The organism is Streptomyces sp. NPDC044921 (assembly GCF_056432865.1).
Window position 1 is genome coordinate 229287 of record NZ_JBWKIF010000008.1, and the last position, 105276, is coordinate 334562.

Sequence of the window (105276 nt, forward strand, 5' to 3'; positions counted from 1 at the left end):
GACACCAGCACCGGCCACCCCGTGGCGACCATCTCGTCCAGCCGCCGCGTCGCCTCCAGGCTGTGCCGGGTGTTCTTGCCGAAGTCGTGCCCGGGGTCGATCATGATCGACTCACGGGGCACGCCCAGCGCCAGGGCCCGCTCGGCCAGTCCGACCGTCACCCCGAGGATGTCGGCCATGACGTCGTCGTACTCGACCCGGTGCGGCCGGGTGCGCGGCTCGGCGCCCCCGGCGTGCGTGCACACCAGCCCCGCCCCGTAGCGCGCCGCGACCTCCGCGAGCCCCGGGTCGACCCCGCCCCACGCGTCGTTGAGCAGGTCGGCCCCCGCCTCGCACACGGCCTCGCCGACCTCCGCCCGCCACGTGTCCACGCTGATGATCACGTCCGGGAACCGGCGCCGCACCTCCGCCACGAACCCGACCGTGCGGCGGGCCTCCTCCTCGGCCGTGACCTCCTCGCCCGGCCCCGCCTTGACCCCGCCGATGTCGATGATCGCCGCCCCTTCGGCCACGGCCCGCTCCACGCGCGCGAGGGCCGGCTCGTCGCGGAAGGTGGCGCCCTGGTCGTAGAAGGAGTCCGGGGTCCGGTTCACGATCGCCATGATCACCGGCTCGTGCGGCCCGAATTCCCGCCTGCCCAGCCTGAGCATCCCCTGTGACCTCTCCTGGTACGTCCCGTCTTCCGCCGCCTGCGACCCTAACGGTCGCCGTCGCATGGCACGATCGGAGCCTGACAACATCCGACTCGGAGCAGTACGCGACTCCGATCCGTCCGACGTGGGGGCCCCGCGATGGTTATGTTCCTGTTCCTGGTCGTCGCGCTCGCCGTGGTGGTCGGCGCGGTGACCCTCGCGGTGGTCGGCGGCGGCGAGAACGGCCCGCTGCCCGAGGCCCCGCCCGAGCGGCTGCGGGACCCGCTGCCCCCGGACCGCCCGGTCAGCCGGGCCGACGTGGAGGACCTCCGCTTCCCGCTCGCCGCCCGCGGCTACCGCATGGCCGACGTCGACGACGCCCTCAGCCGCCTGGGCGCCGAGCTCGCCGAACGCGACGCCCGCATCGCCGACCTGGAGTCGGCCCTGGCGGGCGCGCGAGCGGTCTCTTCCCACGGGCCGCTGCACCCCTCCGGCGAGCCCCGCGTGTCCATGGACAAGCCCGCCCCGCGGCAGGAGGACCGGCCGTGAGCGACGGTGCCGCCCTGGCGGGCCCCGACGGCGGGCTGCGCTGCCCCTGGGCCCTGTCCGCCCCGGAGTACGTGGCGTACCACGACGAGGAGTGGGGCCGCGTGGTCCACGGCGACGACGCGCTGTTCGAACGGCTCAGCCTGGAGGCCTTCCAGTCCGGCCTGTCCTGGATCACGATCCTGCGCCGCCGCCCGGGCTTCCGCGCCGCCTTCGCCGACTTCGAGATCGCCGCGGTGGCCGGCTTCACCGACGAGGACCGCGCGCGGCTCCTGGCCGACACCGGCATCATCCGCAACCGGGCCAAGATCGACGCGACCCTCGCCAACGCACGCGTGCTCGCCGACTGGGCCCCGGGCGAGCTGGACGCCCTGATCTGGTCCCACGCCCCGGACCCGGCGGGCCGCCCGGCCCCGAAGACCCTCGCGGACGTCCCGCCGGTCACCCCGGAGTCGACGGCCCTGTCCAAGGCGCTCAAGAAGCGCGGCCTGCGCTTCGTGGGCCCGACGACGGCGTACGCGCTGATGCAGGCGTGCGGCCTGGTCAACGATCACTTGGCACCCTGCGTGGCGAGAAGCGCCTCTTCGGCGGGGCGGGGAACCGCGCGGGCGACCGGCTAGCGCCCGCAGCCCCCGGCGGTGCGGCCGCCCCCGGGCTCACCGGCCCGAATACGTCGGCTTCTCCTTGTCGACGAAGGCCCGCACCGCGGTCGCGTGGTCCTCGGAGGACCCGGCCCGCGTCTGCAGCTCGTCCTCCTTCTCCAGCGTCTCCTCCAGCGAGTGCGTCAGCCCGAACGCCACCGACTCCTTCAGCGCCGCGTACGCAAGTGTCGGCCCCTCGGCCAGAGCCCGCGCCACCTTCTCGGCCTCGGCCCGCAGCTCCCCGGCGGGCACCAGCCGGTTCGCGATCCCGAGCTCGTACGCCTCCCGCGCGCTGATGTTCCGGGGGAAGAGCAGCAGGTCGGCGGCGCGCCCCGGACCGACCACCCGGGGCAGGGTCCAGGAGATCCCCGAGTCCGCGGTCAGCGCGACCCCCGCGAACGACGTGTTGAACGCCGCCGTGTCCGCCACGATCCGGTAGTCCGCCGCGAGCGCGAACCCGAAGCCCGCCCCCGCCGCCACCCCGTTCACCGCGGCGACGACCGGCTTCGCCGCCCCCGCCAGCGCCCGCACGATCGGGTTGTAGTGCTCCCGCACCGTGCTCATCGTCTGCCCCGCACCGGTCTCCCGGTCCGCGGTCAGCAGCCCGATGTGCTCCTTGAGGTCCTGTCCGACGCAGAAGGCCCGGTCACCCGCGGCCGTCAGCAGCACCGCCCGCACCGAGGCGTCGCCCGCCGCGGACCGGACCGCCTCCCGCAGGGCGACCTTGGCCGCCACGTTCAGCGCGTTCATCGCCTCCGGGCGGTTCAGCGTGATCGTCGCGAGTCCGTCGCTCACCTCGTAGAGCACGGTGTCGGCCATGGCGTATCCCCTCCGTGTCGCGGCTCGGGGACGTACCCACTGGTACGTCCCGGTCTGCAGGACAGCATGACGGAGATCACCGGCGGGGAACCGGAGCGGACGTGTGACCTGCGTCAAAGAATTCCCGTCCGGATCCGCTCGGCGGACGTGTGTGCGGGGGCGGAGTATCGCAGTCTCATCGCCGAATTGAGTGGTTTTGCTCGCGTGCGTTGCCCAAGCGATGCCGACCGATGTTGGTCATCGGGTCCTGAGATGCGGGATAATGGCTGGGAAGCAATGTGTTCGATGCCGGTGTCGCGTGTCCTGCCACAAGGAACCGCACGTGTGCCCTTCTCAGGGCCGTCGGCTTTGACTGAGCTGGGTTTCAGGAAGGGGTACGAGCATGGCGGCCATGAAGCCGCGGACGGGTGATGGCCCGCTCGAGGTGACCAAGGAGGGGCGGGGCATCGTCATGCGCGTTCCGCTCGAAGGCGGCGGTCGGCTCGTCGTCGAGCTGACCCCGGACGAGGCCGACGCCCTGGGCGACGCCCTCAAGAAGGTCGTCGGCTGACGCGCACGCGACCATACCCTTTCAGCTGCCCCGGCATCTCATGAGGTGCCGGGGCGGTTGTTTTCTCACCGTCGGATCTCGCCTGCCCCGGCTCGCGCTCCGCTAACCTGCCCGTGGGCTACCGCTTCACCGCGCACAGCAGACCGTCGCCCACCGGCAGCAGGGACGTCACCAGCTCCTGGCTCTCGCGCACCGCGCGCAGCAGCTCCCGCAGCCGCAGCACCTCCGTGGGCTGCGGACCGGAGTCCACCGTCCGGCCGTTGGCGAAGGCGCCCTCGAAGACGACGAGCCCACCGGGGCGCAGCAGACGCAACGATTCAGCGAGGTAGTCCATGACCTCCAGCCGGTCGCCGTCGCAGAAGACCAGGTCGTAGCCGGCGTCCGCGAGGCGGGGCAGCACGTCCAGGGCGCGGCCCGGGATGAAGCGCGCCCGGTTGCTGGCGAAGCCGGAGGCGCGGAAGGCCTGGCGGGCGAACTGCTGGTGCTCGGGCTCGGGGTCCACGGTCGTCAGGACGCCGTCGGGCCGCATGCCGTGCAGCAGGTGGATCCCGGATACACCGCAGCCGGTGCCGATCTCGGCGACGGCCTTCGCGTCGACGGACGCGGCCAGCAACCGCAGCGCGGCGCCCGTGCCGGGCGACACCGAGCGCAGCCCTGCCTCGCGGGCCCGGTCCCGGGCCCAGTGCAGCGCTTCGTCCTCGGCGACATAGGCGTCGGCGAACGCCCAGCTCGTCTGCCGGTTGGCGGTAATGACCCTCTCCTGTCCCCGTGGTTGCCTGGGCGTGACTGTATCCGTTGGGCTCGGGAACCCGCAGATGGGACCGGTCGTTTAGAAGCGTGAGGAAGCGGCGGGGGCCGGGACGGGGGGCGAGCGGTGGATCAGGACGCGGAGCAAGGGGCGACGCAGCAGTACGAGGCGTATCAGCCCAGATCAAATTCTCGTAAAACCGCTTATCCGGTCCTAACGGGCGAGGTGGCTATGGTAGGGGCTCCACTGGACACCACCAGAGCTGACAGGGGAGGTGCGGCTGCGCCTGTGGATCGCGGAGGAGTGTTCCGGCGCTTCCTCGGATCGGCGGGCAGGCCGACATCCGTGAACGACACCGCTGACCACAGCCACGCCGCTGGCTCCGCCCAGACCGCGACCTTCACCACCGACGCGGACGGGCAGGCGTGGACTCCGCCCACGTGGGAGGAGATCGTCAGCACACACAGCGGCCGGGTCTACCGGCTCGCGTACCGCCTCACCGGCAACCAGCACGACGCGGAGGACCTCACCCAGGAGGTCTTCGTCCGCGTCTTCCGCTCCCTGTCGACGTACACGCCGGGCACCTTCGAGGGCTGGCTGCACCGCATCACCACGAACCTGTTCCTGGACATGGTCCGCCGCAAGCAGCGCATCCGCTTCGACGCGCTCGGCGAGGACGCGGCCGAGCGGCTGCCCAGCAAGGAGCCCTCCCCCCAGCAGGTCTTCAACGACGCGCACTTCGACGCGGACGTCCAGCAGGCCCTCGACACCCTCGCCCCCGAGTTCCGCGCCGCGGTCGTCCTGTGCGACATCGAAGGACTGTCGTACGAGGAGATCGCCGCGACCCTCGGCGTCAAGCTCGGCACGGTCCGATCGCGGATCCACCGCGGCCGCTCCCAGCTGCGCAAGGCCCTCGCGCACCGCTCGCCGGAGGCGCGCGCCGAGCGCCGCTCCTTCGTGCCCCGTGTCCCCGCCCTGGGAGGAGGGGGCGCGAGCGCGTGAGCGGATCACGGCCGAAGGGCTCCGAGGGACACCTCGCAGAGCAGCACCTGGGAGACCGACTTTCCGCCCTGGTCGACGGAGAGCTCGGTCATGACGCGCGCGAGCGCGTGCTGGCGCACGTGGCCACCTGCCCGAAGTGCAAGGCGGAGGTGGACGCCCAGCGCCGGCTGAAGAACGTCTTCGCGGAGGCGGCCCCGCCGCCCCCGTCCGAGAGCTTCCTGGCCCGCCTGCAGGGACTGCCCGCGGGCGGCGGCCCGGACGGTGACCCGTCGCCGGGCGGGCCGGGGCTGCCCGGCCGGTTCGGCTCGTCCGGGGCCTACCCGGCCAAGCGGGGCGAGCGGTTCGAGTTCGGGTACGCCCCGTCCCGGCCGCATCTCCAGGCCCTGCCGCCCTCCGCGGGCAGAGGGTTCGCGGCGGGTGAGCGCGGCCTTCCCGCCGACCACCGCGGTCTGCCCCCGGGCAGCCGGGGCTTCCGCATCCACGACGTCGGACGGCACGACCCGGACCGTTCCTCCTCGCGGATGCGGTTCGCCTTCGTGGCCGCCGGAGCGGTGTCCCTGGCCGCGATCGCGCTGGGCGGTGTCACCGTGGGCACGCCGGCCGACACGGAGGCCCGCGGCGGCTCGGGCACGGGAAGCAACGTCACGCCGATGCGCACCCAGGGCACGGGAGCCGCGACCGCTCCCGAGTCCCAGCGCCGCCGCGGCGCGGGACCGCTGCTGGGGCAGGTGCACGGCCAGAACGTGCTCGGCCACACCCCGGTCGCCCCGACCGAGGTGTCCGCGCCGCTGCTCCCCGGTGTACCGCCGCCCGCCTCCGCCCGGCACGGCACCGTGCACGCGCTGACCGCGCCGGTGGTGGCCGGCGCGGCCGCGATGTCCCCGCTCATACGTCCGCTTCAGGCGGCCCCGCCGGCCGCCCTGACGTCCTGGTCGGCGCTGCCCGAGCTCACGGGGCCGCTGCTGGCCGTGCCGCTGCCGGACGCCACCTCGTCCCCCTCGGCCCCCACGTCCTCGCGCACGGCCCGCTGACCGTCCCTGCGCGCCGACCGGCGAACCTGATTGAATCCGGGGTGGCGCCCGCGGCCCGCGCGGGTCCGGGTGCCGATTCGACGAACTGCGGCCACCGCCGACGAGCCGTGCCGCGGCTGTGCTGTGGGGAGAGCATGAACGAGGGGAAGCCCACGAAGGCGAAGTGGTGGGGTCGTCCACGGCCCCAGGACCCCGCGGGGGCGGAGCCGGGAACGGACGGGGGGCCGGGCCGGATGACGGACCCGCCGGACTCCACGGACACCGGGGGAGACTTCGAACTGGCCCGGCCCGAAGCCCGGCGGGACGAGGACGCGGGCGACTACGAGCTGCGGCGCCCCGACGACGTGGTGACGTCCGGGGACGGGCCCGGTGTGCTACGCGCAGCGGGTGCCGGGGAGTCCCCCGGCGCACCCTCCACCGGTACGCAGGCCGAGGGCGGCGCCCCCGCCGCCCCCGCCGTTCCCGCCGACTCCGAGGTCCCGGCGGCCGGGCCGGCGCTGCCCGTCCAGGACGCCCCGAAGCCCCTGCACGACCCCGACCCCTACAGCACCCCGCCTTATGGCGAGCCGGGCCCCTGGGCGCCCGCGCCGCCCGTCCAGCACCCGGCGGCGACACCGGCTCACGGCGTGACGACACCGCCGCCGGCCGTGCGGAGCGCGCCGGGCGCGGGCGCACCGGGGGTCCCGGCACCGCACGACTCGCCGATGACCCCGACGACAGGCGTTCCCGCGCCGGGCGTTCCGGCGTCGGGCGTTCCGGCGTCGGGCGTTCCGGCGTCGGGCGTTGCGGCGCCGGGTCCGGCGGCACCCGCCCCGTACGCGCCGTCGCCCGGCGTCCCGGCACAGGCACCGCCATCCGCGCAGGCGCCGCCACCGGCACATGGGCCGGAGCAGACACCGGCACCGGCACAGGCACCGCTTCCCACGCAGGCACCGCCATCCGCGCAGGCATCGCCACCGGCCCAGGCGCCGTCACCGGCCCAGGCGCCGTCACCGGCACACGGGCCGAAGCAGACACCGGCACCGGCACCGGCGCCGCTTCCCGCGCAGGCGCCGCCACCCGCGCAGGCGCCGTCACCGGCCCACGCTCCACTCCCCGCCCAGGTGCCGTCCGAGGGCACCCCCGTGGCCACGGCCCCGGTTCCGGCCGGTCACATAGAGGCAGCGGCTCAGACGCTCGCCTCCGACCCCTGGCGGCGCTACGACCCCTGGGCGCCCCCCGGGCCCCTCCAGCAGACGGGGGCGCCGGTCCCGAGCACCGAGCAGCGGCGCGAGCGGGGCAGGAAGGCGCTCGTGGCCGGGGCGCTGGTGCTGGCGCTCGTGTCCGGGGGCATCGGCGGGCTCGTGGGGACGTATCTGGAGCGCAACGGCGGTGTCGGGACGGTCGAACTACCCCAGGCCGGGAAGGAGGCCGCCGGGCGGGACGCGGACAGTGTCGCGGGGATCGCCGGACGGGCGCTGCCCAGCGTGGTCACGCTGCACGTGAGCGGCGCCGGCGAGCAGGGCACCGGCACGGGCTTCGTGCTCGACACGCGCGGTCACATCCTCACCAACAACCACGTCGTCCGGCCCGCCGGCACCACCGGCGAGATCACCGTCACGTTCAACGGCGGGGAGACCGCCAAGGCCGAGCTCGTGGGCCGGGACAGCGGCTACGACCTCGCCGTCGTGAAGGTGAGGGGCGTCAGCGGCCTCACCCCGCTGCCCCTCGGCAACTCGGACAACGTGCAGGTCGGCGACCCGGTCGTGGCGATCGGCGCGCCCTTCGACCTGGCCGGCACCGTCACCTCCGGCATCATCAGCGCCAAGCAGCGGCCCATCACGGCCGGTGGCGAGAAGGGCGACGGCAGCGACGTGTCGTACGTCGACGCGCTGCAGACCGACGCGCCCATCAACCCCGGCAACTCCGGCGGTCCCCTGCTCGACTCCCGGGCCCGGGTCATCGGCATCAACTCGGCCATCCGCTCGGCGGGCGACGGCTCCGACCCGGACAGCGGCCAGTCGGGCTCGATAGGCCTCGGGTTCGCCATACCGATCAACCAGGGCAAGCGCGTCGCCGAGGAGCTGATCAACAACGGCAAGGCGACCCACCCGGTCATCGGCATCACCCTGGACATGGACTACACGGGCGACGGCGCCCGCGTCGACACGCGGGGCAGCGACGGAGGACCGCCGGTCACCGCGGGCGGCCCGGGAGCCAGGGCCGGCATCAGGGCGGGCGACGTCATCACCGAGGTCGACGGCCGGCGGATCCACAACGGCGAGGAGCTCATCGTCAAGACCCGGGCGCACCGCCCCGGAGACCGGCTGGAGCTGACCGTTCAGCGCGACGGCGAGGAGCGGACGGTCTCCCTGGTCCTCGGGTCGTCCGGCGGCTGAGTGAGGCACGTGAGGTGCGGCACGCGCGAGGACGTCCCGTCGAGCCCTCCGGGGGACCCATCGGGCAAACAATCGGGAAAGCGCTCCCACTCCACCGACTCGGAGGTCTCGGGACGGTACCGGTCGGACGGGATCGCCGGGTACCGTGGAGCCGGCCCGGACCACGGCAAGACCCGCACCGACACCGAGGGCCGAGGACCGAGGACATCGCAAGGAGCTTCAGGTGTTCAATGACATAGGACCGCTCGAGCTGGTGACGCTCATCGTCCTCGCCGTGCTCGTCTTCGGTCCGGACAAGCTCCCCAAGGTCATCCAGGACGTGACGCGCACGATCCGGAAGATCCGTGAGTTCTCGGAGAGCGCGAAGAACGACATCCGCGAGGAACTCGGCCCGGAGTTCAAGGACTTCGAGTTCGAGGACCTGAACCCGAAGACGTTCATCCGCAAGCAGCTCGACAACGAGGACCTGGGTCTCAAGGAGATCCGCAACGGCTTCGACCTGAAGAAGGAGATGGCCGAGGTCACCGACGCCGTCCACGGCCGTGACCCCGACGCGTCCCCCGCGTCGTCCGCCGGTTCCTCCGGCGGACGCATCGACATGACGAAGAAGCCCGAGACCCCGGGCCGGGACGACCGTCCGCCCTTCGACGCGGACGCCACCTGAGCGACCGGCGCCGGGGTGACGCGCCCCGGCGCGCGTGACGCGTTTCATACTCCGGTCGGGCTGTGTACGGCCTGAACGAGGCGCCCGTGCGGCCCACGCGCCGGGCGGTTTCCCTGCTGCTCGCGGCGGTGTGGCTATGCTGCCGAGTTGTTGTGCGGACCGGTCGAGTACGCCCGAAGGGGGGCGGGCCGCTCGGTTCGACGAGAGCGAGGAGGGCTCGGGCACATGGAGACGACGAGTGGGGCAGTCGCGCAGGCGCCGGCCGCGGAGGGCGGACAACAGGTCCCCTCCGCCCGGCGCAACGTCGACGGCTACCTGCGCGCGCCCTTCCCGTGGTACGGCCTCGACGAGGCGTTCACGGGGCCGCGCTGGCTGATGCAGGTCGGCACGACGGCCGACGGGGCCGTCGAACACGGGTCGATCGGGCACGGGGACGAGCCCACGGTGCGCAACGAGCATGCCGCCGGGGGCGACCAGGAGTCCAAGGAGAAGTTCGCGGTCGTGGTGACCGTGGCGGCGAACCCGTCCCGGCGCAGCGCCGACGGTACGGGGCTGCTGGAGGCCACGTCGGTGTCGTCCGCGGCGTGGCTCGCCGGTGTGGGGCTGCTGTCCTTCACGTGGCCCGGGCAGATGGACCACTCGCTGCGGGACGACTGGCTGGAGCAGCAGACCGAGACGGCGTGGGTGCTGGCCGACGACCTCGACGGGCCGCACTGGTCGACGCTGTCGCTCCCCGTGGACGGCGTGCCGACGGCGTTCCACTACCGGGAGTCGGAGTTCGGCTGGGTGCTCGCCGGGTCCACCGCGGCCGGGGTGCACGTCGGGGCGTACGGCAGGGGCATGAGTGCGTACGGGCTCGGCTTCTCCGTGGTGAAGGACATCGCCGCGTACGCGTGAGTTCCGCGGGGCGCCGGGTTCCGGCGCCCCTTCGCGGCGGCCGGTCGCCGCCGCTGCTCGGTCTAGAACTTGTTCCTCGGGGTGATACCGAGCGACAGGCCCGACAGGCCCCGCTGGCGGCCGCCCAGTTTGCCCGCGATCGCGCGCAGGGCCGAGCCCGCCGGGGAGTCCGGGTCCGTCAGGACCACCGGCTTGCCCTCGTCGCCGCCCTCGCGCAGGCGGACGTCGATCGGGATGCTGCCGAGGACCGGGACGTTCGCGCCGGTCGTGCGGGTCAGGCCGTCGGCGACGACCTGGCCGCCGCCCGTGCCGAAGACGTCGACCATCTCGCCGCAGTGCGGGCAGGGCAGGCCGGACATGTTCTCGACCACGCCGACGATCTTCTGGTGGGTCTGGACGGCGATGGAGCCCGCCCGCTCGGCGACCTCGGCGGCCGCCTGCTGCGGGGTCGTGACGACCAGGATCTCGGCGTTCGGGACGAGCTGGGCCACGGAGATCGCGATGTCGCCGGTGCCGGGCGGCAGGTCCAGGAGCAGGACGTCCAGGTCGCCCCAGTACACGTCCGCCAGGAACTGCTGCAGGGCGCGGTGGAGCATCGGGCCGCGCCAGACGACCGGGGCGTTGCCCGGGGTGAACATGCCGATGGAGATGACCTTCACGCCGTTCGCCGACGGCGGCATGATCATGTTCTCCACCTGGGTGGGACGGCCGTCGGCGCCCAGCATGCGCGGCACGGAGTGGCCGTAGATGTCGGCGTCCACGACACCGACCTTGAGGCCGTCGGCCGCCATCGCGGCGGCCAGGTTGACCGTCACGGACGACTTGCCGACGCCGCCCTTGCCGGAGGCGACCGCGTAGACGCGGGTCAGGCTGCCCGGCTTGGCGAAGGGCACCTCGCGCTCGGTCTGGCCGCCGCGCAGGGCGGACGCCAGCTCGCGGCGCTGCTCGTCGCTCATCACGTCCAGCGTGACGTCGACGCGGGTGACGCCCTCGACGCGGGAGACCGCCTCGGTCACGCGCTGCGTGATCGTGTCCCGCATCGGGCAGCCCGAGACCGTCAGGTACACGGTGACCGCGACCGCCCCGTCCGCGCCGATCTCCACGGATTTGACCATCCCCAGTTCGGTGATGGGCTTGTGGATCTCGGGGTCGTTCACCGTCGCCAGTGCCTCGCGCACCGCGTCTTCCATAGCCATAAGGACGATGGTACGGCGCCGTACCATGGCGTAGGAAAGGCCGTCAGCGGTCGTCTGCGTCACGTCCCCCCGGGCGTTCCGTGGGGAATACGACCGTGTCGTGACGGTGGCCGTTCTGCCGTTCCTCCAGCTCCTTGATCATGTCCTGGAGCTCGGAGCGGATCCAGTCGCGGGTGGCGACCTCGCCCAGGCCGATGCGCAGGGCGGCGACCTCGCGGGTCAGGTACTCGGTGTCGGCGATCGACCGCTCGTTCTGCTTGCGGTCCTGCTCCAGGTTGACCCGGTCCCGGTCGTCCTGCCGGTTCTGGGCGAGCAGGATCAGGGGGGCGGCGTAGGAGGCCTGGAGCGACAGCATCAGGGTCAGGAAGATGAACGGGTACTCGTCGAAGCGCAGGCCGCGCGGGGCGAGGGTGTTCCACGCCACCCACAGGATGATGGCGGCCGTCATCCAGACCAGGAAGCGTCCGGTGCCGAGGAAGCGCGCGATGCGCTCCGACAGCCGCCCGAAGGCCTCCGGGTCGTACTCGGGCAGGATCCGGCGCCGGGGCACGCCCGGCTGGTCGAGGCGGGGGGCACGCGGCCGGGAGGCGGCCGTGGCGCCGGCCGGCGAGCGTTCGCGGGTGCTCTCGCGGTCAGGAACCATTGCCGGCCACCTCCTCCTCGTCCAGGTGGAACTCCGTCTCCCGCCAGTCGTCCGGGAGCATGTGGTCGAGGACGTCGTCCACGGTCACCGCGCCCAGCAGCGACCCGGCCTCGTCCACGACCGGCGCCGCGACCATGTCGTACGTGGCGAAGAAGCCCGCGATGGCCGGCAGGTCGGCCTCCGGGTCGAGCGGCTGCAGGTCGCTGTCCACGATCGAGCTGACCAGCGAGGGTGGTGGCTCGCGCAGCAGGCGCTGGAAGTGGACCGTGCCGAGGTACTTGCCGGTCGGGGTCTCGTCGGGTGGCCGGCAGACGTAGATCTGCGCGGCCAGGGCGGGGGAGAGGTCGGGGTTGCGCACGCGTGCGAGGGCGTCGGCGACGGTGGCGTCGGGGCGCAGCACGATCGGCTCGGTGGTCATCAGACCGCCCGCGGTGCGCTCCTCGTACGACATCAGGCGCCGCATGTCGGCCGCGTCGCCCGGCTGCATCAGGCTCAGCAGCCGCTCCTGCTCGTCCGTCGGCAGCTCGCCCAGCAGGTCGGCCGCGTCGTCCGGGTCCATGGCCTCCAGGACGTCGGCGGCCCGCTCCTGCTTCAGCTTGCCGAGGATCTCGATCTGGTCGTCCTCGGGCAGCTCCTCCAGGACGTCGGCCAGCCGGTCGTCGTCCAGGGCGGCGGCGACCTCGGCGCGGCGCTTGGGGGAGAGGTGGTGCAGGACGTTGGCGAGGTCGGCCGCGCGCAGCTGCTCGAACGTGGCGAGCAGGTTCTCGGCGCCCTGCCCCTGCTCCTCCAGGGAGAAACCGCTGACGGCGGTCCACTCCACGGTCAGTGCCTCGCCCTTGGCGCGCCGGAACGCCCCGCCCTTCCTGCCCTTGCGGACGAAGACCCGGTCGATCTCCCACTCCCGCCGGGCCGGCAGCTGATGCACCGACAGGTCCAGGACGGTGACCTCCTCGCCGGTCTCGGTGAGCGTCACGCGCCGGTCCAGCAGCTCCCCGAACACCAGCCGCTCGGTGGGCCGCTGCTCGAAGCGGCGGACGTTGAGCACGCCGGTGGTGATGACCTGGCCGGACTGGATGGCCGTGACCCGGGTCATGGGCAGGAAGATGCGGCGGCGGGTGGCGAGTTCGACGACGAGGCCGAGCAGCCTCGGCGGTCGCTGCCCCACCCGCAGCATGACGACGAGATCGCGGACACGGCCCACCTGGTCGCCGGCGGGGTCGAAGACGGCGATGCCGGAGAGGTGCGAGACGAAGATCCGGGGGGCGCCCGCTGCCATGGCCGCGGCTCCTTTGCGTACGGGGTGGTTCCTGATGCCTGTGGGACTGCCTGACGTCGTGCCTGTCTTTGTAGCTGTCTCTTCCGAATTGCCCGCTCGGATGGGCTTCAGGCTAGCCCGTCCCGATCGGGACCGCGTCGGCGGGCGGTCCGGACGGACTGGCTCCGACCTGCCCGCACGTCCCCGGTACCCTGCGGTACGCCGTTCAGGTCTCCCGTCAGAGAGGCAGCCCCACCTGTGACTCCGATTCGCCAGAGCCGTAGCCGCGGTGCCGCACTCGCGACCGCGACGTGCGCACTGCTCGTGACGGGAACGGTGCTGACGGGCTGCGCGGAGGATCCCAACGAGGGCACCAACGGGGTGGGCAGACTGCCCGCCGCCAAGATCCAGAGCAAGACCCGCGCGGCCGCCGAGAACGCCGGTGCGGTCCGGGTGCACGGCAGCGTCGTCAGCGGCGGGCGGAACTACGCGCTCGACATGCGGCTGAAGGACGACGGCGGCGACGGCTCGGTCACCACCAGGGGCACGACCTTCAAGCTGCTGCGCGTCGGCGAGGAGCTCTTCGTCAAGGCGGACGCGGACTTCTGGAGTCACGGCGGCGGCGAGGGCGGGGCGGACGCGGCGGCGGCCTCCAAGCTCGGCGGCAAGTTCGTGAAGGTGCCGCAGGGCGACCCGGCGTACAAGAAGTTCAGCGGGTTCACGGACAAGTCACTCCTCCTCGACGGTCTGCTGACCCTGCACGGCACGCTCGCCACGGACGGGCACGACGAGCAGGCGGGGGTGCGCACCATCCGCATCACCGGCGACAAGGGCTCCGGCGGCACCCTGGAGGTCTCCCTGGAGGGCAAGCCGTATCCCCTGCGCCTGGAGCGGGCGGGCGGCGCGGGCACGCTCACGTTCTCCGCCTGGGGCGAGGACTTCCCCCTTCGGGAGCCGGAGCGGAACGAGACGGTGGACTACGGCCGACAGCTGCCGGCGTCCTAGGCGGTCCGGGCCGTCAGGCCCGTTTGCGCTTCTTCCCCAGCAGCAGGCGGGGCAGGCCGGCCGGCACCGGGCGGCGGGTGGTCGCCGGGGTCGGCAGCGGCGGCTCGGACAGGGAACCGTCGGGCAGGGGCGCCGTCGCCCCGGTCGGTTCCAGGCGCAGCACCCGGCACTCGCGGGCCCACCGGCCGGGCACGGCCTCGCCGTCGGGCGCGTTCAACCGCTTGCCCTTCAGCTCGCCGACGGCCGCCTCCCAGGCCTCGGAACCCGGGGCGAGCTGCACGACCCGCGCCGACCAGGAGACCAGCCGGCCCCCCTTGTCCTTGCTGCGGACCGTCACCCGGGCCTCGGCCCCGTCGGCCAGACCCGGCAGCGGCTGCTCGCCGGGCCCGTCGCCGACCAGGCAGGCGGCGCCCTCGTGCCACACGTGCCAGAGCGCGCGCGCCGGGCCCTCGGGGCCCTGGACCCAGATGAGGCCGGACTTCTTCGTGGCCTCCTCGACGAGGGCCTGGTCGAGCAGCTCGCTTGTCATGGGCGCCAGCCTATCCACGCCGCTCACAGCCAGCCGTTCCGCTTCAGCGTGCGGTGGATGCCCAGGCAGATGACCACCGTGATGCCCATGATCGCCGGGTAGCCGTACCGCCACTGCAGCTCCGGCATGTGGTCGAAGTTCATGCCGTAGACCCCGCACACCATCGTCGGCACGGCGATGATCGCGGCCCACGAGGTGATCTTCCGCATGTCCTCGTTCTGGGCCACGGACGCCTGCGCGAGGTTGGCCTGGAGGATGGAGTTGAGCAGTTCGTCGAAGCCGAGGACCTGCTCCTGGACCCGGGCGAGGTGGTCGGCGACGTCCCGGAAGTACTTCTGGATGTCCGGGTCGATCAGCCGCATCGGCCGTTCGCTCAGCAACTGCATGGGACGCATCAGCGGCGACACGGCCCGCTTGAACTCCAGTACCTCGCGCTTGAGTTGGTAGATCCGGCCGGCGTCCGAACCGCGCGGTGAGCCCTTGCGGCCGGGGGAGAAGACGTCGGTCTCCACCTCGTCGATGTCGTCCTGCACGGCGTCGGCGACGGCGATGTAGCCGTCGACGACGTGGTCGGCGATGGCGTGCAGCACGGCCGAGGGGCCCTTGGCCAGCAGCTCGGGGTCGTCCTGCAGCCGGTGGCGCAGGGCCCGCAGCGAGCCCTTGCCGCCGTGCCGGACGGTGATGAAGAAGTCCCGACCGGTGAAGCACATGACCTCGCCGGACTCCACGACCTCGCTGTTGGCGTCGAGCCGGTCGTGCTCCACGTAGTGGATGGTCTTGAAGACCGTGAACAGCGAGTCGTCGTAGCGCTCCAGCTTGGGCCGCTGGTGGGCCTGGACGGCGTCCTCCACGGCCAGCGGGTGCAGGCCGAACTCGCTGGCGATGCCGGCGAATTCGTCCTCCGTCGGCTCGTGCAGGCCGATCCACACGAAACCCCCGTCGCGGCGCGCCACGCGCACCGCCTCCTGCGGGGTCATCGGGGCGTCGGTCTCGACGCGGCGGCCGTCGCGGTAGACGGCGCAGTCGACGACGGCGGAGGTCGTCGCGGGGCTGCGGGTGGTGTCGTACGGACCGCTGTCCTTGCGCAGCGACACGCGGGACGGGCGGACGACGGCACGCAGGTCGCGGATCATCGACATGGCGGGCTCCTTCGCGACAGGCAACGAGAAGGCGCCGGACCCGACAGGTGGAACTACCCGGAATGAGGACGTCGGTGCTGAGGATGTTTGGCACGTCCACAAAGCGGGGAGCACCGCACCGTCGCGGTGGCGAGTCTCGTTACTGATTCAGCTACTGAGGCAGATCAGGCACAGCGAAACGAAGCGCTCTTCCGCGTGGAGCGAGTGCGAGAGGTGGCGACCAGCCAGAGCCAGAACAGCTACGTCAGCGGCGGGAAGAGCGTGGTGCTACTGCACGGTCGACTTCGGTCCATTGCAGTCCCACCTCCTCCGGCCGGTCCCTCGTAAGGGAGTTCCTTCGGCGTCGGGGCTTGATCGCGACTCCCCCAGAGCTTTAGGAGCCTGGGGGGACCCCCATCTGCGCGCTGCCCCGAACCACCGGGCAAGAGTATCAGCCGCCCGGCGTGTCAAGGCGCTTGTCTGCCCGCTGCCGACGAGTTCTATGCTCGCCGCATGGCAGATGTTCTCCCTCTGGTCGAGGCCCGGTTGCGTACGGCACTGGGTGAGCCGGACGCGCGCGCGGCCGTCACCTTCCTGGGCACGGACCGCATCGAGGTGCTCCGCTTCCAGGAGGGCGACATCGTCCGCTACGCCACGCTGGGCATGTCCGCGCACCCCATGACGGACCCGACGGCGGTGGTCGCCGACCCCGTGAAGGGTCCGCGCGCGGAGCTGGTCCTCTCGGTCCGCGCCGGCCGCGCCGACACCGGCAAGGTGCTCCGCCCGCTCGCCGTGCTGGCCGCTTCGCCGCAGGTGGAAGGGCTGGTCGTGGCGCCCGGCGCCTCCCTCGACGTCGGTGAGCCGCTGTGGCCCGGCGCCGCCTTCACCTCGGTCCTGGTCGCGGAGCCGGGCGGCCTCGTCGAGGACCTGGAGCTCGACGAGCCCCTCGACCCGGTGCGGTTCCTGCCGCTGCTGCCGATGACGCCGAACGAGGCCGCCTGGAAGCGGGTGCACGGCGCGCAGGCGCTGCGCGAGCGGTGGCTGAACCACGGGACGGACCTGCGGGACCCGTCGCGCAGTTCCGTCCCGCTGGAGTGAGCAAGCTCACCAACGCCGGGGCCATGAGCTTCAGTTGGCGAGGACAGTGTTGCCGTTCTCGGCCGCGTGCCGGGACTCCGGGTCCTCGGCCTGGTGCGTGAGCGCCTTCCGCCGCACGAGCACCACGAGCGCGCCCACGACCGCGGTGACGGCCGCCACCGCGAACGGGACGTGCGCGTCGGTCCACTCCTCGATCTTCGGCGCGAAGTACGGGGCGGCCGCCGCCGCGAACCAGCGGACGAAGTTGTACCCGGCGCTCGCCACCGGGCGGGGCGCGTCCGAGACGCCGAGGGCCAGCTCGGTGTAGACGGTGTTGTTCACGCCGATGAAGGCGCCGGACAGGACCGTGCAGACGACGGCCGCGGCGTGGGAGCCGTAGCCGAGCACGAGCACGTCGGCCGCGAGCAGCACCAGCGAACCGCCGAGCACCGTCAGCGAGCCGAACCGCCGCTGCAGGCGGGGTGCCACGATCACCGAGAACACGGCGAGCAGCACGCCCCAGGCGAAGAACACCGCGCCCGACCGGTACGGGCTCATGTCCAGCACGAACGGCGTGAAGGCCAGCACGGTGAAGAACGTGTAGTTGTAGAAGAACGCCGAGACCGCCGCGGAGGCGAGGCCGCCGTGGCCGAGGGCCCTGAGCGGGTCCAGCAGCGAGATCCTGCGGGCGGGCCTCGGCTGCTCCTTCAGGAACACCGCGATGCACAGGAAGGCGACGGCCATCAGGAAGGCCGTGCCGAAGAACGGGTAGCGCCAGCTGGCGTCGCCGAGCAGGGCGCCGAGCAGCGGGCCGCAGGCCATGCCCAGGCCGAGGGCCGACTCGTAGAGCAGGATCGCCGCGGCGCTGCCGCCGGCCGCCGCGCCGACGATCACGGCCAGGGCGGTGGAGACGAACAGCGCGTTGCCGAGGCCCCAGCCCGCCCGGAACCCGACCAGCTCGCCGACCGACCCGGAGGTGCCGGACAGTCCGGCGAAGACGACCACGAACGCCAGGCCGAGCAGCAGTGTCGTGCGGCCGCCGAGGCGGCTGGAGACGAACCCGGTCACCAGCATCGCCACGGCCGTGATCAGGAAGTACGAGGTGAAGAGCAAGGAGACCTGGCCGGCTGTGGCGTCCAGGCCCCGGGCGATGGACGGCAGGATCGGGTCGACCAGCCCGATGCCCATGAAGGCGACGACCGACGCACCGGCGGTCGCCCACACGGACCTGGGCTGCTTCAGCGGTCCGCCCGAGCCGGCGTCGAAGGGGTCCATGCGTGCTCCCTTTCCGGGACGGAGATAGTTGGTATATACACACAATAAGTTAGCTAGCCTAATTAATGCAAGGGGCATCTGATGTGGCCGGTGAAGGGTTCCGTCCGGATGGGTGATCGTCCTTGACGCGGCGGGGCGGGGGTAGGACCGTGGGGCCCTATGAGGGGCGAACCCAGTTGCCCGAAGTGCGGTGGCCGGGTCAGGGCTCCCGGCCTCTTCTCCGACTCGTGGCAGTGCGATGTGCACGGCACCGTCCATCCGGTGCAGCCCGTGATACCGCCCGGTGTCGACGCCCTCAACGTCGTGGTGCACCGGGCCAGGGTGCCCGTGTGGATGCCGTGGCCGCTGCCGGTCGGGTGGCTGTTCACGGGCGTGGCCTGCGCGGGGGACGACCGTACGGGCGGTCGTGCGACGGCCGTCGCCTGTACGGGCCCCGGGCCGCTCGGCGGGATGGGCGAGCTGATCCTCGTCGCCGAGGAACTGGGCGTCGGACTCGGCGCGCGGTACGCGGGGATGGACGGACCGGACCCCGGGCCGTACATGGACGTCGGGAAGCCGGCTCAGGCGAAGGTGCTGGCCGCGGGGCGGCCGACGCCCCTCTGGCACGTCTCCGGGGCGCCCGACGACCGGGCCGTGTTCGCCGGCGAGGCGCTCGGGATGTGGCTGTGGGCCGTGGTGTGGCCGGAGCAGTCGGGGCTGCTGATGTACGACGAGCTCGTGCTGGCGGACCTGCGGGAGGCCGGAGCCGAGGTCGAGCTGGTGCCCTGCGGCGCCCTGTCGCCGCGGCTGCTGGCCCCGTAGTGACGCGACTGTAGGGGGCGCGGGGCGGTTTCGGGTGTGACAGTGGGCGTCGGAAATGCGGTTATCCTTGAGCAGCCCTGTCCGTGTCGTCCGTGTCTGGAGTCCGCGTCGTGCGTATCGACCTGCACACCCACTCCACCGCCTCCGACGGTACGGACACGCCGGCCGAGCTGGTGCGCAAGGCCGCGGCGGCCGGACTGGACGTCGTCGCGCTCACCGACCACGACACCACGCGCGGGCACGCCGAGGCGATCGCCGCGCTGCCGCCGGGGCTGACGCTGGTCACCGGGGCCGAGCTCTCCTGCCGGCTCGACGGCATCAGCATGCACATGCTGGCCTACCTCTTCGACCCGGAGGAGCCGGCGCTGCTCGCCGAGCGGGAGCTGGTGCGGGACGACCGGGTGCCCCGGGCGCAGGGCATGATCGCCAAACTCCAGGAGCTGGGCGTGCCCGTGACCTGGGAGCAGGTCGCGCGGATCGCCGGTGACGGGTCCGTCGGGCGGCCGCACGTGGCGAGCGCGCTCGTGGAGCTGGGTGTCGTGCCGACCGTGAACGACGCCTTCACACAGGACTGGCTGGCCGACGGCGGCCGGGTCTTCGTCGAGAAGCACGAGACCGACCCGTTCGAGGCGATCCGGCTGATCAAGGGCGCGGGCGGGGTCGCGGTGTTCGCGCACCCCGGGGCCAGCAAGCGGGGCCGGACCGTGCCGGAGGCCGCGATCGCCGAGATGGCGGCGGCCGGGCTGGACGGCATCGAGGTCGATCACATGGACCACGACGCGGAGACGCGGGCGCGGTTGCGGGGGCTGGCCAAGGAGTCCGGGCTCCTGGTGACCGGGTCCTCGGACTACCACGGCAGCCGGAAGAACTGCGTGCTCGGGGAGTACACGACGGATCCCGAGGTGTACGGCGAGATCACGCGACGGGCGTTCGGGGCCTTCCCCGTGCCCGGGGCCGGCGGGGCCGTCTGAGGTTCCTCCCGCTCACGTCCCCTTTCCCGGCACTCGGGCGCTGTCGCCGTGCCGTGCTCCGCCGCTCCCCTCACACCGCAAGGCCATCACGCTCATGTTCGACCTCGCCGTCTTCGGCTCCCTCTTCCTGACCCTCTTCGTCATCATGGACCCCCCGGGGATCACCCCGATCTTCCTCGCGCTCACGGCCGGGCGGCCCGGGAAGGTGCAGAAGCGGATGGCCTTCCAGGCCGTCTGCGTCGCCGGCGGTGTGATCACCGTGTTCGGGCTGCTCGGGCACCAGATCCTGAACTACCTGCACGTCTCCGTGCCCGCGCTGATGATCGCCGGCGGGCTGCTGCTCCTGCTGATCGCGCTCGACCTGCTCACCGGGAAGACCGACGAGCCGAAGCAGACCAAGGACGTCAACGTCGCGCTGGTGCCGCTGGGCATGCCGCTGCTGGCCGGTCCGGGAGCCATCGTGTCGGTCATCCTCGCCGTGCAGAAGGCCCACACCGTCACCGCGCAGGTGTCCGTGTGGACGGCGATCCTCGCCATCCACGTCGTGCTGTGGCTGGTGATGCGCTACTCGCTGGTGATCATCCGGATCATCAAGGACGGCGGAGTGGTCCTGGTGACGCGGCTCGCGGGCATGATGCTCTCCGCCATCGCCGTGCAGCAGATCATCAACGGCGTCACGCAGGTGGTCCAGGGGAGCTGAGGTCAGCCGCCGCCCGTGAGGACCGAGCCGATCGGGCCGGCCGCCTCCACGTGGGAGAGGTACTCGTCCATCCGGTGCGCGCGGTCCCGCCCGTTGGCGACGGGCGGCTGGGAGAGCTTGCCCCAGCGCTCGTCGTCCAGGGGGCAGCCGATGGCCACCCCGTCGGTGGGGCACCAGACGTTGACCCAGTCGCGGACCCGGGGCGGCCGGTGCGGGCCGCGGGCCAGCAGCCGCTCGTTGACGCCGTCCAGGCCGAGCGGGCTGCCCGCGGTGACCAGCAGGACGGGGTCGAGCCCCCCGGGCAGCCGGGTCAGCAGGTCCATGCCGACGACCGTGCCCAGACTGTGCGTGACCAGCACGAGTTCACCGGTCGCGGGCATCGTCTCCAGGACGCTGTCGAGCACGGCCTGCCGCACGGCACCGTCGCCGAGGTACAGGTCGACGTCCCGCAGGAACGTGGCGATGGTCCACTCGTCCAGGTCGGACCGGGCGGCGAGCCAGCTCAGCGGCCGGTGCAGGGTGCCGACCAGGCCCGCTCCGAAGCCCTCGGTGGCCTCCGGAGCGCCCTGGGGCATGCCGGCCCGGGCGGCCGCCTCGTGGATCAGCCGCTCGTAGGAGCCCGCGGGGGACTCGGCGGCGAAGACCTCGGCGGCAGCGGCGACGCCGAGCCGGTCGCGGCCGACGGACTCGGCCGGGCTCTCCAGACCGCTCACCAGGTCGTGCAGGCGCGTGCCGTAGAAGGGGAACCACACGTCCTGCGGGTCCAGCGGGGGCAGTGAGGCGAGGGTGAGGCCGTGGTTGAGACCCGCGGTCCAGATCAGGCGGAGGTCCACGGGTTCCTTCTCGTGCTGGTCCCTGCCGTGCAGGAAGACCAGGTGCCTGCGGCCGCCGAAGGCGGTGCTCCGGGCGCGCAGGCCGGTCCTCGGTCCCGCCGCCCGGGGTCTTGCCGTTCCGCTCTCCCGCGCGGCCGGGGCCCCCGGGGGTGCGGCGCCCGACGCGGCGGGCGCGCCGGTCTGCGCGCCGACGGCCGGGGTGAGCGGCGGTGCGGGTGCGACGACCGTGCTCCGGTCCAGTCCGGAGTCCGGGCCCATCTCGGCGAGCAGGGCCCGGCGCCCGGGGTCGAGGTCCAGCCCGGCCAGGTGCTTCAGGATGGAGCTGATCCGGACGCCCTCGTTGGCGACCCAGTCGATCGCGTCGTCGCCGTCGCCGCGCTCCCAGGGCCGGCCGTCCCTGCGCAGGACGCGTCCCTGGCCGTCCTTCTTCGGCACTCCGCTGTGGTGCAGGGCCACGACCTCCCACTGGTCGTTGAAGACGGGGGAGCCCGAGTTCCCGGGCCGGGTGTCGGTCCGGTAGTGGACGAAGTCGTCGAGCCGCACCAGCACGGCGTTGTCGCGCAGCGCGATCTCCTTCAGGCGCCCGTCCGGGTGGCCGATGATGTTGACCCTCTCGCCGAGGACCAGTTTGCCGATCTGCACGCTCAGCCGGTTCCAGCCGAAGCTCTCCCCGGGCGGGCGGCCGTCCCGGGCGGGCGCGAGGGCCACCAGGGCGAAGTCGAGCCGCCGGTCAGCGGCGAAGAACGTCCCGGGGTCGAACTCCACGCGGACGACGGTGTCGGGCTGGTTGTCGACCGTGACCTGGGCGTTGAACTCCGCGAAGCAGTGGCGCGAAAAGTCCGCGTCGGGCAGCACATGGTGGTTGGTCATCATCAGCCGCGGCGACACCATGAAGCCCGTGCCGTGCGGGAGCTCGCGGCCGTCCCGGCGCAGGGTGATCCGGGCGACCGTGGTCCCGGCCCTGACCCCGTGCGGCAGGAAGCTCCAGGCCTGCAGCTCGTTGGACAGGTCGATGATGCGCTCGTTGGCGTCGGGCAGGTCCATGGCCTCCCGGTGGATGTCCGCCACCACCGCCGAGGCCGACAGACCGCCCCGGTCGAGGATCCGGTCCGCGCGGACGGCGAGCGCGTCCGGGGCGTCGGGAAAGCGCACCCCGGCCGCCATCCGGCTCTCCACCCGCTCGCGCTCGGGGGACGACTCCTCGTACCGCCGCGCGGCCTCGGCCACCGCCTGCTCGTGCAGCTCCGCGTTCGACCGGCCCGTCACCGCCATGCGGACCACCGTCCCGTTCTCGCTCTCGACGTGCCTTGCAGCCAGTACGCCCCCGGCCACGGAGGCCCGCAACAGCACAGCCCCCGCTCGGCCGGTGCCGGGCGGGGGCTGCGACGTGTGGGAGAGCCGCGCGTTATGAGGCCGTGGTCTCGGCCGGGCGGATCCACAGGCGCTGCCCGATGGCGGCGGCCTGCTGCACGATGCGATTGACGGAGGCGGCATCCACGACGGTCGTGTCCACAGGCGTGCCGTCCACGTCGTCGAGTCGCATGATTTCGAAGCGCAAGGGCTTCTCCCTTCGTCTGGTCATCCTCCTGAGGAGAACTACTTGAGTGGCGGCCCACCGGCTGCGGTGCTCGGTGTTCCGTATGGGTCAACAGAGATGCACGGGTCAAACATTCCCTACGCTAAGGAAAATTTTCGAACGTCTAATTACTGAGCTGTAAGAGTGTCGTTACGGGACCGACCGGGACCAGTTGTGTTCGCAGCGTGACCGCCGGGACAATGGAAGTGATGAACGACGACCTCGCGGCCCTCAGTGCCCGCATCGACCGCACCAACGAGCTGCTCCAGCGCATGCTCGCCGAGGTGGCGAAGACACCCTCGACCCACGCGATCTTCGTCGACGCGGGATACCTGTACGCGGCCGCGGGGCGCCTGGTGGCGGGCACGGAGGACCGCCGCGCCTTCGACCTGGACGCCGAGGGCCTGATCGACGCGCTCATCGACCGGGCCCGCACGGTCTTCGCGGACAGCCGCCTGCTGCGCGTCTACTGGTACGACGGCGCCCGCCGCCGCATCCACACCGCCGAGCAGCAGACCATCGCCGAGCTGCCGGACGTCAAGGTCCGGCTGGGCAACCTGAACGCCAACAACCAGCAGAAGGGCGTCGACTCCCTCATCCGCACCGACCTGGAGTCCCTCGCCCGCCACCGCGCCATCAGCGACGCGGCCCTGCTCGGCGGCGACGAGGACCTGGTGTCGGCGGTGGAGGCGGCCCAGGGCTACGGCGCCCGCGTCCACCTCTGGGGCATCGAGGCACCGGAGGGCCGCAACCAGGCGGAGCCGCTCCTGTGGGAGGTCGACAGCCAGCGCACGCTCGACCTCGACTTCTTCAAGCCGTACGTCTCCCGCCGCGTGGCCCCGGCCCACGAGACGGGAGCCGGCCGGCCCAGCCGCGAGGACGTGCGGTTCGTCGGCGCCCAGATCTCGGCGAAGTGGCTGGCCTCGCGGGGCCGGGACTCACTGGTGGAACTGCTGCCCGGGCACCCCTATCTGCCGGGCTCGGTCGACCAGGACCTGCTCGTGGAGGCGGAGGGCCTGCTGCAGTACTCGCTGCGCGGGCAGGCCGATCTGCGGCGGGCCCTGCGGGACGGCTTCTGGGAGCACCTGCAGACGCAGTACTAGGACCTGGCGTTTCGGCCGGGGCGCGGGCAAGGGGCGGTGCTGTCCCGGTGCCGGTGAGCGTGCCGGACCACGCGTGTGCGGCGTGATCCGGACGACGGACGCTAGCCGCCGGTCGCGCGGGTGCGGTCCCAGAAGTCGGCGAGGGCCCGGGCCGTCGCCAGGGGCTGGTCCGCGTTGGGGGAGTGCTCGGCTCCCGCGACCACCGTGCGGTGCGCGCCCAGCCGCACGGCCATGTCGTCCAGGATCGCCACCGGCCAGGTGTCGTCGCGTTCGCCCGACAGGACGTGGAACGGCAGCGGCACCGCGGCGAGTTCGTCGACACGGTCCGGTTCGGTGCACAACTGACGGCCCGTGGCGAGCAGTTGGGCCGGCCTGTTGCCCAGCCAGCGGCGGCGCAACTGGTCCTGGCCGCCGAGGCCCCGGGCCGGCCCACCGACCTCCTCCGGCGGCCCCATCGCCCGGATGGCCTCCCACACCTTCTCCATCGACAGCACGGCGAGCGCGTCCCGGAGCAGCTTCACCCGCTGCTGCTGGGACACGGAGATCTCCGCCGGGCCGGAGGACATCAGGGTGAAGGACAGGAAGGGCGAGTGGTCGAGCAGCACGGCGGCACGGGCGATCTGCCCGCCGAGCGAATGCCCGACGAGGTGCACGGGCACGCCGAGCGCCTCGGCCTGCGCCAGCACGTCCCTCGCCAACTCGGGCTGGGCGTAGGCGGATTCGTCGTCGGCCGGGCCGTCCGACTCGTGCTGTCCGCGACCGTCCACGGCGACGAGCCGGTATCCCCTCGCCGCGAGCGGCTCGTGCAGCAGCCGGAAGTCCTCCTTGCTCCCGGTGAACCCCGGCAGCATCAGCACGACCCCCCTGACCTCCGTTCCCGGCTCCGGCGACGAGTCGACGACGGCGAACTGCCCCCGGGCCGTGCGCAGGGCGTACGCGCGGGCGCCCGGGGGCGGCGGGAAGGCGGGGTGGCTGGTCACGGGGGTGAGGGTAGCGGGTGGGGAGCCGGCAGCGGCTGCGCGCCCGGGGGAACGCCGACGGCCCGGCCCCCTGTGCGGGGACCGGGCCGTCGAACGGGGGTGTGTCAGCCCTCCGTGGGCTCCGCGGCGGCCGTGGCCTTGCGGGTACGGCGGACCCTGGGCTTGGCCTCCGCCACGCCGTCCGCCGCCTCGGCCGTGACGGCTGCGGTCTTGCGGGTGCGGCGGGGCTTGGCCTCGGTGGCGTCGGGCTCCTGAGCGGCCTGGGCCGGGATGTCGGCGGCCTGGGCGGGCTCGGTGGGCTCGGCGGCCTTGCGGGTGCGGCGGCGCGGCTTGGCCTCCGTGCCCTCGGCCGTGTCGACGGCGGCCTCGGCCGTGGCGGCCGTGGCCTTGCGGGTGCGGCGGGGCTTGGCCTCGGCGGTCTCCGTGTCCGTGGCGGCGGCGGCCGTCTTCCGGGTGCGACGCGGCTTGGGTTCGGCGGCCTCCGTGCTCTCCGCCGTGTCCACGGCGGTTTCGGCAGCGGCGGCGGCCTTGCGGGTGCGGCGGGGCTTGGCCTCGGCGGTCTCCGTGTCCGTGGCGGCGGCGGCCGTCTTGCGCGTCCGGCGCGGCTTGGCCTCGGTCGTCTCCGCCGTGTCGACGGCGACTTCGGCCTGGGTGGCCGTGGCCCTGCGGGTGCGGCGGGGCTTGGCCTCGGTGGCGTCGGGCTCCTGAGCCGTCTGGGCCGGGATGCCGGCGGCCTGGGCGGGCTCGGCGGGCTCGGCGGCCTTGCGGGTGCGGCGGCGCGGCTTGGCCTCCGTGCCCTCGGCCGTGTCGACGGCGGCCTCGGCCGTGGCGGCCGTGGCCTTGCGGGTGCGGCGGGGCTTGGCCTCGGCGGTCTCCGTGTCCGTGGCGGCGGCTGCCGTCTTCCGGGTGCGGGGCGGCTTGGCCTCGGCGGTCTCGGCCGTGTCGACGGCGGCCTCGGCCTGGGTGGCCGTGGCCTTGCGGGTACGGCTGGGCTTGGCCTCGGTCGTCTCCGTGCCGGCAGTGGCGGCGGCCGCCTTGCGCGTCCGGCGCGGCTTGGCCTCGGTCGTCTCCGCCGTGTCGACGGCGGCCTCGGCCTCGGTGGTCGTGGCCTTGCGGGTGCGGCGGCTCGGCGTGCCGGGGGCCTCGGGCTGCGAGGACATCGGAGCGGCCTCCGCGGTCACCGGGGCGGCCTCCGCGGTCACCGTGGGCTCCGGGGCCGACGGCGTCACCGCGGCCTCGGCCTCGACCGCCGAGGTCTCGGTCGCCGGCGTCTCCGCGACGGGCACCTCCGACCTGCGCGTCCGGCGTCGGCGCGGCTTCGCGGCCGTCTCTGGGGCCTCGGCGACCGGGCCCTCGGCCGTCGCGACGGCGTTCTCCGCCGGTGCGGACGCGGAGGTCTCGACGGCCGTGGCCGGCGCGGCCTCGGCCGTCGCCCCGCCGCGCGTGCGGCGCCGGCGGCGCGGCGTGCGCGGAGCCGTGACGGCCTCCGCCTCGGCCGTGGCACCGGTGACCGGAGCCGTGGCCTGAGCCTCCGGCGCGGTGGCGCCGGCGGAACCCGGCGCGTCCAGCGGGGCCCCGCCGCGCGTGCGGCGACGGCGGCGCGGCGTACGCGGGGAACGCTCGCGGTCGGCCGAGCGGGACTCGTCCCGGTCGTCGCGGCCACCCCGGCCGCCACGCCCGCGCGGTCCGCGACCGCCCGTCTCGCCCAGGTCCTCCAGTTCCTCCGCGTCCAGCCCGGCGCGCGTGCGCTCCGAGCGGGGCAGGACGCCCTTCGTGCCCTCGGGGATGCCGAGGTCGGAGAAGAGGTGCGGGGACGTGGAGTACGTCTCCGGCGGGTCGTTGAAGCCCAGGTCCAGCGCCTTGTCGATCAGCTGCCAGCGCGGGATGTCGTCCCAGTCGACGAGCGTGATCGCCGTACCCTTGGCACCCGCGCGGCCCGTACGGCCGATGCGGTGCAGGTACGTCTTCTCCTCTTCCGGCGACTGGTAGTTGATGACGTGCGTGACGCCCTCGACGTCGATGCCGCGGGCGGCGACGTCGGTGCAGACGAGCACGTCCACCTTGCCGTTGCGGAACGCGCGCAGCGCCTGCTCGCGGGCGCCCTGGCCGAGGTCGCCGTGGACCGCGCCGGAGGCGAAGCCGCGCTGCTTGAGCTGGTCGGCGAGGTCGGCCGCCGTGCGCTTGGTACGGCAGAAGACCATGGCCAGCCCGCGGCCCTCGGCCTGGAGGATGCGCGCGACCATCTCGGGCTTGTCCATGTTGTGCGCGCGGTAGACGAACTGCTTGGTGTTCGCGACCGTCGCGCCCGCGTCGTCCGGCGCGGTGGCGCTGATGTGCGTGGGCTGCGACATGTAGCGGCGGGCCAGGCCGATGACCGCGCCCGGCATGGTGGCCGAGAACAGCATGGTCTGGCGGCGCACCGGCAGCATGTTGATGATCTTCTCGACGTCGGGCAGGAAGCCCAGGTCGAGCATCTCGTCGGCCTCGTCGAGGACCAGGCACCGGACGTGCTTCAGGTTCAGCTTCTTCTGCCCGGCGAGGTCGAGCAGCCGGCCCGGGGTGCCGACGACCACGTCGACGCCCTTCTTGAGGGCCTCGACCTGGGGCTCGTAGGCCCGGCCGCCGTAGATCGCGAGGACGCGCACGTTGCGCACCTTGCCCGCGGTCAGCAGGTCGTTGGTGACCTGCGTGCACAGCTCGCGCGTGGGGACGACGACCAGCGCCTGCGGGGCGTCGGTGAGGTCCTCGGGCCTGGCGCGTCCGGCCTCGACGTCGGCGGGGACGGTGACGCGCTCGAGGAGCGGGAGGCCGAAGCCCAGCGTCTTGCCGGTGCCGGTCTTGGCCTGGCCGATGACGTCCGAGCCCGACAGGGCCACGGGGAGCGTCATCTCCTGGATGGGGAAGGCGGTGGTGATGCCGACGGCCTCCAGGGCCTCGGCGGTCTCGGGAAGGATCCCGAGCTCTCGGAACGTCGTAGTCAGGGTGCTGCCTCTTCTGTGTGGGCGACGCGAGGCGAGCGCGGGGGTCGTGTCGGACCGTGCCGGGGACGTCGGCTGCCTACGGGCGGGCCGTAGAGCACGGGACCGCGCCGACGCTCGAGCGCTCGTGCCGCTGAGGGTGTCCCCTCCGGGTCTCGTACGCGTGGTGCCGTACGCCGGGGAGGGCTGTCGGGTCGGAGCCGATCGGGCCACCGACCGGGCATCCTCATACGTGCGGCCTGTCGAGGTACGTCGACGTACCAGCAGGCGCATTACCACCATACCCCGGATTCGCGCACACGCGATGGCCGATTTGGTCACGTAGTCGTCGTCACAGTGATTGACCAGGGCCTTACGCCCCCGGGCGGGCGGGCTATTGTGCGCTTCATGACGAGCTCTGACAAGCCTGGCAACGCCTCGGACACCGCCCCCGCCGCCCCGACCGGAGTCGCCGCCCGGGACTGGGCGACGGCCTCCGCCGACCCGCAGTACCGCGCCGCGGTCGTGGACCTGCTCGGTGCGCTCGCCTACGGGGAGCTCGCGGCGTTCGAGCGGCTCGCGGAGGACGCCAAGCTGGCGCCGACGCTGGAGGACAAGGCGGAGCTGGCGAAGATGGCGTCGGCCGAGTTCCACCACTTCGAGCGGCTGCGCGACCGGCTCGCCGAGATCGGGGAGGAGCCGACCTCCGCGATGGAGCCGTTCGTGGCGGCGTACGACGGCTTCCACAAGCAGACGGCGCCCTCGGACTGGCTGGAGGGGCTCGTGAAGGCCTATGTCGGCGACTCCATCGCCAGCGACTTCTACCGGGAGGTCGCGGCCCGGCTGGACTCCGACACCCGCTCCCTGGTGCTGGCCGTGCTCGACGACACCGGGCACGGCGGCTTCGCCGTGGAGAAGGTGCGCGCGGCGATCGACGCCGACCCGCGGGTGGGCGGACGGCTGGCGCTGTGGGCGCGGCGGCTGATGGGCGAGGCCCTGTCGCAGTCGCAGCGGGTGGTCGCCGACCGGGACGCGCTGTCGACCATGCTCGTCGGCGGGGTCGCGGACGGCTTCGACCTCGCCGAGGTCGGCAAGATGTTCTCCCGGATCACCGAGGCCCACACCAAGCGGATGGCCGCGCTGGGGCTGGCCGCCTAGTCAGGCTTCCTTGCCGGCGGTCACCTGGCCGGCCCCGGGCCGGTGTCACGTCCGTCGCCCTGCCGCCCCAGGCGTCTCGAGTGCCGTGAGCGCCACCATCGGCGACCCGTCAGGCGGTCGCCGAACGGCGGCGCAGTCTTCCCGCGGGGCGCAGCAGCAGCGACAGCGAGGCCACCGAGACGGTCACCGCGCCGATCAGCACCAGCAGCAGGTGCCCCGCGTCGAGCGCGCTGTGCATGACGAAGGCGCCGAAGAGGGCGCCGGCGACGCCGGTCGACAGCACCAGCGGGCGGGAGGGCAGGCGGTGCGCCAGCCGGTGCGTGGCCGCCCACGCCAGAGCCAGGCCGAGGATCGCGGAGCTCAGCGCTTCCAGGAACATGTCGGGGGTCCCTCCCACATGGCCGGCCTGCCCAAATCGGTCGTAGCCCGTCTTACCCCTGACCTGCGAAATCCAATCCACCCCTGTGGGCTACCTGTGCGCCATCCGTGGCGGAACCCCGGTGCCGCACGGGGGCGGGAGGACAACGGGAAGGCGCGGGGAGACACCGGGGGACGGGGCGGGAAACGCCGAGGGGGCGTGACGGCCGCGGCCGTCACGCCCCCTCGCACACGAGCGCCTACAGCGCGCCGAAGCCCACCTTGCGCGGGGCCGGCTCGCCGATCTCGACGTAGGCGAGGCGGTCGGCCGGGACGAGGACCTTGCGGCCGTGCTCGTCCACGAGGCTCAGCAGCGGCGACTTCCCGGCCAGCGCCTCGGACACCGCCCGCTCGACCTCATCGGCACTCTGACCGCTCTCCAGAACGATCTCGCGGGGCGCGTGCTGCACGCCGATCTTGACCTCCACGGCTATGTCCCTCCGACGGTCAGTGATGTGCGCGAACTTCCGCGCCGTACGCAGCACACATTAGCCCGGTGAGGGGACGTACAGGCTCCGCCCGAGAACGCCACGAGCGAACACCGGACGGGAACATCGCGCCCCGTCAGTGGTGCTGCTGGTCCGTCCCGTGCAGCGGGAAGCCCGCGATGCCGCGCCAGGCCAGCGACGTCAGCAGCTGCACCGCCTGGTCGCGGGGCACGCTGCGGTCGCTGTGCAGCCACGAGCGGGCCACCACCTGGGCGAGTCCGCCGAGGCCCGAGGCGAGCAGCATGGACTCCGCGCGCGACAGGCCCGTGTCCTCGGCGATCACGTCGCAGATCGCCTCGGCGCACTCGTTGGTGACCTTGTCGACGCGCTCGCGCACCGCCGGCTCGTTGGTCAGGTCCGACTCGAAGACCAGCCGGAAGGCGCCGCCGTCGTCCTCGACGTACGCGAAGTAGGCGTCCATCGTCGCCCGGACGCGCTGCTTGTTGTCGGTGGTCGACGCGAGCGCGTGCCGCACGGACTGGATGAGCGACTCGCAGTGCTGGTCCAGCAGGGCCAGGTAGAGGTCGAGCTTGCCCGGGAAGTGCTGGTAGAGCACCGGCTTGCTGACACCGGCGCGCTCCGCGATGTCGTCCATCGCGGCCGCGTGGTAGCCCTGGGCCACGAAGACCTCCTGGGCGGCGCCCAGGAGCTGGTTGCGTCGGGCACGGCGCGGCAGGCGTGTGCCCCGCGGGCGAACCGCCTCTGTCTGCTCGATGGCTGTCACGCCGCCTCCCATAGTCGTCCACGTGCGGATCTGGCCGCGTCGCCATCGTACTTTTCGGTAACCGTGGTGTGCGCGGTGAGAGCGCAGAATTTCACGGACCGGACGGTTACGAAAGCGGTTGAGAAGGTTTCAAACAGGTTCAGAGCGGGCAAAATGCGGCTCCTTTCCTGCTCGATGGCGTGGTCCGGTGTCCGCCGGTGGCGAGCGTCACCGGTAGTCGTCCTCGTCGAGGGCGACGATCCGGGCCTGCTCCACCAGGTCGGCCTCGTTGGCGCGGTCCGGGTCGACGCCGGTCAGCGGGTCGTCGCGGTCCGGCGCGAGGTCCGCCTGCTGCTCGGCCGCGTCGACCTCGGGCGCCTCGACGCCGAACTCGGGCGTCTCGGTCGCGTCCTCGGCCTCGAACGTCTCCGGGTCGGTGGGGTCTACGGCCATGCTGGGCTCCCTTCCTACGAACGTCCCTGGGAATGCAGGGGCCACACGCGGGTGCCCTCTGTACGAGCCTAGGAGACACCCGATCCGGACGCTATGCGATCCGCGTCCGGGGCGTGACCCAGTGCGTACCCCCTTCGACTGCCTTCCATGGTGCTCCCGAGTGCCTCACGCGCCCCCTTCCCAAGTGCCTTGTTCCTGTGACGGCGAACACAGACGAACACATGAGTCACCGCGTGATCGTCTCGTAACATTGCCGCATGTCTTCGACCGAGCTGCCGTTCGTGCCGCCCGCCAATGTGCTGCCGAAGGTGGGGACCGTACGGGTCGCGGAGGGTGAGCGGCTGCGGTCGGTCGAACTGCCCGGGGTCACGCTGACCGTGCGGTCGCGGCCGCCCGCGCGCGAGGGGCTGCCTCCCGCCCTGTACGTGCACGGGCTCGGAGGTTCCTCGCAGAACTGGTCGGCGCTGATGCCGCTGCTGGAGGACGTGGTCGAGCCCGAGGCCCTCGACCTGCCGGGCTTCGGCGACTCCCCGCCCCCGGACGACGGCGACTACTCCGTCACGGGCCACGCCCGCGCGGTCATCCGCTACCTCGACGCCTCCGGCCGCGGGCCCGTGCACCTGTTCGGGAACTCGCTCGGCGGCGCCATCACCACCCGTGTCGCCGCGGTCCGGCCCGATCTCGTCCGTACGCTCACGCTTGTGTCGCCCGCCCTGCCGGAGATCCGAGTGCAGCGCTCCGCCGTGCCGACGGGGCTGCTCGCCGTGCCCGGGATCGCCCCCCTCTTCACGCGCATCACGCGCGAGTGGACCGCGGAGCAGCGCGTCCGCGGCGTGATGGCGCTGTGCTACGGAGATCCGGGACGGGTCACGCCGGAAGGATTCCGCAACGCGGTGGAGGAGATGGAGCGGCGGCTCAGGCTGCCGTACTTCTGGGACGCGATGGCGCGCTCCGCGCGTGGGATCGTCAACGCCTACACCCTCGGTGGCCAGCACGGACTGTGGCGCCAGGCCGAGCGCGTCCTCGCACCGACACTGCTCGTCTACGGCGGCCGCGACCAGCTCGTGGGCTTCCGTATGGCCCAGAAGGCGGCCCGGGCTTTCCGCGACTCGCGGCTGGTGACGTTGCCGGACGCGGGACACGTGGCCATGATGGAGTACCCGGAGACGGTCGCCAGGGCGTTCCGTGAACTGCTGGACGACTCCGGAGAGTTGGGAACGCAGCGCGCGCGGCGGGCGCGGGGCGCGGCGGACAGTGACGACTCGCGTGCCCGCGCGGACGACGCCGTCGACCGGGACACCACCGACGAGAGCATGGGGGGCTGAGGCGCGACGTGGGACGCCACAGCCGCCGTGGGGCCGTCGCCAAGGGCGACCCCGCGGAGACCACCGCAGCACGGGACGGCCGGACCGGGGCGGCGACGCAGGGGCCGGTGCCCGGGCAGGGCCAGGCGCCGGACGAGAGCCGTGGCGCCCGGTCGGCACCGCCCGGGCCGGGGTACGGCGGCTGGCCGCCGTCGAACGCGGGGCCTCGCCGGGTGCCCGGGCCGCGGCCCGTACCGGGGCAGGCCGCCGCGCCGCGTGGCGCGCCCGAGCACCCGCAACCGCCGCATACGCAGCCTCCGCGCCCGCAGTCTCCGCACACGCCGCCGCATGTGACGACTCCGTATGTGACGGGCTCACATATGACGCGGTCGCAGCAGACGCCGCCGCACGGGTTGCCGCGCCTGCCGGAGGGGTGGCTGCCGGACGGAACACCGGCGCACGGATTCCCGCGGCTGCCCGACGGCACTCCGGCCCGGGGGGTACGGCGGCTGCCCGACGGTACGCCCGCGCAGGGTGCCCCTGGGGTGCCGGACGGGACTCCCGCGCGTGGTGTGCCGCGCTTCGCCGACGGCACGCCGGCCCGGGGTGTGCCGTGGCTGCCTGACGGGACGCCTGCGCACGGTGTTCCCAGGGTGGCTGACGGGACGACCGCGCAAGGTGTTCCTCGGGTGCCTGACGGGACGCCCGCGCCGGGTGTTCCTCGGGTGCCGGACGGGACTCCCGCGCCGGGTGTGCGCCGGCCGGTCGACGGTACGCCCGCGCACGGCTTTGCGCAGGCCCGGGGTGGGCACCCCGAGCAGCGGGAGGCCGGGGGTGGCTGGGGTGAGCTGAAGGGGAGCGGTGCGGGACGCGCGGCCGCCGGGGCCGCCATACCCCGGCAGCGCCGGGCCTGCGTGCCCGGACCGCGGCAGGACTATCTCGACGCCTTTGACGAGGAGGACGACGTCTTCGCGCCCCGTACGCCCGCCTCCGCGCACGCGGCGGACGCCTACGCCTCCGTCGCGGAGTGGAACGCGGACACCCCGGCCGACGGCCGCTCCGGCGATCCCGGCGCGACGCCTCCCACCGGTGCGCCCGCGCCGGGCAGAGGAGGCAAGGGCCGCACCTTCACGGGCATCGCGGCCGCGGCCGTCACCACCGTGCTCGCCGTGATCGTCGCCGGCCAGGTCGCCGACGACCAGGGCGGTGCCGAGGTGCAGTCGCAGTCCGCCACCGACCGGGCCCGCGACGTCCGCGACCCCGCCTCCCGCGCCGCCGGCCGGGCCGACGCGGCCCCGGCCCCGCAGGCCGCACCGCTGACGTACGACGCGAAGATGGCCCGGACGTACCCGCTCGGCGCCACGCTCAAGGGCCCGGGCAGGTTCGACGCCGTCCCCGGCATCGCCAAGGCACCCGGGACCGGGCAGAAGTTCACCTACCGCGTGGACGTGGAGCAAGGGCTCGGGCTCGACGCCGGGCTGTTCGCCGAGGCCGTGCAGAAGACGCTCAACGACCGGCGCAGCTGGGCCCACGACGGCGCGCGCACCTTCGAGCGCATCCACTCCGGCAAGCCCGACTTCGTCATCACCCTCGCCAGCCCCGGCACGACCGCCGACTGGTGCGCCAAGTCCGGCCTGGACACCACCGTGGACAACGTCTCCTGCGACTCGGCCGCGACCGAGCGCGTGATGATCAACGCCTACCGCTGGGCGCAGGGCTCCGAGACGTACGGCGACGCCAACATCCACGCCTACCGGCAGATGCTGATCAACCACGAGGTCGGGCACCGCCTCGGCTATGGTCACGTCACCTGCGACAAGGACGGCGACCTCGCCCCGGTCATGCAGCAGCAGACCAAGTTCCTCGACCACGACGGCGTCCGCTGCAAGGCCAACCCCTGGCCGTATCCGAGAAGTTGAGGGCCGGATCGAGGGTGTGGCGAGCCGGGCGTTGACATGCGCGGAGAGTTCGTACATATTTCTGGGCATGTCTCGCCGTCACGCCTCCGTTCGCGCCGCCATCGAGCTGGCGCTCATCGGCGTGACCCCGCTCTGCGTGGCCGACATCCACTGTCGCTGACGCCCGCCCGAGGCGCGCGTCGCGAGTTCTCCCTTTCTTCGCCGTGACCCTGTCGCGGCTTCTTCGACGACCCGGCGCCGGGCAGACGTCTGCCGTTCTCCGTCTCACCCTTCGTCATTTCGTCTCGTGATCCGAGACGCCTTCCGAGAGGTCGTCATTCCGATGCGCCAACCGTCCGTCATAGCGCGCCGCGTGGCCGCGGCATCCGTGAGCCTGGTCCTGGCAGCGGGCGCCGCCGCCTGCGGCCCCGGGGACAACGATGCCGAGGGCGCCGGCGGCGACTCCACGCCCCACGAGGGCGGCACCCTGACGGTCCTGAACGCCAACCCCCAGCAGGACTTCGACCCGGCCCGCCTCTACACCTCCGGCGGCGGCAACGTCCCGTCCCTGGTCTTCCGCACGCTCACCACCCGCAACCGCGAGGACGGTGCCGCCGGTACGAAGGTCGTCCCCGACCTGGCCACCGACACCGGGCGCCCCAACAAGGACGCGACCGTGTGGACGTACACCCTGAAGAAGGGCCTGAAGTACGAGGACGGCACCCCCATCACCTCCGCCGACATCAAGTACGGCATCGAGCGCTCGTTCGCACCCGAGCTGTCCGGCGGCGCCCCGTACCTGCGGGACTGGCTGGTCGGGGCCGCCGGCTACCAGGGTCCGTACAAGGACGGCGAGGGCCTGGACGCGATCGAGACGCCGGACGAGCGGACCATCGTCTTCCGCCTGAACAAGCCCGAGGGCGAGTTCCCGTACCTGGCCACCCAGACGCAGTTCACGCCCGTCCCGAAGAGCAAGGACACGGGCACCAAGTACGAGGAGCACCCGGTCTCGTCCGGGCCGTACAAGGTCGTGCGGAACGAGAACGACGGCGAACGGCTGGTGCTGGAGCGCAACCCGCACTGGTCCGCCGCGACCGACGCCGAGCGCAAGGCCTACCCGGACAAGATCGACGTACGGTCCGGGCTCGACTCGTCCGTGATCAACCAGCGGCTCTCCGCGTCCCGGGGAGCGGACGCCGCCGCCGTCACCACGGACACCAACCTCGGCCCCGCCGAACTCGCCAAGGTGACCGGCGACCAGGACCTCGCCTCCCGCGTCGGCACCGGGCACTTCGGCTACACCAACTACCTCGCGTTCAACCCGAGGATCACGCCGTTCGACGACGTCAAGGTGCGGCAGGCCGTCTCGTACGCCATCGACCGCTCCTCCGTGGTCAACGCCGCCGGCGGCTCCGCCCTGGCCGAACCCGCCACCACCTTCCTGCCGGACCAGAAGTCCTTCGGGTACACGCCCTACGACCACTTCCCGGCGGGCAGGGCCGGTGACCCGGTCAAGGCGAAGCGGCTGCTCAAGGAGGCCGGGCACCCCAACGGCCTGACCGTCACGCTCACGCACTCCAACGCCCGGGACTTCGAGACCAGCCCGGAGATCGCGACCGCCGTCCAGGACGCGCTCAAGAAGGCCGGCATCACGGTCAGGCTCCAGGGCCTGGAGGAGAACGACTACTCCGACACGATCCACGACGTGAAGACCGAGCCGGGCTTCTTCCTCGCCCACTGGGGCGCCGACTGGCCCTCCGGCGGTCCCTTCCTCGCCCCGATCTTCGACGGCCGGCAGATCGTCGAGGACGGCGCGAACTTCAACACGGGCCTGCTGGACGACAAGACGGTCAACGCGGAGATCGACGCGATCAACAAGCTGACGGATCTCGACCAGGCCGCCCGGAGGTGGGGCGCACTGGACAAGAAGATCGGCGAGAAGGCCCTGACCGTCCCGCTGTTCCACCCCGTCTACAAGCGTCTGTACGGCAAGGACGTCAAGAACGTCGTGATCAGCGACTGGACCGGTGTGCTGGACGTCTCGCAGGTCGCGGTGAAGTGACGCCGTGAGCGAGGCACTCCTCACCGTCGAGGCGGCCGGGACGGACACCACCGCCCCGGCCGCCTCGGGGGCCCGACAGTTCTGGCGGCGGCTGCGGACGCAGCGCGCCGCCCTCGTCGCGGCGGCCGTCGTCGCGCTGCTCGTCCTGGTCGCCCTCGCCGCGCCCCTGCTCACCGCGATCGAGGGCCAGGACCCGACCGGCTACCACCCCTCCCTGGTGGACTCCGCGCGCGGCGGCGTGCCCGTCGGGCCGTTCGGCGGCGCGAGCTCCGACCACTGGCTCGGCGTCGAACCGCAGACCGGCCGGGACCTGTTCGCGCGGCTGGTGTACGGCGCGCGCGTCTCGCTCGGCGTGGCGCTCGCGGCGACGGTCGTGCAGCTCGTGCTGGGCGTCGCCGTCGGTGTCGCGGCCGGGCTCGGCAACCGCTGGGTGGACCTCCTGCTCACCCGGGTCGCCGACATCTTCGTGGCGATGCCGCTGATGGTCGTCGCGCTCGCCCTGCTCGCCGTCGTGCCCACGAGCTTCCCGCGCCCGGTGCTGGTGGCGCTGGTCGTGGGCCTGGTCTCCGGCTGGGGGACGCTCGCCAAGATGGTGCGCGCCCAGACGCTCACCCTCAAACAGCTCGACTACGTCGCCGCCGCCCGGCTCAGCGGCTGGGGCACCGTCCGGATCGCCCGGCGCGAGCTGCTGCCCGGCCTCGCGGCCCCCGTCATCACCTTCGCGGCGATCCTCGTCCCGACGAACATCACCGTCGAGGCGGCCCTGTCCTTCCTCGGCGTGGGCGTGAAGCCGCCGACGCCCTCCTGGGGGCAGATGCTCACCTCCGCCGACGTCTGGTACCAGGCGGCGCCGCAGTACCTGCTGCTGCCCGCGGGCGCGCTGTTCGTCACGGTGCTCGCCCTCACCGTGCTCGGCGACGGTGTGCGCACCGCCCTCGACCCCCGCGCCTCCTCGCGCCTGCGCGTCGGGACGGGCCGCAGGAAGGAGGCCTCGTGAGCGGCTTCGCGGGTTTCGCGCTGCGCCGCGCCCTCGGCGCCCTGATCACCCTCCTCTCCCTCTCGGTGATCATCTACGTCGTCTTCTACGTCACGCCCGGCAACGTCGCCCAGATCACCTGCGGGCCGCGCTGCTCACCCGCCCAGGTGCAGCAGGTGGCCGAGCAACTCCACCTGGGCGACCCCCTGTACACGCGCTACTGGCACTTCCTGGAAGGCCTCGTCGCCGGCCGGGACTACTCCACCGGCACCTCGGTCCAGCACTGCCCGGCGCCCTGCCTCGGGCTGTCGTACCAGAGCGACCAGCAGGTCACCGCGCTGATCCTGGCCAAGCTGCCGGTCACGGCCTCCCTCGCGCTGGGCGCGATGGTGCTGTGGCTGGTCATCGGCGTCGGCACCGGCGTGCTGTCCGTGTGGCGGCGCGGGCGGCTCACCGAGCGGCTGCTGACCACCCTCACCCTGGCGGGCATGTCGACGCCCGTCTTCGTCATCGGGCTCGTCCTGATGATCGTCGTCTGCGGGCAGCTGGAGCTGCTGCCCTTCCCGCAGTACGTCGCCTTCACCGACGACCCCGAACAGTGGGCCTGGAACCTGCTGCTGCCCTGGCTGTCCCTCGCGCTCATCGAGTCCGCGACGTACGCCCGGCTCACCCGGGCCGCGATGCTGGAGACCCTCGCCGAGGACCACGTCCGCACCTTCCGGGCCTACGGCGTGAGCGAGCGGGCGATCATCCGGCGGCACGCCCTGCGCGGCGCGGTGGCCCCGCTCATCGCCGTGAACGCCAACAACATCGGCGTCCTGTTCGGTGGTGCCGTCCTCACCGAGACGCTCTTCGGACTGCCCGGCATCGGCCGGGAGATGGTCGAGGCCGTCAAGGTCGTCGACCTGCCGGTGGTCGTCGGCATGGTGCTGGTGACCGGCTTCTTCGTGGTCCTGGCCAACGCCGTCGCGGACGTGCTGTACGCGGTGGCCGACCGACGGGTGGTGCTGACATGAGCCTGGTCGACGTGCGCGAGCTGCGCGTGGACTTCGGCTGGCTGCGGGCCGTCGACGGACTGTCCTTCCGCCTGGAGGAGGGTGCCGCCCTGGCTCTGGTCGGCGAGTCCGGATCCGGCAAGTCGACCGTGGCGTCCGCCCTGCTCGGCCTGCACCGCGGCACGGGGGCACGGGTCGCGGGCACGGTCGAGGTGGCGGGCACCGACGTGCAGCGGGCCTCCGAGCGGGAGCTGCGCCGGCTGCGCGGCGGCAAGGTGGCGATGGTCTTCCAGGACCCGCTGTCCTCCCTCGACCCGTACTACGCGATCGGCGACCAGATCGCCGAGGTGTACCGCCTGCACGCGCGCGTGTCCCGGCGGGCGGCACGCGCGCGTGCCGTGGACGTCCTGGACCGCGTGGGCATTCCCGACGCGGTCCGCCGGTCCCGGTCCCGGCCGCACGAGTTCAGCGGCGGCATGCGCCAGCGCGCCCTGATCGCCATGGCCCTCGCGTGCGAGCCCGGCCTGCTGATCGCCGACGAGCCGACGACCGCCCTCGACGTGACCGTGCAGGCCCAGGTCCTCGATCTGCTGCACAGCCTGCGCGAGGAGACCGGCATGGGGCTGCTGCTCGTCACCCACGACGTGGGCGTCGCCGCCGAGAGCGTCGACGAGGTGCTGGTGATGCGGCACGGCCGGGCGGTCGAGCACGGCCCGGTCGGCACCGTGCTGGGCGCGCCGGCCGAGCCCTACACCCGCGAACTGCTGGCCGCCGTTCCCCGGCTCGACGCGCCACCCGAGGCCCTGGCGGTGCCCGAGGCTCTGGCGGTGCCCGAGGCCTTGGCGGTGCCCAAGGCTTCGGCGGCGGCCAAGGCCCGAGCGGTGCCCGAGGCTTCGGCGGCGGCCAAGGCCCGAGCGGTGCCCGAGGACGTCGTCCTGGAGGCGACCGGGCTGCGGCGCGAGTTCGGACGCGGGAAGCGGGCGGTCACGGCCGTGCGCGACGTGTCGCTGACCCTGCGGCGCGGCGAGACCCTCGGCATCGTGGGGGAGAGCGGCAGCGGCAAGACGACCCTGGGGCGCATGCTCGTCGGACTGCTGGAGCCGACGGCGGGGTCGATCAGCTTCGAGGGCGAGCCGCACACCGGTGTGCACCCGGCCGTGCAGATGGTCTTCCAGGACCCCGTCTCCTCGCTCAACCCCCGCCGCACCGTGGCCGAGTCCATCGCCGACCCGCTGCGCGCGCGGGGCGAGCGGCACGAGGGGCGCATCCGGGAGCGCGTCGGGGAACTGCTGGAGCGCGTGGGGCTCGCGGCGGCCCACCGCGACCGCTATCCGCACGAGTTCAGCGGCGGCCAGCGCCAGCGCGTCGGCATCGCCCGGGCGCTCGCCGCGGACCCCCGCGTCCTCGTCTGCGACGAACCGGTCTCCGCGCTCGACGTCACCACGCAGGCCCAGGTGGTCACCCTGCTGGGCGAGTTGCAGCGCGAACTGGGGCTCGCGCTGGTCTTCGTCGCGCACGACCTGGCCGTGGTGCGCCAGGTCAGCGACCGGGTCGCGGTGATGCGGCGGGGCAGCGTGGTCGAGGAGGGACCGGTCGGCGAGGTGTACGCCTCGCCGCGGGACCCGTACACCCGGCAGCTGCTCGCCGCCGTGCCCGCGCTCGACCCGGAAGCCGCCGCGCGACGCCGGGCGGAACGGCGGGAGTTGGCCGCGGCATGACGATCCGTGTCCGCTTGATCTCCTAGCGCGACGGAACGCGACCCGCACGGGAAAGTTACGACCGTTCACCCCTTTTGGTGGTGCGACGGACAACCGTCCGTCGTACCACCGCCTTGTCCGCATACGTTCGTCCCGCTGCGAGCCGCCGGGCAACGGCGGCTCCTCATACGGGAGATCGGGGGTGCACGCGTGCGCATCGGACTGCTGACGGAGGCGGGCTATCCGTACGTGAGCGGGGACGCCAGGCTCTGGTGCGACCGGCTGGTGCACGGGCTCGCACAGCACGAGTTCGACGTCTACGCGCTCAGCCGCAGCCAGCGCCAGGAGGACGAGGGCTGGGTCCCGCTGCCGCCGAACGTGCGCAGGGTGCGGACCGCGCCGCTGTGGATGGCCGAGGACGACGAGGTGCTGCTGGGACGCCGGGCCCGGCGCCGGTTCGGCGAGTGCTTCGGGGAACTGGCCGCGGTGCTGTGCGGCTCGACGCGCTCCACGCCGGGGGCGGCGGCAGGCGCCACAGGGACGGCCGGGAACGCGTCGACCTCCGAGGCGGACCGTTTCGCCAACGCGCTGTACGGACTCGCCGAACTCGCCCGCGAGAGCGGCGGCCTGGTGGGCGCACTGCGCTCGGAGGCCGCCGTCCGCACGCTGGAGCGCGCCTGCCGCGCGCCCGGCGCCCAGCGCGCCGCCCGCGAGGCACGGGTACCGGATCTGCTCACCGTCGCCGGGTACCTGGAACGCGCCCTGCGCCCGCTCTCCCTCGACTGGTACGAGGACGACGGGCTCGGCGCGGTCGACGTGTGCCACGCCGCGTCCGGCGGCGCGGCACTCCTGCCGGGGCTGCTGGCCCGGCACTTCACCGGCGTGCCCCTGCTGGTGACCGAGTACGGCGTACGCCTGCGCACGCACTACCTCACCACCCCGGACGCCCCGCCCGCCGTACGGTCCCTGCTCGCGGCGTTCCAGGGCCGCCTCGCGGCCGAGGCCTACCGGCAGGCCGAGGTCGTCACCGCCGGCAACACGCACACCCGCCGCTGGCAGGAGCGCTGCGGTGCCGACCGCGAGAAGCTCCGCACGGTCCACCCGGGCATGGACGCCCGGCCCTTCGCCAAGGTCGGCGAGTCCCCGGAGTGCGCGGACCCGGACACGCTCGTCTGGGTCGGCCGCGTCGAGCCCGCCAAGGACCTGGTCTCCCTGCTGCACGCCTTCGCCGAGATCCGCAGGCAGCGGCCGAAGACCCGCCTGCGCATCGTCGGCGCGCCCGCCGGTCCCGAGGGTGCGGCCTACCTCCTCCACTGCCGAGGACTCGCCGCCCAGCTCTTCCCCGACGAGGCCGACGGCCCGCACACCCCCGGCGACAACCCCGTCTCCTTCGAGGAGATCGGCGGGCCGGAACTCCCGCGCCCCGCCGACGCGTACGCCTCCTCCGCCGTGACCGTCCTGTCCAGCGTCGTCGAGGGCTTCCCGATCAGCCTCGTCGAAGCCATGCTGTCCGGACGGGCCACCGTCTCGACGGACGCCGGCGCGGTCGTGGAGGTCATCGGCGGCACCGGTCTCGTCGTACCGCCGCGCAATCCGCGGGCGCTCGCCGAGGCGTGCGTGGCGCTGCTGCGCGACCCCGAGCGCCGTGCGCGCCTGGGCGCGGCCGCTCGGGCCCGGGCTCTCGAACTGTTCACGGTCGAGCAGAACATCGAGGCATTTCACGGCATTTACCTGGAGATCGTCTCGCGCGCGCCCGTCCGGCGCGCCCTCGACGGGGCGGGGCAGCCGCTGCCCTTCGCGGTCCCCGCCGAGGCCCGGGTCCCGGTCCGCTGGTCCGCCCCGTCGCCCAGCCTCGCCGCCCGCACCGGCCCCGGATGGGCCACCGCCCGCCCCGTGCGCGCCACCCCGCACGTCCCCGCCCAGGAGGGAGCGCGGTGAAGGACCTCGGAGAACTGGACCGACCGGGCACACCGACCAGCCCGGGGGCATGGGACGCGCCCTCGGAGCGAGCGCTGGGCTCTGCCAGCCGCGGCGAGGCCGCGACCGACGCCGAGGGAATGCCGTCGACGGGTCGGGACGCCGTCGCCGACGGGAGGCCGCCGGTGGGCCGGGAAGCGGTCGTCGATGGTAAGCCGCCGGTGGGTCTCGGGACCGGGGTGGATGGCGAACCGGTCGCGAGCCGGGGAGCTGGCGCCGGTCACCGGACGCCCTCACCCCGCCGGGGTGCCGCCGACCCCGTGAAGGCGCTGATGCACCGGCACCGGGAGCTCTGCGAACGCGCCGTCGACCCGTTGGAGATCGCGGCGGGACTGGAGGCCCACGGCATCACCGACCGCACCGCCGCCCGCTTCCGCCACCGGGACGTCTTCTCCCTGGCGGAGGAGATGTACGCGCGGGTCGCCCGGGACGCGGACGCGCCCCCGCCCGCCGCACCCGCTGTACCCCGGGTCCGCGCCGGGTGGGTCCTCCTGGCGCTGCTGCCGGGCGCCCTGTGCGCCGCCGCCGTGGCCGCCGCGCACCTCACCCAGGGCCGCAGCCGCCTGTTCGCGGCCACCGCCGGTGCCCTCGCCGTCGCCCTGGCCCTGCGCGCGGCCCTGCGTCAGGGTCCCCTGAGCAGAACCGACGCGGGCCGGCCCGGGCCCCGGCCCGGCGCCGCCGCCGGCCGCACCACCCCGTGGACCCTGTGGCTCGCCGCCTACGCGCTCCTCGGCAACGGCCTGCTGCTCAGCGCCCTCACCGGCGGCCCCGACACCCTCCCCACGGGAGCGGCCGACGGGCCCTGGCCCGTCAGCGCCGCCCCCGTCCTCGGCCTCACCCTGGCCTGCGCGCCCGCGGCCTGGATCGCCCACCTGCTCACCGCGCGTGCCCGTCGCCGACTCGCGTCGAGCCGGGGCCTGGAGGACTTCGCCGCCGCCGTACGACCGCTCATGCTCGGTTCGTTCGCCCTGTTCCTGGGCGTCCTGGCAATCCTGCTGGCCCTGTGCGCGGCGGTCCTCGGCCAGCCCGCGGCCTACCCGGAGGCCCTCGCCCTGGGCGCCCTGCTCTTCCTGGCCCGCCTGCTCACCGTCCACGGCTTCACCTACGCCCCGGCCGTCGTCCTCACCGCGGCGGCCACCCTCGAGGCGTCCGCCCTCGCCCTGGTCTTCACCTCCCGCCTCCCCGGCTGCGGCCCGCTGGCCACACCGGTCGAACGGCTCGTCACCGCCTGGGGCGCCGGCAGTGTGCCGGCCCTCGTCTGCGGAGCGGCGGCCCTCGCCCTCCTCGCCCACGCGATCCGCAAGCTGACCCGGGCCTCGGCCCACGCACCTGCGGAGCCCGACCGGTGACCGCCCCGACGGCGGCCCCACCGCCGCAGGCACCCGCCACACCGTCCTACCCGCCCCCTAGGAGAACGCCATGACCACCCACCCAGGAGCCCCGGCCACCCCGGGAGCCGCGCGATGAGAGTCCTGCTGATCGGAGCCAACGGCTACATCGGGCGCTTCGTCGCCGACCGCCTGCTCGCCGACCCGGCCGTCCAGCTCACCGCCCTCGGCCGCGGTGACGACGCCGACGTCCGCTTCGACCTCGCGTCCGGCAGCCCCGGTGCCCTCACCCGCTTCCTCGACGCGGTCCACCCGGGCGTCGTCGTGAACTGCGCCGGTGCCACCCGCGGCGGCGCCCGCGAACTCACCCGCCACAACACCGTCGCCGTGGCCACCGTCTGCGAGGCCCTGCGCCGCAGCGGCTGCGGCGCCCGGCTGGTGCAGATCGGGTGCAGCGCCGAGTACGGCCCCAGCCAGCCCGGCTCCTCCACGGCCGAGGACGCCGTGCCCCGCCCCGGCGGCCCGTACGGCGTCAGCAAACTCGCCGCCACCGAACTCGTCCTCGGCTCCGGCCTGGACGCCGTCGTCCTGCGCGTCTTCTCACCGGCCGGGCCCGGCACCCCCGCGGGCTCCCCGCTCGGCCGTCTCGCCGAGGCCATGCGCCGCGCCATGCAGTCCGGCGACGGCGAGCTGAAACTCGGCGGCCTCGGCGCCCAGCGCGACTTCGTCGACGTCCGCGACGTGGCCCGGGCCGTCCACGCCGCCTCCCTCTCCGCCGCACAGGGCGTCATCAACATCGGCTCCGGACGCGCCGTGCGCCTGCGCGACGCCGCCGCCGTCCTCGCCCGCGTCGCCGGATACGGCGGCGCCCTCCACGAGCTCGACGGCCCGCCCGGCGCCCTGCGCTCGGCCATCGGACACCCCCGGCCGGACCCCGACCACGTGCCTCCGGTCGCGTACCCGTACCCGGACGGCTGCGGCAGCTGGCAGCAGGCCGATGTGCGCACCGCCCGCGACCGGCTCGGATGGCGTCCCCGGATCGGTCTGGAGGAGTCCCTCGCCGACATCTGGATGGAGGCGGCATGCCGCATCTGACCAGCGCACGGACCCGCTCGTCGAGCACGGAACTCCGCCTCGGGCTCGGCGTCCCCGGCTACGCCCACCCCCTGCTCGCCCCCACCGAGTGGGGAGAGCTCACCCGCCCCGGCATCCCGCTGCACTGGGTGGTCCTGAACGTGGCCGACGGCCCCGGCAGCCGCCCCGACCCGCACTGCCTGGAGGCGGCCCGGCGCCTGCGCGACGCGGGCGTCCGGGTCCTCGGCCGCCTCGACACCCGGTACGGATTCCGGGCCTTCGGCGAACTGATCTCGGACGCCCACCGGTTCGCCGACTGGTACCAGGTCGACGGCTACCTCCTGGACCGCTGCCCGGCCGACCGCGCCGAGCTGCCCGAAGTCCGGCGCACGGTCGCCACGCTCCGCGTGATCCGTGACGATCCCCACATCGTCCTCGGACACGGCACCTACCCACACCCCGGCTACGCCGAGCACGCCGACCAGCTGGTCACCTTCTCCGGCCCCTGGAGCGACTACCGCTGGTCGCAGGTGGCCGAGTGGACCGCCGCCCATCCGCCCGAGCGCTTCTGCCACTTCGTCCACGGCGTGCCCCGCCCCCACCTGGAGGAGGCACTGCGCATCGCCCGCTGGCAGGGTGCGGCCACCGTCTGGTTCACGGACCGCACCGATCGCGGCGGACGCGTCGACCCCTGGGAGGCCATGCCCGGCTACTGGGACGAGTTCGTCTCGCGTATCGGAACAGGTGTCTCGGAATGAAAAAGCGCATGGCAGTGTTACGGGGAGAACAACCGTAGTGATTGACCGACCAACGGAGTCCCCGTGTCGTTGCCACCCCTGGTCGAGCCGGCTGCCGAGCTCACCGTAGACGAGGTTCGCAGGTACTCCCGCCACCTGATCATCCCCGACGTCGGGATGGACGGGCAGAAGCGGCTGAAGAACGCCAAGGTGCTGTGTGTGGGCGCCGGCGGCCTGGGCTCGCCGGCGCTGATGTACCTGGCCGCCGCGGGCGTCGGCACCCTCGGCATCGTGGAGTTCGACGAGGTCGACGAGTCGAACCTGCAGCGTCAGATCATCCACAGCCAGGCCGACATCGGCCGCCCGAAGGCCGAGTCCGCCCGGGACAGCGTCAAGGGCATCAACCCGTACGTGAACGTGGTCCTGCACGAAGAGCGGCTTGAGGCCGACAACGTGATGGACATCTTCAGCCAGTACGACCTGATCGTCGACGGCACGGACAACTTCGCGACCCGTTACCTGGTCAACGACGCCTGCGTGCTGCTGAACAAGCCGTACGTGTGGGGTTCGATCTACCGCTTCGACGGCCAGGCCTCCGTCTTCTGGTCCGAGCACGGTCCCTGCTACCGCTGCCTGTACCCGGAGCCCCCGCCCCCCGGCATGGTCCCCTCCTGCGCCGAGGGCGGCGTGCTGGGCGTGCTGTGCGCGTCCATCGGCTCCATCCAGGTCAACGAGGCCATCAAGCTCCTCGCCGGCATCGGCGAGCCGCTGGTCGGCCGTCTGATGATCTACGACGCCCTGGAGATGCAGTACCGCCAGGTGAAGGTCCGCAAGGACCCGAACTGCGCGGTCTGCGGCGAGAACCCGACCGTCACCGAGCTCATCGACTACGAGGCCTTCTGCGGCGTCGTGTCCGAGGAGGCCCAGGCGGCGGCCGCCGACTCCACGATCACTCCCAAGCAGCTCAAGGAGTGGATCGACGACGGCGAGAGCATCGACATCATCGACGTCCGCGAGCCGAACGAGTACGAGATCGTCTCCATCCCGGGCGCCCGGCTCATCCCGAAGAACGAGTTCCTCATGGGCACCGCCCTGGAGAGCCTCCCGCAGGACAAGAAGATCGTCCTGCACTGCAAGACGGGTGTCCGCAGTGCGGAAGTCCTGGCGGTCCTGAAGTCCGCGGGCTTCTCGGACGCCGTCCACGTCGGCGGCGGCGTGATCGGCTGGGTCAACCAGATCGAGCCGAGCAAGCCGGTCTACTGAGCCGAGCCCGGCCAGCCTCTCCCCGCCGCGGGGGCTTCGCGCACCACGGGTGCCCGGAGCCCCCGCCGTCGTCATGAACAGACCTTGCCGTCCTCCGGGACCGAGCCGTCCAGCAGGTACGCGTCCACCGTGGAGTCGACGCAGTCGCTCCCGCTGCCGTACGCGCCGTGTCCCTCGCCCCGCCAGGTGAGCAGCACCCCGACGCCCTTGCCCAGCTCGTCGGCCATCCGGCGCGCGCCCTCGTAGGGCGTGGCGGGGTCGCCGGTGTTGCCCACCACCAGGACCGGCGCGGCGCCCGGGGCGCTCACCTCCGGGGTGTCGTGCTGTCCGGGCACCGGCCAGTCGTGGCACCAGCCGGCCGTGTCCCAGCCGAGGAACGTCCCGAACACCGGGGAGATCCTCTCGAACTCCGGCAGCAGCTTCTTCGTCTCGGCCGCGGTGGGCCGCTGCCGGTCGTCCAGGCACGATATGACCCGCTGTGCGTGCGTGGTGGTGCCGTAGCGGCCCGACGGGTCGCGTTCGTTGTAGCCGTCGGCGAGGGCCAGCAGCTCCGAGCCGTCGCCGCGCTCGGCCGCGTCCAGGGCGCTGGTGAGCGTCGGCCAGCTGTCTTTGTTGTAGAGCGGCAGGATGATGCCCGTCACCGCGAGCGTCTGGGTGAGCTTCCGCCCGGGAGTGCCGGCCGGCAGGGGACGGGCGTCGAGCCGCCGCAGCAGGGCCGCGATCTTGCGTGAGCCCTCCCGCGGGTCCTGGCCCGTGGATTTCAGGTAGCCGTTCAGCGCGCGCTGGAAGCCCCTGGCCTGGTTCTTCGCGTGGCCCACCGTGTCGGCGCCGGGGTCGACGACCGCGTCGAGCGTCATCCGCCCGACCTTCTCGGGGAACAGATGGGCGTAGGTGCCGCCCAGTTCCGTGCCGTAGGAGATGCCGAAGTAGTTCATCCTGTCGTCGCCGAGGGCCTGGCGGATGCGGTCCATGTCGCGGGCCGAGTCGGCGGTCGAGACGTGCGCCATCAGCGCGCCGGCGTCCTTCCGGCAGCCCCGGCCGAAATCGGCGGCGTCCGCGAAGTACGCCTTCTCCTCGGCGGGTGTGTCCGGGGTGACGTCCAGCGACTCGGCGGCCTGGATCTCCTTGTCGCCGCGGCAGCGCACCCCCTCGCTGGCGCCCACTCCGCGCGGGTCCCAGCTCACCAGGTCGTAGCGCTCACGCAGCCGGGAGACGGTCGGGGCGTACGACGGCATCATGGACACGCCCGAGGCCCCCGGGCCGCCGAAGTTGAACAACAGCGAGCCGGCGCGGTCGCCGCCGCGGGCCTTGGCGCGGATCAGTGCCAGCCCGATCGTCTCGCCGTCCGGCTTCGACCAGTCCAGTGGCACCTTCAGCGTGGCGCACCGCCATTCGCCGCTCGGTGCCGGGGCGTCGGCGGTGGCCTTGCAACGGCCCCAGGAGAGCCCGCCGTCGCCGTCGTCGGACGAGCCGGCGCTGCACCCGGCCGCCAGCAGTGCCGAGGCGGCCGCCGTAGCGGTCCACCGCAGGAAACGCGACATGACACCCATCCCCCCTCGCAAGCCGTCCGCGCCGTGCCGCGGATGGCGGTCGAGCCATGGTAGGCAGATCCCCGCGTCGGCCGTTCCGGCCTGTGGACAACCTTGTGACCTGCTGTTTCGTCGGACCGCGGTGGGGGTGTGATTCCGACCGGGGCGGCCAGGGCCGTGGGGGGGGGGTGTGGTACCGGCCGGGCGGCCAGGGCCGTGGCGACCGTGCCGGCGCTCAGCCGCAGACGGTCCCGGACCGCGGCACCTTGCCGTCCAGCAGGTAGCCGTGCACCGTGTCCTGCACGCACTTGTTCTTGCTGTCGTAGGCGCCGTGTCCCTGCCCCCGGTACGTCAGCTCGACGCCGACGCCCTCGCCCAGCGCCTTCGCCATCGCCCGCGCCCCCTCGTAAGGGGTGGCGGGGTCACCGGTGTTGCCGATGACCAGGATCGGCGGGGCACCGGGGGCGCTCACGTCCGGGTGGTCGGCGGCGCCCGGCACGGGCCAGTCGGTGCAGCCGACCATGCCCCAGGCCAGGTAGTCGCCGAACAGGGGGGACGCCGCCCGGAACTCGGGCAGTTTCCGCTCGACGTAGGCGGTGTCGTAGCGCGGTCTGGTGTCGGCGCAGCTGATGGCGGTGTGCGCGGCGGTCGAGTTGTCGTACTCGCCGTTCTCGCTGCGTCCGTTCATCGAGTCGGACAGCAGCATCAGGGTGCTGCCGTCGCCCTCGTACGCCTGCTGCAGGCCCTCGGTGAGGTATTCCCAAAAATCCTGCGAGTACAGCGCCTGCACGATGCCGTTGGTCGCCGCGGTCTGCGTCAGTTCCCGCGGGAAGATCCCCTGGATCGGCTTGCGGTCGAGGTCCCTCAGCAGCGCGGCGATACGGTCCTTCACGTCCTGCGCGCTGTCGCCGATGGGGCATTCCTCGGTCTTCGACACGCAGTCCTCGGCGAAGTTGTCCAGTGCGAGCTGGAAGCCCTCGGCCTGCCCCAGTGAGCCCTGTTCGGGGTTCTGCGTGGGGTCGACGACGGCGTCGAACACGGCGCGGCCGACCCGCCGGGGGAACAGGTGGGCGTAGACGCCGCCGAGTTCGGTGCCGTAGGAGAAGCCGAAGTAGTGCAGCTTGCCGTCGCCGAGGACCTGGCGCATCAGCTCCAGGTCGCGGGCGGCGTCGGTGGTGCCCACGTTCGGCAGCATCTTCTCGGAGTTCTTCTCGCAGGCGTCGTTGAACTCCTTGGTGTTGTCCAGGAGCCGGGTGCGCTCCGCCGTGTCGTCGGGGGTCGCGTCCTGCTGGAAGTACGCGTCCAGCTGCTGGTCGTTCTCGCAGATCACAGGCTCGCTGCGGCCGACTCCGCGCGGGTCGAAGCTGACCAGGTCGTAACGGGTGCGCAGGGTCCCGTAGTCCTCGGCGAAGGCGGGCAGCGTCTTGACGCCCGAGCCGCCGGGGCCGCCGAAGTTGAAGACGAGCGAGCCGATGCGCTCGCTGGCGCTGCCCGTGGTCCTGACCCGGATCAGTGCGAGGCCGATCGTGTCCCCCTCGGGCTCGTCCCAGTCGAGGGGGGCCTTCATGGTGGCGCACTGCCACTCGCCGTCGTCCGGCAGCGGGGAGGGTGCGGGGCCTGAGCCCTGCGCCTCGTCCGGGGCCGGACAGGCCTTCCACTCCAGCTCCTGCCGTGTGAGGTCCTCGTCCTCGGCGCCGTCACCCCCGCAGCCCGCCAGCACGGTGGACAGCACTACGGCGGTGGCGGTCAGGGCGGCGGCGCGCAGGCGGAGGAGGGTCGGCATGGTTCCATCCTGCGGCGGCGGGGACCGCGGCGCGCGGGACGCGTGCCGTACGAGGTAAGAGGGGCGGGCGGGTCCGGACCCCGGGGCCGGCACCTCGTCGCGGCGGGCGACGGCCCGCCCGGTGGCCCGCCCCCACGGCGCGGGAGGCGGACGGGCGGTGTCAGAGGGCCTGTTTGCGGGTGAGGTGGTTGAAGGCGAGCCAGCCCGGCAGCACCGGCAGCCACAGGGTCAGCAGGCGGAACAGCAGCACCGCCGGTGCCGCGACCTCCTTCGGGAGCCCGACGGCGATCAGGCCGACCGTCAGGGTCGCCTCGACCGCGCCGACGCCGCCCGGGGTCGGCGCCGCGGACCCGAGGGCGTTGCCCGCCAGGAAGACGACGGCGACGCTGGCGATGCTGATCGAGGTCGACTCGTCGCCGAACGCGCGGATCGAGGCGTCCAGGCACATCACGAAGCAGGCGGTCAGCAGCAGCATGCCGCCGATGCCCGTGACCAGCTTCTGCGGCCGCTGGAGCACGTCCAGCATGCGCGGCACGACACCCGCGAACAGCGAGCGCACGCGCGTGACGACGAACTTCCGCAGGAACGGCACCGACGTGACCACGAGCACGAGTACCGCCACGGTCAGCAGACCGGCGATGACCGTCCGGGACGGCGACAGCGACGGGGTCTTCTCGGTGCCGGTCAGATAGCCGAAGGACAGCAGCATCAGGATGTGGCAGCCGAGCCCGAACAGCTGCGAGGCGCCCACGCTCGCCACCGCGAGCCCCGGGCGCACGCCCGCGCGCTGCAGGAAGCGCGTGTTCAGCGCCACGCCGCCCACCGCGGCCGGGGCGACGATCTTCACGAACGATCCGGCGACCTGCGCCGCCACCGTCCGCAGGAACGGCACGCGCTCGGGGACGAACCCCAGCAGCGCCATCGCCGCCGCGAAGTAGCTCGCCATCGAGAACAGCACGGCAGCGGCGACCCAGCCCCACTCGGCGTTGGCGATGAGCGGCCCGAACTCGATGTGCGTCAGCTGCGTCAGCAGGAAGTACGCGCCGATCGCGCCGGCGATGAAACTGATCAGCGTGCGCGGCCGCACCCGCTCCAGCCGGGCCGGCTCGACCGGCGCCTGGGGCCGGATCCGCAGCACCTCGTGGCGGATCTGCGTGAGCAGGTCCTCCTCGCGCGCCTCCTCCAGGGCCTCGTCGATCGCCCGCTTCTCGGCCCGCTGCTCCGCCCGCACGGCCTTCTTGTCGGGCTTGCCCAGGACGGGCGGGCCCTCGTCCGCGTTCTCCTCCAGGCGCGCCTGCTTGGCCTGCCGGGAGGCCTCCAGGACCGCCTCGCGCTCGCGCTGCGCCCGCTCCCGGGCCAGCCTGCGCAGCGTCGCGCGCGTGGAGCGGCTGAGCGCGATCGGCTGGAGCATCGGCAGGCAGTCCGCGACGGCGTCCGGGCCGAGCACGCCCACGGCCGAGGCGACCGCCCGCTCGCCGCCCACCCGGAGACCGAGCGTCACCAGCAACTGGGAGATGTCCATCCGCAGCAGCAGATCGCCCGCCGCGATCTCGCCCACGCGCAGGTCGGTGAGGATCACCGTGCCGGAACGATCCACCAGGATCGCGTCGCCCACCAGCCTGCGGTGCGCGATGCGCCGGGACTGCAGCGCCTTGACCTGGTGCCAGGTGTCGCGCAGCAGGTCGTCGGTGATCTCCTCGTCCGGCAGCGAGTCCAGGGTGCGGCCGCCGCTGTGCTCGTAGACGAGCATCACCGCGTCCGGGCCGAGCTCGGAGGTGGCGATCAGCTTGGGCGCGTTGGCGCCGGCCGCGATCGCCGCGTACGCCAGCAGCGCCTCCTGCTCCAGGGCCTGCCGCAGCGACTGGAGACTGCTGCGGGTGGCGAAGCCGCGCAGGGTGAGGTTGCGCCAGGCACGGTAGAAGAAGCCCTGCGCCTGCTGCTCCCGGTCGACCACCGTGACGTCCAGCGGGGGACCGTCCTCCAGGGTCACGAAGTAGCGCCGGCCGCGGTCGCCGGTGTCCGGGTTGTCCGAGTGGTCCTCGCGGGACGCGCTGACCGGGCGGAATCCGACGGTCCGCAGTCCCGCCATGAGGGTCTGCCCCGTGGGCCGCACGTTGGGCGAGCCGACCGCGTACAGCGTGCCGTAGGCCACCGTCCAGCCGATCAGCACCGTCAGGATGATCGAGAACGGGGTCGTGTAGCCGGTGACGAGCATCGAGAAGGCGTCGAGCAGCAGCACCACCCAGAGCACCGCGCGCCATCTCGGGCGGCGGGACATGCCGACGGCCGTCATGTAGGCGATGACCGGCGCCAAGTAGCCGTGCACGGGGTCGGTCAGGGCGTGGATGTCGCCGGGGGAGGGCTGGGTGAGCGCCTCCTGGATCGAGTCGGGGGCGGCCCGGGCGACCCACAGGTCCGTGGCGAGGGTCACGCCGTGGGCGAGCACGGCCGCGAGGACGCCGTCGGCGATCCGGAGCCCGTCCCGTTTGATCAGCCGCTCGATCGCGAAGGCGACCGGCACCAGCAGGATCGCGATGCTGGAGGCGAGTCCGGCGATCTTGATGAGCAGGTCGGGCGCCTGCCCGGTGCCCTTGTTGATGTCCTGTTCGAGACCGGAGGTGGTGCCGTGCGCGAACGCGGCGATCCCGATCAGCAGCGCCACGGCGAGCACGCCGACCAGCAGCCGCATCAGGTCCGACGGGCGGTGCACGCGCGCGGGGAGCAGCGGCTCGTCGCCCTCCACCTCGTCGATGTGCGCGATGTCCGGCTCGTCGGCGGGTGTCCGGGCCTTCTTGCCCGGGCCCTTCACGCCGCGGTCGCCGGTGCCCGGGCGCGACGAAGCGTCAGAGGTGCCCTCCGTGTCCCCGGGGTGCGCACCCTGCTGCTTCATCGTCTCTTCTTGGTCTCGTATCACCGGTCACCGCCCGCACGATGGTGGCATGCCACACCGACACACGGGGGCATCAGGGTGCACATGCGGGGGCGGACAGTCTGCCCGACGCGCTGTCGCGGGGCGAAGGAGACGCTCGGGAGCGCGCGCGTCCCGTTGTCGGTGGGGTGGGGCAGGATGGGGCGGATGAGCGAGGAGAGCCTTCCGGAGGACACCCGTCCGCAGCAGGCCGGACCGGGGTACGACTCCGCCCCCGACGAGCCGGCGGAAGCCCTGCCCGCCTACGCGGAGCGGGTTCTCGACGTCGCGGAACTGATCCCGCCGGGCCGCGTCATGACCTACGGGGACGTGGCCGAGTGGCTGGCGGAAGGCGGCCCCCGCCAGGTGGGCCGGGTGATGGCGCTCTACGGGGGAGCCGTCCCGTGGTGGCGTGTGGTCCGCGCGGACGGCGTGCTGCTGCCGGGGCACGAACAGCGGGCGCTCGGCCACTACCGCGCGGAGGGCACGCCCCTGAGAGAGGCGAGCCGCGCCGCCGAGGGCCACCTGCCGCGCATCGACATGAGACGGGCGCGGTGGGACGGCGGCGAAGACGCGGAGGGTCACACCTGACAGCTTCCGGCATCGCGCGCCCTCCCGTGTGGCCCGTGATCCGGACGGGGGAATCGGGGCACATCGGGGGCATGACGTACGTTCGTGAGGTGAGGGGCATGTGCGCCGAGAGTGTCGCGAGTGAGCGGCGGGAAGAGTCGGAAGCCCTGCTTCCGACTCCCTCGTCGGCGTAGCGTCGGCTGCACGCGTCCCCGTCACCCCGCGGTCACCGCCCGCCACGCGCGCGGTGGCCCGCCAACCAAGTACATCCACCAGGACCGGCGAACCACGTGAGCTCCTCTATCTCCACCAGCGGCCTGTCGCACCCCCGGGTACGGCGGGGGAGCCGTGGCGCTTACCGACTGGTTCGTACCCCCCCTGCCCGGGTGGACCCCCCTCTTTTGGACGCCTCGCAGCGCTCCGTGGTTGACCACGCGGCCGGACCGCTGCTCGTCCTCGCAGGTCCGGGCACCGGCAAGACCACCACGCTCGTCGAGTCCGTGGCCGGGCGGATCGCCCGGGGCGGCGACCCCGAGCGCGTCCTGGTGCTCACGTTCAGCCGCAGGGCCGCCGTCGAGCTGCGCGACCGCATGGCCCTGCGCACCGGAGCGGCCCGGGCCCCCCAGGCGACCACGTTCCACTCGTTCTGCTACGCCCTGGTCCGCGCCCACCAGGACAGCGACCTGTTCGTGGAGCCGCTGCGGCTGCTGTCCGGACCCGAGCAGGACGTCGCCGTACGGGAACTGCTGGCGGGCCAGGTGGACCTGGAGCGCCTCGGGCTCGCGCACGTGCGCTGGCCGGACGAACTGCGCGCCTGCCTGACCACCCGCGGTTTCGCCGACGAGGTCCGCGCGGTCCTCGCCCGCAGCCGCGAACTGGGCCTCGGCCCCGACGCCCTGGACGCCTTCGCGCGCCGCACGGGCCGCCCCGACTGGCGCGCGGCGGCCGCCTTTCTCGCCGAGTACCTCGACGTGCTCGACCTGCAGGGCGTGATCGACTACGCCGAGCTCGTCCACCGCGCGGTGCTCCTCGCCAGCCGCCCCGAGGTCGCCGCGTGGCTGGCCGACCGGTACGACGCCGTCTACGTCGACGAGTACCAGGACACGGACCCCGCCCAGGTCCGGCTGCTGCGCGCGCTGGCCGGCGGTGGCCGCACGCTCGTCGCCTTCGGCGACCCCGACCAGTCGATCTACGCGTTCCGCGGGGCCGACGTGAACGGCATCCTGGACTTCCCGCAGACCTTCCCGCGCGCGGACGGACGCCCGGCCCCCGTCGCGGTGCTGCGCACGTCCCGCCGCTCCGGTGCCGGCCTGCTGGCCGCGACCCGGCTGCTGACCCAGCGCATGCCGCTGACCCGCCTGCCCGCCGAGAAGGTGCGCGCCCACCGCGAACTCGCCCCCGTACGGGACGGCGGCCGCGTCGAGGCCTACACGTACCCGACGCCCGGGACGGAGCTGGACAACATCGCCGACATCCTGCGCAGGGCCCACCTGGAGGACGGCGTCCCGTGGAGCGAGATGGCCGTCCTGGTACGCGCCGGCTCCCGCACCATCCCCACGGTCCGCCGCGCCCTGACGGCGGCGGGCGTGCCCGTGGACGTCGACGGCGACGACGTGCCGCTGCGGCACGAACCGGCGGTGGCACCGCTGCTGACGGCGCTGCGCGCGGTTGCGGCGGCGGAGGCGGGACTTTCCGGTTCTTCCGGGCTCGGAGTGGGGGAGGGGGAGGCCCTTTCCGACGCCGTGTCCGACGGCGACTCCGCCTCCGTGTCGGATGGCGACTCCGCCTTCGTGTCCGACGGGGACTCCGCCTCCGAGCCCGATGACGATCCCAGGGCCGACGCCGACGCTGGTTCCGGCCACGACACCGGCTCCGGCCACGACACCGGCTCCGGTCACGACACCGGCTCCGGTCACGACACCGGCTCCGGTCACGACACCGGCTCCGGTCACGACACCGGCTCCGGTCACGACACCGACACCGGCAACGACACGGACGCCCACGCCGATGCCGAACCAGGCGCAAGCCCAAGCCCAAGCCCAAGCCCCAGCCGAAGCGAAGCCGGCTCCGGCGACGGCGCTGCCGGTGAGCCCGCCCGCTGCTGGCTCGACACCGAGACCGCCCTCAGCCTCCTCACCTCGCCCCTCGCGAGCATGGACGCCGCCGATCTGCGGCGCCTCGGCCGTGCCCTGCGGGACGAGGAACGGGCCGCGGGCAATCCGCTGCCGCCGCCCTCCGACGTCCTGCTCGCGCGGGCACTCGCCGAGCCGGAGCGGCTCGCCGTGCACGACCCCACCTACGCCCGCGGTGCCCAGCGCCTCGGCGCACTGCTGCGCAAGGCGCGGGAGCGGCTGGCCGGTGGCGGTACGGCCGAGGAAGCGCTGTGGGACCTGTGGGAGGGCACGCCATGGCCCGGGCGCCTGGAGCGGACCGCCCGGCGGGGCGGCGCGGCCGGACGCAACGCGGACCGCGACCTCGACGCGGTCTGCGCGCTGTTCGCCACGGCGGCCCGCGCCGAGGAGCGCACCGGCGGCCGGGGCGCCCTGAACTTCCTCGAGGAGATCGAGGCCGAGGACATCGCCGCCGACACCCTCACCCGGCGGGCCGTGCGCCCCGACGCCGTCCGCCTGATGACCGCCCACCGCTCCAAGGGCCTGGAATGGCGCCTCGTGGTCGTCGCGGGCGTCCAGGAGGGCCTGTGGCCGGACCTGCGCCGCCGCGGCTCCCTCCTGGAGGCCGACCGCATCGGCCGCGACGGCCTCGCCGAACCCCTCACCCCCGGCGCGCTGCTCGCCGAGGAGCGCCGCCTGTTCTACGTGGCCGCCACGCGTGCGCGTGAACGGCTCGTCGTCACCGCGGTGAAGGCCCCCGCGGACGACGGCGACCAGCCCTCCCGTTTCCTGACCGAACTCGGCGTGGAACCCAAGGACGTCACGGGACGGCCGCGACGGCCGCTGTCCGTCGCCGCCCTCGTCGCCGAACTGCGCGCCACGACGGTCGACCCGCGCGTCTCCGACGCGCTGAGGGAGGCCGCCGCCCGGCGCCTGGCCCGGCTCGCCGCCCTCGCCGACGAGGACGGCCGCCCGCTGGTGCCGTCCGCCCACCCCTACCGCTGGTGGGGCATGTTCGAGCCGACCGAGTCCAAGGTGCCGCTGCGCAACCGCGACCAGCCCGTCGTGCTCTCCGGCAGCGCCCTGGACCAGCTGGCCAACACCTGTGCCCTGCAGTGGTTCCTGGGCCGCGAGGTGAAGGCCGACGCGCCCGCGACCGCGGCGCAGGGCTTCGGCAACGTGGTGCACGTCCTCGCCGACGAGGTCGCCTCCGGGCACACCCCGGCCGACCTCTCCGTCCTCATGGAACGCCTCGACTCCGTGTGGAACGCCCTCGCCTTCGACGCCCCCTGGAAGTCGGAGCAGGAGAAGGACAACGCGCGCGTGGCGCTCGAGCGCTTCCTCCAGTGGCACGTCATGGACCGCACCGGGCGTACCCCGGTGGCCAGCGAGCACGACTTCGACGTCACGCTCGAAGCGGGCGACTACCAGGTGCGCATCCGCGGCCAGATGGACCGCGTCGAGGCGGACGGCGACGGCCGCGCCTACGTGGTCGACTTCAAGACCGGCAAGCAGGCCCCCACCGCGAAAGAGGTGGAGCGTCACCCGCAGCTCGCCGTCTACCAGCTCGCCGTCCGGGAGGGCGCCGTCGACGAGGTCTTCGACGGGGTACGCCCCGAGCCGGGCGGCGCCGAGCTCGTGCACCTGCGCCAGGGCGCCGCCCGGCGCGACGGCGGCGAGGCCCTGCCCAAGGTGCAGGCCCAGGAGCCGCTGCAGGGGGAGTGGGTCGGCGACCTGCTGGCCACGGCCGCCGGGAAGGTCCTCGACGAGCGGTTCACGCCGACCGCCGGGCAGCACTGCACCCATTGCGCGTTCCGGGCCTCCTGCAGCGCCCGCCAGGAGGGGCGTCACGTGGTGGAGTGACCCACGTGGAGGGACCCACGCGGAGTGACTAGGTGGAGTGACCTAGGCGAGTGACCTATCGCACCTCCCGTGCCGACCTGCGCTTCTGCTGCCCCGGAGGGCGATCCGGTCACCGCTGTCAGTGGGCGCCGCTAGCCTCTCCGATGTGCCAGCCCGACTCACCGACCCCGAACAGCTCAAAGAGCTCCTCGGCATCCCGTTCACCCCGGAGCAGATGGCTTGCATCACCGCGCCGCCCGCCCCCCAGGTGATCGTGGCCGGCGCCGGCTCGGGCAAGACGACGGTGATGGCGGCACGCGTGGTGTGGCTGGTCGGCACCGGCCAGGTCGCCCCCGAGCAGGTGCTCGGCCTGACCTTCACCAACAAGGCCGCCGCCGAGCTCGCCGAGCGCGTCCGCAAGGCGCTGATCAAGGCCGGCGTCACCGACCCGGACGTCATCGACCCGGACAACCCGCCGGGCGAGCCGGTGATCTCTACGTACCACGCCTTCGCGGGGCGTCTGCTGACCGACCACGGCCTGCGCATCGGGCTGGAGCCCACGTCCCGGCTGCTCGCCGACGCCACCCGCTTCCAGCTCGCCGCGCGCGTGCTGCGCGAGTCGCCCGGCCCCTACCCGGCGCTCACCCGCTCCTTCCCGGACCTCGTCGGCGACCTCCTCGCCCTGGACGCCGAGCTCGCCGAGCACCTCGTCCGGCCGGAGGCCCTGCGCGCGTACGACGCCGAGCTGCTGCTGACGCTGCGCGGCGCCGAGCTCACCAACGCCGATCTGCGCAAGGTGCCCGAAGCCGCCGCCGCCCGCCGGGAGCTGGCCGAGCTGGTGACCCGCTACCGGGCCGCCAAGCGCGAGCGGGACCTGCTCGACTTCGGCGACCAGATCGCCCTGTCGGCCCGGCTCGCGAAGATCCCCGAGGTGGGCCGCGTCCTGCGCGACGAGTTCCGGGTGGTCCTCCTCGACGAGTACCAGGACACCTCGGTCGCCCAGCGCGTCCTGCTCGCGGGCCTGTTCGGTGAGGGCACCGGCCACCCCGTCACCGCGGTCGGCGACCCCTGCCAGGCGATCTACGGCTGGCGCGGCGCCTCGGTGGCCAACCTCGACGACTTCCCCGAGCACTTCCCCCACGCCGACGGCCGACCGGCGACCCGCCAGGCGCTCAGCGAGAACCGCCGCAGCGGCGGCCGCCTCCTCGACCTGGCCAACCACCTCGCCGAGCCCCTGCGCGCCCTGCACGCGGGCGTGGAGGCCCTCCGCCCCGCCCCCGGTGCCGAACGCGACGGCATGGTCCGCTGCGCCCTCCTGCGCACCCACGCGGAGGAGATCGACTGGGCCGCCGACTCCGTCGCCCACCTCGTCCGGACCGGGACGGCACCCGGCGAGATCGCCGTCCTGTGCCGCACGGCCACCGACTTCGCCGGGATCCAGGGCGCCCTGGTGGCCCGGGACGTCCCCGTCGAGGTCGTCGGCCTGTCCGGACTGCTGCACCTGCCCGAGATCGCCGACCTCGTCGCCGTCTGCGAGGTCCTCCAGGACCCCGGCGCCAACGCCTCCCTGGTGCGGCTGCTGACCGGGCCGCGCTGGCGCATCGGCCCCCGCGACCTCGCCCTGCTGGGGCGGCGCGCCCGGCTGCTGGTGTCCCACGCGCGCGTGGAGGGCGACGACGACCCGGACCGGCGCCTGGCCGAGGCCGTCGAAGGCGTCGACCCCTCTGAGGTGATCTCGCTCGCGGACGCGCTCGACACGTTCCTGGAGACGCCCCTCGACGGCCACGGGGACGACGACGCACTGCCCTTCTCGCCCGACGCGCGCGTGCGCTTCGCCCGGCTCGCCACCGAGCTGCGCGAACTGCGCCGCTCCCTGGCCGACCCGCTGATGGACGTCCTGCACCGGGTCCTCGCCGTCACCGGCCTGGAGGTGGAGCTGTCGGCGTCCCCGCACGCCCTGGCCGCCCGCCGACGCGAGACGCTGTCCAACTTCCTGGACGTCGCCGCCTCCTTCGCCGCCGGTGACAACGAGGCCACCTTGCTGGCCTTCCTCGGCTTCCTGCGCACCGCCGCCCAGTACGAGAAGGGCCTCGACAACGCCCTGCCCGGCGGCGAGAACACCGTCAAGGTGCTCACCGCCCACAAGTCCAAGGGCCTGGAGTGGGACGTCGTGGTCGTCCCCGGCCTGGTCACCGGCACCTTCCCCAGCAGCCAGGGCCGCGAGAAGTGGACCTCCCAGGGCAAGGTCCTGCCGCACGCGCTGCGCGGTGACGCCGACACCCTGCCCGACGTGCCCTCCTGGGACGCCCGGGGCATGAAGTCCTTCCACGAAGCCATGAAGGACCACCAGTTCACCGAGGAGCTCCGCCTCGGTTACGTCACCTTCACCCGCCCCCGGTCCCTGCTCCTGGGCTCCGGCCACTGGTGGGGCCCCGCCCAGAAGAAGCGCCGCGGACCGTCCCCGTTCCTCCAGGCCCTCTACGAGCACTGCGCGGCCGGCTACGGCGAGATCGAGGCCTGGGCGGACGAACCCGCCGAGGACGAGGAGAACCCGGCCCTGCACCAGGCCGACGTCGACCAGGTGTGGCCCCTGCCCCTGGACGAGGCGGCCCTGGCCCGGCGCCGCGCGGCCGCCGGGACCGTCCTGGCCCACCTGGAGGACCTCGCGTCCCACCAGGACACCCACCCGGCCGCCGTACACGACCCCGCCGCCCTCGACGACCCGGAGTGGCCCCCGCCGCCCGAGGACGACGAGCCCCCGTACGACGAACCGGACCCCTTCGACGCACCGCACTCCCTCGGCGAACCGGACCTGTACCCCGACGAGGAACCCTTCGACGCGGACGCCTTCCCCGGGGACCCGACCGGCGAAGCCCCTTACGGCGAGGCCCCTTACGGTGAGAACCCTCCCGCTGAGGCCCTCCTCGACGAGCCCTCTTTCGACGAGCCCCCTCTCGACGAGCCCCCCGTCGCATCGGTCCCCAGCGGACCGCCGACGGACGCGGAGACCCGGCCGCTCGCGCACCGCCGCCCCACCGTCCCCCACCAGGCGGCCCCGCAGGAGCCCCCGCACCGCCGCGACCACCCCCGCGAACACCCCCGCCTCACCCCCGAGGAGGCCCGTACCGTCGCCTCCTGGGACCGTGACCTGGACGCCCTCACCGGCGAGCTGCTGCGTGCCCGCGACAGCGTCACCGAAGTGCCCCTCCCGGCGTCGCTCACGGCGTCCCAGCTCCTGCACCTGGCCGCCGACCCGGACGGCTTCGCGCGGGAGCTGGCCCGCCCCATGCCCCGCCCGCCCCAGCCCGCCGCGCGCCGCGGCACCCGTTTCCACGCCTGGGTCGAGGCACGCTTCGAGGAGCTCACGCTGCCGCTGCTGGAGCCGGAGGAGCTGCCCGGCAGCGAGGCCGAGATCGCCGACGAACGGGACCTGCAGGTCCTCAAGGACGCCTTCGAACGCACCGAGTACGCGCACCGCACGCCGCACCGCGTGGAGGTCCCCTTCCAGCTCTCGATCGCCGGCCGCGTCGTACGGGGCCGCATCGACGCCGTCTACAAGCAGGGCGACGGTGACGCGGCGACGTACGAGATCGTCGACTGGAAGACCAACCGCTCCCGTACCGCCGACCCGCTCCAGCTCGCCGTGTACCGCCTGGCCTGGGCCGAGCAGCAGGGCGTGCCCCCCGAGTCGGTCACGGCGGCGTTCCTGTACGTGCGCACGGGCGAGGTCGTGCGCCCGCGGGCGCTGCCGGACCGGGAGGCCCTGGAGCGGCTGCTGCTGGAGGAGCCGTCCGAAGGGGACACCGGCGGGCGGACCGGTGGCGGGTTCGGTGAGCAACCGCACTCCGAGGACGTCGGCGCGGGCCGATAGGCTCGTGACCATGAGCCAGACCCCGGACAGCGTCGTCCGTACGTACATCCAGCAGCACCGCGCCGCCTTCCTCGACGACCTCGCCGAGTGGCTGCGCATCCCGTCCGTGTCGGCCCAGCCCCAGCACGCGCCCGACGTACGACGCAGCGCCGACTGGCTCGCCGCCAAGCTGACGGAGACCGGCTTCCCGACGGCCGAGGTCTGGCAGACCCCGGGGGCGCCCGCCGTCTACGCCGAGTGGCCCTCCGACGACCCGCAGGCCCCCACCGTGCTGGTCTACGGCCACCACGACGTGCAGCCCGCCGCCCGCGAGGACGGCTGGGACAGCGAGCCCTTCGAGCCGGCGTTCCGCGACAACCGCCTCTACGCGCGCGGGGCGGCCGACGACAAGGGCCAGGTCTTCTTCCACACCCTCGGGGTCCGTGCCCACCTGGCCGCCACCGGCCGCACGGTCCCGGCCGTCCACCTCAAGCTGCTGATCGAGGGCGAGGAGGAGTCCGGCTCGCCGCACTTCCGGGCCCTGGTGGAGCAGCACGCCGAGCGGCTCGCCGCCGACGCCGTGATCGTCTCCGACACCGGCATGTGGTCCGAGGACACCCCCACCGTGTGCACCGGCATGCGCGGCCTCGCCGAGTGCGAGATACGCCTGTACGGCCCCGACCAGGACATCCACTCCGGCTCCTTCGGCGGCGCGGTGCCCAACCCGGCGACGGCCGTCGCCCGCCTGGTCGCCGCGCTGCACGACGAGCACGCGCGCGTGGCGATCCCCGGCTTCTACGACGGTGTCGTCGAACTGACCGACCGCGAGCGCGCCCTCTTCGCCGAACTGCCCTTCGACGAGCGGCAGTGGCTGCGCGCGGCCAAGTCCCACGCCACCCGGGGCGAGGCCGGCTTCACCACCCTGGAGCGCGTCTGGGCCCGCCCGACGGCCGAGGTCAACGGCATCGGCGGCGGCTACCAGGGCCCCGGCAGCAAGACCGTCGTCCCGTCCTCCGCCATGGTGAAGCTCTCCTTCCGGCTGGTGGCCGGCCAGGACCCCGACCACGTCGAGAAGGCCGTCCGCGCCTGGGCCGAGCAGCAGGTGCCCGCCGGGATCCGCTGCGAGCTCACGTTCAGCGGGGCCACGCGCCCGTGCCTGACGCCGCTGGACCACCCGGCGCTGCAGTCGGTCGTCCGCGCGATGGGCCGGGCCTTCGGCAAGCCCGTGCGCTTCACCCGGGAAGGCGGCTCCGGACCCGCGGCCGACCTCCAGGACGTCCTCGGTGCCCCGGTGCTCTTCCTCGGCATCTCCGTCCCCTCCGACGGCTGGCACGCACCGAACGAGAAAGTCGAACTCGACCTGCTCCTCAAGGGCGTCGAGACCACCGCGTACCTGTGGGGTGACCTCGCCGAGCACTGGCGTCACGCGCCCTGAGCGCCGACCGCCGGCCGGGCCGGGCACGCGCGCGGGGCACACTGGAAGAGCCGCCCCGCACCGCACGAGCCCGCCGGAACCGGTCGTCTCCCGCCGCACGTCCCGCCGAACAGCCGCCGAACCCAACCGTTCCACCGGGGGAGTTGGAAGCACCCGTGACCACCTGGACCGACCACAACGCCGACCGACCCATCTCGCTCACCGCGCCGAGCGGCATCGACCGGGCCGCGCACCACCGGCTCGACGAGGCCTGGCTGGCGGCGGCGTGGAGCCACCCCTCCACGCGCTGCTTCGTGGTCTCCGGCGGCCAGGTCCTGATCGACGAGACGCCGGACGGGCGCACCGAACTCGTCATGACCCCCTCGTTCGAGGCGCCCCTCACCGAGGCGCACCGCTACTTCCTCGGCATCGACGAGGACGGCGTCAGCTACTTCGCCCTCCAGAAGGACGCGCTGCCCGGGCGGATGGACCAGTCCGCGCGCCCCGCGGGACTGCGTGAGGCGGGACTGCTGCTGCCGGCGCGCGACGTGGGCCTGATGGTGCACGCGGTCGGCCTGGAGAACTGGCAGCGCACCCACCGTTTCTGCTCGCGCTGCGGCGAGCGCACCGTGATCGCGGCGGCCGGCCACATCCGCCGCTGCCCGGCCTGCGGCGCCGAGCACTACCCGCGCACCGACCCGGCCGTGATCATGGCCGTGACCGACGAGGACGACCGCCTCCTGCTCGGCCGCCAGGTCCACTGGCCCGAGGGCCGCTTCTCGACGCTCGCCGGATTCGTCGAGCCCGGCGAGTCCATCGAGCAGTCGGTGCGCCGCGAGGTCCACGAGGAGGTCGGCATCACCGTCGGGCAGGTCGAGTACGTCGCCAGCCAGCCGTGGCCGTTCCCGTCCAGCCTGATGCTGGGCTTCATGGCCCGCGCCACCACGACCGGGATCGACGTCGATGGCGACGAGATCCAGGAGGCCCGCTGGTTCTCCCGCGACGAACTGCGCGCCGCCTTCGAGTCCGGCGAGGTCCTGCCGCCCTACGGCATCTCGATCGCCGCCCGCCTGATCGAACTCTGGTACGGCAAGCCGCTCCCGACCCGCACCACCGCCTGACGGGCCGCCCGTCCGGGCCTCGACCGCATGGCGACCCCTACCGGCACCACAACGTCCACCGGGCCCCACACCACCCGGCGGTCCTCGCCGCCCCCTGCTCTGGCGCTACGTCCTGATGTGGGACGAACCACAAGAGGGCGGTCCCTGAGCACACACGCTCAGGGACCGCCCTCCCGCACTCGCGAGCGGCGACTAGGCGCCGATCTTCTGCTTCACCTGGGCCAGCGACGGGTTGGTGAGGGTGGAGCCGTCCGGGAACAGAACGGTGGGCACCGTCTGGTTGCCGCCGTTCGCCTTCTCCACGAACGCGGCGGACTCCGGGTCCTGCTCGATGTTGATCTCGTTGTACGCGATGCCCTCGCGGTCCATCTGGCTCTTCAGCCGGCGGCAGTAGCCGCACCACGTGGTGCTGTACATCGTCACAGTGCCCGGCATGTCTCTCGTGCTCCTTCGGTGGCTCGGGGACGGGTTCGCAGAAGGTGGAACGTACGTGAAACGTCCACCATTCCCGGGTCCCCGGCCCCACCGGCGTGACGCCTGCCGCATTAGTACGACTATCAGTGCCTGCCTGTGGACAACCGGCACAGCCGTCTCGCGGGACCTGGCAGCATGGCGGTGTGACAGCAGCAACGCACTCCACCCTGTTCCCGCAGGTACCGGACTCGGCCGACGCGGTGCTCGACGGGCTCGACCCCGAGCAGCGCGAGGTGGCCACCGCCCTGCACGGTCCGGTGTGCGTCCTGGCGGGCGCGGGCACGGGCAAGACCCGGGCCATCACCCACCGCATCGCCTACGGAGTACGTGCCGGCATCCTCCAGCCGTCCAGTGTGCTCGCCGTCACCTTCACCGCCCGCGCCGCCGGGGAGATGCGCGGCCGGCTCCGCCAGCTCGGCGCCGCGGGCGTCCAGGCGCGCACGTTCCACTCGGCCGCCCTGCGCCAGCTCCAGTACTTCTGGCCCAAGGCGATCGGCGGCTCCATGCCCCGGCTCGTCGACCGCAAGATCCAGCTCGTCGCCGACGCGGCCGCCGCCTGCCGCATCCGGCTCGACCGCGGCGAGCTGAGGGACGTCACCGCCGAGATCGAATGGTCCAAGGTCACCCAGACCGTCCCCGCCGACTACCCGCCCGCCGCGGCCAAGGCCGGCCGCGAGGCACCCCGCGACCCGGCCGAGATCGCCCAGCTCTACGCCGCCTACGAGGACATCAAGCGCGAGCGCTCCGTCATCGACTTCGAGGACGTGCTTTTGCTGACCGTCGCCGTCCTCCAGGACCGGCACGACATCGCCGAACAGGTCCGCGCCCAGTACCAGCACTTCGTGGTCGACGAGTACCAGGACGTCAGCCCCCTGCAGCAGCGCCTGCTGGAGCTGTGGCTGGGTGAGCGGGACGACCTGTGCGTGGTCGGCGACGCCAGCCAGACGATCTACTCCTTCACCGGCGCCACCCCCGACCACCTGCTCGACTTCCGCACCCGCCACCCGGGAGCCACCGTCGTCAAGCTGGTCCGCGACTACCGCTCCACCCCGCAGGTCGTCCACCTCGCCAACGGCCTGCTCGCCCAGGCGAGGGGCCGCGCCGCCGACCACCGCCTGGAGCTGGTCTCCCAGCGCCCCCCGGGCCCGGAGCCGGTCTACACCGAGTACACCGACGAGCCCGCCGAGGCGGAGGGCGCGGCGCGTCGCATCCGCGAGCTCATGGACGCGGGCGTCCCGGCAGCCGAGATCGCCGTCCTGTTCCGCACGAACGCGCAGTCCGAGACCTACGAGCAGGCCCTCGCCGACGCCGGAGTGCCCTACCAGCTGCGCGGCGCCGAGCGGTTCTTCGACCGGCCGGAGGTGCGCAAGGCGGGCGTCGCCCTGCGCGGCGCTGCCCGCTTCGGCGGCAACGACTCCCTGCTGGACGACGCCGTCGACCTGCCCTCCCAGGTGCGCGCCGTGCTGTCGGGGGAGGGCTGGACACCCCAGCCGCCGGCCGGCTCCGGCGCCGTCCGGGAACGCTGGGAGTCCCTGGCCGCCCTGGTGAACCTCGCCCAGGACTTCGCCGCCGCCAAGCCGGGCGCCACCCTGGCGGACCTCGTCGCCGAGCTGGACGAGCGGGCGAACGCCCAGCACGCCCCCACCGTGCAGGGCGTCACCCTCGCCTCCCTGCACTCGGCCAAGGGCCTGGAGTGGGACGTCGTGTTCCTCGTCGGCGTCGCCGAGGGCATGATGCCGATCACCTACGCGAAGACCGACGAGCAGATCGAGGAGGAGCGCCGCCTGCTGTACGTCGGCGTCACCCGCGCACGGGAACGCCTCCATCTGTCCTGGGCGCTCTCCCGCTCACCCGGTGGCCGCCCCAGCCGCCGCCCCAGCCGTTTCCTCGACGGTCTGCGCCCCGGCTCGACGGCGACCGCCGGCCGCACCTCGGCGGGCGGCGCGGGCGGAATCGAGCGCGGCATTCCCGGAACCAGGGGATCCGCCCCGAGACGGGTCCAGCGCACCCCCGCCCGCTGCCGCGTCTGCGGCCGCACGCTGACCGACGCGGGCGAGATGAAGCTGATGCGCTGTGACGACTGCCCCTCCGACATGAACGAGGACCTCTACGAACGGCTTCGCGAGTGGCGTGCCGACCAGGCCCGCACCAGCGGCCAGCCCGCGTTTTGCGTGTTCACCGACAGGACGCTGATGGCGATTGCCGAGGCGGCCCCCGACGACGCACACGAGCTGGCGCGCATCCCGGGTGTCGGCATGCGCAAGCTCACCCGCTACGGAGCCGACGTTCTGGCCATCTGCGCAGGCCAGTACCCCGCGGCGGACCCGCATCAGGACTGACACGAACTCGTCGAAAAAATAGTTTGCGCATGCCCCAGCAATCCCCATAGGTTCTTAGGCACGAGAGCAGCGGCCTTCTCGGAGGCCCTGATTCCGTGTTGTACTTGCATATCCGTCGGGCCGGTTCACCCGGTCTCCCGAGACGCCGAGAGGAGGCGAGTCCAGTGATCAGCATCAACACCAGCTCCATCAGCACCGTGAAAATGACCGATCGCTCGGCCGTCTCCGCGTGCATGCTCGGCGTTTCGAACCTGGGCACCGGTCTGTCCGGCATTCGTGCCGTCCGTCCGGCGTCCTCCTCCGTTGCTCCCGCGGGCCTTCCCGTCCGCGAGCGCAATGAGCGACCGACCAAGGCACTGGAAGCGGCAGTAGTGGCACAGGCGCAGGCCTATGCCTTTACGGCGACCGGTGCCGGATTCCGGAAGCAGACGACGCAGCACCACCTGATGTGGGCCTTCCGTGGGCCAGAACCCTGGAGTGATCCAGCCTGATTCGATCAGGCCGGCGCCTTCAGGGCCGCGGAACCCCATCCGGGATCCGCGGCCCTTCTGTTTGTCCTGATCAGGGACGACGGACCGAAGGACCTCGGGACAACAAAAGAACCCGGTACCAGCCGCCCCCGGCCAACAGGCCGGAACGACCAGACGAGGAAGACGACCGTGCAACTCGAAGCGCACGCACCGTCCGTACCGCCTTCGGAAACGATCCCCAAGCCCGGCTCCACGGAGGACTCCACCTTGACCCCGCTCACCGCGCTCGACGACGCCATCGAGAACCTCGGCGTACCCGTCCCGTGCCGCTCCTACGACCCGGAGGTCTTCTTCGCCGAGTCGCCCGCGGACGTCGAGTACGCCAAGTCCCTCTGCCGCACCTGCCCGCTGATCGAGGCCTGCCTCGCCGGTGCCAAGGAGCGGCGTGAGCCCTGGGGCGTCTGGGGTGGCGAGCTGTTCGTCCAGGGTGTCGTCGTCGCCCGGAAGCGGCCGCGTGGCCGCCCGCGCAAGAACCCGGTCACAGCATGAACACCGCCGGAACGATCGACCGTCCCCTCACGCACGACCCCCAGAAGCAGGCCCCGATGAAGCCGTCCACCGACGAGCCCGCAGGCTCCGCGACCCAAGACTTCACCAGCAACGGCGCGATGGACTCGCGTCAGAACAGGACCCGAGAGATGCAACTCATCCCAGAAGCCATGGCTCGCGCGCATATGCGCGAGCGACTGGACGAGGCGGAGCGGGACCGCCAGGCCGTGCGCCTGCTGGCCGCCCGCCGGATGCAGCGCAGGGCGGAGCGTGCCTCGCGGCGTGCCCGCCGGGCGCTCGCCATGGCGGTCATGCAGTGACCGACCGCACCTGAAGCGCCGGCCTCCCGCACGGGAGGCAGTGCTCGGCTTTCCCCGCGGGGGCCGGCCCGTGCCGAACGGGCCGGCCCCCGCGGCGCGTCAAGCCCGGCCGCGACGCCCGGTGCCGACGCCTCGAGGTGTCCGTGACGCGGCAGGGCGCGGCGTTGTCAGGTCGGTCGGGGGACGCCGGGACTCCGACTGGTGGAGGGGAGACGCGGGCCCCGGCTCACGCCTCGGCGACGGCTTCCTCACCGTCCGCCGGGTCCTCCTGGACGAACCCCGGCAGCCACTCCTCCAGCTCCTCGCGCAGCCGCACCGTCGCCCCCAGCTGGCACAGCACACCGATCGTGCTCAGCGTCACCCGGTGGATCAGCAGGTACGCCGGGGGGAGATTGAGCTGCTTGCCCAGCTGGTAGGCGGGGGAGCGGGGATCGGCGACGCGGGCGGCCTGGCTGCGCATCCAGCCGCGCGTGAACGTGAACTCCTCTATCTGGGCCGGTTCGATGATCGGCAGGAGGTAGTCCATGACGGCGTCGGGGTCCAGCTCTATGGTCTCCTTGACGAAGCCCTCCGCGCACAGCAGCTCGTAGACGGCTTCGGCCTCGCCGTCGAGCGTCATGCGCAGGGATTCGCCGATGGTGGCCGGCAGGCCCCCGGGAAGCCGGTCGACCGTGCCGAAGTCCAGGACGCCCAGGCGCCAGTCGTCCTCTCCGTCCGGACCGCCGGGCAGCAGACGGAAGTTGCCCGGGTGCGGATCGGCGTGCAGCAGGCCGGTGCGGGCCGGACCGGAGAACAGGAAGCGGGCCAGGAGCTGACCGGCGCGGTCGCGCTGCTCCTGCGTGCCGTCCGAGATGATCTCCGACAGCGGGACGCCGTCGATCCACTCCGTGATCAGGACCTGCTCCGACTGGTGGACCACGTGCGGCACGACGACGTCCGGGTCGTCCGTGAACTCCTCCGCGTGCGCCTGCTGGGCCTGGGCCTCCAGGCCGTAGTCGAGTTCCTCCGAGACGCGGTCCTTCAGCTCCGTGATCAACGGCTTGATGTCCATGCCGGGGACCAGCGGGCCGAGAAGCCGGGAGAAGCGGCTCAGCTGGTTCAGGTCGGACAGCAGGGCCTCGCCCGCGCCGGGGTACTGCACCTTGACCGCCACCTCACGGCCGTCGTGCCACACCGCGCGGTGGACCTGTCCGATCGAGGCGGCCGCGGCCGGCTTGTCCTCGAACTCCAGGAACAGCTCCTGCCAGCCCTCGCCGAGCCGCTCCCGCAGCACACCGTGCACCGTGCGCGTGGGCATCGGCGGCGCGGCCTCCTGGAGCTTCGTCAGCGCGGCCCGGTAGGGCCCGGCCACCTCCTCGGGCAGCGCCGACTCGAAGACGGACAGGGCCTGTCCGAACTTCATCGCACCGCCCTTGAGTTCACCGAGCACCTTGAACAGCTGCTCGGCCGTGCGCTGCTGGAGCTCGCGGCCGACGAGCTCCGCCGACTCGCCGACGATCCGCTTGCCGAATCCCCAGGTCGCCCGCCCGGCGATGCCGAGCGGGAGCGCGGCGAGCTTGGCGGTCCGGGTGACCGCCTTCCGGGGAAGATCAGACATGCGCCCTCCAAGTCCCAGCCGGCCGCTCCGCCGCTGCCTCACGGCACTGCGCCGACGGCCGTTGCACCGCCATTGTCTCGTGCGACGCCCCGTCCTCCGAGGGGTCCTCCCCATTTCCTTCCTTCGCCGCGCCGCAGGGGCATCCGGAATGGGCCCATACCGGCCGGGCGTGCCAGTGGAGAGCGGGCAGGGAGACCTCCCAGCGCGCGCCGGTGCTCGACGGGGCACGTCCGTCCAGGAAGGCGAGTGCGTGCCCGGCGGCGAGTCCCGCCACGGTCGTGGCCAGCGTCAGGTCGCAGGGCCGCACCGGCCGCTGTCTGCCCGAGCGCCACTGGGCGATCAGACGCGGCCAGGTCGGGTCCCGGTCGGTGCGGTCCTCGTGCAGACAGCCCGCGCAGGCCGTCTCCCCGGGCAGCACCAGCGGACCGACCACGCCGGTCGCCTCCACGACACCGGCGTACAGATGAGGTGTCCCGGAGACCATCAGGGGTGCGGCGCAGGAGGGATCGGGTGCGTGTACCGCGACATCGTCCCGCGGAGCGAGGATCACCAGGGAGAGGCCCGGATCGCCCTCGTCCGAGGGTGGTGGGACCTCGGCGCGGCGGGGCGGCCGGTCCGGGGCCGCCCGCCGTACGGCGCGACGGGCCGACTCGTCCCTGCGCTCCCCGACGGCCTGTGCCGGATGCCCGCCCGGGGCGACGTCCCACGGCTCCACCCGGCCGCCGTCGCGCACCTCGACCTCGCCCACCCCGGCCCCCGCCAGCAGCGAGGCCAGGACGGCGCCGACCCGCCCCGCGCCGCGCACCTGGACGCGCTGCGAACGACGGGCGGCGAGCCGTCCGATCGCGTCGCCCGGCTCCGAGGTGGTGAGGGACAGCGAGGCCAGGTCGGGCCGCAGCCGGTCGAGGACCTCCTCCTTCTTCCGCAGCGCGTCGGCGGCCGGTCCGCCGCCGAGGGCGTCGTCGAGGAGCCCGGCCCGCGACAGCCGCCGCACCAGCCGGTCGACATGGCCGTCGGGCAGGTCCATCCGGCTCCCCTCCTCGCGCAGCAGCTCCATCCCCCGGGTGCCGTTCAGCAGGTCGAGGAAGCTGCCCGTCGCCGTGTCCATCGGTCCGAGCGTCAGGGCGTGCGCCGGGGTCATCCCGAACTGCACGGTGTTGAGGTCGCGCCAGCCGCGCCGGAGCGCGGGCTTCACCATCGGATGCATCGCAGGTCCCCCGTAGGTCATAGAACGTCCCCGTGTGCCGGGAGGCGCGCGGGTGTGAGCCAGGCCGGGCGAGATCTGGGCCAGCGGGCCCGGTCCAGCGGGCCCCGGCCCCAGCGGAGCCCCGACTCCAGCGGGTCCCGGCTCAAGCGGCGACCGGCCCTGGTCCCGGACCGGCCTCGCCCGTCGCTCGTCGCCGACGGGATCCAGCATGCCGAAAGCCGCCGTCCGCTGCCGAAAGTTGTCCACAGGCACGGAGATTCGTCGTACAAATCCGGCGGCGGGTGAGGGCGTCGGCATCGAACCGTCCCGGAGTCGGGACTTCCCCGTGTGCAGCGGGTAACGTCGGGGCGTGCCCGCCGACCCACTGCACCGCGCCGGAAAGCCACAGCGCAGCACGACGAGCCAGCCGCCGAGCGGCTCGGGGGCGAGCGCGATCGAGGTCCGCAGGAGTCCCCGACGACGCAGGACGGTCTCCGCGTACCGCGAGGGCGATCGCACCGTGGTGCTCATCCCCGCCCGCATGTCCGCGGCGGAGGAGCAGCGCTGGGTGAACGTCATGCTCGACAAGCTGGCCGCGCAGGAGAGCAGGCGGGCTCTCGGGGACGCCGAGCTGTCCGAGCGGGCCCGGCGGCTCTCGGAGCAGTACCTCGGCGGCCGGGCCCGGCCCGCGTCGGTGCGCTGGGTGACCAACCAGAACACCCGCTGGGGGTCCTGCACCCCGTCCGACGGCAGCATCCGCCTGTCGCACCGCCTGCAGGGCATGCCCGAGTACGTCGTCGACTACGTCCTGCTCCACGAACTCGCGCATCTGCTCGTCCCCGGACACGGGCCGGGCTTCTGGCAGCTGCTGGAGACCTACCCGAGGACGGAGCGGGCCCGGGGCTACCTCGAAGGCGTGGTCGCCGCACAGCGGTTGCCCCACGTGCCCGGGGCGCGGGGGGAGAGCCCCGCGGGGTGACCGACCGCTTTGCGTGAGCGAGCAGCCGATACGGCTGGGCGGGGGTTCTGTACCGGCTCTGTACCGACGTCTTCCGATGTCCGGATTTGCCGTTAGCCTGGCGCGACGCACTCACGTTCTGGATGGGGGACGGTCGTTACGCATGGCCAGGGAATTCCAACGCGGCCACAAGGCCAGGATCAGTGACCTCACCGCGGGCACGGATCTGTACGTAGGTGTGCAGATCTCCGGCCCCGGCCTGAGCTTCGACATCAGCTGCTTCGGCCTCGACGCCGACGAGCGGCTCTCGGACGACCGGTACTTCGTCTTCTACAACCAGCCGAAGACCCCGGAGGAGTCCATTCAGCTCCTGGGCGCCCAGGCGGGCGACACGGAGTCCTTCAGGGTGACGCTGGACCGGATCCCGCCGCAGATCAAGAAGCTGTCCTTCACGGCGACGATCGACGGTGCCGGGCAGATGTCGCAGATCGCCCCCGGCTACATCCGCATCGTCGCCGGCGGGGAGGAAGTGGCCCGCTATCCCTTCACCGGTGCGGAGTTCTCCACCGAGCGGGCCGTGATGCTGGGCGACTTCTACCTGAAGGACGTGTGGCGGTTCGCCGCCGTCGGGCAGGGCTTCGACGGCGGTCTCGACGCGCTGCTGGAGAACTTCGGCGGCGAGGTGGCCGAGGAGGAGGCGCCCGAGCCCGCCCCGCAGCAGACGGCGCAGGGCGGCGCGGTCCCGGGCTTCGCCCCGCCCGCCTTCGCGGCCCCCACCGCCCCGGCCACCACACCGGCTCCGCCCGCCCCGGCCCAGCCGGCTCATCCCGCCCCGGCACCCGCTCCCCAGCCCGCCGCGCAGGGCTTCGCGCCGCCGCCCGGCGCCACCCCGCCGCCGGCCCCGGCGCCCGCGCCCCAGGTGCACGCCGCGCCGACCATCATCGCGCCCATGAACACCCCGCCCGCCGGCTCCCCGGTGCCGCCGCCGGCCCCTGCCCCGGCGCCGTACGGCCAGCCGGGGCAGCAGCAACCGCCGCAGCCGCAGCAGTACGGCCAGGTCCCCGGCCAGACGGCCCCGCCGCCGCCCGGGTACGCCCAGCCCCAGGCACCCCAGGCACCCCAGGCCCCCGCCCCGCCGCCGGGTTACGGCCAGCCGGCCCCGCCCCCGGGCTACGGCCAGCAGCCGCCGTTCGGACAGGCGCCCTACGGCGCCCCGCAGCACGCCGCCCCGCAGCACGGCGCCCCGCAGCACGCCGCCCCGCCGCATGGCGCTCCCCCGCACGGGTTCCCGCAGCAGGGGGTCCCGCAGGCCGGCGCCGTCCAGGGCCCCGGCGTGGCCGCCGCGCTCCAGCAGTTCAAGGAGACCCCCACCGGGCAGCGCTGGACGCAGCAGAACAAGAAGCTCGTCCGGGTCGACCTCGGCATCGGCGGGCAGCCCGTGCTGGCGCGGCAGGGCAGCATGGTGCTCTACCAGGGCAAGGTCGACTTCAGCTACAAGGGCGCGGGCTTCGCCGGCCGGATCGTGGGCAACGCCACCGGCCAGGAGATGCAGCTGATGCGCTGCACCGGCCAGGGGCAGGTGTTCCTCGCCGAGAACTCGACCATGCTGCACCCGATCGAGCTCCAAGGCGACGGCATCTGCGTCTCCGCCGAGAACGTCCTCGCGTTCGACGAGGGCCTCACCTACGAGGTCCGCCGCGTCGAGGGGCACGGCATCCCCGGTGGCGCGCTGTTCACCATGCAGTTCCAGGGCACCGGCACGATCGTCGTGAAGACGCACGGCACGCCCGTGGTGCTGCCCGTCACGCCCACCACGTTCGCCGACTGCAACGCCGTGGTCGCCTGGTCGGCCGCCGCCCAGGTCGTCGTCTCCAGCCAGGTGCGGATGCGCCGCAACGCCTACCCGGGCGACACCGGGGAGAGCGTCAACCTCCAGTTCCGCGGAGCGCCCGGGAACTTCATCGTCGTCCAGCCGTACGAGGTCTGAGGGAGCCCGTCATGACACAGCAGCTCGCGGGCCACGCCCCCGCACCCGTCACCGCCCGCATGGAGAACCACGGCAACCACATGCTGAAGGTCGCCATGCAGACCGGGAACGACCTCCTCGCGCGCGTGGGGTCGATGGTCGCCTACGAGGGGTTCGTCCAGTACGAGCCCAACCCGCCGGCCGTACGCCAGATCGCCAAGGACTGGCTCACCGGCGAGGGCGCGCCCCTGATGAAGTGCTCCGGCGACGGCCTGCTCTACCTCGCCGACTACGGTGCCAACGTCGTCGTCATCAACCTCAACGGCGACGGCATCTCCGTCAACGCCACCAACCTGCTCGCCTTCGACGCCCATCTGACCTGGGGCGTGGAGCGGGTCAAGGGCCTGGCCAAGTTCGCCGGGCAGGGCCTGTGGAACACCAAGATCTCGGGGCAGGGCTGGGTCGCGCTGACCTCCCGGGGCAAGCCGATCGTCGTCGACTGCGGAGGCGGCGAGGACGAGACGTACGTCGACCCCGACGCGCTCGTCGCCTGGTCCCCCAACCTCAAGGTGAAGGGAAAGCGCAGCTTCCGGGCGCAGTCGCTGATCGGCCGCGGCAGCGGCGAGGCCTACCAGATGGCCTTCTCCGGTCAGGGCATCGTCGTCGTCCAGCCCAGCGAGGACAGCACCGACCGCCTCCGGGTCCGGGGCTGAGGGGGAGCCAGAACACCATGCAGAGCCCGATTTTCGCCTACAACGAGCAGCAGACCCAGGAACGCTGGAGCCTGCAGAACAAGCAGATGCTGCGCGTCGCCCTGGAGGGCCACGACGACGTCCTGGCCCGCAAGGGCACCATGGTCGCCTACCAGGGGCTCGTCGAGTTCGACGCCGAGTACCAGGGCAACGACCAGGCACGCGCGCGTGCGCACACGGGTGAGGGACTCGACCTGATGCGCTGCCACGGGCAGGGCACGGTGTACCTCGCCAACCTCAAGCAGCACGTCCACGTCATGGACGTGGACCAGGACGGCCTCACCGTCGACAGCAGCTACGTGCTGGCGATGGACTCGTCCCTGCACCACGAGGTCATCGCCGTGGACAGCCTCTACGGCATCTCCGGCTCCGGGAAGTACCAGCTCAACATCTCCGGCCGGGGCAAGGTCGCGCTGATGACGTCGGGCATGCCGCTGCTGATGCGGGTGACGCCCGACAAGTACGTCAACTGCGACGCCGACGCGATCGTCGCCTGGTCGACCGGCCTGCGCGTGCAGATGCAGGCCCAGACGCACTCCTCCGGGGTGTGGCGGCGCCGCGGCAACACCGGTGAGGGCTGGGAGCTGAGCTTCATGGGCACCGGCTTCGCGCTGGTCCAGCCCAGCGAGCTGCTGCCGCCGCAGAACGCCCAGATCGGCTCAGGCCTCGCCGCGCAGTACGGCATGGGGCAGCAGGGGGCGCGGGGGCAGAACCAGGGGAACGTCTGGAGCTGAGTGCTCGGTGCTCCGGGGTTCGGCCGATCGGGTTCGAGGGCTGTGCGGTCGGGTCCTGGCCGCGGGCCGTCCGTGGCCGGGCGCGCAGTTCCCCGCGCCCCGAGGCAGGCACACGTAAGGGGCGGCCGCTTCTGCGGCCGCCCCTTACACGTGCTCAGAGCGCGAGTCTCGCGCGCGTCGCCTCCAGCAGGCGGACGACCGAGTCGTCCGCCACCTCCGGCACCTCGTCGTACCCGAACCAGCGCACGTCCAGCGACTCCTCGCTGACCGCGTGCGCGGCGTCGGCGGGCGCCACGACGGCGTACTGGACGTCGAGGTGCCAGTGACACGGCGCCGGGATCGGGTGCCGGTCCAGGCGCACCGGGCCGCCCGGCAGCAAGGTGAGCCCCGAGACGCCGGACTCCTCCGTCGCCTCCCGCAGGGCCGCCGCCGCCAGGGTGGCGTCACTGGGCTCGCAGTGGCCGCCCATCTGCAGCCACATCCGCAGCTTCCTGTGCAGTGTCAGCAGCACCCGGCCGCCCCCGGGGTCGATCACCAGGGCGCTCGCCGTGAGGTGGCCGGCGTGGCAGGCCTTCCATAGGCCGTCCGGGTGATCGGCCAGGTGGTCGAGGTAGGCCTGGCGCAGCTCGGGCTGGTCTTCGTAGCCCTTCAGTACGAGGACCGCGTCGTCGTACAGGCTCACCCGGCGTCGTCGTCCTTGCCCTCGCCCTGGTCCTTCTTGCGCAGGTCGGGCTGGTCCGCCGCCTCGCCGAGCATCTTGTCCAGCTCGGAGAAGTCGATCTGCTCGCGGTGCACGAAGCCGTCCGGGTCGTCCAGGTCGGTCGCCGTCGGGAGCATGTCCGGGTGGTGCCACAGGGCGTCCCGGCCGTCGACACCGCGCGCGTCCGTGAGCGAGGCCCACAGCCGGGAGGCGTCCCGCAGCCGGCGCGGGCGCAGCTCCAGGCCGATCAGCGTGGCGAACGTCTGCTCGGCGGGGCCGCCCGAGGCGCGGCGGCGGCGCAGCGTCTCGCGCAGCGCGTCCGCGGACCCCAGGCGGGGCTTCGCGGCCGCGTGGACCACCGCGTCCACCCAGCCCTCGACCAGCGCCAGCGCGGTCTCCAGACGGGCCAGGGCGGCCTTCTGCTCGGGCGTGTCCTCGGGCTGGAACATGCCCTGCTGCAGCGCTTCCTGGAGCTGCTCGGGGTTCTGCGGGTCGAACTGGCCGACCACGTCCTCCAGCTTGGCCGTGTCGACCTTGATGCCGCGGGCGTAACCGTCGACCGCGCCGAACAGATGCGAGCGCAGCCACGGCACGTGGGCGAACAGGCGCTGGTGGGCGGCCTCGCGCAGGGCGAGGTACAGCCGTACCTCCTCCTGGGGGACGCTCAGGTCCTTGCCGAACGTCTCGATGTTCACCGGCAGCAGCGCGGCCTTGCCGGCCGGGCCGAGCGGCAGGCCGATGTCGGACGAGCCGACGACCTCGCCCGCGAGCACGCCGACGGCCTGCCCGATCTGCGTGCCGAACATGGCACCGCCCATCGAGCGCATCATGCCGATCAGCGGGCCGGCCATGGCCTGCATCTCCTCCGGCAGGACGTCGCCCATCGCGGTGCCGACGCGCTCGGCGACCGGGTCGACGAGCTCCTTCCAGGCGGGCAGGGTCGCCTCGACCCACTCCGCGCGGCTCCAGGCCACGGCGGAGCCGGCACCGGACGGCAGGGACGTGGCGTCGTCGAGCCACAGGTCCGCCAGGCGGACGGCCTCCTCGACGGCCCGGCGCTCGGCGGGGCCGACGCTGGTGTCCTTGGTGCCGTCGGGGGAGCCCTGGGAGACCGTCTGGCGGGCGATCTGCTTGGCCATGTCCCAGTTCACCGGGCCGCCCTCGTAGGAGAGCATCTGGCCCAGCTGCTGGAACGCGGCGCCCAGGTCGTTGGGGTTCAGGGAGCCGAACATGGCTGCGAACGGATTGTCCGCACCGGGGCCACCGGGGCCGCCGCCAAAGCCTCCGGCTCCGGGCAGGCCGCCGAAGCCGAACGGATTGGCCGGTCCCTGACCACCACCGCTCTGCTGGTCCTTCTTCTTGCCCTCGTCGCCGTCGTCCGGCTCCTCCGGCGGAAGGCCGAATCCGAATGGGGTGTCACTCACGGGATTCCTCGGCTGGTAGGGCCGCCGGTTCTTTCCGGCGGCACGGCTGCCCGACAACACCACCCAGCGTAGACACCCGGGGCGGATCGGGCCTCGGTGCTTCGCCGACTGACGGCCTGCGGCAGGATGGATGCCACCTGGTACGCACGCGTCGCTCGCGCTCGTACTGAAGACAACCGCTGGAGACGCCCGGTGAGTTCCCCAGATCCGCAGGTTCGCGCAGCGCGAAACCAGTCAACCAGTTCCGCGAGTGGCGCGGGGCGCGGCCCCGTCGTCGCGGTCACCGGCGCCGCGTACGGCGTCGGCGCGCTGCTCACCGAGCGGCTCGCCGCGTCCGACGAGGTCAGACAGGTTGTGGCCATCGACGAGCGGCGCGGGGAGTGCGCCGCCGCGCAGTGGCACATCCTCGACGTGCGGGACCCGGCCATCGCCGACAAGCTGCGCGGCGCCGACGTGGTGGTGCACCTGGCGCTGGACCTCGACCTGGAGACCGACGCGGCCGCCCGAACGGCCTACAACGTCCGGGGGACCCAGACGGTCCTCACGGCGGCCGCGGCGGCCGGGGTGCACCGCGTGGTGCTGTGCACCTCGTCGATGGTCTACGGCGCGCTGCCGGACAACGAGCTGCCGCTGTCGGAGGACGCGGAGCTGCGCGCCACGGCGGAGGCCACGGGCGTCGGCGACCTGCTGGAGATCGAGCGGCTGGCACGGCGGGCACCGCGGGCCCACCCCGGCCTGAACGTCACGGTGGTGCGGCCGGCCGTCCTGGTGGGCGGCACCGACACCGCGCTGACCAGGTACTTCGAGTCTCCTCGGCTGCTGGTCGTCGCCGGGTCGCGGCCCGCGTGGCAGTTCTGCCACGTCGAGGACCTGTGCAGCGCGCTGGAGTACGCCGTCCTGGAGAAGGTCGACGGGGAACTCGCCGTCGGGTGCGACGGGTGGCTGGAGCAGGAGGAGGTCGAGGAGCTCAGCGGGATCCGCCGGATGGAGCTGCCGTCGGCGGTGGCACTGGGCGCGGCGGCCCGGCTGCACCGGATCGGCCTCACCCCGTCCCCGGCGGGGGACCTGGCCTACACGATGTACCCCTGGGTGGTGAGCGGCAGCAGGCTGCACGACGCCGGATGGCGGCCGCGGTACACCAACGAGGAAGTGCTCGCGCAGCTCCTGGAGGAGGTCTCCGGGCGCCACACCGTCGCCGGACGGCGCCTGGGCCGCAAGGACGCCACGGCCGCCGGAGCCGCCGGCGCGACGGTGGCGCTGCTGGGCGCGGCGGCGGTGGTGCGGCGGGCCCGCAAGGCGCGGCGGCGGATCTGAGGACCGCCCGCGGCGCCGCCGTACCGGTGGGCCCTGTAGGAGACTCCAACCGGCACGCGCGCGTGCCGGGCGATAGCTCTATTTCGTGCCGTCGCTCCCGTGCGGCACGATGGGGCCATGGCATCCATGAGCGATCACCCGGGTGAGCGGGCCGCCCAGGACCCCGTCAAGCTGATCGGGATCCGGGACACGCCCCTGTCCGTGGACGAGGTGTTCCGCGCCGTCGGGGACGACGCGTCCGGCGGCACCGCGCTCTTCGTCGGCACGGTCCGCAACCACGACGGCGGTGCCGACGTGGCGGAGCTGGGCTATTCGTGCCACCCCAGCGCGGAGGCCGAGATGCGGCGGATCGCCGAGAAGGTGGCCGCCGAGTTCCCCGTGCGGGCGCTGGCCGCCGTGCACCGGGTGGGCGACCTGCGGATCGGGGACCTCGCCGTGGTCGTCGCCGTCTCCTGCCCGCACCGCGGGGAGGCCTTCGAGGCCTGCCGCAAGCTCATCGACGACCTCAAGCACGAGGTCCCCATCTGGAAGCACCAGCGGTTCTCCGACGGCACCGAGGAGTGGGTCGGCGCCTGCTGATCCGGGGGGCCGTCCTCCGGTTGCGTAACCGCACCCCTGGCGTGAGCGTTGTCACTGCGGATGGTTAATCTGCTGATCAGTCAGTTTGCGGACGCGCGATGGGGTTGGAGGTCGGCATGGGGGCGCTCGCCTGGTTGCTGATTCCGCTTGTGGCTGCGATCGGCGCGGGGCTGTGGGGAAGTTGGGCCAACCGGACGCGCAAGGTCCGCAGCGACGGCCCGGAGCTCATCGGCTACGCCCGCTTCCGCGAGGCCATGGAGAAGCCCCGGCCGGGTAGCTGACGGCCGGAGAAACAGCAGGTCACACGCGTGCGAGCACAGAGGGCCGCCCCGGACGGGCGGCCCTGACGGTGCGCTGACAGGACCGTCCCGTACTGTCGAGTCATGCCACGCCGCACCGCGACGATGCTCGCCTCCACCCTGATACTGATCGCGCTTCTGTGCGCGGGAGTGTTCATCCCCGTGCCGTACGCGGAGATGTCCCCGGGGCCGACGGTGAACACGCTCGGCGATCACGACGGCGAGCCGGTGCTGCAGATCACGGGACGCAAGACGTACGCCACCCGTGGCCACCTGAACATGACCACGGTCCGCGTCACGAGCGCCGACTACCGCATGAACCTGGTCGAGGCCGTCTACGGCTGGCTCGCGCACGACAACAAGGTCGTGCCGCACGAGACGCTCTACCCGGACGGCAAGACCGAGGAGCAGTCCACCCAGGAGAACGCCGAGGAGTTCAGCCAGTCCCAGGAGAGCGCCAAGGTCGCCGCCCTGAAGGAACTGGACGTCCCGGTGAAGTCGTGGGTCATCGTCTCGACGGTCGTCAAGGGGTCCCCGGCCGAGAACAAGCTGCACGCGGGAGACGTGATCAAGGCCGTCGACGGCACGGCGGTCAAGCAGCCGGCCGACGTCGCCAAGCTGGTCACGAAGCACAAGCCCGGCCAGGACGTGCGCTTCACCATCGTGCCCGCCAAGGAACAGGCGGCCGCCGAGAAGGAGAAGCGGACGCCGACCAGGACCGAGGACATCACCATCACCACCCGGACGTCCGACGACGCGGGTGAGAAGCGCGCCGTCGTGGGGATCTCCGCCGGGACGGACCACACCTTCCCCTTCACCATCGACATCAAGCTGGCCGACGTCGGCGGACCGAGCGCCGGTCTGATGTTCGCGCTCGGCATCTACGACAAGCTCACCCCGGGCAGCCTGACCGGCGGCGAGTTCGTGGCCGGCACCGGCACGATCGACGACGAGGGCAAGGTCGGGCCGATCGGCGGCATCGAGATGAAGACCGTCGGCGCGCGGGCGAAGGGCGCCCAGTACTTCCTCACGCCCGCCGACAACTGCGCGGCCGCCGCCAAGGACACCCCCGAGGGCCTCACCCTCGTCAAGGTGGACACCATCCGGGACGCCCTCGGTGCCCTGGAGGACATCCGCGGCGGCGACACCGCGGACCTCCCGCGGTGCGGTAAGTAGGCGCGGGGGGCGAGGGCCCGGCGGACCGGGCCCCGGAGTCCCCGCGGCTACTCCTCGAAGGTCGCGGACAGCGCCTCCGCCAGGCCCGGGACCAGGTCGGAGCCGGTCAGCACCTCGGTGGGGGAGTCCTTCTCGCGCAGCCGCAGGGCCGCGTCGCGGGTGCCGTCACGCAGTACCGCGACCGTCATCCGGACCTCCTGGCGGTCCGGGTGCTCCGCCACCCACTTCGTCAGCGCCGCCCCGCTCAGGTCCTTCGGCACCTGGGCCTCGGCGGACGGGGGCAGCATCAGGCGCTCCACGGCGAGGGCGCAGCCGGCCACCGCGTCGGGCCAGGCGATGGTGGCGAGGAACTCGTCGAGCGGCTTGCCCGTTGGAATCTCGTCCTGCTCGATCGGGGTGAGGCCGGAGGTCTCCGGCTCCTCGTCCAGACCGAGCCGGTCCGCCAGCGAGGGCTGATCGGCTCGCAGCCGTGCGGTGTCGACGAGGGCGAAGAGGCGGGCGGGCTGGTCCCAGCCGAGGCCGGAGACGTACTCGTCGATCTCGAGCACGGCCCGGGTGAGCGGGTTCGCAGCCATGGGAGTGTTGGACATGGTCACAATCCTCTCTCGTTCCTGGCCGGAATCGGGAACCGAGTAAAGGGTGAGTAAGTTGCATAGGTGAGGGCCCACGATCACGCGGGCCACGCACGGTCCGTGAAGACGCGGGCCTGACGAATCAACAGCGAACTTCGAGGTGCGCACCTTGGCTTTCCAGATGCCGGACCGCGGCGGAGGCCCGACGGGGCCGCGGATGAGAGTGGGCCGCCCGTCCCGGCGCGTCCGGACCCTGCTCATGACGCTGGGCGTCCTGGCCGTCCTCGGCATGGCGTTCACCATGTTCGCGGGGTTTTGGACGGACTGGCTCTGGTACCGGTCGGTGAACTACTCGTCGGTCTTCACCACCACCCTGTGGACCAAGATCGGTCTCTTCTTCGTCTTCGGCCTGCTGATGGCCGTCGCGGTGGGCGTCAACATCTGGCTGGCGCACCGGCTGCGGCCGCCGCTGAGCGCCATGTCGATGGAGCAGCAGAACCTCGACCGCTACCGGATGGGCATCGCGCCCTACAAGAAGTGGCTGCTCCTCGGGGTCACCGCCCTGGTGGGCCTGATCGCCGGCGCCTCCGCGTCCGGTCAGTGGCGCACCTGGCTGATGTGGGTCAACGGCGTGTCCTTCGGACAGAAGGACCCCCAGTTCAAGCTGGACGTCTCCTTCTACGCCTTCGACCTGCCCTGGTACCGGTTCCTGCTCGGCTTCGGCTTCGCCGCCGCGATCCTCTCCCTGATCGCCGCCGCGCTCACGCACTACCTCTACGGCGGGCTGCGCGTCACCAGCCCCGGCGCGCGCGCCACGGCCGCGGCCACCGGGCACCTGTCCGTGCTCCTCGGCATCTTCGTGGCCCTGAAGGCGGTCGCCTACTGGCTCGACCGGTACGGGCTCGCGGTGAAGTCGAGCGACTTCCGGGCGACCGACAACTGGACCGGCCTGCGGTACGTCGACGCCAACGCCTATCTGCCGGCCAAGACGATCCTGTTCTGCATCGCCGTCATCTGCGCGCTGCTGTTCTTCGCCACCCTGTGGCGGCGCACCTGGCAGTTGCCCGTCATCGGCTTCGGCCTGATGGTGCTCTCCGCGATCCTCATCGGCGGGCTGTACCCGGCGATCGTGCAGAAGTTCCAGGTCCAGCCGAACGAGCAGGCCAAGGAGGCGCCGTACGTCGAGAAGAACCTCGAGGCGACGCGCAAGGCCTACGGCATCGACGGCACCAAGGTCACCGACTACTCGGGCACCAGCACGACCGAGGACAAGACCAAGCTCCGCGACGACGTCGACGCCACGGCGAGCATCCGGATCATGGACCCGAACATCGTCTCGCCGACGTTCCAGCAGCTCCAGCAGATCAGGAACTACTACGCGTTCCCGAACAATCTGGACGTCGACCGGTACTCCAAGGACGGCAAGGACCAGGACACGGTCATCGGTCTGCGTGAGATCAACCTCGCCGGCATCCCGAAGAAGAACTGGATCAACAACCACTTCCGTTACACCCACGGCTACGGAGTGGTCGCCGCCGAGGGCACCAGCGCCGACGCGCAGGGCCGGCCGGTCTTCACCGAGTCCGACCTGCCCTCCAAGGGGCAGCTCGGCACGTACGAGCAGCGGGTCTACTACGGCGAGAAGACGACGACGTACTCGATCGTCGGCGGTCCGCAGAAGGAGATCGACTACTCCGACGACAACGGCGAGAAGACCACCAGCTACAAGGGCGACAGCGGGGTCAACCTCTCCAACACGGTCAACCGGGCCGCGTACGCGGTGGCGTTCGGCGAGCCGCAGATCCTCTACTCCGGCGCCATCGGCGAGGGTTCGCGAATCCTGTACAACCGCACGCCCAAGGAGCGCGTCGAGGCGGTCGCCCCCTGGCTGACCATCGACGGCGACGCCTACCCGGCGGTCGTCGACGGCCGGATCCAGTGGATCGTCGACGCCTACACGACGACGAACGGCTACCCCTACTCCTCGCGCACGACCCTCGGTGACACGACGGCCGACTCGCTGACCGCCACCAACGACAACCGAGCGGTGGTGGCCCAGCAGAACCAGGTCAACTACATCCGCAACTCGGTGAAGGCGACCGTCGACGCGTACACCGGCGAGGTCAAGCTCTTCCAGTGGGACACCGAGGACCCGGTCCTCAAGACCTGGATGAAGGCCTTCCCGGACACGGTGGAGCCCAAGAGCGACATCTCCAAGTCGCTGATGGACCACCTGCGCTACCCGCAGGACCTGTTCAAGGTCCAGCGGGAGCTGCTCACGCGCTACCACGTGAAGGACGCCACGACGTTCCTCAGCGGCAGCGAGGTGTGGCAGGTGCCGGACGACCCGACGAACCGGTCGGGCAGCGCGGTGCCGCCGTACTACCTGAGCATGAAGATGCCCGACCAGAAGGCCCAGTCGTTCTCGCTGACGACGACCTTCACGCCCAACGGCCGGGACAACCTGAGCGCGTTCATGGCCGTCGACGCCGAGGCCGGCACCAGTGACTACGGCAAGATCAGAATCCTGAAACTGCCGACGAACACCACGGTCAACGGGCCCAAGCAGGTCCAGAGCCAGTTCAACTCCCAAGAGGAGATCGCCGAGTCCATCAGGCTCCTCAGAGGCGGCGACTCCGAAGTGGAGTACGGCAACCTGCTGACGGTGCCGCTGGACGGCGGGCTGCTCTACGTGGAGCCGGTCTACGTCCGTGGTGGCGGGCTGAAGTACCCGCTGCTGCGCAAGGTGCTGGTCACCTACGGCGGCCAGACCGCCTTCGAGAACACGCTCGACGAGGCCCTCAACAAGGTCTTCGGAGCGGAGGGCGCGACTCCCGAGCCACCGGACGAGGGTGACACGCCACCGCCGCCGACGTCCGACAACCCGACGGTGCAACAGGCCCTGGAGGACGCCCAGAAGGCGTTCGACGCCGGCCAGGAGGCCCTGAAGGAGAACGACTGGGAGGCGTACGGCCGGGCGCAGAAGGACCTGGAGGAGGCTCTGCAGCGGGCCGAGGACGCACAGGCCGCGGGCGGCGGCGCCGGGGGCGGCGAGAGCAAGCCCGACGCCAAGCCGAGCGGCAGCCCCAGCCCGAAACCGAGCAGCTAGCCCCTGGCCTGGTGAAATGCCCGTCCCGCGCCGTGATACGGTAGTGAACACAACGGCGCGGGGTGGAGCAGCTCGGTAGCTCGCTGGGCTCATAACCCAGAGGTCGCAGGTTCAAATCCTGTCCCCGCTACTGAAGTCGTGACGTCCGAGGGACGGAGCGGCCACGAAGGCCCGGATTCCACACAGGAATCCGGGCCTTCGTGATGTGTGAACGCATGTATGGGCGCAGGTTGCGGCCGCGCCGCCGGGGGGAGTTGGGCGATCTGTGTTTGACTTGTCTCTCTGTGGGCATGTCGACAAAACGCTGTAGTGACCTCACTGGCTGCGGTATACCAGGTGTACCCAGGTTGCAGGTGGTGCGACGATGGACGTTATGGGGGACAAGGCAACTCTGTTCGAGACAGGGCGTTTTGTGCAGCCTTCCAGCCGGGAGGACACCGAGACCCCGGACGAGACCGGGGAACTCGCCGACGAGGCGGCCGAAGAGCTGCGTCAGCGGCTCGCCGCGGAGGCCGGCGACGTCGAGGCGATGAGTGTCCTCGGGGCCATGCTGCTGCGCCGTGGTGATCTCGACGGTGCCGAACCCCATCTGCGTGCCGCCACCGCCGCGGGCGACCGGGCCGCGGCCAACAACCTGGGTGTCCTGCTCCACCAGCGCGGATACGCCGACGAGGCCGCCGGCTGGTGGCGGATCGCCGCCGTCGCCGGATCGGCCGCGGCCGCGCACGCCCTGGGCCGGCACCACCGCGAGCGCGGCGACGAGCCCGCCGCCGAGTACTGGCTGCGCCAGTCCGCCGAACAGGGCCACACCCTGGGCGCCTACGCCCTCGCCGACCTGCTGGAGCACCGCGGGGACGCCGCCGCCGAGCAGTGGATGCGCGTGGCGGCCGAGCGCGGGCACCGCGAGGCCGCCTACCGCCTGGCCCGGGCCCTGGACCGGAGGGCGACACGGGAGACCGGCGGTGACAACGGTGTCCAGGCGTCCGAGGAGGCCGAGCAGTGGTACCGGCAGGCCGCCGCGCGCGGGCACCGGCGGGCCGCGCTGCACCTCGGGTCGATCCTGGAGAGGCGCGGTGAGCTCAGGGAGGCCGGGCGCTGGTACCTGACCTCCGCCAAGGACGGCGAGGCGCGGGCCGCCTGCGCGCTCGGGTTCCTGCTGCGCGACGCGGGCGACACCGAGAACGCCGCCGTGTGGTGGCTGCGCGCCGCCCAGGACGGCGACGGCAACGCCGCGAACGCGCTGGGCGCGCTGCACGCCGAGCGGGGCGAGACCCAGACCGCCGAGCGGTGGTACCGGGCCGCGATGGACGCGGGCGACGTGAACGGCGCGTACAACCTCGGGCTGCTCTGCGCCGAGCAGGGGCGCACCGCGCAGGCCGAGCAGTGGTACCGGCGCGCGGCCTACGCCGGGCACCGGGAGGCCGCCAACGCGCTGGCGATCCTGCTGCTGCAGGGCGGGGACGAGACGGGCGCGGAGCCGTGGTTCTCCAAGGCGGCGGAGGCCGGGAGCGTGGACGCCGCGTTCAACCTCGGCATCCTGCACGCGGGGCGGGGCGAGGAGGAGGCCGCGCTGCGCTGGTACGAGCGGGCCGCCGCCGCCGGGCACACCGAAGCGGCGCTGCAGGTCGGCATCGCGCGGCTGCGGGACGGCGACGAGCAGGAGGCCGAGCGGCACCTGCGGTGCGCGGCCGGGGGCGGGAGCGCGGAGGCCGCCTACCGGCTGGCGACCGTGCTCGACGCGCGGCGGCCCCCGGAGCCGGCGCACGAGCTCGGCGAGCCGGTGCACCGGCGCAGCGAGTGCGAGGAGTGGTACGAGCGGGCGGCCCTGCAGGGACACCGGCGGGCCCAGGTGCGGGTCGGCATGCTGGCGGCGGCCCGGGGCGATGTCGTCGAGGCGGCCCGGTGGTACCGGGAGGCGGCCGAGGCCGGGTCCCGCAACGGCGCGTTCAATCTCGGGCTGCTGCTGGCCCGGGAGGGCAGCGAGCCCGAGGCGGCCGTGTGGTGGACCCGGGCGGCCGACGCCGGGCACGGACGGGCCGCGCTGCGGCTGGCCCTGGTCTACGCGCGTCGGGGAGAGCTCGCGGAGGGACAGCGGTGGGCCGACCGGGCCGTGTCCCTGGGGCCCGGGTCGGTGGCGGAGCGGGCGGCCCGGCTGCGGGACGCGCTCCGGCAGGAGCTGTCGGCGTGACCCGGGCCCGAGGGGCGCGCCGAGGGCCCGACGGGAGGTCTGCCGTGAAGCGATTTGCATCCGTCCTCGTCAGTGACGTAACGTTGCATTCACCGACGCGGGGTGGAGCAGCTCGGTAGCTCGCTGGGCTCATAACCCAGAGGTCGCAGGTTCAAATCCTGTCCCCGCTACTGAAGACCGAGGGCCGGAATCCTAAAGGGTTCCGGCCCTCGGTCTTTCCCGGGCCCAGGGCCCGATGCCTGGGCCTGAGTGGTCCGCGTGCGCGGCGAAAAGCCCCGGCACCGAGGGTGCCGGGGCTTTCACGTGCGTAGGGCTAGGCGGCCGCGCAGTTCGGGCAGACGCCGCGGTACGTCACCTCGACCTCCGAGACCGTGAAGCCGAAGCGCTCGGAGTCGGGAAGGTCCGCCAGGGGGTTGCCGACCGGGTGGACGTCGCGGATCGCGCCGCACTGGGCGCAGACCAGGTGGTGGTGCGGCCGGTGGGCGTTCGGGTCGTACCGCTTGGCGCGCTGGTCGGTGGAGACCTCCAGCACCTCGCCGAGGGTGACGAGCTCGCCGAGCGTGTTGTAGACGGTCGCCCGGGAGATCTCGGGCAGCTTGGCGACGGCCCGGGCGTGGACCTCGTCGGCCGTCAGATGGACGTGTTCGCCGTCGAGGACCTCGGCCACGACGCGCCGCTGCGCGGTCATCCGCCATCCGCGTCCGCGCAGGCGTTCCAGAAGGTCACTCATGGCCACCAGCCTAACAGCTAAGGGGACCAGGTCCCGAACAGGTGTGAGATTAGAGTCTCACTTGCTTTAGACAATGTCTATTGTAGGATCGAGAACGGATTTGGCCGAGAGACAGGTTGGCCAGGAATGACGCAGGAGGCGCACGTGACGCAGGGACCGCTTACGACGGAGGCCGGGGCTCCGGTCGCCGACAACCAGAACAGCGAGACCGCGGGCGTCGGCGGCCCCGTGCTCGTCCAGGACCAGCTCCTGCTGGAGAAGCTGGCCCACTTCAACCGGGAGCGCATCCCGGAGCGGGTGGTGCACGCCCGCGGCGCCGGCGCCTACGGCACCTTCACGGTGACGGCCGACGTCACGCCCTACACGCGCGCCGCGTTCCTCAACGGGATCGGCAAGCAGACCGAGGTCTTCCTGCGCTTCTCGACCGTGGCCGGCAACCTCGGCGCGGCGGACGCCGTGCGCGACCCGCGCGGCTTCGCGCTGAAGTTCTACACCGAGGAGGGCAATTACGACCTCGTCGGCAACAACACCCCGGTGTTCTTCATCAAGGACGCCATCAAGTTCCCGGACTTCATCCACACCCAGAAGCGCGACCCGTACACCGGCTCGACCGAGGCGGACAACGTCTGGGACTTCTGGAGCCTGTCGCCCGAGTCCACGCACCAGGTGACCTGGCTGTTCGGCGACCGGGGCATCCCCGCCTCCTACCGCCACATGGACGGCTTCGGCTCGCACACCTTCCAGTGGAGCAACGCGGCCGGCGAGGCCTTCTGGGTGAAGTACCACTTCAAGACGGACCAGGGGATCAAGAACCTGACCAGCGCGGAGGCCGCCCGGCTCGCCGGTGAGGACCCCGACTCCCACCAGCGCGACCTGCGCGAGGCCATCGAGCGCGGCGAGTACCCGAGCTGGACCGTCGGCGTGCAGATCATGCCCGTGGCCGAGGCGGCGACGTACCGGTTCAACCCGTTCGACCTGACCAAGGTCTGGCCGCACGCGGACTACCCGGTCGTCGAGATCGGCAAGCTGGAGCTCAACCGCAACCCGGAGAACATCTTCGCCGAGGTCGAGCAGTCGATCTTCAGCCCCGCCCACTTCGTGCCGGGCATCGGCCCGTCCCCGGACAAGATGCTCCAGGGCCGCCTCTTCGCCTACGGCGACGCCCACCGCTACCGCGTCGGCATCAACGCCGACCACCTGCCGGTGAACCGCCCGCACGCCACCGTGGCGCGCACCCACGCGCGGGACGGCCACCTCTACGACGGCCGCCACGGGGGCGCGAAGAACTACGAGCCGAACAGCTTCGGCGGGCCGTTCCAGACGGACCGTCCGCTGTGGTCGGCGGTCGCCGTGGGCGGCACGACCGGCAACCACGAGGCGCCCGTGCACGCCGAGGACGACGACTTCGTCCAGGCGGGCAACCTCTACCGGCTGATGTCGGAGGACGAGAAGGAGCGCCTGATCGCCAACCTGGCGGGCTTCATCGCCAAGGTCTCGCGCGACGACATCGTCGAGCGGGCGATCGACAACTTCCGTCGGGCCGACGGAGACTACGGCAAGCGGCTGGAGGTCGCGGTCCAGGCCCTGCGCGGCTGAACTCCAGCGCTGGACCGCTTGCGGTAGCGGACGGGCCGGGTTCCCCTCGGGGAGCCCGGCCCGTCCGTGTGCTCGCGCGCGGTCAGGCGGGCACCTGCTGACGTGCCGGTGCCCAGCAGCGGATGATGTCGCGGACCGAGACGACGCCGGCGGGCTCGTCGCGGTCGAGCACGATGAGGTGACGGAAGCCGCCGTGCGCCATGGCGCCGGCCGCCTCCTCAAGGGTCCAGGTCGGGGCGGCGAAGACGACGTCGTTGGTGGTGTGGGCGTGGGCGTGCTCGGTGTCCGGGTCCTGGCCCAGACCCACGGAGTTGAGGATGTCGCGTTCGGTGAGGATGCCGATGCCACCGGCGTCCGGGTCGAGGACGATGGCCGCGCCGACCTTGCGGGCGGACATCAGCGCGGCGGCCTGGCGCAGCGTGTGGGCCGGGCCGATGGTCAGGACGACGGTGCTCATGGCGTCACGGACGAGCATGGATGGAGCCACCTCCTGGGAGTGTCCCCGCCGTTTGTTCATCGCTTCACAAGTTCACAAGTGGGGGGACTCTCAGAGTGGCAGGCAAAGGGAGGGTCAACAAGGGGGCGGTCAGTAACGCTGGTTGAGGTACCCGAGCAGCTCGTCGTGGAGCAGGCCGTTCGACGCCGCCCCGTTGCCGCTGTGAGGGCCCGGGCGGGCGTCCAGGCCCGTGAAGGTGCCGCCGGCCTCGGTGACGATGATCGCGTTGGCGGCCATGTCCCACAGCGACAGCTCCGGCTCGGCGCACATGTCGATCGAGCCCTCGGCCACCATCATGTACGGCCAGAAATCGCCGTAGGCGCGCGTGCGCCACACCGCCCGGGTCAGGTCCAGGAAGCCGTCCAGGCGGCCCTGCTCCTCCCAGCCGCTGAGCGAGGAGTACGCGAAGGAGGCGTCGGAGAGCCGGGAGACGCGGGAGACGTGCAGCCGGGAGGCCTTGGTGAGGGAGCGGCCGCTGAAGGCGCCGTGCCCCTTCGCCGCCCACCAGCGGCGGCCCAGGGCGGGGGCGGAGACGACGCCGACGACCGGCTGGAAGCCGCCCTCGCCGGCCTCCATGAGGGAGATCAGGGTGGCCCAGACGGGGACGCCGCGGACGTAGTTCTTCGTGCCGTCGATCGGGTCGATCACCCAGCGGCGCGGGCCGGTGCCCTCGACGCCGTACTCCTCGCCGAGGATCGCGTCCCGGGGCCGGGCGCGCTGGAGCTGGCCGCGGATGAGCTCCTCCGCGGCCTTGTCCGCCTCGCTCACCGGTGTCATGTCCGGTTTGGTCTCGACCTTGAGGTCGAGGGCCTTGAACCGGTCCGTCGTCGCGGCGTCCGCGGCGTCCGCGAGGACGTGAGCGAGACGCAGGTCGTCGAGGTAGTCGGGCATGTGACGAACCTATCCGCCGAGGTGGGGGTGGGGCCAGCGGGGGTTCGTACCGGCCGGGAACCGTCCGGTGACGCCTGTGGCGGTGTGCCGAGCGCGGGTGGGGGCGTGGGTTCGCCGGCCCGGTCCGGGCGAGCCCCGACACCCCGCGCGACACGGCCGAAACGCGCCCCCGCGCGCGCTCGCGAACCCTTGACAGTGGTTCCACGCGCGTCAAATCTGGGCGCAGAGCCGCTCGCCCCAAGGGGAGGCGATGATGCCTGCAGCGCGGGAATCTCTACTGGACGCCGCTTTCGCGGCGCTGGCGCGCCGGCCGTGGTCCGCCGTGCGGATGGTGGACGTGGCCGCGGCGGCCGGAGTGTCCCGGCAGACGCTGTACAACGAGTTCGGCAGCAAGGACGGCCTGGCCCGGGCGCTCGTGCGCAGGGAGGCCGACGGCTATCTCGCCGGGGTCGACCGCGCCCTGGCGGCTCACAGCGACCCGCGCGACCGGCTCACCGCCACCGCCGAGTGGGTCACCGCCGCGGCCCGGGACAACGCCCTCGTCCGCGCCATGCTCACCGGCTGCTGGAGCGAACGCCTGCCGTCGCCGACCCTGTCGGCCGTGCCCTCCGGCTCCGCCGTGCCGGCCCAGCGCCGCGCCGACGGGCCCCTGCCCTCGCCCGGTGACTTCGTCGCCCTGGTCCGCGACCGTGCGGTGACCGTCCTGGCCGGACCCGGCACCCCCACGTCCGAGACGGCCGACCTCGCCCGCTCCTGCGAACTCGCCGTCCGGCTGGCCCTGTCCTGCGTGGCCGCGCCCCCCGCCGAGGGCGGCGTCGCCGACCTGGTCCGCGGCGCCCTGCACCGGCAGGCCGGGTGACGGGACGTCAGTGCGCCGAACCCGACAGCTGCAGGCCGATCACACCGATGACGACGAGGCTGATCGACACGATCTTCAGCGTCGACACCAGGTCACCGAGGAACACCATGCCGTAGATGGCCGTCCCCGCCGCCCCGATGCCCGTCCACACGGCGTAGGCGGGCCCCACGTCGAGCTTCTTCAGCGACAGGGTGAGCAGGCCGAAGCTGCCCAGGGCGAAGACGCAGAACGCGACCGTCGGCCAGAGGCGCGTGAAGCCGTGCGACAGCTTCAGGCAGACGGCGAAACCGGTCTCGAGCAACCCGGCCACGATGACCAGCAGCCACGCCATGTGTCGTCCTCCCGTACCCCATGTTCAGTGACCGCTTCGCCTCGTTCTGCGCAGGCTCGCATCCGGCTTGGTGCGATTATGCACTTACCGTCCGCGCGGCAGGGCAAACAACGCGGAGGTCAGTCGCCGTCCGTGCGCTCGCGCGCGGCCAGGAGCCGGCGCAGCGAGTACAGCCGCGCCGGGTCCGCGTGGCCCTCGGCCACCCAGGCGTCCAGCGCGCAGTCCGGCTCGTCGTGGCTGCACGCGCGCGGGCAGCCCTCGGTACCCGGCTCCAGGTCGGGGAAGGCGTGGATGACCCGCGACGGGTCGACGTGGTTGAGCCCGAAGGACCGCACCCCCGGCGTGTCGATGACCCAGCCGTCACCGCCGGCCAGCGGCAGCGCCAGCGCGGAGGTGGTGGTGTGCCGGCCACGGCCCGTCACCGCGTTCACGTGCCCGGTCGAACGCCGCCGCTCCCGCGGCACCAGCGCGTTCACCAGGGTCGTCTTGCCCACCCCCGAGTGTCCGACGAACGCGGTGATACGGCCGTCGAGCTGCTCGCGCACCCGGGCGACGGCGGTGCCGCTCTCCAGTTCCGCGCGGCTGGTGACGACGTAGGGGATGTCGAGGTCGCCGTAGAGCTCCAGCAGCTTCTCGGGCGGGGCGAGGTCCGACTTGGTGAGCACCAGCAGGGGTTCCAGGCCACCGTCGTAGGCCGCGACCAGGCAGCGGTCGATCAGGCGGGGGCGCGGCTCCGGGTCGGCCAGGGCCGTGACGACGGCCAGCTGGTCGGCGTTGGCGACGACCACGCGCTCGTACGGATCGTCGTCGTCCGCCGTACGGCGCAGGACCGACGTGCGGTCCTCGATCCGCACGATGCGGGCGAGCGTGTCCTTCCTGCCCGACAGGTCGCCCACGAGGGCCACCCGGTCCCCGACCACGGCCGCCTTGCGGCCCAGTTCACGGGCCTTCATCGCCATGACCACGCGGTCCTCGACGAGACAGGTGAGCCGGCCCCGGTCGACGGTGAGGACGAGGCCCTCGGCGGCGTCCTCGTGCTTGGGCCGGATGTTCGTCCGGGGCCGGGTGTTGCGGCGGCCCGGACGGGTGCGGATGTCGTCCTCGTCGGTGTGCTTGCCGTAGCGGCGCATGACCTGGTCCCCGCGTCCTACGCCCCGAGCATCCCGGTCCACAGGTCGGGGAAGTCGGGCAGGGTCTTGGCCGTCGTCGCCACGTTCTCGATCTGCACGCCCTCCACCGCCAGGCCGATGACCGCGCCGGCCGTGGCCATGCGGTGGTCGTCGTAGGTGTGGAAGATCCCGCCGTGCAGCCGGCGCGGGCGGATGTGCAGGCCGTCGGCGGTCTCCGTCACGTCGCCGCCCAGCTCGTTGATCTCCTTGGTCAGCGCCGCCAGCCGGTCCGTCTCGTGCAGGCGCAGGTGGGCGACGCCGCGCAGGGTGGACGGGGAGTCGGCGAGGGCCGCGACGGCGGCGATGCCCGGCGTGAGCTCGCCGACCTCGCTCAGGTCGACGTCGATGCCGTGGATCGCGCCGGAGCCGGTGAACACCAGCCCGTACTCGGTCAGTTCGCAGGAGCCGCCCATCTCGGTGAAGATCTCGCGCAGCCGGTCACCGGGCTGGGTGGTGCGGGCCGGCCAGTCCGGGATGACGACCTTGCCGCCCGTCACCAGCGCCGCCGCCAGGAACGGCTGGGCGTTGGACAGGTCCGGCTCGATCACCAGGTCCCGGCCGAGCAGGGCGCCCGGCGTGACGCGCCAGACGTTCGGCTCGCCGCCCGACTCGGGGGTGTCCACCTGGGCGCCGACCGCGCGCAGCATGTCGACGGTCATCCGGATGTGCGGCAGGGACGGCAGCGTGGCGCCGGTGTGGCGGACCTCGACGCCCTGGTTGAAGCGCGGGCCGGACAGCAGCAGGGCGCTGACGAACTGCGACGAGGAGGACGCGTCGATCGAGACCGTGCCGCCGTCCAGGGCGCCGCCGCCGTGCACGGTCAGCGGCAGCGCGCCGCGGCCGTCGTCGTCGATCCGGGCGCCGAGCTGGCGCAGCGCGTCGATGACGCCGTTCAGCGGGCGCTCGTAGGAACGGGGGTCGCCGTCGAAGCGGACCGGACCGTCGGCGAGCGCGGCGACCGGCGGCAGGAACCGCATGACCGTGCCGGCGTTGCCGACGTCGACCGTGGCCGGGCCGCGCAGGCCCGTGGGCAGCACCCGCCAGGCCTCGCCGGTGCCGTCGGGGCCCACGCCCTCCTCGATCTCGATCCCCATCGCGCGCAGCGCGCCGGCCATCAGCAGGGTGTCGCGGGAGCGCAGCGGGCGGCGCAGCCAGCCGGGCTCGGAGGCGAGGGCGGCGAGGACCAGGGCGCGGTTGGTGACCGACTTGGACCCGGGCACGTGGACCGTCGCGTCGACGGCTCCGCTCGCGTGCGGGGCGGGCCAGAGGGCGGTGTCTGCGGTGTTCGGGACCATGCCTTTACTTTATAAGCAGGCAGTGCTCCCAGGGCCGCCGCGTCGCGCCGCCCGGGCCCGCTCCGGCCGCCCTCACAGGCCCAGCAGCCAGCGCCCTCCCCCGAGCAGCGAGCACAGCGACACGGCGTGGAACAGGAAGAACCACAGGCCCGCCGGGACGTGGGTCAGGCGGGACAGCTGGTCCGCGTCCGAGTCGCCCGCCCCGCCCCGGGCCCGCTTGGCCTGCAGTTCGAAGGCCGGGCGCACCCCGCCGACCAGCAGGAACCACACCACCACGTACGCGAACGCCGCCTGGACCTGGGGCCCGGCCAGCCAGGACACCAGCACGAACAGGCCCCCGGTGACGATCATCGTGAGGGCGCCGTAGGCGTTGCGGATCATCACCAGCATGGCGAGCAGCAGGGCCGTGGCCAGCCACAGCAGGAGCGTGATGCGGCCGGCGCCGAGCAGGGCCGCGCCGCCGAGGCCCAGCAGGGGAGGGGCGGTGTAGCCGGCGGCCGCGGTGAGGATCATGCCGATGCCGTGCGGTTTGCCGCGGCTGACGGTCAGGCCGCTGGTGTCCGAGTGCAGCCGTATGCCCGTGAGCGTGCGGCCGGAGAGCAGGGCCACCAGCCCGTGTCCGCCCTCGTGCGCGATGGTGATGGCGTTGCGGGAGATGCGCCACAGTCCGTGCGGGACCACCACGGCGAGCGCGATCCCCAGGGCCGCGACCACCACCCACAGGTCGGGGTCGGGCTGGGTGCCGGAGACCTCGCCCCAGAGGGAGGCGAGCGAGGCGGTTGCGGTGCTGTCCATGTGCGGCGTTGGCTCCCTGTGGGCGGATGGAATCTGGCAGTGTGGCACGTATGTGCGGACGGTATGCAGCGAGTCGTAGGCCAGAGGATCTCGCGGGAATCTTCGAGATCGACACGTGGGAGCCCGAGGAGACCCTCGAACCGGACTACAACGTCGCGCCCACCAAGGAGGTCTACGCCGTCCTCGACCGCCCCCTGAAAGACGCGGACGACCCGCGGCCGGTTCGCCAGCTGCGCACGCTCAAGTGGGGGCTCGTCCCCTCCTGGTCGAAGACGCCCGAGGGCGGCGCCCGGATGATCAACGCCCGGGCCGAGACCGTCCATGAGAAGCCGTCGTACCGCCGCGCCTTCACCTCCCGGCGCTGCATCCTGCCGGCCGACGGCTACTACGAGTGGGTCACCGGCACGCAGGAGCGCGAGCTGGAGGTCGAGGGCAAGAAGAAGCGGCCCCGCAAGCAGCCCTACTTCGTGACCCCGGCGGACGGGTCCGTCTTCGCGATGGCCGGACTGTACGAGTTCTGGCGGGACAGGACGCTGCCGGACGACCATCCGCGGGCCTGGTGGGTGACGTGCTCCGTCATCACCACCGAGGCCGAGACGAGTCCGCTCGCGGTGGCGCCGGCCGAGGGGCCCCGGGCGCTGGCCGACATCCACCCCCGGATGCCGCTGATGCTGACGCCCGACCGGTGGGAGGCCTGGCTGGACCCGTCCCGCACGGACCCCGGCGAACTGCGCGAGCTGCTCGCCCCGCCGCCCGGCGGGCTGATGCGCGCCTACCCCGTCACCACGGCCGTCAGCAACGTCCGCAACAACGGGCCGGAGCTGCTGAAGGAGCTGGAAGGGCCCGAGGAGGGCACACTCTTCTGACGTGACGCATGTGACCGACACGACGACCGAGACCGTCGAGACCGAGGCCGGAACCGCCCGCATCACCTGGCACCCCGCGAAGCGGCCCCGGCTGGTGCTCGCCGTCGGCCACGGCGCCGGCGGCGGCATCGAGGCCCGCGACCTGGAGGCCCTCGCCGCCGCCCTGCCCGCGCACGGCGTGACCGTGGCCCGGGTGGAGCAGCCCTGGCGGGTGGCCGGGAAGAAGCTCGCCCCCGCGCCGAGGACGCTCGACACCGGCTGGCGCGGCGTCTGGCCCGCGCTGGCCGCGCCCGGACTGCCGGTGATCTCCGGCGGCCGCAGTGCCGGGGCCCGGGTCGCCTGCCGTACCGCGGGGGAGCTGGGTGCCCGCGCGGCCCTCGCCCTGAGCTTCCCGCTCCACCCACCGGGCAGGCCGGAGAGGTCCAGAGCCGGGGAACTGCTCGGCTCCGGCGTGCCCACCCTGGTCGTGCAGGGCGGGAACGACCCGTTCGGCAAGCCGGAGGAGTTCCCCGAGGGTCCCTACGAGCTCGTGGAGGTTCCGTACGGGGATCACGGCTTCGCCGTGCCCAAACGTGCGGAGATCTCGCAGGAGGAGGCCGTGGCGGTCATCACGGACGCGGTCGCCGGGTGGGCCGGGTCACTCGGGTAAAGCCTCGGGAATGACGGGGCGGCGGCCACTGTTGTGCGGGACGTACGTGCTGGGGACCAGCACCGACGCCGTAGGAGAGGAAGTCCGCCGCATGGGTTCGACCTTCTGCCCGAGCCGCAGCAGCCGTGCCGACCTGGAGTGGACGGTGCTGCACGCGGCCAAGACCGCCCCGATTCGGGCGGCGGGCGGACCGGATCGTCGTCTATCCTCCGATTCGGGTGAGACCGGCCTCGGTCTCACGAGAACTCTGGAGGAGGTGGGTCCGGTCACTGGGACCGACGCAGGGACCGAACACGGCCAGGCGGAGCAGCCCGAGGGCCAGGGCGGCACGGGCGCCGAGACGGACGCGGAGCGCAGCGCGCGCTTCGAACGGGACGCGCTCGAGTTCCTCGACCAGATGTACTCGGCCGCGCTGCGCATGACGCGCAACCCGGCCGACGCCGAGGACCTGGTGCAGGAGACGTACGCCAAGGCGTACGCGTCCTTCCACCAGTTCCGTGAGGGCACCAACCTCAAGGCGTGGCTGTACCGGATCCTCACCAACACCTTCATCAACTCCTACCGCAAGAAGCAGCGGGAACCGCAGCGCTCGGCGGCCGAGGAGATCGAGGACTGGCAGCTCGCCCGCGCCGAGTCGCACATGTCGACGGGCCTGCGCTCGGCGGAGTCGCAGGCGCTCGACCACCTGCCCGACTCGGACGTGAAGGAAGCCCTCCAGGCGATTCCCGAGGAGTTCCGCATCGCGGTCTACCTGGCGGATGTCGAGGGCTTTGCCTACAAGGAGATCGCCGACATCATGGGGACACCCATCGGTACGGTGATGTCCCGGCTGCACCGCGGCCGCCGTCAGCTGCGCGGCATGCTGGAGGACTACGCCCGTGAGCGGGGGATGGTTCCGGCCGGCGCCGGAGAGTCGAACGAAGCGAAAGGCTCGGGGTCATGAGCTGCGGAGAGCCGCACGAGACGGATTGCAGCGAAATCCTCGATCATCTCTACGAGTTCCTCGACCGTGAGATGCCGGACTCGGACTGCGTGAAGTTCGAGCACCACTTCGAGGAGTGCTCGCCGTGTCTGGAGAAGTACGGCCTGGAGCAGGCCGTGAAGAAGCTCGTCAAGCGTTGCTGCGGGCATGACGACGTCCCCGGGGACCTGCGCGCCAAGGTCATGGGGCGGATCGACCTGATCCGCTCCGGCCAGGCGGTCCCCGAGCAGGACGTCACGGCCTCGCCGGCCACGCCGCAGGAATCCTGACAGTCCCGCCCGTTCCCGCGTTCCGGCCACCCCTCTCCGCCGGGGCAGTCGTACTCGAACGCATCACTCGAACGTGCTAATCCGCGGGTTACCGGCCCGTGGAGCCCCCTTCCGCCGTCCTAGGCTCCGGGCCTGACGGACATGGCCGGGGAGGGGCGCATGGAAGCGGTACCGGCACGGACACGCGCGTACGTCGCCTGTGTCGTCGTCGCCGCGGTCCTCTGCCTGCTGCCGCTGCCGGGCGTCCGCGCGCCCTGGTGGGCGGTCGTGCTGCTGGCCGCGCTGTACGCCGGCTGCGAGCGCGTCGCGCGGTCCCGGTTCGTGGGGATCTCCCACCCGGCGGGGACCTTCTACCCCGTACTGCTCGCCGGCGCCTTCCTGCTGCCCGCGCCCGCCGCGGCCCTGGTGGCCGTGCCGGGCGCGCTGCTCTCGCAGGTCGCCCACCGGCCCGTCGCACTGCGGCGGCTGTGGCGCGCCGCCCAGCTCGTCCTCGGCGTGTGGGCGGCGGCCCGGGTGCACTGGCTGCTCGGCGGCCGGGACGCGGTCGTCGCGGGCGACGTCCCCCACGCGCTCGCTCCGGCCGGGGCGGCCGTGCTGACGTTCTGCCTGGTGCTGGCGGTGCTGGACGGCGGCATCCTGGCCGTGGCCGAGCGGGTGCCGGTACGGCGGGCCTGGCGGGGCCTGGTGGCGCGCTCCCTCGCGCCGATCGCCGTGCACGGGCTGGCCGGGCTGATGATGGCCGTGCTGTGGCGCAGTCCCTACGGGCCCGTGGCCGCGCTGCTCGTCCTGCTGCCGATGTGCGTCTCGTGGTGGGCGTTCGCCCAGTACCACCGGGAACGGGCGGCCCATCAGGCGACCATCCGGGCGCTGGTGCAGGCCGTCGACATCAAGGACGGTTACACGCGCGGGCACAGCGAGCGCGTCGGGCAGGCGTCCATGATGATCGCGCGCGAGCTGGGCATGGACGACGAGCGCGTCGAGGTGCTCCGCTTCGCCGGGATCCTGCACGACGTGGGCAAGCTGGGCGTGCCCACGCGGCTGCTCCGCAAGAACGGGCCGCTCACCCCCGAGGAGCGGCGGGTGATCGAGCTGCACCCCGAGTACGGGCACGAGATGGTGCGCGGCATCGGCTTCCTCGGCGAGGCCCGGGCCGCCGTGCTGCACCACCACGAGCGGCTGGACGGCTCCGGGTACCCGTACGGGCTGGTGGGCCCTCAGATCCCGGAGTCCGCACGGGTGGTGGCGGTCGCGGACGCCTTCGACGCCATGACCTCCACCCGCTGCTACAGCAGGGCCCGGCCCGTGCCGGTGGCCCTGGCGGAGCTGGAGCGGTGCGCGGGCAGCCAGTTCGACCCGGTGATGGTCACGGCCCTGGTCGGGGCCGTGGAGCGGGCGGGGTGGCGGCCGGCGGTGACCGCGGACGATGCGGAGGGGGCGGACGGCGGCGGCGGTACCGGCGGAAGCGTGAGGGGCGCGGGAGGCACGGGTGACGCCGCTGGTGCCGAGCGCGGCGGAAGCGGCGAGGGCCGGAGGGGCGGCCAGGGGCGGTGGGACGGTCAGGGTGACGGGGGCGACCGAGTCGCCCCGGGCGGTCGGCGTGGTGAAGGCGTCCGGAGCGACCGGGGCGGACCCAGCCGAGGCGTACGGAGCGGTGGCCCCGACCGGGAGGCCGGTGAGCGTGGCCCTGGTGAGCCGTGCGAGCCCGGCGGGCAGGCCGGCGACTTCGACACGGACGGCCGGGTCGGGCAGGCCGGGCAGGCCGGGCAAGCCCGCCAGGGTGACCGGGCCGCGCAGGCACGCCAGGGCGACGCCGGGCGGGACAGTCAGAGTGATCAGGCCGGACAGGACGAACCCGGCGACCAAGGTGATCAGGGCGGTCGAGGGGGCCGTGAGGGGCAGGGCGGTCAGGACGGCCGGGGCGGCCGTGACGGGCAGGGGGGTTCCGGGGCCGGGGTCGTGCCGGGGCCCGGTGCGCCTGTCGCCGGGCGGCCGGGGGTGCGTCGATGAGCGCCTACCGGCCTCCCCCGCTGCTCACCCTCGTCCACGCCTGTGCCGCCGTCCTCGCCGCCGGTTCCCTCGGCGTCACCCTCTACAGCGGGCTGGAGGAACGCCGGGCCGCCCTCGCCTTCGGTGTCCTCGTCGCCGTCGGTGAGCTCACCCGGCGCGACGACGCCCAGGTCAGGGAGCCGGCCCCGCTCGGCGCCGCCGCGGCCCTGTCGTACGCGCTGCTCGGGGAGGCCGGCGGGCGGGCCACGCACCACGGTCCCGCCCAGGTCGTCGCCGTCGTGCTGGCCGCCTCGCTGCTCGGCAGCGTGCCGCACGTGGCCCGAGGGCAGGGTCCGACGGCCGACCATCTCGCGCGCCGTGTGCTCACCGTCGGGTTCGTCGCCGTGTGCTTCCAGCCCCCGTACAACCGGGGCATGTTCGACGACTGGGGCGGCCCCGCCTACGCGCTGCTGCTCCTCGCGCTGCTGTCGCTGACCGCGCTGTGCGACGCGGTGCTCGCCGCCGCGCTCGCGCACTCCCGCACCGGCTGGCCGTTCGGGCCGGTGCTGCGCGACGAGCTGCGGGCCGTGCGCGGCATCGGCTCCGCCGTCATCGCCACCGGGGCGGTGATGGCGCTGGCGGTCGCCGTCGTCGGGCTGTGGGCGCTGCCCGTCTTCTCCGTGCCGCTGCTGCTCGCCCAGATGTCGTTCCGCCGCTACGCCGCCGTCCGGGCCACCTACCGGCAGACCATCGCCTCCCTCGCGCGGGCCACCGAGGTCGCCGGGTACACCCCCGGCGGACACGCCCGCCGGGTCGCCGCGCTCAGCCTGGCCGTCGGGCGTGACCTGGGCCTGACCGAGCCCGAACTGGCCGTGCTGGAGTACGCGGCCCTCATGCACGACATCGGACAGCTGAGCCTCGTCGACCCCGTGCCCGCGGGCGCCACCGCCGCGCTGCCCGCCGAGGAACAGCGCCGGATCGCGCTCCTCGGCGGCGCCGTGGTCCGGCAGACCGGCGTCGACGAGGCCGTCGCCGTGGTCGTGGAGCGGCAGGCCGACCCGTACGCGGAGCAGCCGCTCGCCGCGCGGATCGTCCGGGCCGTGAACGCGTACGAGGAGAAGTCCCGGGAAGGCGGCCCGGGCGGGCCGCTGACGGCGCTGGAGGAACTCCGGCTCGCCACGGCCGGGCAGTACGCGCCGGAAGTGGTGGAATCACTGGCCCGGGTACTGGCAAGGAGCAGTCTGACGCTGCCCGTGGCTGGGTAACCCATGGGTAATGAGCGCCCCCGAGGCCGTACGTGGTTGGATGCGAAGGAGAAGGTGTCCGGGGGCTCGAAACACAGCTACGGCCAGCCCACCGCACGGAACTGGCAGGCGGGAATCGTGAGGATCTTCGGCAAGGGACGGCACCGGCCCTCCGCCTCCTGGCGGCAGGCCACAGACCGGGCATTCACCCTCATCGGCGACGGCCGGTACGAGGACGCGGGCGCACTGCTGACACGTGCCGCCGATCTGGAGCCCTGGCTGTCCGAGTCCTGGTTCAACCTCGCCCTGCTGCACAAGTTCCGGCACGACTGGGAGCAGGCCCGGGCCGCCGGCCTGCGAGCCGTGGCCCTGCTCGACCGGGACACGGGCGCGCCGGACTGGTGGAACGTCGGCATCGCCGCGACCGCGCTCCAGGACTGGCCGCTGGCCCGCCGCGCCTGGCAGGCCTACGGGTTGCGGGTGCCGGGCGCCGCCAACGACTCCGGGGAGCCCGTCGGCATGGACCTCGGCAGCGCGGCCGTACGGCTGTCGCCGGAGGGCGAGGCCGAGGTCGTGTGGGGGCGGCGGCTGGACCCCGCGCGGATCGAGGTGCTGTCCATCCCGCTGCCGTCGTCGGGGCGGCGCTGGGGCGAGGTCGTCCTGCACGACGGGGTGCCGCACGGGGAGCGGACGACCGCCGCCGGGCACACCTACCCGGTGTTCGACGAGATCGAGCTGTGGGCGCCGTCGCCGGTGCCGACGTGGGTGGTGCTGCTGGAGGCGGCGACGGAGGCCGACCGGGACGCCCTGGAGCAGCTGGCGGCGGACGCCGGGTTCGCCGCGGAGGACTGGTCCTCCTCGGTGCGGCTGCTGTGCCGGATGTGCTCGGAGTCCCGGATGCCGTCGGACGAGGGCGACGGGGAGCACCTGGACCCGCACGACCACAGCGAGCCCGGGCACCCCGGGCCGCTGGGGCACCGGACGGACGGGCAGCTGTGGGTGCCGGAGCGGGAGTGCGGGCTGGCCGCGCCGGCTTCGCTGGTCCGGGGACTGCTGGACGGATGGGTCGCGGACAGTCCGGACTCCCGGGACTGGCGGGATCTGGAAGAGGTCTGCTAGCGCCGTTGCCGCGCGCGGCGCCGCCGTGGTCGCGAGCGCCGTTCCCCGCACCCCTGATGCCCGTACCCTGTATCAGCATCCCAGCTTGGATTTGTTCAGGAAGGCGTACGTAACGTCATGGCTCAGCAGGACACCGATCAGCAGCACGCGGGCGTGCTCCCCGTCGATGACGAGGGGTACGTGATCGACACGGAGGACTGCGAGGAGCGCGAGGCGGCCTGGCGGGAGCGGGGGACCTCGCGGCCGATCACGGTCGTGGGGAACCCGGTGCTGCACAAGGAGTGCAAGGACGTCACCGACTTCGGCGAGGAGCTGCAGCAGCTCGTCGCGGACATGTTCGCCAGCCAGCGCACCGCCGAGGGCGTGGGGCTCGCCGCCAACCAGATCGGTGTCGACGCGAAGGTCTTCGTCTACGACTGCCCGGACGACGAGGGCGTGCGGCACACCGGTGTGGTCTGCAACCCCAAGCTCGTCGAGCTGCCCGCCGAGAAGCGCCGGCTGGACGACAGCAACGAGGGCTGCCTGTCGGTGCCGACCGCGTACGCGCCGCTCGCCCGGCCCGACTACGCCGAGGTGACCGGGCAGGACGAGCGGGGCAACCCGATCAGGGTGCGCGGCACCGGATACTTCGCACGGTGTTTGCAGCACGAGACCGACCACCTCTACGGCTACCTGTACATCGACCGGCTCTCCAAGCGCGAGCGCAAGGACGCGCTGCGGCAGATGGCCGAGAACGAGCCCCGCTACCCCGTGGTGGCCAACGACTGACACCACAGACGCACCAGGCGAACGGCGCCTGCTCGGGTTCCCCGACCCGAACAGGCGCCGTTCGCCTGTGCCGTTCGCCTGTCCGTCGCACGTTCGATCGCTTCCGCTCTCCCGGTGGTTCCGCACCAGTCGCGCCACGGGAGGTTCCCGGCACTGTGGGGTAGTGAATGAAGCAAATACGTTCCCAGAACGGTCAGTTGTAGTGCTGAATGGGATGTGCGGGGTATGCAACGGCGCACGCCCGGCACGAAGGGAGGGGCGCCCGCGCCAACTGGCGGCTGAGAGGGGTTAGTTCGTGCATGCTTTGTCACACGGCACCACATCGACACCGACCACCATCGCAGTTCCACCGTCGCTCTCCCTCCCTGTGATCGAGGCGGCGTTTCCCCGGCAACTCCACCCGTATTGGCCCAAGTGCCAGGAGAAGACGCGGGCATGGCTGCTCGAAAAGCGGCTCATGCCCGCCGACAAGGTGAAGGAATATGCCGACGGCCTGTGCTACACGGACCTCATGGCCGGGTACTACATCGGCGCCTCCGACGAGGTGATGCAGGCCATCGCGGACTACAGCGCCTGGTTCTTCGTCTGGGACGACCGCCACGACCGCGACATCGTGCACGGGCGTCCGCTCGCCTGGCGGGAGCTGCGGGACCGGCTGCACGCCGCACTCGACTCCCCCCGGGGCCACCTGCACCACCAGGACCCACTGGTCGCCGGGTTCGCCGACAGCGTGCTGCGGCTGTACGGGTTCCTGCCGCAGACGTGGAACCTCCGGTTCGCCCGGCACTTCCACGCGGTGATCGAGGCCTACGACCGGGAGTTCCACAATCGCACCCACGGCATCGTGCCGACGGTCGAGGAATACCTCCGGTTGCGCCGGCTCACCTTCGCGCACTGGATATGGACGGACCTGCTGGAGCCCACCGCGGGGTGTGAACTCCCGGACACCGTGAGGAAACACCCGGCCTACCGGCGGGCGGCGCTGCTGAGCCAGGAATTCGCCGCCTGGTACAACGACCTCTGCTCGCTGCCCAAGGAAATCGCGGGCGACGAGGTGCACAATCTCGGAATCAGCCTCATCACGCACGAGGGGCTGACGCTGGAACAGGCGGTCGTGGAAGTCCGGCGCCGGGTCGAGGAATGCATCACCGAATTCCTCGACGTCGAGCGGGAGGCATTGCGGTTCGCCGACGGCCTCGCCGACGGCACCGTGCGCGGAAAGGAACTGAGCGCCGCCGTGCGCATCTGCCTGAGCGATATGCGGAACTGGTTCAGTTCCGTCTACTGGTTCCACCACGAGTCCGGCCGGTACATGGTCGACAGCTGGGACGACAGGTCCACGCCCCCGTACGTCAACAACGAAGCGGCAGGTGAGAAATGACCGTCGAGTCCGTGAAGCCTGAAACCCGGCCGGCCGCGGAGCTGCGCGAGCCGCCCCGGGCGGGCGGCGCCGTCCCCGTCCTCGGGCACGGCTGGAAGCTGGCGCGCGACCCGCTGGCGTTCATGTCCCGGCTGCGCGACCACGGCGAGGTGGTCCGGCTGAAGCTCGGCCCGAAGACGGTCTACGCCGTGACCACCCCGGCCCTCACCGGCGCGCTGGCGCTGAGCAACGACTTCATCATCGCCGGGCCGCTGTGGGAGTCCCTGGAGGGGCTGCTCGGCAAGGAGGGCGTGGCCACGGCGAACGGACCGCGCCACCGCCGTCAGCGGCGCACCATCCAGCCCGCCTTCCGGCTCGACGCCATCCCCGCCTACGGGCCGATCATGGAGGAGGAGGCGCACGCGCTCACCGAGCGCTGGAAGCCCGGCGAGACCGTCGACTGCACTTCCGAGTCCTTCCGCGTGGCGGTGCGCATCGCGGCCCGCTGCCTGCTGCGCGGCGACTACATGGACGAGCGGGCGGAGCGGCTGTGCGTCGCCCTGGCCACCGTCTTCCGCGGGATGTACCGGCGGATGGTGGTGCCCCTCGGACCGCTCTACAACCTTCCGCTCCCGGCCAACCGCGAATTCAACCGGGCCTTGGCCGATTTGCATCTCCTGGTCGACGAGATCGTCGCCGAGCGTCGCGCATCCGGTCAAAAGCCGGACGATTTGCTGACGGCATTGCTGGAGGCGAAGGACGAGAATGGCGATCCCATCGGGGAACGGGAGATCCACGATCAGGTCGTCGCGATCCTCACCCCGGGCAGCGAAACCGTGGCTTCCACGATCATGTGGCTGTTGCATATACTCGCCGAACACCCGGAACACGCCGACCGGGTACGCGACGAAGTGCAAGCCGTCACCGGTGGGAGGCCGGTGGCATTCGCCGACGTCCGGGAGCTCAGGCACACCAACAATGTCGTGGTCGAGTCCATGCGTTTGAGTCCGGCGGTGTGGATTCTGACGCGCCGGGCGGTACGGGACACGGAACTCGGTGGTTACCGCATTCCGGCCGGGGCGGACATCGTCTACAGCCCGTACGCCATCCAGCGCGATGCGAGGTCCTACGAGCGGAACCTGGAGTTCGACCCCGACCGCTGGCTGCCGGATCGGGTCAAGGCGATCCCGAAGCACGCCATGAGCCCGTTCAGCACCGGCAACCGCAAGTGCCCGAGCGACCACTTCTCGATGGCCCAACTGACGCTGATCACCGCGGCGCTGGCCACGAAGTACCGCTTCGAGCAGGTGCCCGGCTCGAACGACGGCGCGCGCGTCGGCATCACGCTGCGCCCGCACGACCTGCGGGTGCGGCCGGTGGCGCGGTGAGGGCCTTTGGCCCTAGGTGTGCTGTCCGGACAGGTTGGTGACGCGGCTGGCTGGGGTGTGGCCGCTGATGCCGGTGTGGGGTCGGTGGTAGTTGTACCAGTCCAGCCAGTCGGGAAACGCTGCCTGGCGTTCGGAGTCTGAGGTGTAGGGCCGCTGGTAGGCCCATTCGTCGAGCAGGGTGCGGTGGAAGCG

91 protein-coding genes, 2 tRNA genes and 1 pseudogene (1 of these 94 cut by a window edge) are annotated in these 105276 nt (G+C 72.8%); 60 read left to right on the top strand and 34 right to left on the bottom strand.

Going from position 1 to position 105276, the window contains the following annotated elements; translation table 11 throughout:
* Positions 1-650: the 5' portion of a dihydropteroate synthase gene (gene folP, locus AC07DA_RS15315; RefSeq protein ID WP_479128232.1), read on the bottom strand. It extends 211 nt beyond the left edge of the window; 650 of the gene's 861 nt are visible here — the first part of the coding sequence; its start codon is at positions 648-650; the stop codon falls past the left edge of the window.
* A gap of 141 nt (positions 651-791) precedes the next feature.
* On the opposite strand from folP, the gene AC07DA_RS15320 reads away from it, so the two are divergent.
* Positions 792-1181 (top strand): DivIVA domain-containing protein, encoded by a 390-nt coding sequence (locus tag AC07DA_RS15320; protein WP_479128234.1) that lies wholly within the window; start codon positions 792-794, stop codon positions 1179-1181.
* Positions 1178-1798 (top strand): DNA-3-methyladenine glycosylase I, encoded by a 621-nt coding sequence (locus AC07DA_RS15325; protein WP_479128236.1) that lies wholly within the window; start codon positions 1178-1180, stop codon positions 1796-1798. Before AC07DA_RS15320 ends, AC07DA_RS15325 begins: the two co-directional genes overlap by 4 nt.
* Positions 1799-1834: 36 nt before the next feature.
* Here AC07DA_RS15325 and chcB read toward each other — a convergent pair whose 3' ends face one another.
* Positions 1835-2638 (bottom strand): 2-cyclohexenylcarbonyl CoA isomerase, encoded by an 804-nt coding sequence (gene chcB / locus AC07DA_RS15330; RefSeq protein WP_479128238.1) that lies wholly within the window; start codon positions 2636-2638, stop codon positions 1835-1837.
* A 382-nt stretch (positions 2639-3020) separates the two neighbouring features.
* On the opposite strand from chcB, the gene AC07DA_RS15335 reads away from it, so the two are divergent.
* Positions 3021-3188, top strand: coding sequence for a DUF3117 domain-containing protein (locus AC07DA_RS15335; protein WP_003966491.1), 168 nt, complete (start codon positions 3021-3023; stop codon positions 3186-3188).
* A gap of 118 nt (positions 3189-3306) precedes the next feature.
* Here AC07DA_RS15335 and AC07DA_RS15340 read toward each other — a convergent pair whose 3' ends face one another.
* Entirely contained in the window at positions 3307-4005 is a 699-nt protein-coding gene (locus AC07DA_RS15340; RefSeq protein WP_479128400.1) for an O-methyltransferase, read from the bottom strand.
* Between the two features lie 234 nt (positions 4006-4239).
* Here AC07DA_RS15340 and sigE point away from each other — a divergent pair, with 234 nt between their 5' ends.
* The 5 genes from sigE to AC07DA_RS15365 all read left to right on the top strand — a co-directional run bounded on the left by sigE (position 4240) and on the right by AC07DA_RS15365 (position 9908).
* Entirely contained in the window at positions 4240-4938 is a 699-nt protein-coding gene (gene sigE, locus AC07DA_RS15345) for an RNA polymerase sigma factor SigE (RefSeq protein WP_479128402.1), read from the top strand.
* 68 nt (positions 4939-5006) lie between these two features.
* Positions 5007-5969 (top strand): anti-sigma factor family protein, encoded by a 963-nt coding sequence (locus tag AC07DA_RS15350; protein WP_479128404.1) that lies wholly within the window; start codon positions 5007-5009, stop codon positions 5967-5969.
* 704 nt (positions 5970-6673) lie between these two features.
* Positions 6674-8347 carry a S1C family serine protease gene (locus AC07DA_RS15355; RefSeq protein WP_479128240.1) on the top strand — a complete coding sequence of 558 codons (1674 nt, stop codon included), beginning with the start codon at positions 6674-6676 and terminating at the stop codon, positions 8345-8347.
* 223 nt (positions 8348-8570) lie between these two features.
* Complete coding sequence (locus AC07DA_RS15360) at positions 8571-9011, top strand: sec-independent translocase (protein WP_479128242.1); 441 nt, start codon at positions 8571-8573, stop codon at positions 9009-9011.
* Between the two features lie 225 nt (positions 9012-9236).
* Positions 9237-9908 (top strand): hypothetical protein, encoded by a 672-nt coding sequence (locus AC07DA_RS15365; protein WP_479128244.1) that lies wholly within the window; start codon positions 9237-9239, stop codon positions 9906-9908.
* A gap of 62 nt (positions 9909-9970) precedes the next feature.
* Here AC07DA_RS15365 and AC07DA_RS15370 read toward each other — a convergent pair whose 3' ends face one another.
* Genes AC07DA_RS15370 through AC07DA_RS15380 form a run of 3 tightly spaced genes read right to left on the bottom strand, consistent with a single transcriptional unit; the run spans position 9971 to position 13023 of the window.
* Positions 9971-11104 carry an Mrp/NBP35 family ATP-binding protein gene (locus tag AC07DA_RS15370; RefSeq protein WP_479128246.1) on the bottom strand — a complete coding sequence of 378 codons (1134 nt, stop codon included), beginning with the start codon at positions 11102-11104 and terminating at the stop codon, positions 9971-9973.
* A gap of 43 nt (positions 11105-11147) precedes the next feature.
* Positions 11148-11747 carry a DUF1003 domain-containing protein gene (locus AC07DA_RS15375; RefSeq protein ID WP_479128248.1) on the bottom strand — a complete coding sequence of 200 codons (600 nt, stop codon included), beginning with the start codon at positions 11745-11747 and terminating at the stop codon, positions 11148-11150.
* Complete coding sequence (locus tag AC07DA_RS15380; RefSeq protein WP_479128250.1) at positions 11737-13023, bottom strand: magnesium transporter MgtE N-terminal domain-containing protein; 1287 nt, start codon at positions 13021-13023, stop codon at positions 11737-11739. The genes AC07DA_RS15375 and AC07DA_RS15380 overlap by 11 nt, the downstream gene beginning before the upstream one ends.
* 237 nt (positions 13024-13260) lie before the next feature.
* Here AC07DA_RS15380 and AC07DA_RS15385 point away from each other — a divergent pair, with 237 nt between their 5' ends.
* Positions 13261-14007: a hypothetical protein gene (locus AC07DA_RS15385; RefSeq protein WP_479128252.1), complete on the top strand. Its 747-nt coding sequence runs from the start codon at positions 13261-13263 to the stop codon at positions 14005-14007.
* Between the two features lie 13 nt (positions 14008-14020).
* Here AC07DA_RS15385 and AC07DA_RS15390 read toward each other — a convergent pair whose 3' ends face one another.
* Positions 14021-14536 (bottom strand): hypothetical protein, encoded by a 516-nt coding sequence (locus AC07DA_RS15390; protein ID WP_479128254.1) that lies wholly within the window; start codon positions 14534-14536, stop codon positions 14021-14023.
* A 23-nt stretch (positions 14537-14559) separates the two neighbouring features.
* Positions 14560-15675, bottom strand: coding sequence for a magnesium and cobalt transport protein CorA (locus AC07DA_RS15395; protein WP_479128256.1), 1116 nt, complete (start codon positions 15673-15675; stop codon positions 14560-14562).
* Between the two features lie 492 nt (positions 15676-16167).
* Here AC07DA_RS15395 and AC07DA_RS15400 point away from each other — a divergent pair, with 492 nt between their 5' ends.
* Complete coding sequence (locus tag AC07DA_RS15400) at positions 16168-16752, top strand: suppressor of fused domain protein (protein ID WP_479128258.1); 585 nt, start codon at positions 16168-16170, stop codon at positions 16750-16752.
* A gap of 30 nt (positions 16753-16782) precedes the next feature.
* Here AC07DA_RS15400 and AC07DA_RS15405 read toward each other — a convergent pair whose 3' ends face one another.
* Entirely contained in the window at positions 16783-18006 is a 1224-nt protein-coding gene (locus AC07DA_RS15405) for an MFS transporter (protein ID WP_479128260.1), read from the bottom strand.
* Between the two features lie 159 nt (positions 18007-18165).
* Between AC07DA_RS15405 and AC07DA_RS15410 the strand changes: the two genes are divergently transcribed.
* From AC07DA_RS15410 to AC07DA_RS15420, 3 genes are all read left to right on the top strand, one after another.
* The gene (locus tag AC07DA_RS15410) at positions 18166-18807 is read left to right on the top strand and encodes a DUF6758 family protein (RefSeq protein ID WP_479128262.1); all 642 of its coding nucleotides are present in this window, start codon (positions 18166-18168) and stop codon (positions 18805-18807) included.
* A 110-nt stretch (positions 18808-18917) separates the two neighbouring features.
* Positions 18918-19778, top strand: coding sequence for a PHP domain-containing protein (locus AC07DA_RS15415; RefSeq protein ID WP_479128265.1), 861 nt, complete (start codon positions 18918-18920; stop codon positions 19776-19778).
* Positions 19779-19872: 94 nt separating this feature from the next.
* Positions 19873-20478, top strand: coding sequence for a MarC family protein (locus AC07DA_RS15420; protein ID WP_094057443.1), 606 nt, complete (start codon positions 19873-19875; stop codon positions 20476-20478).
* Between the two features lie 2 nt (positions 20479-20480).
* On the opposite strand, the gene AC07DA_RS15425 is transcribed toward AC07DA_RS15420, so the two are convergent.
* Entirely contained in the window at positions 20481-22583 is a 2103-nt protein-coding gene (locus AC07DA_RS15425; RefSeq protein WP_479128267.1) for a trypsin-like serine peptidase, read from the bottom strand.
* A 133-nt stretch (positions 22584-22716) separates the two neighbouring features.
* Positions 22717-22869, bottom strand: coding sequence for a hypothetical protein (locus AC07DA_RS15430; RefSeq protein ID WP_094057445.1), 153 nt, complete (start codon positions 22867-22869; stop codon positions 22717-22719).
* A 227-nt stretch (positions 22870-23096) separates the two neighbouring features.
* Between AC07DA_RS15430 and AC07DA_RS15435 the strand changes: the two genes are divergently transcribed.
* Positions 23097-23990, top strand: coding sequence for an NYN domain-containing protein (locus tag AC07DA_RS15435; protein ID WP_479128270.1), 894 nt, complete (start codon positions 23097-23099; stop codon positions 23988-23990).
* 101 nt (positions 23991-24091) lie between these two features.
* Here AC07DA_RS15435 and AC07DA_RS15440 read toward each other — a convergent pair whose 3' ends face one another.
* Both AC07DA_RS15440 and AC07DA_RS15445 read right to left on the bottom strand, forming a co-directional pair.
* Positions 24092-24970 carry an alpha/beta fold hydrolase gene (locus tag AC07DA_RS15440; RefSeq protein WP_479128272.1) on the bottom strand — a complete coding sequence of 293 codons (879 nt, stop codon included), beginning with the start codon at positions 24968-24970 and terminating at the stop codon, positions 24092-24094.
* 104 nt (positions 24971-25074) lie between these two features.
* A complete protein-coding gene (locus AC07DA_RS15445) occupies positions 25075-27858 on the bottom strand; it encodes a DEAD/DEAH box helicase (protein ID WP_479128274.1) in 2784 nt (927 codons plus the stop codon).
* Positions 27859-28335: 477 nt separating this feature from the next.
* On the opposite strand from AC07DA_RS15445, the gene AC07DA_RS15450 reads away from it, so the two are divergent.
* Positions 28336-29085, top strand: coding sequence for a ferritin-like domain-containing protein (locus AC07DA_RS15450; RefSeq protein WP_479128276.1), 750 nt, complete (start codon positions 28336-28338; stop codon positions 29083-29085).
* Between the two features lie 109 nt (positions 29086-29194).
* On the opposite strand, the gene AC07DA_RS15455 is transcribed toward AC07DA_RS15450, so the two are convergent.
* The 4 genes from AC07DA_RS15455 to AC07DA_RS15470 form a co-directional block, all read right to left on the bottom strand.
* A complete protein-coding gene (locus AC07DA_RS15455; RefSeq protein ID WP_479128278.1) occupies positions 29195-29464 on the bottom strand; it encodes a hypothetical protein in 270 nt (89 codons plus the stop codon).
* 238 nt (positions 29465-29702) lie between these two features.
* A complete protein-coding gene (locus AC07DA_RS15460; RefSeq protein WP_309096965.1) occupies positions 29703-29930 on the bottom strand; it encodes a DUF3107 domain-containing protein in 228 nt (75 codons plus the stop codon).
* A 136-nt stretch (positions 29931-30066) separates the two neighbouring features.
* Positions 30067-30714, bottom strand: coding sequence for a TetR/AcrR family transcriptional regulator (locus AC07DA_RS15465; protein WP_094057729.1), 648 nt, complete (start codon positions 30712-30714; stop codon positions 30067-30069).
* A gap of 207 nt (positions 30715-30921) precedes the next feature.
* On the bottom strand, positions 30922-31146 hold the full coding sequence (locus AC07DA_RS15470) for a hypothetical protein (protein WP_479128281.1): 225 nt from the start codon (positions 31144-31146) through the stop codon (positions 30922-30924).
* Positions 31147-31403: 257 nt separating this feature from the next.
* Between AC07DA_RS15470 and AC07DA_RS15475 the strand changes: the two genes are divergently transcribed.
* The 12 genes from AC07DA_RS15475 (at position 31404) to moeZ (ending at position 46457) form a co-directional block, all read left to right on the top strand.
* Positions 31404-32471 carry an alpha/beta fold hydrolase gene (locus AC07DA_RS15475; RefSeq protein WP_479128283.1) on the top strand — a complete coding sequence of 356 codons (1068 nt, stop codon included), beginning with the start codon at positions 31404-31406 and terminating at the stop codon, positions 32469-32471.
* Between the two features lie 452 nt (positions 32472-32923).
* On the top strand, positions 32924-34369 hold the full coding sequence (locus AC07DA_RS15480; protein ID WP_479128406.1) for a DUF3152 domain-containing protein: 1446 nt from the start codon (positions 32924-32926) through the stop codon (positions 34367-34369).
* 67 nt (positions 34370-34436) lie between these two features.
* On the top strand, positions 34437-34529 hold the full coding sequence (locus AC07DA_RS15485; protein WP_479128285.1) for an Ms4533A family Cys-rich leader peptide: 93 nt from the start codon (positions 34437-34439) through the stop codon (positions 34527-34529).
* A gap of 162 nt (positions 34530-34691) precedes the next feature.
* The gene (locus tag AC07DA_RS15490; protein WP_479128287.1) at positions 34692-36410 is read left to right on the top strand and encodes an ABC transporter substrate-binding protein; all 1719 of its coding nucleotides are present in this window, start codon (positions 34692-34694) and stop codon (positions 36408-36410) included.
* Between the two features lie 4 nt (positions 36411-36414).
* Positions 36415-37407: an ABC transporter permease gene (locus AC07DA_RS15495; RefSeq protein ID WP_479128289.1), complete on the top strand. Its 993-nt coding sequence runs from the start codon at positions 36415-36417 to the stop codon at positions 37405-37407.
* Positions 37404-38402: an ABC transporter permease gene (locus AC07DA_RS15500; protein WP_479128291.1), complete on the top strand. Its 999-nt coding sequence runs from the start codon at positions 37404-37406 to the stop codon at positions 38400-38402. Before AC07DA_RS15495 ends, AC07DA_RS15500 begins: the two co-directional genes overlap by 4 nt.
* Positions 38399-40099: a dipeptide ABC transporter ATP-binding protein gene (locus AC07DA_RS15505; protein ID WP_479128294.1), complete on the top strand. Its 1701-nt coding sequence runs from the start codon at positions 38399-38401 to the stop codon at positions 40097-40099. The genes AC07DA_RS15500 and AC07DA_RS15505 overlap by 4 nt, the downstream gene beginning before the upstream one ends.
* Before the next feature lie 189 nt (positions 40100-40288).
* The gene (locus AC07DA_RS15510) at positions 40289-42016 is read left to right on the top strand and encodes a DUF3492 domain-containing protein (protein WP_479128296.1); all 1728 of its coding nucleotides are present in this window, start codon (positions 40289-40291) and stop codon (positions 42014-42016) included.
* Positions 42013-43404 carry a hypothetical protein gene (locus AC07DA_RS15515; RefSeq protein ID WP_479128298.1) on the top strand — a complete coding sequence of 464 codons (1392 nt, stop codon included), beginning with the start codon at positions 42013-42015 and terminating at the stop codon, positions 43402-43404. Before AC07DA_RS15510 ends, AC07DA_RS15515 begins: the two co-directional genes overlap by 4 nt.
* 114 nt (positions 43405-43518) lie before the next feature.
* Positions 43519-44478 carry an NAD-dependent epimerase/dehydratase family protein gene (locus AC07DA_RS15520; RefSeq protein ID WP_479128300.1) on the top strand — a complete coding sequence of 320 codons (960 nt, stop codon included), beginning with the start codon at positions 43519-43521 and terminating at the stop codon, positions 44476-44478.
* On the top strand, positions 44466-45215 hold the full coding sequence (locus AC07DA_RS15525) for a spherulation-specific family 4 protein (protein ID WP_479128302.1): 750 nt from the start codon (positions 44466-44468) through the stop codon (positions 45213-45215). The genes AC07DA_RS15520 and AC07DA_RS15525 overlap by 13 nt, the downstream gene beginning before the upstream one ends.
* 63 nt (positions 45216-45278) lie before the next feature.
* A complete protein-coding gene (gene moeZ, locus AC07DA_RS15530; RefSeq protein ID WP_094057713.1) occupies positions 45279-46457 on the top strand; it encodes an adenylyltransferase/sulfurtransferase MoeZ in 1179 nt (392 codons plus the stop codon).
* Between the two features lie 71 nt (positions 46458-46528).
* Here the strand turns inward: moeZ and AC07DA_RS15535 are convergent, their stop codons facing one another.
* From AC07DA_RS15535 to AC07DA_RS15545, 3 genes are all read right to left on the bottom strand, one after another.
* Positions 46529-47998 carry an alpha/beta hydrolase gene (locus AC07DA_RS15535; protein WP_479128305.1) on the bottom strand — a complete coding sequence of 490 codons (1470 nt, stop codon included), beginning with the start codon at positions 47996-47998 and terminating at the stop codon, positions 46529-46531.
* 223 nt (positions 47999-48221) lie between these two features.
* A complete protein-coding gene (locus tag AC07DA_RS15540) occupies positions 48222-49769 on the bottom strand; it encodes an alpha/beta fold hydrolase (RefSeq protein WP_479128307.1) in 1548 nt (515 codons plus the stop codon).
* A gap of 160 nt (positions 49770-49929) precedes the next feature.
* A complete protein-coding gene (locus AC07DA_RS15545) occupies positions 49930-52659 on the bottom strand; it encodes a lysylphosphatidylglycerol synthase domain-containing protein (protein WP_479128309.1) in 2730 nt (909 codons plus the stop codon).
* Between the two features lie 186 nt (positions 52660-52845).
* Between AC07DA_RS15545 and AC07DA_RS15550 the strand changes: the two genes are divergently transcribed.
* The 5 genes from AC07DA_RS15550 to nudC all read left to right on the top strand — a co-directional run bounded on the left by AC07DA_RS15550 (position 52846) and on the right by nudC (position 63585).
* A complete protein-coding gene (locus tag AC07DA_RS15550) occupies positions 52846-53268 on the top strand; it encodes an MGMT family protein (RefSeq protein WP_479128311.1) in 423 nt (140 codons plus the stop codon).
* Positions 53269-53537: 269 nt separating this feature from the next.
* On the top strand, positions 53538-57221 hold the full coding sequence (locus tag AC07DA_RS15555; protein ID WP_479128312.1) for an ATP-dependent helicase: 3684 nt from the start codon (positions 53538-53540) through the stop codon (positions 57219-57221).
* Positions 57222-57366: 145 nt separating this feature from the next.
* The gene (locus AC07DA_RS15560) at positions 57367-61071 is read left to right on the top strand and encodes a UvrD-helicase domain-containing protein (protein ID WP_479128314.1); all 3705 of its coding nucleotides are present in this window, start codon (positions 57367-57369) and stop codon (positions 61069-61071) included.
* Between the two features lie 10 nt (positions 61072-61081).
* The gene (locus tag AC07DA_RS15565) at positions 61082-62485 is read left to right on the top strand and encodes a dipeptidase (RefSeq protein ID WP_479128316.1); all 1404 of its coding nucleotides are present in this window, start codon (positions 61082-61084) and stop codon (positions 62483-62485) included.
* 155 nt (positions 62486-62640) lie between these two features.
* Positions 62641-63585, top strand: a complete 945-nt coding sequence (gene nudC, locus AC07DA_RS15570; protein WP_479128317.1) for an NAD(+) diphosphatase — start codon at positions 62641-62643, stop codon at positions 63583-63585.
* A 192-nt stretch (positions 63586-63777) separates the two neighbouring features.
* Here nudC and AC07DA_RS15575 read toward each other — a convergent pair whose 3' ends face one another.
* Complete coding sequence (locus AC07DA_RS15575) at positions 63778-64020, bottom strand: mycoredoxin (RefSeq protein WP_009293545.1); 243 nt, start codon at positions 64018-64020, stop codon at positions 63778-63780.
* 182 nt (positions 64021-64202) lie between these two features.
* On the opposite strand from AC07DA_RS15575, the gene AC07DA_RS15580 reads away from it, so the two are divergent.
* The 4 genes from AC07DA_RS15580 (at position 64203) to AC07DA_RS15595 (ending at position 67737) form a co-directional block, all read left to right on the top strand.
* Complete coding sequence (locus AC07DA_RS15580) at positions 64203-66398, top strand: ATP-dependent DNA helicase UvrD2 (protein WP_479128319.1); 2196 nt, start codon at positions 64203-64205, stop codon at positions 66396-66398.
* 164 nt (positions 66399-66562) lie between these two features.
* The gene (locus AC07DA_RS15585; protein WP_479128321.1) at positions 66563-66889 is read left to right on the top strand and encodes a hypothetical protein; all 327 of its coding nucleotides are present in this window, start codon (positions 66563-66565) and stop codon (positions 66887-66889) included.
* Between the two features lie 168 nt (positions 66890-67057).
* Positions 67058-67417, top strand: coding sequence for a WhiB family transcriptional regulator (locus tag AC07DA_RS15590; RefSeq protein WP_479128323.1), 360 nt, complete (start codon positions 67058-67060; stop codon positions 67415-67417).
* The gene (locus AC07DA_RS15595) at positions 67414-67737 is read left to right on the top strand and encodes a hypothetical protein (protein WP_479128324.1); all 324 of its coding nucleotides are present in this window, start codon (positions 67414-67416) and stop codon (positions 67735-67737) included. The genes AC07DA_RS15590 and AC07DA_RS15595 overlap by 4 nt, the downstream gene beginning before the upstream one ends.
* Positions 67738-67963: 226 nt before the next feature.
* On the opposite strand, the gene AC07DA_RS15600 is transcribed toward AC07DA_RS15595, so the two are convergent.
* Both AC07DA_RS15600 and AC07DA_RS15605 read right to left on the bottom strand, forming a co-directional pair.
* Positions 67964-69334, bottom strand: coding sequence for an ABC1 kinase family protein (locus AC07DA_RS15600; protein ID WP_479128326.1), 1371 nt, complete (start codon positions 69332-69334; stop codon positions 67964-67966).
* Complete coding sequence (locus AC07DA_RS15605) at positions 69327-70541, bottom strand: ThiF family adenylyltransferase (protein WP_479128328.1); 1215 nt, start codon at positions 70539-70541, stop codon at positions 69327-69329. The genes AC07DA_RS15600 and AC07DA_RS15605 overlap by 8 nt, the downstream gene beginning before the upstream one ends.
* Positions 70542-70890: 349 nt before the next feature.
* Here AC07DA_RS15605 and AC07DA_RS15610 point away from each other — a divergent pair, with 349 nt between their 5' ends.
* The 4 genes from AC07DA_RS15610 (at position 70891) to AC07DA_RS15625 (ending at position 74930) form a co-directional block, all read left to right on the top strand.
* Complete coding sequence (locus AC07DA_RS15610) at positions 70891-71499, top strand: M48 metallopeptidase family protein (RefSeq protein ID WP_479128330.1); 609 nt, start codon at positions 70891-70893, stop codon at positions 71497-71499.
* A gap of 142 nt (positions 71500-71641) precedes the next feature.
* On the top strand, positions 71642-73465 hold the full coding sequence (locus tag AC07DA_RS15615; RefSeq protein WP_479128332.1) for a TerD family protein: 1824 nt from the start codon (positions 71642-71644) through the stop codon (positions 73463-73465).
* A gap of 11 nt (positions 73466-73476) precedes the next feature.
* Positions 73477-74157 (top strand): AIM24 family protein, encoded by a 681-nt coding sequence (locus AC07DA_RS15620; RefSeq protein WP_030854889.1) that lies wholly within the window; start codon positions 73477-73479, stop codon positions 74155-74157.
* 17 nt (positions 74158-74174) lie between these two features.
* A complete protein-coding gene (locus AC07DA_RS15625) occupies positions 74175-74930 on the top strand; it encodes an AIM24 family protein (protein WP_479128335.1) in 756 nt (251 codons plus the stop codon).
* Positions 74931-75084: 154 nt separating this feature from the next.
* Here the strand turns inward: AC07DA_RS15625 and AC07DA_RS15630 are convergent, their stop codons facing one another.
* Positions 75085-75612 carry an NUDIX hydrolase gene (locus AC07DA_RS15630; RefSeq protein WP_479128337.1) on the bottom strand — a complete coding sequence of 176 codons (528 nt, stop codon included), beginning with the start codon at positions 75610-75612 and terminating at the stop codon, positions 75085-75087.
* Complete coding sequence (locus AC07DA_RS15635; protein ID WP_479128339.1) at positions 75609-77054, bottom strand: zinc-dependent metalloprotease; 1446 nt, start codon at positions 77052-77054, stop codon at positions 75609-75611. Before AC07DA_RS15635 ends, AC07DA_RS15630 begins: the two co-directional genes overlap by 4 nt.
* Positions 77055-77246: 192 nt before the next feature.
* Here AC07DA_RS15635 and AC07DA_RS15640 point away from each other — a divergent pair, with 192 nt between their 5' ends.
* The 4 genes from AC07DA_RS15640 (at position 77247) to AC07DA_RS15655 (ending at position 80422) form a co-directional block, all read left to right on the top strand.
* On the top strand, positions 77247-78368 hold the full coding sequence (locus AC07DA_RS15640; protein WP_479128341.1) for an SDR family oxidoreductase: 1122 nt from the start codon (positions 77247-77249) through the stop codon (positions 78366-78368).
* A 117-nt stretch (positions 78369-78485) separates the two neighbouring features.
* On the top strand, positions 78486-78947 hold the full coding sequence (locus AC07DA_RS15645; protein WP_479128343.1) for a molybdenum cofactor biosynthesis protein MoaE: 462 nt from the start codon (positions 78486-78488) through the stop codon (positions 78945-78947).
* Between the two features lie 116 nt (positions 78948-79063).
* Positions 79064-79228, top strand: a complete 165-nt coding sequence (locus tag AC07DA_RS15650) for a hypothetical protein (RefSeq protein WP_479128345.1) — start codon at positions 79064-79066, stop codon at positions 79226-79228.
* A 102-nt stretch (positions 79229-79330) separates the two neighbouring features.
* On the top strand, positions 79331-80422 hold the full coding sequence (locus tag AC07DA_RS15655; RefSeq protein ID WP_479128347.1) for a YlbL family protein: 1092 nt from the start codon (positions 79331-79333) through the stop codon (positions 80420-80422).
* A 47-nt stretch (positions 80423-80469) separates the two neighbouring features.
* On the opposite strand, the gene AC07DA_RS15660 is transcribed toward AC07DA_RS15655, so the two are convergent.
* Positions 80470-81012 carry a PPA1309 family protein gene (locus tag AC07DA_RS15660; RefSeq protein WP_479128349.1) on the bottom strand — a complete coding sequence of 181 codons (543 nt, stop codon included), beginning with the start codon at positions 81010-81012 and terminating at the stop codon, positions 80470-80472.
* A gap of 163 nt (positions 81013-81175) precedes the next feature.
* On the opposite strand from AC07DA_RS15660, the gene AC07DA_RS15665 reads away from it, so the two are divergent.
* From AC07DA_RS15665 to AC07DA_RS15680, 4 genes are all read left to right on the top strand, one after another.
* Positions 81176-84103 carry a UPF0182 family membrane protein gene (locus tag AC07DA_RS15665; RefSeq protein ID WP_479128408.1) on the top strand — a complete coding sequence of 976 codons (2928 nt, stop codon included), beginning with the start codon at positions 81176-81178 and terminating at the stop codon, positions 84101-84103.
* Between the two features lie 56 nt (positions 84104-84159).
* Positions 84160-84233: transfer RNA gene (locus AC07DA_RS15670), tRNA-Met, on the top strand.
* A gap of 234 nt (positions 84234-84467) precedes the next feature.
* Positions 84468-86291 (top strand): tetratricopeptide repeat protein, encoded by a 1824-nt coding sequence (locus tag AC07DA_RS15675; protein ID WP_479128351.1) that lies wholly within the window; start codon positions 84468-84470, stop codon positions 86289-86291.
* 96 nt (positions 86292-86387) lie between these two features.
* A tRNA-Met gene (locus tag AC07DA_RS15680) sits at positions 86388-86461 on the top strand.
* A gap of 143 nt (positions 86462-86604) precedes the next feature.
* Here the strand turns inward: AC07DA_RS15680 and AC07DA_RS15685 are convergent.
* Positions 86605-87021 carry a Fur family transcriptional regulator gene (locus AC07DA_RS15685; RefSeq protein ID WP_479128353.1) on the bottom strand — a complete coding sequence of 139 codons (417 nt, stop codon included), beginning with the start codon at positions 87019-87021 and terminating at the stop codon, positions 86605-86607.
* A 144-nt stretch (positions 87022-87165) separates the two neighbouring features.
* On the opposite strand from AC07DA_RS15685, the gene AC07DA_RS15690 reads away from it, so the two are divergent.
* The gene (locus AC07DA_RS15690) at positions 87166-88617 is read left to right on the top strand and encodes a catalase (protein ID WP_479128355.1); all 1452 of its coding nucleotides are present in this window, start codon (positions 87166-87168) and stop codon (positions 88615-88617) included.
* Positions 88618-88699: 82 nt separating this feature from the next.
* On the opposite strand, the gene AC07DA_RS15695 is transcribed toward AC07DA_RS15690, so the two are convergent.
* Together AC07DA_RS15695 and hisN are read right to left on the bottom strand one after the other, a co-directional pair.
* Positions 88700-89092, bottom strand: a complete 393-nt coding sequence (locus AC07DA_RS15695; RefSeq protein ID WP_479128357.1) for a CBS domain-containing protein — start codon at positions 89090-89092, stop codon at positions 88700-88702.
* A gap of 111 nt (positions 89093-89203) precedes the next feature.
* Positions 89204-90004: a histidinol-phosphatase gene (hisN, locus tag AC07DA_RS15700; protein WP_479128359.1), complete on the bottom strand. Its 801-nt coding sequence runs from the start codon at positions 90002-90004 to the stop codon at positions 89204-89206.
* A gap of 250 nt (positions 90005-90254) precedes the next feature.
* On the opposite strand from hisN, the gene AC07DA_RS15705 reads away from it, so the two are divergent.
* Positions 90255-90863, top strand: coding sequence for a TetR/AcrR family transcriptional regulator (locus AC07DA_RS15705; RefSeq protein WP_479128361.1), 609 nt, complete (start codon positions 90255-90257; stop codon positions 90861-90863).
* 7 nt (positions 90864-90870) lie between these two features.
* Here AC07DA_RS15705 and AC07DA_RS15710 read toward each other — a convergent pair whose 3' ends face one another.
* From AC07DA_RS15710 to AC07DA_RS15725, 4 genes are all read right to left on the bottom strand, one after another.
* Positions 90871-91194: a DMT family transporter gene (locus AC07DA_RS15710; protein ID WP_479128363.1), complete on the bottom strand. Its 324-nt coding sequence runs from the start codon at positions 91192-91194 to the stop codon at positions 90871-90873.
* Positions 91195-91313: 119 nt separating this feature from the next.
* A complete protein-coding gene (gene rsgA / locus AC07DA_RS15715; RefSeq protein WP_479128364.1) occupies positions 91314-92324 on the bottom strand; it encodes a ribosome small subunit-dependent GTPase A in 1011 nt (336 codons plus the stop codon).
* A 17-nt stretch (positions 92325-92341) separates the two neighbouring features.
* Entirely contained in the window at positions 92342-93658 is a 1317-nt protein-coding gene (aroA, locus tag AC07DA_RS15720) for a 3-phosphoshikimate 1-carboxyvinyltransferase (RefSeq protein WP_479128366.1), read from the bottom strand.
* Between the two features lie 72 nt (positions 93659-93730).
* Complete coding sequence (locus AC07DA_RS15725; protein ID WP_479128368.1) at positions 93731-94453, bottom strand: M50 family metallopeptidase; 723 nt, start codon at positions 94451-94453, stop codon at positions 93731-93733.
* 50 nt (positions 94454-94503) lie between these two features.
* On the opposite strand from AC07DA_RS15725, the gene AC07DA_RS15730 reads away from it, so the two are divergent.
* The 10 genes and pseudogenes from AC07DA_RS15730 to AC07DA_RS15775 all read left to right on the top strand — a co-directional run bounded on the left by AC07DA_RS15730 (position 94504) and on the right by AC07DA_RS15775 (position 105084).
* Positions 94504-95319: an SOS response-associated peptidase gene (locus tag AC07DA_RS15730; RefSeq protein ID WP_479128370.1), complete on the top strand. Its 816-nt coding sequence runs from the start codon at positions 94504-94506 to the stop codon at positions 95317-95319.
* A gap of 10 nt (positions 95320-95329) precedes the next feature.
* Complete coding sequence (locus AC07DA_RS15735) at positions 95330-95968, top strand: alpha/beta hydrolase family protein (RefSeq protein WP_479128410.1); 639 nt, start codon at positions 95330-95332, stop codon at positions 95966-95968.
* Between the two features lie 256 nt (positions 95969-96224).
* Positions 96225-96911 (top strand): RNA polymerase sigma factor SigR, encoded by a 687-nt coding sequence (gene sigR / locus AC07DA_RS15740; protein ID WP_479128373.1) that lies wholly within the window; start codon positions 96225-96227, stop codon positions 96909-96911.
* Complete coding sequence (gene rsrA / locus AC07DA_RS15745; protein WP_309095367.1) at positions 96908-97219, top strand: mycothiol system anti-sigma-R factor; 312 nt, start codon at positions 96908-96910, stop codon at positions 97217-97219. The genes sigR and rsrA overlap by 4 nt, the downstream gene beginning before the upstream one ends.
* A 159-nt stretch (positions 97220-97378) precedes the next feature.
* Positions 97379-98644, top strand: a pseudogene (locus AC07DA_RS15750) (HD-GYP domain-containing protein); the annotation flags it as partial.
* A 578-nt stretch (positions 98645-99222) separates the two neighbouring features.
* Entirely contained in the window at positions 99223-100470 is a 1248-nt protein-coding gene (locus AC07DA_RS15755; protein WP_479128375.1) for an HD-GYP domain-containing protein, read from the top strand.
* A 117-nt stretch (positions 100471-100587) separates the two neighbouring features.
* Positions 100588-101568: a tetratricopeptide repeat protein gene (locus AC07DA_RS15760; RefSeq protein ID WP_094057160.1), complete on the top strand. Its 981-nt coding sequence runs from the start codon at positions 100588-100590 to the stop codon at positions 101566-101568.
* Positions 101569-101685: 117 nt separating this feature from the next.
* Positions 101686-102336 carry a peptide deformylase gene (gene def, locus AC07DA_RS15765; RefSeq protein WP_479128377.1) on the top strand — a complete coding sequence of 217 codons (651 nt, stop codon included), beginning with the start codon at positions 101686-101688 and terminating at the stop codon, positions 102334-102336.
* Between the two features lie 295 nt (positions 102337-102631).
* Positions 102632-103717 (top strand): epi-isozizaene synthase, encoded by a 1086-nt coding sequence (cyc1, locus tag AC07DA_RS15770; protein ID WP_479128379.1) that lies wholly within the window; start codon positions 102632-102634, stop codon positions 103715-103717.
* Positions 103714-105084, top strand: coding sequence for a bifunctional albaflavenone monooxygenase/terpene synthase (locus tag AC07DA_RS15775; protein WP_479128381.1), 1371 nt, complete (start codon positions 103714-103716; stop codon positions 105082-105084). Before cyc1 ends, AC07DA_RS15775 begins: the two co-directional genes overlap by 4 nt.
* Before the next feature lie 12 nt (positions 105085-105096).
* Here the strand turns inward: AC07DA_RS15775 and AC07DA_RS15780 are convergent.
* Positions 105097-105276 (bottom strand): integrase core domain-containing protein (locus AC07DA_RS15780; RefSeq protein WP_479128383.1); only part of this gene is annotated, 180 nt, incomplete at its 5' end.

What these genes read in the sequence shown, in the direction of transcription:
- AC07DA_RS15405 (WP_479128260.1), bottom strand. Translation starts at nt 18,006, where the DNA reads ATGGACCCCTTCGACGCCGGCTCGGGCGGACCGCTGAAGCAGCCCAGG.
- rsrA (WP_309095367.1), top strand. Translation starts at nt 96,908, where the DNA reads ATGAGCTGCGGAGAGCCGCACGAGACGGATTGCAGCGAAATCCTCGAT.
- AC07DA_RS15395 (WP_479128256.1), bottom strand. Translation starts at nt 15,675, where the DNA reads ATGTCGATGATCCGCGACCTGCGTGCCGTCGTCCGCCCGTCCCGCGTG.
- AC07DA_RS15660 (WP_479128349.1), bottom strand. Translation starts at nt 81,012, where the DNA reads ATGTCCAACACTCCCATGGCTGCGAACCCGCTCACCCGGGCCGTGCTC.
- chcB (WP_479128238.1), bottom strand. Translation starts at nt 2,638, where the DNA reads ATGGCCGACACCGTGCTCTACGAGGTGAGCGACGGACTCGCGACGATC.
- AC07DA_RS15545 (WP_479128309.1), bottom strand. Translation starts at nt 52,659, where the DNA reads ATGAAGCAGCAGGGTGCGCACCCCGGGGACACGGAGGGCACCTCTGAC.
- AC07DA_RS15550 (WP_479128311.1), top strand. Translation starts at nt 52,846, where the DNA reads ATGAGCGAGGAGAGCCTTCCGGAGGACACCCGTCCGCAGCAGGCCGGA.
- AC07DA_RS15775 (WP_479128381.1), top strand. Translation starts at nt 103,714, where the DNA reads ATGACCGTCGAGTCCGTGAAGCCTGAAACCCGGCCGGCCGCGGAGCTG.
- AC07DA_RS15620 (WP_030854889.1), top strand. Translation starts at nt 73,477, where the DNA reads ATGACACAGCAGCTCGCGGGCCACGCCCCCGCACCCGTCACCGCCCGC.
- AC07DA_RS15685 (WP_479128353.1), bottom strand. Translation starts at nt 87,021, where the DNA reads ATGAGTGACCTTCTGGAACGCCTGCGCGGACGCGGATGGCGGATGACC.
- AC07DA_RS15650 (WP_479128345.1), top strand. Translation starts at nt 79,064, where the DNA reads ATGGGGGCGCTCGCCTGGTTGCTGATTCCGCTTGTGGCTGCGATCGGC.
- AC07DA_RS15725 (WP_479128368.1), bottom strand. Translation starts at nt 94,453, where the DNA reads ATGGACAGCACCGCAACCGCCTCGCTCGCCTCCCTCTGGGGCGAGGTC.
- AC07DA_RS15730 (WP_479128370.1), top strand. Translation starts at nt 94,504, where the DNA reads ATGTGCGGACGGTATGCAGCGAGTCGTAGGCCAGAGGATCTCGCGGGA.
- AC07DA_RS15615 (WP_479128332.1), top strand. Translation starts at nt 71,642, where the DNA reads ATGGCCAGGGAATTCCAACGCGGCCACAAGGCCAGGATCAGTGACCTC.
- AC07DA_RS15625 (WP_479128335.1), top strand. Translation starts at nt 74,175, where the DNA reads ATGCAGAGCCCGATTTTCGCCTACAACGAGCAGCAGACCCAGGAACGC.
- AC07DA_RS15755 (WP_479128375.1), top strand. Translation starts at nt 99,223, where the DNA reads ATGAGCGCCTACCGGCCTCCCCCGCTGCTCACCCTCGTCCACGCCTGT.
- AC07DA_RS15505 (WP_479128294.1), top strand. Translation starts at nt 38,399, where the DNA reads ATGAGCCTGGTCGACGTGCGCGAGCTGCGCGTGGACTTCGGCTGGCTG.
- rsgA (WP_479128364.1), bottom strand. Translation starts at nt 92,324, where the DNA reads ATGCGCCGCTACGGCAAGCACACCGACGAGGACGACATCCGCACCCGT.
- AC07DA_RS15525 (WP_479128302.1), top strand. Translation starts at nt 44,466, where the DNA reads ATGCCGCATCTGACCAGCGCACGGACCCGCTCGTCGAGCACGGAACTC.
- AC07DA_RS15565 (WP_479128316.1), top strand. Translation starts at nt 61,082, where the DNA reads ATGAGCCAGACCCCGGACAGCGTCGTCCGTACGTACATCCAGCAGCAC.
- AC07DA_RS15665 (WP_479128408.1), top strand. Translation starts at nt 81,176, where the DNA reads ATGCCGGACCGCGGCGGAGGCCCGACGGGGCCGCGGATGAGAGTGGGC.
- AC07DA_RS15355 (WP_479128240.1), top strand. Translation starts at nt 6,674, where the DNA reads ATGACCCCGACGACAGGCGTTCCCGCGCCGGGCGTTCCGGCGTCGGGC.
- AC07DA_RS15705 (WP_479128361.1), top strand. Translation starts at nt 90,255, where the DNA reads ATGATGCCTGCAGCGCGGGAATCTCTACTGGACGCCGCTTTCGCGGCG.
- AC07DA_RS15420 (WP_094057443.1), top strand. Translation starts at nt 19,873, where the DNA reads ATGTTCGACCTCGCCGTCTTCGGCTCCCTCTTCCTGACCCTCTTCGTC.
- AC07DA_RS15320 (WP_479128234.1), top strand. Translation starts at nt 792, where the DNA reads ATGGTTATGTTCCTGTTCCTGGTCGTCGCGCTCGCCGTGGTGGTCGGC.
- aroA (WP_479128366.1), bottom strand. Translation starts at nt 93,658, where the DNA reads ATGGTCCCGAACACCGCAGACACCGCCCTCTGGCCCGCCCCGCACGCG.
- AC07DA_RS15475 (WP_479128283.1), top strand. Translation starts at nt 31,404, where the DNA reads ATGTCTTCGACCGAGCTGCCGTTCGTGCCGCCCGCCAATGTGCTGCCG.
- AC07DA_RS15470 (WP_479128281.1), bottom strand. Translation starts at nt 31,146, where the DNA reads ATGGCCGTAGACCCCACCGACCCGGAGACGTTCGAGGCCGAGGACGCG.
- AC07DA_RS15695 (WP_479128357.1), bottom strand. Translation starts at nt 89,092, where the DNA reads ATGCTCGTCCGTGACGCCATGAGCACCGTCGTCCTGACCATCGGCCCG.
- hisN (WP_479128359.1), bottom strand. Translation starts at nt 90,004, where the DNA reads ATGCCCGACTACCTCGACGACCTGCGTCTCGCTCACGTCCTCGCGGAC.
- AC07DA_RS15595 (WP_479128324.1), top strand. Translation starts at nt 67,414, where the DNA reads ATGAACACCGCCGGAACGATCGACCGTCCCCTCACGCACGACCCCCAG.
- AC07DA_RS15335 (WP_003966491.1), top strand. Translation starts at nt 3,021, where the DNA reads ATGGCGGCCATGAAGCCGCGGACGGGTGATGGCCCGCTCGAGGTGACC.
- AC07DA_RS15710 (WP_479128363.1), bottom strand. Translation starts at nt 91,194, where the DNA reads ATGGCGTGGCTGCTGGTCATCGTGGCCGGGTTGCTCGAGACCGGTTTC.
- AC07DA_RS15400 (WP_479128258.1), top strand. Translation starts at nt 16,168, where the DNA reads ATGGCAGATGTTCTCCCTCTGGTCGAGGCCCGGTTGCGTACGGCACTG.
- AC07DA_RS15655 (WP_479128347.1), top strand. Translation starts at nt 79,331, where the DNA reads ATGCCACGCCGCACCGCGACGATGCTCGCCTCCACCCTGATACTGATC.
- AC07DA_RS15575 (WP_009293545.1), bottom strand. Translation starts at nt 64,020, where the DNA reads ATGCCGGGCACTGTGACGATGTACAGCACCACGTGGTGCGGCTACTGC.
- AC07DA_RS15485 (WP_479128285.1), top strand. Translation starts at nt 34,437, where the DNA reads ATGTCTCGCCGTCACGCCTCCGTTCGCGCCGCCATCGAGCTGGCGCTC.
- AC07DA_RS15490 (WP_479128287.1), top strand. Translation starts at nt 34,692, where the DNA reads ATGCGCCAACCGTCCGTCATAGCGCGCCGCGTGGCCGCGGCATCCGTG.
- AC07DA_RS15520 (WP_479128300.1), top strand. Translation starts at nt 43,519, where the DNA reads ATGAGAGTCCTGCTGATCGGAGCCAACGGCTACATCGGGCGCTTCGTC.
- AC07DA_RS15365 (WP_479128244.1), top strand. Translation starts at nt 9,237, where the DNA reads ATGGAGACGACGAGTGGGGCAGTCGCGCAGGCGCCGGCCGCGGAGGGC.
- AC07DA_RS15450 (WP_479128276.1), top strand. Translation starts at nt 28,336, where the DNA reads ATGACGAGCTCTGACAAGCCTGGCAACGCCTCGGACACCGCCCCCGCC.
- AC07DA_RS15675 (WP_479128351.1), top strand. Translation starts at nt 84,468, where the DNA reads ATGGACGTTATGGGGGACAAGGCAACTCTGTTCGAGACAGGGCGTTTT.
- AC07DA_RS15435 (WP_479128270.1), top strand. Translation starts at nt 23,097, where the DNA reads ATGAACGACGACCTCGCGGCCCTCAGTGCCCGCATCGACCGCACCAAC.
- def (WP_479128377.1), top strand. Translation starts at nt 101,686, where the DNA reads ATGGCTCAGCAGGACACCGATCAGCAGCACGCGGGCGTGCTCCCCGTC.
- AC07DA_RS15370 (WP_479128246.1), bottom strand. Translation starts at nt 11,104, where the DNA reads ATGGCTATGGAAGACGCGGTGCGCGAGGCACTGGCGACGGTGAACGAC.
- AC07DA_RS15390 (WP_479128254.1), bottom strand. Translation starts at nt 14,536, where the DNA reads ATGACAAGCGAGCTGCTCGACCAGGCCCTCGTCGAGGAGGCCACGAAG.
- AC07DA_RS15380 (WP_479128250.1), bottom strand. Translation starts at nt 13,023, where the DNA reads ATGGCAGCGGGCGCCCCCCGGATCTTCGTCTCGCACCTCTCCGGCATC.
- AC07DA_RS15375 (WP_479128248.1), bottom strand. Translation starts at nt 11,747, where the DNA reads ATGGTTCCTGACCGCGAGAGCACCCGCGAACGCTCGCCGGCCGGCGCC.
- AC07DA_RS15445 (WP_479128274.1), bottom strand. Translation starts at nt 27,858, where the DNA reads ATGACGCTCCCCGTGGCCCTGTCGGGCTCGGACGTCATCGGCCAGGCC.
- AC07DA_RS15425 (WP_479128267.1), bottom strand. Translation starts at nt 22,583, where the DNA reads ATGGCGGTGACGGGCCGGTCGAACGCGGAGCTGCACGAGCAGGCGGTG.
- AC07DA_RS15540 (WP_479128307.1), bottom strand. Translation starts at nt 49,769, where the DNA reads ATGCCGACCCTCCTCCGCCTGCGCGCCGCCGCCCTGACCGCCACCGCC.
- AC07DA_RS15455 (WP_479128278.1), bottom strand. Translation starts at nt 29,464, where the DNA reads ATGTTCCTGGAAGCGCTGAGCTCCGCGATCCTCGGCCTGGCTCTGGCG.
- AC07DA_RS15410 (WP_479128262.1), top strand. Translation starts at nt 18,166, where the DNA reads ATGAGGGGCGAACCCAGTTGCCCGAAGTGCGGTGGCCGGGTCAGGGCT.
- AC07DA_RS15600 (WP_479128326.1), bottom strand. Translation starts at nt 69,334, where the DNA reads ATGTCTGATCTTCCCCGGAAGGCGGTCACCCGGACCGCCAAGCTCGCC.
- AC07DA_RS15535 (WP_479128305.1), bottom strand. Translation starts at nt 47,998, where the DNA reads ATGTCGCGTTTCCTGCGGTGGACCGCTACGGCGGCCGCCTCGGCACTG.
- AC07DA_RS15645 (WP_479128343.1), top strand. Translation starts at nt 78,486, where the DNA reads ATGGCATCCATGAGCGATCACCCGGGTGAGCGGGCCGCCCAGGACCCC.
- AC07DA_RS15605 (WP_479128328.1), bottom strand. Translation starts at nt 70,541, where the DNA reads ATGCATCCGATGGTGAAGCCCGCGCTCCGGCGCGGCTGGCGCGACCTC.